At 62.9% G+C, this 87,699-nt stretch carries 86 protein-coding genes and 3 pseudogenes; 41 read left to right on the forward strand and 48 right to left on the reverse strand.

Going from position 1 to position 87,699, the window contains the following annotated elements:
• Positions 1 to 127 precede the first annotated feature (127 nt).
• Positions 128 to 337 (forward strand): hypothetical protein, encoded by a 210-nt coding sequence (locus QM716_RS19570; RefSeq protein WP_283305731.1) that lies wholly within the window; start codon positions 128 to 130, stop codon positions 335 to 337.
• A gap of 9 nt (positions 338 to 346) precedes the next feature.
• Here the strand turns inward: QM716_RS19570 and QM716_RS19575 are convergent, their stop codons facing one another.
• The 4 genes from QM716_RS19575 to QM716_RS19590 all read right to left on the reverse strand — a co-directional run bounded on the left by QM716_RS19575 (position 347) and on the right by QM716_RS19590 (position 4,677).
• Positions 347 to 1,162, reverse strand: coding sequence for a siderophore-interacting protein (locus QM716_RS19575; RefSeq protein WP_283305732.1), 816 nt, complete (start codon positions 1,160 to 1,162; stop codon positions 347 to 349).
• A gap of 144 nt (positions 1,163 to 1,306) precedes the next feature.
• Complete coding sequence (locus tag QM716_RS19580; protein WP_283305733.1) at positions 1,307 to 2,545, reverse strand: HNH endonuclease signature motif containing protein; 1,239 nt, start codon at positions 2,543 to 2,545, stop codon at positions 1,307 to 1,309.
• Between the two features lie 315 nt (positions 2,546 to 2,860).
• Positions 2,861 to 3,478 carry a response regulator gene (locus tag QM716_RS19585; RefSeq protein ID WP_003943536.1) on the reverse strand — a complete coding sequence of 206 codons (618 nt, stop codon included), beginning with the start codon at positions 3,476 to 3,478 and terminating at the stop codon, positions 2,861 to 2,863.
• A complete protein-coding gene (locus QM716_RS19590) occupies positions 3,475 to 4,677 on the reverse strand; it encodes a sensor histidine kinase (RefSeq protein WP_283305734.1) in 1,203 nt (400 codons plus the stop codon). The genes QM716_RS19585 and QM716_RS19590 overlap by 4 nt, the downstream gene beginning before the upstream one ends.
• A 114-nt stretch (positions 4,678 to 4,791) precedes the next feature.
• Between QM716_RS19590 and QM716_RS19595 the strand changes: the two genes are divergently transcribed.
• From QM716_RS19595 to QM716_RS19605, 3 genes are all read left to right on the forward strand, one after another.
• The gene (locus tag QM716_RS19595; RefSeq protein ID WP_283305735.1) at positions 4,792 to 5,838 is read left to right on the forward strand and encodes an ABC transporter permease; all 1,047 of its coding nucleotides are present in this window, start codon (positions 4,792 to 4,794) and stop codon (positions 5,836 to 5,838) included.
• Complete coding sequence (locus QM716_RS19600; RefSeq protein ID WP_283305736.1) at positions 5,835 to 6,575, forward strand: ABC transporter ATP-binding protein; 741 nt, start codon at positions 5,835 to 5,837, stop codon at positions 6,573 to 6,575. Before QM716_RS19595 ends, QM716_RS19600 begins: the two co-directional genes overlap by 4 nt.
• A 111-nt stretch (positions 6,576 to 6,686) precedes the next feature.
• Positions 6,687 to 7,127 carry a PAS domain S-box protein gene (locus QM716_RS19605; RefSeq protein WP_230816116.1) on the forward strand — a complete coding sequence of 147 codons (441 nt, stop codon included), beginning with the start codon at positions 6,687 to 6,689 and terminating at the stop codon, positions 7,125 to 7,127.
• 6 nt (positions 7,128 to 7,133) lie between these two features.
• Here the strand turns inward: QM716_RS19605 and QM716_RS19610 are convergent, their stop codons facing one another.
• Positions 7,134 to 7,760, reverse strand: a complete 627-nt coding sequence (locus QM716_RS19610; protein WP_283305739.1) for a TetR/AcrR family transcriptional regulator — start codon at positions 7,758 to 7,760, stop codon at positions 7,134 to 7,136.
• A 51-nt stretch (positions 7,761 to 7,811) separates the two neighbouring features.
• Here QM716_RS19610 and QM716_RS19615 point away from each other — a divergent pair, with 51 nt between their 5' ends.
• The gene (locus QM716_RS19615) at positions 7,812 to 8,783 is read left to right on the forward strand and encodes a saccharopine dehydrogenase family protein (protein ID WP_283305740.1); all 972 of its coding nucleotides are present in this window, start codon (positions 7,812 to 7,814) and stop codon (positions 8,781 to 8,783) included.
• On the opposite strand, the pseudogene QM716_RS19620 reads toward QM716_RS19615, so the two are convergent.
• The 6 genes and pseudogenes from QM716_RS19620 to QM716_RS19645 all read right to left on the reverse strand — a co-directional run.
• A pseudogene (locus QM716_RS19620) lies at positions 8,730 to 9,083 on the reverse strand (YcaO-like family protein); the annotation flags it as partial. The gene QM716_RS19615 and the pseudogene QM716_RS19620 sit on opposite strands and share 54 nt — an antisense overlap.
• Positions 9,028 to 9,954 (reverse strand): YcaO-like family protein, encoded by a 927-nt coding sequence (locus QM716_RS19625; protein ID WP_283305823.1) that lies wholly within the window; start codon positions 9,952 to 9,954, stop codon positions 9,028 to 9,030. The gene QM716_RS19625 and the pseudogene QM716_RS19620, both read right to left, overlap by 56 nt.
• The gene (locus tag QM716_RS19630; protein ID WP_283305741.1) at positions 9,951 to 10,235 is read right to left on the reverse strand and encodes an SHOCT domain-containing protein; all 285 of its coding nucleotides are present in this window, start codon (positions 10,233 to 10,235) and stop codon (positions 9,951 to 9,953) included. Before QM716_RS19630 ends, QM716_RS19625 begins: the two co-directional genes overlap by 4 nt.
• Positions 10,232 to 10,684: a DUF6325 family protein gene (locus tag QM716_RS19635; protein ID WP_283305743.1), complete on the reverse strand. Its 453-nt coding sequence runs from the start codon at positions 10,682 to 10,684 to the stop codon at positions 10,232 to 10,234. The genes QM716_RS19630 and QM716_RS19635 overlap by 4 nt, the downstream gene beginning before the upstream one ends.
• A 3-nt stretch (positions 10,685 to 10,687) precedes the next feature.
• Positions 10,688 to 12,334 carry an MFS transporter gene (locus QM716_RS19640; RefSeq protein ID WP_283305744.1) on the reverse strand — a complete coding sequence of 549 codons (1,647 nt, stop codon included), beginning with the start codon at positions 12,332 to 12,334 and terminating at the stop codon, positions 10,688 to 10,690.
• Positions 12,335 to 12,402: 68 nt separating this feature from the next.
• Positions 12,403 to 13,329: a hypothetical protein gene (locus QM716_RS19645; RefSeq protein WP_283305745.1), complete on the reverse strand. Its 927-nt coding sequence runs from the start codon at positions 13,327 to 13,329 to the stop codon at positions 12,403 to 12,405.
• On the opposite strand from QM716_RS19645, the gene QM716_RS19650 reads away from it, so the two are divergent.
• Positions 13,328 to 13,915 carry a DinB family protein gene (locus QM716_RS19650; protein WP_283305746.1) on the forward strand — a complete coding sequence of 196 codons (588 nt, stop codon included), beginning with the start codon at positions 13,328 to 13,330 and terminating at the stop codon, positions 13,913 to 13,915. The genes QM716_RS19645 and QM716_RS19650 overlap by 2 nt on opposite strands.
• A gap of 1 nt (position 13,916) precedes the next feature.
• Here the strand turns inward: QM716_RS19650 and QM716_RS19655 are convergent, their stop codons facing one another.
• Both QM716_RS19655 and QM716_RS19660 read right to left on the reverse strand, forming a co-directional pair.
• On the reverse strand, positions 13,917 to 15,479 hold the full coding sequence (locus QM716_RS19655; RefSeq protein ID WP_283305747.1) for a YfcC family protein: 1,563 nt from the start codon (positions 15,477 to 15,479) through the stop codon (positions 13,917 to 13,919).
• Positions 15,476 to 16,852, reverse strand: a complete 1,377-nt coding sequence (locus QM716_RS19660; protein WP_283305748.1) for a M20/M25/M40 family metallo-hydrolase — start codon at positions 16,850 to 16,852, stop codon at positions 15,476 to 15,478. Before QM716_RS19660 ends, QM716_RS19655 begins: the two co-directional genes overlap by 4 nt.
• A 149-nt stretch (positions 16,853 to 17,001) precedes the next feature.
• Here QM716_RS19660 and QM716_RS19665 point away from each other — a divergent pair, with 149 nt between their 5' ends.
• The 4 genes from QM716_RS19665 to QM716_RS19680 are packed head-to-tail and all read left to right on the forward strand — an operon-like array spanning position 17,002 to position 23,981.
• Positions 17,002 to 17,637 carry a TetR/AcrR family transcriptional regulator gene (locus QM716_RS19665; RefSeq protein ID WP_283305750.1) on the forward strand — a complete coding sequence of 212 codons (636 nt, stop codon included), beginning with the start codon at positions 17,002 to 17,004 and terminating at the stop codon, positions 17,635 to 17,637.
• Between the two features lie 25 nt (positions 17,638 to 17,662).
• Positions 17,663 to 19,360: an AMP-binding protein gene (locus tag QM716_RS19670; RefSeq protein ID WP_283305751.1), complete on the forward strand. Its 1,698-nt coding sequence runs from the start codon at positions 17,663 to 17,665 to the stop codon at positions 19,358 to 19,360.
• Positions 19,357 to 22,554 carry an acetyl-CoA carboxylase family protein gene (locus QM716_RS19675; protein ID WP_283305752.1) on the forward strand — a complete coding sequence of 1,066 codons (3,198 nt, stop codon included), beginning with the start codon at positions 19,357 to 19,359 and terminating at the stop codon, positions 22,552 to 22,554. Before QM716_RS19670 ends, QM716_RS19675 begins: the two co-directional genes overlap by 4 nt.
• Before the next feature lie 56 nt (positions 22,555 to 22,610).
• Positions 22,611 to 23,981 carry a sulfatase family protein gene (locus tag QM716_RS19680; protein WP_283305753.1) on the forward strand — a complete coding sequence of 457 codons (1,371 nt, stop codon included), beginning with the start codon at positions 22,611 to 22,613 and terminating at the stop codon, positions 23,979 to 23,981.
• On the opposite strand, the gene cysC is transcribed toward QM716_RS19680, so the two are convergent.
• The 8 genes from cysC to QM716_RS19720 form a co-directional block, all read right to left on the reverse strand.
• Entirely contained in the window at positions 23,978 to 25,858 is a 1,881-nt protein-coding gene (gene cysC / locus QM716_RS19685) for an adenylyl-sulfate kinase (protein WP_283305754.1), read from the reverse strand. The genes QM716_RS19680 and cysC overlap by 4 nt on opposite strands.
• The gene (cysD, locus tag QM716_RS19690; protein WP_283305755.1) at positions 25,858 to 26,772 is read right to left on the reverse strand and encodes a sulfate adenylyltransferase subunit CysD; all 915 of its coding nucleotides are present in this window, start codon (positions 26,770 to 26,772) and stop codon (positions 25,858 to 25,860) included. The genes cysC and cysD overlap by 1 nt, the downstream gene beginning before the upstream one ends.
• Positions 26,769 to 27,578, reverse strand: a complete 810-nt coding sequence (gene stf0, locus QM716_RS19695; protein ID WP_283305756.1) for a trehalose 2-sulfotransferase — start codon at positions 27,576 to 27,578, stop codon at positions 26,769 to 26,771. Before stf0 ends, cysD begins: the two co-directional genes overlap by 4 nt.
• Before the next feature lie 122 nt (positions 27,579 to 27,700).
• Positions 27,701 to 28,642, reverse strand: coding sequence for a CopD family protein (locus tag QM716_RS19700; RefSeq protein WP_283305758.1), 942 nt, complete (start codon positions 28,640 to 28,642; stop codon positions 27,701 to 27,703).
• Between the two features lie 4 nt (positions 28,643 to 28,646).
• The gene (locus QM716_RS19705) at positions 28,647 to 29,165 is read right to left on the reverse strand and encodes a copper resistance CopC family protein (RefSeq protein WP_283305760.1); all 519 of its coding nucleotides are present in this window, start codon (positions 29,163 to 29,165) and stop codon (positions 28,647 to 28,649) included.
• A complete protein-coding gene (locus QM716_RS19710; RefSeq protein WP_283305761.1) occupies positions 29,165 to 29,821 on the reverse strand; it encodes a YcnI family copper-binding membrane protein in 657 nt (218 codons plus the stop codon). The genes QM716_RS19705 and QM716_RS19710 overlap by 1 nt, the downstream gene beginning before the upstream one ends.
• 52 nt (positions 29,822 to 29,873) lie before the next feature.
• Positions 29,874 to 30,389: a hypothetical protein gene (locus tag QM716_RS19715; RefSeq protein ID WP_283305762.1), complete on the reverse strand. Its 516-nt coding sequence runs from the start codon at positions 30,387 to 30,389 to the stop codon at positions 29,874 to 29,876.
• A gap of 14 nt (positions 30,390 to 30,403) precedes the next feature.
• On the reverse strand, positions 30,404 to 31,057 hold the full coding sequence (locus QM716_RS19720; RefSeq protein WP_283305763.1) for a DUF6474 family protein: 654 nt from the start codon (positions 31,055 to 31,057) through the stop codon (positions 30,404 to 30,406).
• Positions 31,058 to 31,181: 124 nt separating this feature from the next.
• Here QM716_RS19720 and QM716_RS19725 point away from each other — a divergent pair, with 124 nt between their 5' ends.
• The 5 genes and pseudogenes from QM716_RS19725 (at position 31,182) to QM716_RS19745 (ending at position 35,258) form a co-directional block, all read left to right on the forward strand.
• Complete coding sequence (locus QM716_RS19725) at positions 31,182 to 32,738, forward strand: TM0106 family RecB-like putative nuclease (protein ID WP_283305824.1); 1,557 nt, start codon at positions 31,182 to 31,184, stop codon at positions 32,736 to 32,738.
• Positions 32,739 to 32,878: 140 nt separating this feature from the next.
• Positions 32,879 to 34,066, forward strand: a complete 1,188-nt coding sequence (locus QM716_RS19730) for a GGDEF domain-containing protein (protein ID WP_283305764.1) — start codon at positions 32,879 to 32,881, stop codon at positions 34,064 to 34,066.
• A pseudogene (locus tag QM716_RS19735) lies at positions 34,024 to 34,149 on the forward strand (diguanylate cyclase domain-containing protein); the annotation flags it as partial. The gene QM716_RS19730 and the pseudogene QM716_RS19735, both read left to right, overlap by 43 nt.
• Before the next feature lie 104 nt (positions 34,150 to 34,253).
• Positions 34,254 to 34,352 (forward strand): annotated as a pseudogene (locus QM716_RS19740) (hypothetical protein); the annotation flags it as partial.
• Positions 34,353 to 34,364: 12 nt separating this feature from the next.
• Positions 34,365 to 35,258: a putative bifunctional diguanylate cyclase/phosphodiesterase gene (locus QM716_RS19745; protein ID WP_283305825.1), complete on the forward strand. Its 894-nt coding sequence runs from the start codon at positions 34,365 to 34,367 to the stop codon at positions 35,256 to 35,258.
• Positions 35,259 to 35,309: 51 nt separating this feature from the next.
• Here QM716_RS19745 and QM716_RS19750 read toward each other — a convergent pair whose 3' ends face one another.
• On the reverse strand, positions 35,310 to 36,077 hold the full coding sequence (locus tag QM716_RS19750; RefSeq protein ID WP_019746337.1) for an SDR family NAD(P)-dependent oxidoreductase: 768 nt from the start codon (positions 36,075 to 36,077) through the stop codon (positions 35,310 to 35,312).
• Between the two features lie 158 nt (positions 36,078 to 36,235).
• On the opposite strand from QM716_RS19750, the gene QM716_RS19755 reads away from it, so the two are divergent.
• The 3 genes from QM716_RS19755 to QM716_RS19765 are packed head-to-tail and all read left to right on the forward strand — an operon-like array spanning position 36,236 to position 38,962.
• Positions 36,236 to 36,826 (forward strand): hypothetical protein, encoded by a 591-nt coding sequence (locus QM716_RS19755; protein WP_283305766.1) that lies wholly within the window; start codon positions 36,236 to 36,238, stop codon positions 36,824 to 36,826.
• On the forward strand, positions 36,819 to 37,469 hold the full coding sequence (locus QM716_RS19760; protein ID WP_283305767.1) for a DUF6308 family protein: 651 nt from the start codon (positions 36,819 to 36,821) through the stop codon (positions 37,467 to 37,469). The genes QM716_RS19755 and QM716_RS19760 overlap by 8 nt, the downstream gene beginning before the upstream one ends.
• 35 nt (positions 37,470 to 37,504) lie before the next feature.
• Entirely contained in the window at positions 37,505 to 38,962 is a 1,458-nt protein-coding gene (locus tag QM716_RS19765) for an HNH endonuclease signature motif containing protein (protein ID WP_283305768.1), read from the forward strand.
• Here QM716_RS19765 and QM716_RS19770 read toward each other — a convergent pair.
• Together QM716_RS19770 and QM716_RS19775 are read right to left on the reverse strand one after the other, a co-directional pair.
• Positions 38,940 to 39,491, reverse strand: coding sequence for a GNAT family N-acetyltransferase (locus QM716_RS19770; RefSeq protein ID WP_283305769.1), 552 nt, complete (start codon positions 39,489 to 39,491; stop codon positions 38,940 to 38,942). The two genes, QM716_RS19765 and QM716_RS19770, sit on opposite strands and share 23 nt — an antisense overlap.
• A complete protein-coding gene (locus tag QM716_RS19775) occupies positions 39,488 to 40,171 on the reverse strand; it encodes a TetR/AcrR family transcriptional regulator (protein ID WP_283305771.1) in 684 nt (227 codons plus the stop codon). The genes QM716_RS19770 and QM716_RS19775 overlap by 4 nt, the downstream gene beginning before the upstream one ends.
• Positions 40,172 to 40,273: 102 nt before the next feature.
• Here QM716_RS19775 and QM716_RS19780 point away from each other — a divergent pair, with 102 nt between their 5' ends.
• The 5 genes from QM716_RS19780 to QM716_RS19800 are packed head-to-tail and all read left to right on the forward strand — an operon-like array spanning position 40,274 to position 45,947.
• Positions 40,274 to 41,464, forward strand: a complete 1,191-nt coding sequence (locus tag QM716_RS19780) for a lipid-transfer protein (RefSeq protein WP_283305772.1) — start codon at positions 40,274 to 40,276, stop codon at positions 41,462 to 41,464.
• A gap of 42 nt (positions 41,465 to 41,506) precedes the next feature.
• Positions 41,507 to 41,938 carry a type II toxin-antitoxin system Rv0910 family toxin gene (locus QM716_RS19785; protein ID WP_283305773.1) on the forward strand — a complete coding sequence of 144 codons (432 nt, stop codon included), beginning with the start codon at positions 41,507 to 41,509 and terminating at the stop codon, positions 41,936 to 41,938.
• 7 nt (positions 41,939 to 41,945) lie between these two features.
• Positions 41,946 to 42,836, forward strand: coding sequence for a MaoC/PaaZ C-terminal domain-containing protein (locus tag QM716_RS19790; RefSeq protein ID WP_283305774.1), 891 nt, complete (start codon positions 41,946 to 41,948; stop codon positions 42,834 to 42,836).
• 41 nt (positions 42,837 to 42,877) lie between these two features.
• Positions 42,878 to 43,744 carry an SDR family oxidoreductase gene (locus QM716_RS19795; protein WP_283305775.1) on the forward strand — a complete coding sequence of 289 codons (867 nt, stop codon included), beginning with the start codon at positions 42,878 to 42,880 and terminating at the stop codon, positions 43,742 to 43,744.
• Between the two features lie 4 nt (positions 43,745 to 43,748).
• Positions 43,749 to 45,947 carry an acyl-CoA dehydrogenase family protein gene (locus tag QM716_RS19800; protein ID WP_283305777.1) on the forward strand — a complete coding sequence of 733 codons (2,199 nt, stop codon included), beginning with the start codon at positions 43,749 to 43,751 and terminating at the stop codon, positions 45,945 to 45,947.
• A 20-nt stretch (positions 45,948 to 45,967) separates the two neighbouring features.
• Here QM716_RS19800 and QM716_RS19805 read toward each other — a convergent pair whose 3' ends face one another.
• The 6 genes from QM716_RS19805 to QM716_RS19830 form a co-directional block, all read right to left on the reverse strand.
• Entirely contained in the window at positions 45,968 to 47,380 is a 1,413-nt protein-coding gene (locus QM716_RS19805; RefSeq protein ID WP_283305778.1) for an amidase, read from the reverse strand.
• Between the two features lie 90 nt (positions 47,381 to 47,470).
• Positions 47,471 to 47,629 (reverse strand): hypothetical protein, encoded by a 159-nt coding sequence (locus tag QM716_RS19810; RefSeq protein ID WP_214887221.1) that lies wholly within the window; start codon positions 47,627 to 47,629, stop codon positions 47,471 to 47,473.
• 144 nt (positions 47,630 to 47,773) lie between these two features.
• Positions 47,774 to 48,424, reverse strand: coding sequence for a sterol desaturase family protein (locus QM716_RS19815; protein WP_283305779.1), 651 nt, complete (start codon positions 48,422 to 48,424; stop codon positions 47,774 to 47,776).
• A complete protein-coding gene (locus tag QM716_RS19820; protein WP_283305780.1) occupies positions 48,421 to 49,143 on the reverse strand; it encodes a FadR/GntR family transcriptional regulator in 723 nt (240 codons plus the stop codon). Before QM716_RS19820 ends, QM716_RS19815 begins: the two co-directional genes overlap by 4 nt.
• Before the next feature lie 189 nt (positions 49,144 to 49,332).
• The gene (locus QM716_RS19825; protein WP_283305781.1) at positions 49,333 to 50,595 is read right to left on the reverse strand and encodes an amidohydrolase; all 1,263 of its coding nucleotides are present in this window, start codon (positions 50,593 to 50,595) and stop codon (positions 49,333 to 49,335) included.
• A gap of 26 nt (positions 50,596 to 50,621) precedes the next feature.
• Positions 50,622 to 51,830 (reverse strand): MFS transporter, encoded by a 1,209-nt coding sequence (locus QM716_RS19830; RefSeq protein WP_283305782.1) that lies wholly within the window; start codon positions 51,828 to 51,830, stop codon positions 50,622 to 50,624.
• Positions 51,831 to 51,929: 99 nt separating this feature from the next.
• Here QM716_RS19830 and QM716_RS19835 point away from each other — a divergent pair, with 99 nt between their 5' ends.
• A complete protein-coding gene (locus QM716_RS19835; RefSeq protein WP_283305784.1) occupies positions 51,930 to 52,964 on the forward strand; it encodes an Lrp/AsnC family transcriptional regulator in 1,035 nt (344 codons plus the stop codon).
• Positions 52,965 to 52,967: 3 nt separating this feature from the next.
• On the opposite strand, the gene QM716_RS19840 is transcribed toward QM716_RS19835, so the two are convergent.
• Positions 52,968 to 53,681 (reverse strand): TMEM165/GDT1 family protein, encoded by a 714-nt coding sequence (locus QM716_RS19840; RefSeq protein ID WP_283305785.1) that lies wholly within the window; start codon positions 53,679 to 53,681, stop codon positions 52,968 to 52,970.
• Between the two features lie 294 nt (positions 53,682 to 53,975).
• Positions 53,976 to 54,503 (reverse strand): peptidase, encoded by a 528-nt coding sequence (locus QM716_RS19845; RefSeq protein WP_230816072.1) that lies wholly within the window; start codon positions 54,501 to 54,503, stop codon positions 53,976 to 53,978.
• 165 nt (positions 54,504 to 54,668) lie between these two features.
• Between QM716_RS19845 and QM716_RS19850 the strand changes: the two genes are divergently transcribed.
• From QM716_RS19850 to QM716_RS19865, 4 genes are all read left to right on the forward strand, one after another.
• Positions 54,669 to 56,018, forward strand: coding sequence for a DUF1254 domain-containing protein (locus tag QM716_RS19850; RefSeq protein ID WP_283305788.1), 1,350 nt, complete (start codon positions 54,669 to 54,671; stop codon positions 56,016 to 56,018).
• 156 nt (positions 56,019 to 56,174) lie between these two features.
• Positions 56,175 to 56,747 (forward strand): HdeD family acid-resistance protein, encoded by a 573-nt coding sequence (locus QM716_RS19855; RefSeq protein WP_283305789.1) that lies wholly within the window; start codon positions 56,175 to 56,177, stop codon positions 56,745 to 56,747.
• Positions 56,737 to 57,885, forward strand: a complete 1,149-nt coding sequence (locus QM716_RS19860) for an AI-2E family transporter (protein WP_283305790.1) — start codon at positions 56,737 to 56,739, stop codon at positions 57,883 to 57,885. The genes QM716_RS19855 and QM716_RS19860 overlap by 11 nt, the downstream gene beginning before the upstream one ends.
• A 43-nt stretch (positions 57,886 to 57,928) precedes the next feature.
• A complete protein-coding gene (locus tag QM716_RS19865) occupies positions 57,929 to 59,281 on the forward strand; it encodes a YhgE/Pip domain-containing protein (protein WP_283305791.1) in 1,353 nt (450 codons plus the stop codon).
• Here QM716_RS19865 and QM716_RS19870 read toward each other — a convergent pair.
• Positions 59,278 to 59,901, reverse strand: coding sequence for a superoxide dismutase (locus QM716_RS19870; protein WP_003944189.1), 624 nt, complete (start codon positions 59,899 to 59,901; stop codon positions 59,278 to 59,280). The two genes, QM716_RS19865 and QM716_RS19870, sit on opposite strands and share 4 nt — an antisense overlap.
• 260 nt (positions 59,902 to 60,161) lie before the next feature.
• On the opposite strand from QM716_RS19870, the gene QM716_RS19875 reads away from it, so the two are divergent.
• The 3 genes from QM716_RS19875 to QM716_RS19885 all read left to right on the forward strand — a co-directional run bounded on the left by QM716_RS19875 (position 60,162) and on the right by QM716_RS19885 (position 62,702).
• A complete protein-coding gene (locus tag QM716_RS19875; protein ID WP_283305792.1) occupies positions 60,162 to 61,340 on the forward strand; it encodes an acyltransferase family protein in 1,179 nt (392 codons plus the stop codon).
• A complete protein-coding gene (gene msrA / locus QM716_RS19880) occupies positions 61,279 to 61,992 on the forward strand; it encodes a peptide-methionine (S)-S-oxide reductase MsrA (protein WP_283305793.1) in 714 nt (237 codons plus the stop codon). The genes QM716_RS19875 and msrA overlap by 62 nt, the downstream gene beginning before the upstream one ends.
• Before the next feature lie 113 nt (positions 61,993 to 62,105).
• Positions 62,106 to 62,702 (forward strand): Rv1733c family protein, encoded by a 597-nt coding sequence (locus tag QM716_RS19885; RefSeq protein ID WP_283305794.1) that lies wholly within the window; start codon positions 62,106 to 62,108, stop codon positions 62,700 to 62,702.
• Positions 62,703 to 62,732: 30 nt separating this feature from the next.
• On the opposite strand, the gene QM716_RS19890 is transcribed toward QM716_RS19885, so the two are convergent.
• Complete coding sequence (locus QM716_RS19890; RefSeq protein WP_283305795.1) at positions 62,733 to 63,662, reverse strand: LLM class F420-dependent oxidoreductase; 930 nt, start codon at positions 63,660 to 63,662, stop codon at positions 62,733 to 62,735.
• 16 nt (positions 63,663 to 63,678) lie between these two features.
• Positions 63,679 to 65,457 (reverse strand): hypothetical protein, encoded by a 1,779-nt coding sequence (locus QM716_RS19895; protein ID WP_283305796.1) that lies wholly within the window; start codon positions 65,455 to 65,457, stop codon positions 63,679 to 63,681.
• Positions 65,458 to 65,889: 432 nt separating this feature from the next.
• Between QM716_RS19895 and QM716_RS19900 the strand changes: the two genes are divergently transcribed.
• Genes QM716_RS19900 through QM716_RS19915 form a run of 4 tightly spaced genes read left to right on the forward strand, consistent with a single transcriptional unit; the run spans position 65,890 to position 69,441 of the window.
• A complete protein-coding gene (locus QM716_RS19900) occupies positions 65,890 to 66,882 on the forward strand; it encodes a DUF4328 domain-containing protein (protein ID WP_283305797.1) in 993 nt (330 codons plus the stop codon).
• Positions 66,879 to 67,643 carry a glycerophosphodiester phosphodiesterase gene (locus QM716_RS19905; RefSeq protein ID WP_283305798.1) on the forward strand — a complete coding sequence of 255 codons (765 nt, stop codon included), beginning with the start codon at positions 66,879 to 66,881 and terminating at the stop codon, positions 67,641 to 67,643. The genes QM716_RS19900 and QM716_RS19905 overlap by 4 nt, the downstream gene beginning before the upstream one ends.
• Before the next feature lie 11 nt (positions 67,644 to 67,654).
• Complete coding sequence (locus QM716_RS19910; protein WP_283305799.1) at positions 67,655 to 68,569, forward strand: DUF5926 family protein; 915 nt, start codon at positions 67,655 to 67,657, stop codon at positions 68,567 to 68,569.
• A gap of 53 nt (positions 68,570 to 68,622) precedes the next feature.
• On the forward strand, positions 68,623 to 69,441 hold the full coding sequence (locus QM716_RS19915) for an alpha/beta fold hydrolase (protein WP_283305800.1): 819 nt from the start codon (positions 68,623 to 68,625) through the stop codon (positions 69,439 to 69,441).
• Here QM716_RS19915 and QM716_RS19920 read toward each other — a convergent pair.
• The 7 genes from QM716_RS19920 to QM716_RS19950 form a co-directional block, all read right to left on the reverse strand.
• Positions 69,438 to 69,983, reverse strand: coding sequence for a ferritin (locus QM716_RS19920; RefSeq protein ID WP_024487904.1), 546 nt, complete (start codon positions 69,981 to 69,983; stop codon positions 69,438 to 69,440). The genes QM716_RS19915 and QM716_RS19920 overlap by 4 nt on opposite strands.
• A 154-nt stretch (positions 69,984 to 70,137) precedes the next feature.
• Positions 70,138 to 71,064: a cation diffusion facilitator family transporter gene (locus tag QM716_RS19925; RefSeq protein ID WP_283305801.1), complete on the reverse strand. Its 927-nt coding sequence runs from the start codon at positions 71,062 to 71,064 to the stop codon at positions 70,138 to 70,140.
• Between the two features lie 129 nt (positions 71,065 to 71,193).
• A complete protein-coding gene (locus tag QM716_RS19930) occupies positions 71,194 to 71,739 on the reverse strand; it encodes a ferritin (protein WP_283305802.1) in 546 nt (181 codons plus the stop codon).
• Positions 71,740 to 71,776: 37 nt separating this feature from the next.
• Positions 71,777 to 72,247 (reverse strand): hypothetical protein, encoded by a 471-nt coding sequence (locus QM716_RS19935; RefSeq protein ID WP_283305803.1) that lies wholly within the window; start codon positions 72,245 to 72,247, stop codon positions 71,777 to 71,779.
• Between the two features lie 99 nt (positions 72,248 to 72,346).
• Positions 72,347 to 73,582, reverse strand: coding sequence for an LCP family protein (locus tag QM716_RS19940; protein WP_283305804.1), 1,236 nt, complete (start codon positions 73,580 to 73,582; stop codon positions 72,347 to 72,349).
• Between the two features lie 160 nt (positions 73,583 to 73,742).
• Positions 73,743 to 74,564, reverse strand: coding sequence for a CPBP family intramembrane glutamic endopeptidase (locus QM716_RS19945; protein WP_283305805.1), 822 nt, complete (start codon positions 74,562 to 74,564; stop codon positions 73,743 to 73,745).
• A 10-nt stretch (positions 74,565 to 74,574) separates the two neighbouring features.
• Positions 74,575 to 75,354: a DUF2470 domain-containing protein gene (locus QM716_RS19950; protein WP_283305806.1), complete on the reverse strand. Its 780-nt coding sequence runs from the start codon at positions 75,352 to 75,354 to the stop codon at positions 74,575 to 74,577.
• Positions 75,355 to 75,493: 139 nt separating this feature from the next.
• Between QM716_RS19950 and QM716_RS19955 the strand changes: the two genes are divergently transcribed.
• Genes QM716_RS19955 through QM716_RS19965 form a run of 3 tightly spaced genes read left to right on the forward strand, consistent with a single transcriptional unit; the run spans position 75,494 to position 77,743 of the window.
• Entirely contained in the window at positions 75,494 to 76,132 is a 639-nt protein-coding gene (locus QM716_RS19955) for a hypothetical protein (RefSeq protein ID WP_283305807.1), read from the forward strand.
• Between the two features lie 31 nt (positions 76,133 to 76,163).
• Complete coding sequence (gene pheA, locus QM716_RS19960; protein WP_283305808.1) at positions 76,164 to 77,078, forward strand: prephenate dehydratase; 915 nt, start codon at positions 76,164 to 76,166, stop codon at positions 77,076 to 77,078.
• The gene (locus QM716_RS19965) at positions 77,075 to 77,743 is read left to right on the forward strand and encodes a histidine phosphatase family protein (protein WP_283305809.1); all 669 of its coding nucleotides are present in this window, start codon (positions 77,075 to 77,077) and stop codon (positions 77,741 to 77,743) included. Before pheA ends, QM716_RS19965 begins: the two co-directional genes overlap by 4 nt.
• A 9-nt stretch (positions 77,744 to 77,752) precedes the next feature.
• Here QM716_RS19965 and QM716_RS19970 read toward each other — a convergent pair whose 3' ends face one another.
• The 6 genes from QM716_RS19970 to QM716_RS19995 form a co-directional block, all read right to left on the reverse strand.
• Positions 77,753 to 79,855: an acyltransferase family protein gene (locus tag QM716_RS19970; RefSeq protein ID WP_283305810.1), complete on the reverse strand. Its 2,103-nt coding sequence runs from the start codon at positions 79,853 to 79,855 to the stop codon at positions 77,753 to 77,755.
• A gap of 40 nt (positions 79,856 to 79,895) precedes the next feature.
• A complete protein-coding gene (locus QM716_RS19975; protein WP_283305811.1) occupies positions 79,896 to 80,714 on the reverse strand; it encodes an ESX secretion-associated protein EspG in 819 nt (272 codons plus the stop codon).
• The gene (locus QM716_RS19980; RefSeq protein ID WP_283305812.1) at positions 80,714 to 81,934 is read right to left on the reverse strand and encodes a PPE domain-containing protein; all 1,221 of its coding nucleotides are present in this window, start codon (positions 81,932 to 81,934) and stop codon (positions 80,714 to 80,716) included. Before QM716_RS19980 ends, QM716_RS19975 begins: the two co-directional genes overlap by 1 nt.
• An 82-nt stretch (positions 81,935 to 82,016) precedes the next feature.
• A complete protein-coding gene (locus tag QM716_RS19985; RefSeq protein WP_283305813.1) occupies positions 82,017 to 82,316 on the reverse strand; it encodes a PE family protein in 300 nt (99 codons plus the stop codon).
• A 134-nt stretch (positions 82,317 to 82,450) separates the two neighbouring features.
• Complete coding sequence (locus QM716_RS19990; protein ID WP_007736028.1) at positions 82,451 to 82,801, reverse strand: metallopeptidase family protein; 351 nt, start codon at positions 82,799 to 82,801, stop codon at positions 82,451 to 82,453.
• Positions 82,802 to 82,804: 3 nt separating this feature from the next.
• Positions 82,805 to 83,911: a septum formation family protein gene (locus QM716_RS19995; protein WP_502942098.1), complete on the reverse strand. Its 1,107-nt coding sequence runs from the start codon at positions 83,909 to 83,911 to the stop codon at positions 82,805 to 82,807.
• 70 nt (positions 83,912 to 83,981) lie between these two features.
• On the opposite strand from QM716_RS19995, the gene QM716_RS20000 reads away from it, so the two are divergent.
• From QM716_RS20000 to QM716_RS20010, 3 genes are all read left to right on the forward strand, one after another.
• The gene (locus QM716_RS20000) at positions 83,982 to 84,377 is read left to right on the forward strand and encodes an ankyrin repeat domain-containing protein (protein WP_283305816.1); all 396 of its coding nucleotides are present in this window, start codon (positions 83,982 to 83,984) and stop codon (positions 84,375 to 84,377) included.
• A 65-nt stretch (positions 84,378 to 84,442) separates the two neighbouring features.
• Positions 84,443 to 85,696 carry a serine--tRNA ligase gene (gene serS / locus QM716_RS20005; RefSeq protein ID WP_007736032.1) on the forward strand — a complete coding sequence of 418 codons (1,254 nt, stop codon included), beginning with the start codon at positions 84,443 to 84,445 and terminating at the stop codon, positions 85,694 to 85,696.
• A gap of 364 nt (positions 85,697 to 86,060) precedes the next feature.
• Positions 86,061 to 87,699 (forward strand): Ig-like domain-containing protein (locus QM716_RS20010; protein WP_283305817.1); only part of this gene is annotated, 1,639 nt, incomplete at its 3' end.

Below are 87,699 nucleotides of genomic sequence, written 5' to 3' on the forward strand. Positions count from 1 at the left end.
GCGTGGATTCGGTCGGCCCGACCAGCGTGGATTCGGTCGGCCCGACCAGCGTGGATTCGGTCGGCCCGACCAGCGTGGACACGGCCGCCCTCACTTCGGTGGAGCAGGCGCGACTCTCCGTCCCGCGATGGGTCTACTCCGAGGTGCCGCTGTCGCGGTAGCCGCAGGTGGGACCGCTGAGCAGGTAGCCAAGGCAGAGGCAATCCTTGCTGAGGCACGCCGAGCACTGTTCGAGATGCTGGCGGAAAAGCCGGCCGATGTAGAGCCGGCCGATGTAGAGCCGACTGACGCAGAAGCTACAGCCGCAGAATCTACCGACACACTGCCGGCAGAGTGATCACGGCGCTCAGGCGCCGACGGTGACTTCCTCGCTGTTCATGCCGGAAACGTGGCCGTCGGCGCCCTCTCGCCAGTACCCGACAACATTGTGCTTGTCGCGAGCAATTCCTCGAACTTCCCTCAGATGCTTACGAATACGGCGGCTGGTTGCGCTTTCGCACGCCACCCACGCGTAGACGTCGGCGGTTTCGGATTCGGGAAACTCGACCTTCTCCACAGCTTCGAAGAGCGCGCTCGGCGCCTTTCCGAGGCCACTCCCCACGAGCCACGTGTACGTGACATCGCCGCGAGTGACAAGTTCCTGTCGATCCTCTTCGGTTTCGACCTCGATGATCGCTTGTGCGACATCGCCTTCACGAAGTTCTTCGACAATCCTGCCCAGTCCGGGGAGACCGGTGGCGTCTGCGACCAGCAGCTGCCAGCGAGGACCCGCCGGAGCTTGGTAATGGGAACGCGAACTGTCCGACCAGAATACGCCGAGTAGGTGACCTGGTTCGGCCCGCAGGGCCCAATCCGCTGCAATACCGCCAGGGTGCACGACGAAGTCGATGTCCAGACGTCGGCCGCCGTCGTGCACCTTGCGCACGGTGTAGTGCCGCCACGGTGGCTCGGTTCCGAGGTCGGCCTTGCCGTAGTCGGGATTGTTGAAGTAGTCGTATTCTGCTTCTGTTTCACCGGGTTTCGGGAACGCGAGGTCGATGCGCTCGTCGCCCTGTCCGCCGGTCGGCCAATGCCAGTCGCCCTCTGCCTCGATGCTGATTCGCCGCATGTGCGGGGTCAGGGACGTGACGGTGACGACGCGGGCGGGTTCGCAGAAAGACATGCCTCGACCCTATTGGTCCGGCGTGTCGAAGTGGAGACAGATGCTGTCGCAAGACGGACATCGAGCGCAGCTGAAAAGGCCAGCGTATGCCCCGGGGCATGATACTTCCCCGGGACACACGCTGGCCATTTCAGTTATGTCGGTTCAAGCCGCAGTCGGTGGACTGTTCCCGCCGATCGGATGCTGGAACGGGTCGATCGACATCGGCGGATAGAACACTGTTTTCCGATCCGGGCCGATCTCCACCCGCCATTCCGTGTGGTGCATCGTCCGATGATGATGGCCACACAACAAGATCAGATTGTCGAGATCCGTTGGACCACCATCACTCCAGTGCACAATATGATGAGCATCGCACCACCCCGATGGTGTCCCGCACCCCGGAAATGCACACCCACCATCGCGCACCGCCAACGCCCGCCTTTGCGGAACCGTCGCCGTTCTCACTTCCTTGCCGCACTCGAGCGGAACACCGTTCTCATCCAACAAGATTCGCGTGACCGTGCAGTCGCAGGCCAACATCCGGGCGGTATCGATGCTGATCGGGCCCACCCAATCTGCCCACGCGAACCCCAACTCTTCTGTCGACGGCAACAAGTCCTTCAAAGCCTGCATATCGGTCATGTCCTTCGCCGATGCGGTCACAGTGATGTGCGGTTTCACGCCGCCTTCGATCGGACCCAACCCCGCCCGCTCGTACCGGCGCAGCAGTTCGCAGAACCCGTCCGCCCGCCGTAGTGCCGGAGTACGAGTGTCTTTGACGCCGTCTTTCTCCGGCGTCGGCGCCGACAGGCTCGACAGCAACGTGATCAGACGGGCACCGTTTACGGCATCCAAATCGCCTTTCACGGTGACTCTGCCGTACAAGCCTTTCGAGGCGTAGAACTCGTTTCGTTCGGAATCCTCGCCCACCGGAACCCCGTCTTCACGCTTGCCGTACTGCTTCTCGATCCGCCGGATCGCCGCCCGCACCGCATCACAATCCGCAATATTCTTCGACGCCAACCCCAACAAGATTCCGCGGGCCTTGTCCACATCCGCTGGCGTCATGTTCTTCGGCGGATGCTGACAAAACGACGCCACCTGCCGGGCCTTCAACGCATCAACCTCCCCGCGGTGAAATGCATCCGCGACAACAGGTTCGAGCAACAGTAACCGCGCCAAGCTGACCAGCAGACTGCACTCACCGATCTCCAAATTCGTCGAACCATGCAACCACTGCGCGATCGCCCGAAAACCCTTCCCGACCACAGTCTCCCGGGAAAACATCTCCACGATCAGCAACACCATCCGCGACTGCAACTCGTGCCGGACGCGCACCAGATCCAGAACCTCACTCTCGAGATCCTCACCATCCAGCTGCCACGCTTCCCGACTGTCCATACCGAGAGTTTAATCGAACATACTTTCGAAATCCAGGGACATAACGGACAACTTCAATAACACTCATCTCTCGAGAATCGTTGAAATGCAAAGCTATTCGAGTGTCCCCTTCATCAGGGGCCGCGTGTTCCCCTTCTGGAAGGGCGGGAGTCGACATGGTCGACCGAATGGCGGATCCGGTAGGTGCGCGGGGTCTCACCTACTCGGTCGGAGGGTAGATCCGTTGAAGACGTTGACCTGTCTTGTGTCTGCCTGGCGCCAATCAGGTTGGCCGACGATATCGGGTATGTCCCGCCCGTTTGTCGGTTGGCCACGTCAGATCGAACCCAACTCCCGCGCACGGGCGACGGCCGACGTCCTCGACTTCACCCCCAACTTGCCGAAGATGTGGACCAGATGCGATTTGACCGTGGTCTCGCTGAGGAACAGTTCTTTACCTATCTCTCGGTTGGACCGACCCGCCGCAACCAGCTTCAGCACTTCGATTTCCCTTGGACTGAGGCTGGTTTCGGGCTTACGCACCCGAGTCATGAGCTTCGACGCGATGGCGGGGGAGAGAACGCTGTCCCCGCTCGCAGCGGCGCGAACGGCTGACAGCAACTCGACCGGTGGAGTGTCCTTGAGCAGGTATCCGCTGGCTCCGGCTTCGACAGCGCTCAAGATATCTGCATCCGTGTCGTAGTTGGTCACGACGAGTACGTGCGGCGGATTCGGCAGCGCGCACACCGCGCGGGTGGCGTCGACACCCGTCTTCCCGGGGCCGAATCGCAGGTCCATGAGCACGAGGTCGACCGGCGTGGTCGCGCAGAAGGCTATGGCTTCCTCGGCGGTGCCTGCTTCGCCGACTACCTCGATGTCGGCTTCGCTTTCGAGCAGCGCTCGTAGCCCGGCGCGCACGATCGCGTGATCGTCGGCGAGCAGCAGGCGGATCACTGTTCACCGGTTTCGAGGGGAAACGTCACTGCGACGGCCGTGTGTCCCGGCTCGGACTCGATGGAGAAAGTTCCGCCCTGCAGTTCGACGCGTCGACGGATTGCGTTGAGACCAAAAGATTCCGCCGGCCCACGTTCGAGAACTGCCACGTCGAAGCCGCGACCGTTGTCAACCACGTCGAGGCTGACGGTGTCGTCGGAATAGGTCAGTGTCACAGCCATTCTGGTTGCATCCGCATGGCGGAGAACATTGGACACCGCACCCTGAGCGATGCGTACCAAGGTTGCTTCGAGGGGCATCGGCAGCCGGACTGCCTCGCCTTCGACCACGGAGCGAGCTTCCAGTTCCGGGCTGCTCGCGCGTTCGCAGATTCGACGAAGCGCGTCGGCGAGTGACTGACCGTCCAGAGCTGCCGGCGTCAATTCGGCTATGAGTTGGCGGGTTTCGGCAAGACTGTCTGCGGCGGTTTCCCGTGCGAGGCTGATCTGTCGGATGGCCGGGCTGCCCGGATCAGCGCGCTCGGCAGCGTGAAGGAGCATCTGGATGCTCGAAAGTCCTTGGGCCACAGTGTCGTGAATCTCGGCCGCGAGCCTTTCGCGTTCTGCGAACTTTCCCGCATCGCGGGACGTCGACGCCAATTCTTCACGGGTATTCATCAATTCGTCGATGAGACGTCCGCGCTCAGCTGCCTCGCGGTACAGCGCTTGATATCCGAGGCCGATTGCCACGGCTACGGCGGCGCCGATGATCGGACCGACGGCGCCGGCAATCGTCCATCCACGATGCAGGCCGGTGCCGATCACGGCGACAGCCGTTGCCGCGGTGACCACCAGCAGGCTCCAGGGGCGGCGCAGAAGATGGAGATAGAGGAAGAAGAGCCCGAACGCGAGGTAGGCGGCGTCGGCGGAGACCGCCATCGTCGCGATCCAGACGAGTGTCAGCACGGCCAGCCACCAGCGGGCAGCGTTGCCGCGCAGCCTTTTGGCGACCCCGAACAGATAGACGGCAACAAAGATCACGGCCAACGCGGTGATTGTTGCGGTCAGGTCGGATTCGTCGATCAGCGCTCGGAGAAACACCACACCGGCCAGCGCCATGACAAGGACATGCAGGCCCAGTTGTAGGCCGGCGAAGACAGGCGTGAGCGGAGATCGGTGCATCTCGCCCAGCTTAGCGAGGTTCGGGCCTGGTTCATCCATCAAAAGTTGTAAACCGGGATGGTTCTTTCGAGCGCTGGAATGTCGATCCGAGGTGCGATGGAAAGAGTCTGCATCCGCGGGAGCGTAGAGGCAAGCACAGGAAAGGATTTCACAGTGTTTGTCGCAATGAGGGACTTACGGGCAGCGCGAGGTCGATTCGCGTTGATCTCCGTGGTGGTTCTGTTGGTTGCACTTCTGGTCAGTTTTCTCAGTGGATTGACTGCGGGACTTCGCCATCAGAACGTATCGGCCATCGAGGCCATGAACGCCGACACGGTGGTGTTTGCCGACACCGGAGCAGGGGCGTCGTTCGACGAGTCGGCGCTGACGCAGGACCAGGTCAACGCCTGGACCTCCACATCGAAGGACGTCGATCCCATCGGAATCGGCCGCGGGAAAGCAGGATTGGCCGGCGGAAATCAGAAGTCGGTCGCCCTGTTCGGTGCTGATGGCGGTTTCGGGGACGTGACGCCGTCGGCACCAGGCACGGTGGTGTTGAGCGAAGGTGCCGCCCGCGATCTGACGGCGAGCGCCGGCGATCAGGTGAGCGTCGGTACGCAGCAGTTCACCGTCAGCGCCGTTCGCGGTGACGACTGGTACAGCCATTCACCCGTCGTCTGGATGACGCTTGACGACTGGCAGGCGGCCAATCCGCGCGGCGGAGTCGCGACGGTACTGGCTGTCAGCGGAGCCTCTGACGCTTCCGCAACCGACAAGTCGGCCGCGACGACGTCGACGACGGTCAGCGGTTCGCTCGACGCGATCGGTTCGTACAAGTCGGAGAACGGGTCGTTGACGTTGATGACGCTCATGTTGTTCGCGATCTCGGCCCTGGTGATCGGTGCGTTCTTCACGGTGTGGACGATCCAGCGAACCCCGGACATCGCGACGCTGAAAGCACTCGGTGCGACTACCGGTTCTCTGGTGCGCGACGCATTGGGTCAGGCACTCATCGTGCTGATCGCCGGAGTCACCGTCGGGATCGGGCTGACGGCCGTGGCCGGTTCGCTGATCGGTGACGCCATGCCGTTTGTCCTGGACGCATCTACGACCGTCGTACCTGCCGTGGCATTGATCGGACTCGGTCTGCTCGGCGCGGCCTTTGCACTTCGATTCCTCTCGACCACCGATCCACTCACAGCATTGGGGAGCGCACGATGACCATGACTACCGGCACCACGGTTCTCGACATCCAGAACGTCGACCTGACGTTTCCCGACGGGCAGTCGCGGGTGACGGCGCTGGACGACGTTTCCCTGCGGCTGCACCGCGGCGAGATCGCCGCGATCACCGGGCCCTCGGGTTCGGGTAAGTCCAGCCTGTTGGCGGTGGCGTCGACCCTGATCCGTCCGGATTCCGGTCATGTCTACCTCCGGACGCCGGAGGGCAGCACCGACATCGCGGCGCTGAGCCGGCGGGCGGCGTCGGAACTGCGACGCTCGTCGATCGGGATCGTCTTCCAGCAGTCCAACCTGGTGTCGTCGTTGACGGCACTGGAGCAGCTCGAGGTGATGGCGCATCTGGGGCAGTCCGTGTTCACGTCGCGGGCCCGTCGCAAGGCCGCGAAATCAAAAGCGATGGATTTGCTGGACGCTGTCGGGCTGGCGGATCAGAGCGGAAAACGGCCGTCCCAGCTGTCGGGCGGGCAGCGGCAGCGGGTCAATCTCGCGCGGGCATTGATGAACGATCCGCAGCTTCTGGTGGTCGACGAACCCACCAGCGCGCTCGATCAGGAGCGCGGTTCTGCCGTCATGGATCTGATCATCGGAGTGGTGCGGGAACACGAGGCGGCAACCCTTCTCGTGACACACGACCGAAGTCACCTGTCTCGGATGGATACTGTCTATCGTGTTGTTGACGGTTCCTTGGCGGAGGATCGGGAGGCGCTCGCGGCGTGACTCAGGTGGGCACGATTCGGGCATTCGTCACTGCATCCGGGCGGGAAGTCAACCCGCGATTTGCTGGGCAGTTAGACTGTTGTCGACTCGGGCAACTTGAGAGGACGTGTTATGGAACGCCGCCGCAACGTTGCGCAGCCGCCACGATCGCCGATTGCGGATCTGGAGCAGATGCCTGCCCTGATTCTCCTCGACAGGCTTCCGGTGCCGGTCATGGCCGTTCACCGCGACGGCAGCATCGTTTTTGCCAATCCGTCCTTCGCTGACATGCTGGGATACCCCAAGAAGGCCGTCTCGGCGTTGCGTTTGCAGGACATTCTTTACGACAAGGATGCCGACGACGTCAGTGCCGAGCAGGCCCATCGTGAACTGAGTTCCGAACCGGGCTCGGTCAAGGAGTTCGTGCACTCGGACAGCACATTGGTGCGGGCGACGGTCAGTCAGTCGCTGCTTCGCCGGGACGACGACACGATCACCCTTGCCGTCCTCCACGATCTGACGGAGCGCCTGTGGAACAACCCACGGCACATCGACGACAAGCCCACCAAGTAGTTCGAGTTACTTCCTGGATTTGACGGTTCGGTCCAGGCCGAGGGTTGCAGCAAGGGTGTTGACCACCCATTCTTCGTACTGTTGGCCGGTCCAACCCGCGCCGACCACGAGGTCTGTGTAGGTCTCGGGGCTGAGCAGCGTGAGTGCCACGTTCACTGCTGTTTCGAGGTCGACCGTCGGTGCTTTTTCGACAATGCCGACCATCAGATGTTCCTGCACCGTGCGTCGCTGCGTGCGGTTGATTTGCCACAAACGGGCGGCGTCGTCGTCCGCGGAAGCGGCGGCCCGCAGTGCCAACAGGATGTCCGCGGTGCGCTCGAGGATGAGTCGTCCGTGGTGAACCTGAATCCGGAGTTGCCCGAGGGGATGTGGGGCGCCGAGTGCGGCCGCCACCCACGGCCGGTCCAGAGTTGCCGTCTTTTCCTCGTCGCCTGCCACGGCAACGTCGAGCAGTGCTGACAGCACGCTCGGCTTGTTGCCGAACACGAAATAGACACTCTGCACCGACACGCCCGCCGCCGCAGCAAGCTGTTTGATCGTGGCGGCTGCGTAGCCGGGATCGACAAAAACCTCGCGCGCTGCCTCGATGATCTTGCGCCGCGCCGACGTGTCTTCCCGAAGAACCTCAGTCATGATTAGAGTTTAACTCTAGAGTCGAACTCTAGCGACTCGGGAGGCGAAAAAATGACGAAGGTTCTTGTACTCGGTGGCTACGGCGCCGTCGGGATTTCCCTGATGAGACGACTCGCGGAGGTCCCCGAAATCTCCGCGTTCTCCGCCGGGCGCGATCCTGGCCGCGCTGACGTCGTCGTTGATCTTAAAGAACCAGGCGCGTATTCGGCTGTGGTTCGAGACTTCGATGTCGTGGTGAATGCGTCGGGTTTCGAGGACGTGCGCCTGGCCGAAGAAGCGGTAGGTAGTGGGGCGGCATTTGTCGACATCACGGCGACCTCGAGCTACTGCGAAGAATTGGAAGGGGTCGACGGACCCGTTCTGATCGGCGTCGGCTTGGCACCGGGGTTGACCAGTGTCCTGGCAGCAGCGGCGCACCGACTCGGCGACGGACCCGTGGACATCGTGATCGGCCTCGGCGGCGGAGAACTACACGGGCCGGCCGCGACAGCCTGGACCTACGGGATGTTGGGCACCAGGTTTCCAGACCCCGACGGTCGATCGATCCGGAACTACACCGGGATGAAGACGTTTCGAATGCCGGCCGACGCGACCGGGTACCGCACCGGTCCTGCTGTGCGGGCGGATTTTTCGGACCAGCATGCCTTGACGCGCGACCTCGGCGTGCCGGTCAGGACGTACCTGCGATTGGACACGTCCGCTGCGACGCTCGGGCTCACCGCAATGACGTGGGCACCCGCGCTCCAGAAGGTAGTACCGAAGAAGCTGTGGGGCTCGGATCGTTGGATCGCTATGGCCGGAACGGACACCGGTCCGGCGCTCTGGGTTTCGGGACGGAGCCAGTCGGCCGCGACGGCAACCATCGCCGCACGAGCCGTGCAGGTGCTTCGCGAGGCGTCGATCTCGAAGCCGACGTGGTTCCACTCGGTGGAGACCGCCGAGTCGTTGCAAGCGGCGGTTCCCGAACTGTCAGTGCGGCAATGGGATGGTGCGAGCCGGACGTCCGGCAAGACTGTCTACTAGTCGGGACGAGCCGGGAAACGGCAATCCGGCGGCCGCATTGGTGAGACAACCGGGAATGACGACGCGGACGACATGCAGGCCGGCGCGGAGAACATCAGGTGTGGTGAGATCGACGCATGCCGGCCTGAAACCGGCTGCAGTCAGCGCGCTTTCGGTGTCCGTGTGTGAAGTCAGAAAGTCGAGTTCCACCTCGCCGAGGACGGCATCTGCCAGCTCACTCTCGAATCGTGTTTGGATCTCCGGGTCAAGGTGGAGCTGCAAGTGACACCCGTAATCCATGACGTCGGCAAAGTCCGATCGGTAGGCCTCCGCATAGCTCCGTCTGCGCGTCTTCGTGGCAAGCGGTACCCATGGTCGAGTATCCGGTCAGTCGGTCGCAAGCCAGGGCGCCCAGGACGGGGATCCCGAAATCACTCTCGAATGAAAGCCACCTGGTCGAGAGGGCGTCGTGATTGCCCAGTCGAAGAAGCGCCTCGGGCATGCCCGTGACGATCCGAACGCCGCGTCTTCCAGTCCAGGAGAGCGTCATCGCGTCGCGCTCGACTATCTCGCGCAATGCATTCCGTATCGCGAATTCCGTCGTGGGCCCGGCGGCGAGACCCGCCTGAGCCACTGGCGAGATCACGGGCCCGGTCCGGGCGACATAGTGAGGATACGAACACCAGACGAGTTCGGCCGGTACCCAGATATCGGAACCCCCGATCAGGTCGACTCCGCGAGTCCAGTCGATCTCGAGATTCTCAGTTGGTTCGACAAACGGGAACGCTGGCCGCGCGCCTATCGCAGCTGCAGTGGGCCGAGCACGGTTGCCGAGGTCGAAACAGTATCCGGCGCTGGCCGAGTCACTGGACCGGGGTGAAAAGCGTGCCGAGTCGCAGACATACGAGTAAAAAGCTTGAACTCGGGCGGAAAGTGCTGGGGAACAACGGCGTCGACCAGCTCTCGAACGATCCCGGTCCGGCGGTCCACGAGCGAAGACGTCATGCGAGGGGGACCGGCAGGTGCAGACAGGTGCCCGTGTACGCGATGCGGCACTATCGCACGATGCACGTGGATGCCGGTGTGCTGGTTCAGAATCTCTACCGCGTGACCGAGGCGATGGGTCTTGTGGGCTGGGCCTCCCGTCATGGCTTTTGCACTCGGGCGGCGCAGCCAGGAGTCGGCAGTTCAGGCGAGGATGCGCGCCTTCTGCGTCTCGAACTCGGCCTCCGTCAACACGCCGGCGTTCTTGAGTTCGCCGAGCTTGGTGAGCTGTTCGAGCTTTGCGTCCATCGACGCTGTCGGAGCTGCCTGCGGCGGCAGGGGTGGTAGATCGGGAATCGGTGGCACCGGCTGGGCCTGTGCTGCGCGGGCCTGGTCTTCGGCGGCCCAACGCGTCCGCTGACGGCGCTGAACATTGCCGTGAATGGAGCTTGCGACGGCTACCCGGCCGGCTCGCCTCAAGAAACTCATGCGTCCTTCTCCGTAGTGTCCGGTGCGGTGTTGTCCAGAGCAGCAGCCAGTTCGTCCAAGGTCAGATGACCATCAGTGACAACCTTTGCGCCGCTGCGGGTCCAAGCGTCGATGACCGGCAGTATGGCCAGTTCCTCGTAGACGAGCACGGCGGCAACACTTCCGGCGGCCAACTCGTCACCAACGGCGGTGATGTCTGCGGCGTCGAGCAGTCCGGAGGCAGCGCCGTCGAACTGCGCCAAGTCGAAATCTGCAAGCTCGAAGGTCGACGCTGGTACTACGGCCACCGATCCGTCGGCGGCTTTGGTGACGAACTCGAGGTCGAGGATGCGGATCACGCCGGTGTCGACGAGAGTGAGCAGCTGTTCGAATCCTGCCGAAGTCGGTGCACCGCCCGGAAACTCGACGGCTACGTATTCGATCGGGCCGAATTGGTCTTGGTTGGACATCGGTTACTTCTTGCCCTTCGTGGGTTTCGGTTCTTCCAGAGCAGGTACTTCGTTGGGCATGCGGCCGGCGGGAATGATGGCGAGCAGGGAGAGTCCGGCGAGAACGAGTAGCGATGTCCGCAGCGCACGCAGGCGGGCTTCGGTGTTGATCCGGATGGCTTCGTCGATCTGTGCCTGAGTTGCCGACGTGTTTTCGAGCGTCACGACGAGTTGATCGTTGGGGACGAAGTTGACCTGGTCGAGGTTGATCCCGGACTCGACCTTGAGTGACGCCGGGATGGTGGGGTTGTCGATCAGCTGCGAGCTGACCAGGGAACCGAGGATTCCGACGGCGAACACGCTGGCCACCGCGATGCCGACACTGCCGGACATGTTGTGTACCAGTCCTCGCCAGGCGCCGACGTCACCGGCGAGTTCCTTGGGGGCTGCGGTGAGAAGGGTGTTGAACACCAATGCGACGATGGCACCCTGTCCGAGTCCGAGAGTGATCAGGCCGATGACAACAAAGATCTGATGCCAATCGCCGCGAATGGTGAAGGCCAACAGGATGAGTCCAGCGGCCACGACGACAAACCCGGCTCGTGCGATCAGACGCGGGGAGTACGTCTTGTACAGGCGCGCGACGACGGTGCTCGCGATGAAGATCGAGAGTGTGTACGGGATGATCGAGAACGACGTCTGCAAGCTGCTGCGGCCCTGGATGATCTGCATGTACAGCGGGATGAGGAAGTTGGCCGCAGTTCCCACGAACATCATCGTGGCCATGCAGATCGTGGTGGCGCGCTCGGCGCCGGTCTTGAGAACGTCGAGGTTGAAGAGCTGAGGCTTGTTTTGCGCCTTACGGTTTCGCGTCCACTGGAAGAAGCCCTGCGCGCAGATGGCGCCGAGGACGATCAGGATGGCCGCGGGTGAAACACCGATGACCGAGAACGGCGCAGCGTCGGTGGCGAGGATGACGCCCCACGAGTTCAGGCCGCTGAAACCGAAGCTGAGCAGGATGACGGCAACGGCAGCAATGGCGGCGCCGGCCCAGTCGATGGTGATGTCCTTCTGCGGGGGAACAGGTTTGACCCGAAAGCTCAGGATCAGGTTGACCACCGCGAGAGCCACGACAAGGGCGAAGGAGTAACGCCACCCGATCGTCGTCGCAAAGGAACCGGCGATCAGGAGTGCCAGCACTCCGGCCGCGGGGATTGCTGCTGCCAGGTAACCGATGGCCTTTGCCTGCTGATCGCCGCTGAAGTTGGTTGCGATGAAAACGGTCAGCGCAGGAGCGATGAGAGCGATCACAGCGCCGGATGCAGCTTGCGCGACGAACAGCATGGCCGGACTCTGGCTCAGAGCGACCGCGGCCATCGCGAGGCCGTGAATCGCGACGGCAATCTGGAAGACCAAACGCGTTCCGTAGCGGGCGCCGATCTTGGCTCCCAGCAGAATGAAGGCCGCCATGGCGAAGGTGCCTGCGGTGATCGCGGTGCCGACACTTGTTGCGGGCGTGTCGAGATCGGTGGTGATGCCGGCCATCGAGACGGTCAGAGCATTGACGGCGAACGACGCCTGAATCTGGGTGAGGACTACCACGACGAGTGGTAGCCAGGAGGCGGTGCTCACGGCGGCCGATGTGGCGGCCGCGCCAGGCTTTACGGACATGATGGGTCACGCCTTCCTCGACACTGCGTGTACTCGCGACGTGCCCGGATCAGCCACGCACGGTTACATTAGCCGGAATTGTGCTGAATGGTCGCCTGCGGGCGGTTGGTTTCTTCGCGGTAGACCACCATCTCCCGTTGCAGGGCGCGTCGGAAGCGTGGTTGGTCGGCCAGGAGTACCGCCAGGACGGTCAGCAACAGCCAGGTCGCCGCCGCGCTCGCGAGGAGCAAGAGGACCGGAATCCACGGCCCGCCCATCTGCTCGAGCAGCGTCGTCTTGGCCCAGACTCGCCAGTAGAGCATCAGATTGACGATCAGTCCGACACCGTACGAGATGACAAAAGACAGCAAGAACTGCTTCCACGTGCCGTCGTGGCGCCGCGCTGTCATCGGTTCGGCCCGCAGCGGCAGGCTCACCGACATCACGTTGGCGACCCCCAACCAGAGCAGGATCATGGTCAGCACCTGGCCGCAGGCTTTGACCAGATCGGTACTGCTTCCGGAGCGCCACGCGAGGATAACGCTGAGCAGGAACCCGGCGCTGCCGACGAGGAGCACCATCACCGCGTTCTTCGCGACGAGCACGTGCCAGAGCCTCGTTCCAGCGGACAGCGCGGCACGGACCCGACCGGCGTCGAAGCTGAGCGCGTTGGTGCACACGACACTTCCGACGACTCCCGAGAGTGCGTACAGCGCCAGGTAGGGCAGTCGATCTTCCTTTTCATCCCACTGGAAGAGGCGGATGAATGCCAGGTACGCCAAGCCCATTCCGAGGCTCAGGCCCAGGCGAAAGGCGATCGACCGGGGCTTCCCGCCAACGACGTGCTTTGCTTCCTCGCGGATGCGCGAGGAGAGATCCTGCAGATGCCGGACGAATCGGTTGCCGGAGTTCAACGAGACGTAGCCGTGAATCGCAGCGGCGACGGCCGGGAGGCAACCTCGGTCAGATCCTCCACCGCTGTCACTCTTTACTCCACTCGGTTTAGGTTGGTTCATGACCACCAACTCGGAAAAGGCATATCTCCAGCGGTACCTGCAGGCAGCGCGCGACGCGCTCGTCTGGAAGCTCGACGGGCTGTCGGAGTATGACATTCGGCGTCCGATGACCCGGACGGGGACAAACCTGCTGGGTCTGGTCAAACACATGATCGGCGTCGAGCTCGGGTATTTCGGTCCGACGTTCGGCCGCCCGGTTCCCGATCTACCTGCGTGGTTGCGTTCGGAGGAACTCAACGTCGACATGTGGGCCCGCGCCGACGAGTCCAGCGCCGACATCGTCGAAACCTATCGCCGCACCTGGGCTTTCGCCGACGCCACGATCGAAGAGCACGATCTGGATTCGCCTGGCTTCGTGAAGCCGTGGCCGGAGGATCGGCGCGACGTCACGCTGCATCAGATACTCGTTCACGTCGTCGCCGAGATCCATCGGCACGCCGGTCACGCGGACATCGTGCGGGAATTGATCGACGGCGCCGCGGGGATGAAAGCGGGCGACAACAATCTGGCTCCCGGTGATCAGGCGTGGTGGGCCGAGTACACCGACCGTCTCGAGACGGCGGCACGCGAGGCCCACGACGCCTGAACTATTCGAATACTGCTGCCGCGCCGATCACCACGACAACGATCACGAAGTTGATCAGCAGCAGTGGCCAGACGAAGCGCAGGAACTTGTCGTAGCCCACCTTCGCCATGGCCAGCCCGCCGACAACGACGACGTTGGTCGGGGCGACCATCAGCATGAGGCCGTGGCCCATCTGGAAGGCGGTGATGACCAGTGCTCGACTGACTCCGGCGAAGTCGCCCAGCGGTGCGAGCAGCGGCATCGCCAGGGTGGCGTGACCGGAGCTGGACGGGATCAGGAACGCCAACGGGATGTTGACGAGCATCACGAGAATCGCGAAGGCTCCGGCCGAAGCACCGCTGACCAACTGCTCCATCGCATTGAGGATGGTGTCGAGGGTTTCGGTGTTCGTCATGATTACGGAGACGCCGCGGGCGAGCAGAATGACGATCGCCGGGCCGACCATGTCGCCGGCTCCACGCGTGATCAGGGAGACGATTTTCTTCTCGCCCATCTTCGCGACCACGCCGACGAGAACGGCGGCGAGGATGAACAGCATCGCCAATTGCGGGAACCACCAATTCAACTCGAACCAGTAGGGCTCGGTGGTGGTGACGTGGTACGCGTCGTACTCGGCCGGTCCGGTGGTGGCGCCGAAGATGCTCGACCACGGGATGACGGAGAAGATCATCAGTCCGAAGGTGAGTCCGGTGATGAGCAGTACCAGCTTCTGAGTTCCGGTGAGCTTGCCGTCTATGTCCACCGGCGCGGCCGGTTCTTCGTCTTCGTCGTCCCCGATGTCGAAACCGACAAGCGACTTGGCCGGATCCTTCTTCACCTTCGCGGCGTAGCGGAGAACGAACACCACTGCCACCGCGGTCAATACGATCCACAAGATCACGCGCAGCACGATGCCGTCACCGATGGAGACGCCTGCTTCACCGGAGGCGACGCCGATCGAGAACGGGTTGACCGTCGACGCCATGTTTCCGACCAGAGCGCCGAGGATGATCATGGTGGCCGCGACCATGCGGTCATAACCCAGTGCCGTCATCAGCGGTATGAGCAGGGCGTAGAAGCCGAACGTCTCGACCGAGAAGCCCATCGTCGAACCGAGCAGCGAGAACAGCACCATGATGACGGTGATGAGCAGCCAGCCCTTGTTGCTGAGCTTGGTAGCAAGTTGGGAGACAGCGGTTTCCAGGCTGCGGGTGGCGAAGCTGACCGAGATGAACGCACCGAGCGCCATGATGAAGAGGACAACGCCGACCGAACCGAAGAGTCGTCCGATGTTGTCGGTGTCGACAAACCCGGTGATCGAATCCTGCACGCCGTACAGGCCGTTCACGGGGGAGAGGATCAGTTGCTGGATTCGTTCCCAGAACGAGAGCGGAGACGTGACTGTTTCGAAGCTGCCGGGAACGGGTGAGCCGTCCACGTCGACGCCGAAGCGTCCGGCCGGAATGAACAGTGCCGCAATCCAGACCAGAATGGTGACGATCGCGAGCATCGTGACCGCACCGGGGAACTCGAACTTCTTCTTGGCCGGCGTTTGCGCGGATCCCGTGTCGGTCTCGGTGCTCATTTCTTCCCCTCGAAGGTGTGTGCGTACTCCTGGAAGAACAGTGCTTTGGCGACGACGGCCTTCTCGAGCTCGTCGAGCAGGACACGTTCGTTGGGGCCGTGGATGTTCGCGTAACCGTCGGTGGCGCCGAACAACAGCTTCTCTGCGGTGGGCACGGCGGTATCCAGAGCCATCACGAGGGGGATCGAGCCGCCGCCTGCCATCAGTCCGGCCGGCTCACCCCACGACTGCGAGAGTGCCGACAGCGCTGCGTCGAAGGCCGGTCCACCTTCGGCTGCCGCGAATCCGTCGCCGGTTTCTCCTGCGGTGACGGTCAGTTGCAAACCGAAGGGGCGCAAGGCTTCCAGGTGCCGTACCAGGGCGGCTTGTGCCTCCGCTGCCGGCTGACGCGGATGCACGCGCAGATTGATCACGGCGCGGGCTGTGCTGGCGACGGCGTTGACTGCACCGTCCACCGGGGGAGCGTCGATGCCGGTCACGGTGATTGCCGGGCCCGACCAGATGCGTTCGCCGATGCCGCCGGTTCCGAGAAGGGGGAGCCCGTCGCGGATCTCGGCGAGGGTGCGGAACTCTTCCTCGGTGTACGAACTACCGGTCCACGGTTCGCGCAGGAGGCCGTCGACTGCCACGTCCCCGTTGTCGTCGTGCAGCGACGCCAGTGCACGGATGAGCGCGAGGCGGGCGTCCGGTGCGGCGCCGCCGTAGAGGCCGTTGTGCTTGTCGGCGCCGAGGGTGGTGAGTTCGACGATCACCTGGGCGGATCCGCGTAGCGCGACGGTCAGGGTCGGTGATCCGGGGCGAACGCTGCCGACGTCGGCGATGACCATTGCGTCGGCCGCAAACAATTCGGGGGCTTCCGGCGGATAGTTGTCGAAGGGGCTGCCGAATTCTTCCTGGCCCTCGATGACGAGCTTGACCGTCACCGGCGGCTTTCCGTGGAAGACACGAAGTGCGCCGATCATGCCGATGACATTCGCCTTCGAATCTGCCGTACCGCGGCCGTAAATCGCGCCGTCACGCTTGGTCGGTTCGAAGGGCGGAGAATCCCAGAGTTCGACGTCGTCGGCGGGAACCACGTCGTAATGCGAATACATCAATACCGTCGGGGATCCGGCGGGACCGGGAACTGTTGCAATGATGACGGGCGCGGTTTTACCTGTTATTTCGAGTTTCTCTATCTTCGTGACTCCGGATTTTTCCAGTAGAGAAACGATCAGATCGTGAGCCTCGAAGAGGGGCTCGCTGGGGAAACCCTCGGTCGCTATCGACGGGATGCGAACAAGTTCGACTAGTTCCGACTCCAGAGTCGGCATCAAACCGGCAACTGTTTCCTTGATCGTGGAATAGGAGGGTGACGCGGATTCTTCCGGCACGGAACTGGCTCCTTCTGGGAAAGGCGAAAAACATTAGAGGCAGAGTCTTGCACCCGATATACGGGCTGTGAAAGGGCGACCCGAAAAAAGGCCGAAGTCGGACGTCGGGTCCGCGATTCTTGACATTGACGTCAACGTCAACCCACACTGTGACGGTGACCACCAGTGAAACGCAGGAGCGAGCGCGGACAGCCCGCAAGCTCGGGGACGGTCCACGCCGTGCCGGCCTGCTCGATACCGCGGCGCTCTGTTTCGGCGAACTCGGATACGACGCCGTGACGGTCGAGACGATCACGACCAGGGCCGATGTGTCCCGGGCGACCTTCTACGCGTACTTCTCGTCCAAGGACGAGGTCTTCCGCGCCGTCGCCGAAATGATGTGCCGACGCTTTCTCGATGCCCAGCACATGGAGGGGCCAGCGGCCGAGGATCTACGCGAAGTTCTCAGAACGACCACGTCGGCGTTCATCACGGCCGTGTACACCTATGGGGACCTGCTCGCGGTCATCGAGCACCGGGCGCGGGTCGATTCCGAGGTCGAGCGCAGTTGGTCGGCAGTTCTCGAAAAGCTCGTGAGCCGCTACGTGCGGTTCGTCGAACGTATTCGACAGGTTCACGACGTAGATCCCTGCGTTTCGCCCCCGGTGCTCGTGCAGATGATCTCGGACGCGCAGATGGCCGGTGGAGCACGATTGAGTAAGGCGAGTGCTGACGAGCAGAACCAGTTCATCGCAGATATGACGACGATGTCCGAGCGGTTGATCGGGTTCGCAGAGTCGAAATAGATTTCTTTTACGAATGGAGTGATCGGTGGCAGAACAAGACGTGCTCGAAGCGGCTCTGGCGGAAATCTCCGCGCTGCAACAAGCGCATTGGCCCGCCGGCATTCCCCGCGCCGTCGAGTATCCGCTCGAAGGCGGGGGACTTGTCGACTACTTGCGGCATTGGGCGGTAGAGCGGTCGGATACTCCCGCAATCGTCTTCTACGGCCGGGTCATCACGTATTCCGAATACGACGAGCTTTCGGATCGTTTTGCCGGATGGCTGCTTTCACTCGGCGTCAAACGTGGCGATCGCGTCGGCGTTCACCTGGTCAACTGCCCGCAGTTCCATATCGCGATGCTCGGCATTCTGAAGGTCGGTGCGGTTCACGTGCCGATCAATCCGCTCTTCCGTGAGCACGAATTGATTCACGAACTCAACGATGCTGGCGTCACGGTTCTTCTGACGCAGAACACTTTCTCGAAGTTGGTGAAGAAGGTTCGCTCACAGACTCCACTCGAACACGTCGCGAAGACCGCAGTATCGGACATGCTGACCGCGATCCCGACCGTCGAACTGCCCTTCGAGGTGGACGATCCGCGCCTGAGCGACTGGCAGTCGATCATCACCAGTGAGCGAGCGACTCCCGTTGCCACCGATCTCGATTCCCTTGCTGCTCTGAACTACACGGGCGGAACGACGGGAATGCCCAAGGGGTGTGAGCACACTCAGCGCCACATGGTCTATACCGCGGCCACGGCGACGCTTGCCGGTGGTGACCAGGTGGGCGCCAATCCGCCGGTGTCCCTGGTGTTTCTGCCGATCTTCTGGATCGCGGGTGAGGACTTCGGCATCCTGGTTCCGCTCGTCAACGGCGGCACGGTAGTACTGCTCAATCGTTGGGATGCGGAGACCACGCTCGACGCGGTCGAGACCTACGGCGTTACCTCGCTGGTCGGAACCGTCGACAATTACGTCGAACTGATGGACACACCAGGATTCGCGGAGCGGAATCTCTCGACACTCCAGAACGCCATGGCAGTCTCGTTTGTCCTCAAACTCGATCCGGCCACGCGCCAGCGGTGGCGCGAGGCTACCGGCGGTGTTCTGCGCGAAGCGAGCTACGGCATGACCGAAACCCACACCGCGGACACGATCACCCTCGGCTTCCAGGACGGTGACTACGACCTCAAAAGCGAGCCGGTGTTCTGCGGAATACCGGTACCCGGCACCGACGTTCTGATCGTCGATCACGACGGAAGGCCGGTTCCCGTCGGCGAGCACGGACAGATCATCGTGCGCAGTCCGTCGATCCTGACCGCGTACTACCGCAACGACGCTGCCACGGCCGACGCCATCCGTGACGGATGGTTGCAGACCGGTGACATCGGAAAGTTCAGTGAGCGTGGTGGTTTGCACTACCTGGCGCGGAACAAGGAAATGATCAAGACCAACGGTATGAGTGTCTTCCCGTCCGAGGTGGAAGCGCTGCTGATGCTGCACCCGGCGATCGAAAAGGCTGCGGTGGTACCGAAACCTGACCAGGACAAGGGGCAGGTGGCTTTTGCGTTTGTCCAGTTGGTCGAGGGTTCGGGTGTCACGGCCGACGAGATCGTCTTGTGGGCGAAGGAGAACATGGCCACGTACAAGGTGCCCGAAGTGGAAGTGCTCGAGGCCCTTCCGATGACTGCGACAGGAAAGGTGCGCAAGGGCGATCTGTTCGAGCGCACTCAGGGGGACAAGTGAGACTGCTGATTGCGAACCGCGGCGAAATTGCGCTGCGGATCATTCGAACTGCCCGTGAGCTCGGCATCGAGACGGTGTCGGTTTACGCCGAGGACGACGCGTCCAGTCCGCACGTCGCGGCGGCCACGGAGTCGGTACCGCTCGGAGCTTCGGGCGCTTCCGCCTATCTCGATCAGGGCGGCTTGCTGAAGATCGTGGCCGAAGCGGGCGCCACACACGTGCACCCCGGGTACGGATTCCTCAGTGAAAACGCTGAATTCGCGCAGGCGTGCGCCGACGCGGGCATCGTCTTCGTGGGCCCGGACGCCCAGGTTCTCCGGACTTTCGGAGACAAAGCCAGCGCCCGTACTGCGGCTGTCGACTCCGGCGTGCCGGTGCTGCCGTCGACATCGGCGGACGCCGACCTCGACGAGGTGCGCGAATTCTTCGAGCGCAATCCCCGCGGCATCATGATCAAGGCGCTCAGCGGCGGCGGTGGCCGCGGCATGCGCGCGGTCCGTGACCCGAAAGCACTCGACGATGCGTACCGTGTGTGTGCGGCCGAAGCCCAGTCGGGATTCGGCAGTTCGGCACTGTTCGCCGAGGTACTCAGTGAGCACGCTCGGCACATCGAAGTGCAGATCGTGGCGGCACCGGGGCGCGGCGGAACCCATTCGCTCGCTCTGGGTGACCGTGATTGCAGCGTCCAACGTCGGCATCAGAAGTTGATCGAGGTTGCGCCCGCCCAGGGGCTGTCGGGGGCCCTGCGCGAGCGTCTGCACGCTGCGGCCGCGAGGTTGTGTGCCGAGGTCGGCTACCGCGGAATCGCGACGGTCGAGTTCCTCGTCGAGGAACGCGGCTTCGTCTTTCTCGAAGTCAATCCGCGAATTCAGGTGGAGCACACGGTAACCGAGGAGGTCACCGGGGTAGATCTCGTCGCCGTGCAGCTCGCGATCGCGGACGGAGTTCCGTTCGAGGACCTGGACCTACCAACCGGCATCACCGCTGTCGAGAAGGACTCGGAGACAGTCGGATCCGTGGCAATCGCATCGGGAATCGCGATCCAGGCCCGCGTCAACATGGAAACCATGACGCCGGACGGCAATGCGTTGCCGTCGTCGGGCACCCTCGGCAACTTCACTCCTCCGGGCGGGCCCGGTGTGCGAGTGGACACCTTCGGCACTGTCGGGCTCTCGCCGAGTGCACGTTACGATTCGCTGCTGGCGAAGGTCATCTCCCACACGCGGCGATCGGATTTCCCTGCCGCGGTGCGTAAGTCGATTGCTGCTTTGAATGAGTTCACCATCGGCGGTGTAGCGACCAACATCGAGTTCCTGCAGGCAATTCTGTCCGACAAGGACTTCCGTGACGGCTTGGTCGACGTCGACTGGTTGGGTTCGCGGTTGGCGGACCTCGTTCCCGAAGCCGGCCCACAAACGCCTTCCTCGAGTGTGGACGTGGCACCGGACGAGGATGTGGTTCGTGCGCAGATGGCTGGCATCGTCGTCGAACTCGCCGCAGTCGGTGACGGCGTCCATGCGGGTGGCCAGGTTGCCGTCCTCGAAGCGATGAAGATGCAGCATGTTCTCGCGGCGCCCGGTGATCTCGAAGTGGTCCGGGTCCTGTCGTCACCGGGGAGATCAGTGAGTGCGGGGGAGCCGTTGCTCGTCGTCCGTAGTGCAAGCGCGGGATCGAAGCTCGCAGAGGTCGACGAGGTGGACCTCGACGACGTGCGTCCCGACCTCGCGGAGATCATCGCTCGCCACGAGGTGACCCTGGACGCGGCCCGGCCCACTGCAGTGGCCAAGCGTCACAAGTTGGGACGCCGGACTGCTCGCGAGAACGTCTACGACCTGGTCGACGACAACAGCCTGGTCGAGTACGGCGCTCTCGCGTTGGCGGCGCAGCGCAGTCGACGCAGCGAGGAAGACCTGATCGCCAACACTCCCGCTGACGGTTTGATCGGCGGAGTGGCGACCATCAGCGGCGGCGAGAGCGTCGTGATCTCGTACGACTACTCGGTGCTCGCCGGCACCCAGGGCATGCGTAATCACGCCAAGACCGACCGCCTGCTCGAGATCGCAGACCGCAAGCGAGTTCCGGTGGTGCTGTTCGCGGAAGGCGGCGGCGGTCGCCCGGGTGACACCGACGCGGGGGCGGGCGCGGGCCTCGAACTGGGAACCTTCCGTGCCATGGCGGAGCTGAGCGGACGGGTGCCCATGGTCGCTGTCGTGTCCGGTCGTTGTTTCGCGGGCAACGCGGCTCTGGCCGGCGCTTGCGACGTGCTGATCGCAACACCGGACGCCAATATCGGTATGGGTGGTCCGGCGATGGTCGAGGGCGGCGGGCTCGGAAACTTCCGCCCCGAGGACATCGGCCCCATCGACGTGCAGCGCCGCAACGGCGTCGTACACCTGGTGGCTCACGACGACGCTCATGCGGTGGCCCTGGCCAAGCAGTACCTCGGCTATTTCCAGGGTGCGAGCCCGGAGTGGTCGGCTCCGGATCCGCGGCTCTCCCGGCATGTGGTGCCGGAGAATCGCCTGCGCTCGTACGACGTTCGTGGAGCGATCGACGCAATCGCGGACGTCGACAGCGTCCTGGAACTGCGTCGAGATTACGGACGCGGTGTAGTCACTGCACTCGTTCGTGTCGAAGGAGTTCCGTACGGTGTGCTGGCCAACAGCAGTGAGCATCTCGGCGGAGCGATCGACGCGGAGGCGTCGGACAAGGCTTCGGATTTCCTGGAGCTCCTCGAAGCGCACCGCATCCCTCTGGTGACCCTATGCGACACACCGGGTTTCATGGTGGGCCCGGATTCGGAGGAGGAGGCGACGGTCCGAAGGTTCGGCAGGTTCTTCGTGGCCGGTGCTCGCCTCACCGTGCCGTTCGGAACGGTCATCCTGCGCAAGGGTTACGGGTTGGGCGCCATGGCGATGGCCGGTGGTTCCTTCCACGCGCCCGAGTTCACGGTGGCCTGGCCGACCGGTGAGATCGGGCCGATGGGTCTGGAAGGTGCCGTGCGTCTCGGTTTCCGCAAGGAACTCGAGTCCGTCGAAGATCCGGTGGCTCGAGAAACACTGTTCGGTCAGTTCGTCGAACTGGCCTATGCGCAGGGCAAAGCCCTGATGGCGGCCACCACTTTCGAGTTGGACGATGTCATCGACCCGGCCGACACCCGCGGATGGATCAGACAGCTCGGCAGAAACAGTTGAGATCCTGCTGATTCGAGCTGTTGCCGCACGTGGGCAGGGCAACTAGCCTTGCCCACGTGTCGGCTGCGCGAGATAACGTCCTGATCATTCATTGGCACGACCTGGGGCGGCACCTCGCGAGTTACGGTGTCGCCGGGGTCAACAGCCCCCACCTCGACCGGCTGGCGGCCGAAGGCATCCGGTTCACCGACGCACACGCCACGGCGCCGCTGTGCTCGCCTTCGCGCGGTTCGCTCTTCTCAGGCAGGTATCCGCACACCAACGGTCTGATCGGGTTGGCGCACCACGGTTGGGAATACCACGCGGAGGTGCAGACGCTTCCGCAGATCCTCTCCGACAGCGGTTGGTACACCTCGCTGTTCGGTATGCAACACGAGACTGCATATCCGAAGCGATTGGGCTATCACGAGTACGACGTCACGAACTCGTTCTGCGACTACGTGGTTCCACGTGCCCAGAACTGGTTACGACGCTTCCCGCCCGAGCCGTTCCTGCTCACCACGGGGTTCTTCGAAACGCATCGGCCGTACCCGGCAGATCGCTACACCCCGGCGAACTCCGCAGCCCTCGAGGTCCCCGGATACCTTCCCGACGTGCCGCAGGTGCGCGAGGATCTGGCCGAGTTCCACGGCAGCGTAGAGGTGGCCGACGCCGCGGTGGGTGATCTGCTCGCGACTCTCGAAGAAGAGGGGCTCGACGAGAACACGTGGGTTTTCTTCCTCACCGATCACGGCGCGGCGTTCCCACGCGCCAAGTCGACGCTCTACGCACCCGGCACCGGCATTGCCTTGATCGCTCGGCCTCCCGCCCGGTATCGAAGCGGCGGAAAGGAATACGACACCTTGTTCAGCGGTGTGGATCTTGTTCCGACCATTCTCGATCTGCTCGGAATCGACGTCCCCACCGAGGTGGAAGGGCGCTCGCACGCCGATGCCCTCGTCGATCGTGGAACTGAACCATCCGAACCCGTCCGGACTTCCCTGTTCACGGAGAAGACCTTTCACGACAGTTTCGATCCCATTCGCGCGGTGCGAACCAAGGACTACAGCTACATCGAGAATTACGCCGTCCGCCCGGCTCTGGATCTACCGCTCGACATCGAGGACAGTCTTTCCGGAAAGGCGCTGGGCACCGAGCATCTGGCGGTACGCGCACCTCGGGAGCTGTACGACCTACGAACCGATCCCGACGAGAAGATCAATCTGATCGATCGACCGGAAGTCTCGGCGGTACAGGCGGAATTGTCTTCGCAGCTTCACAACTGGCGCGCCGAAACCGACGACCGTCTTCCCGACGAGGCATTGGGAAGCGCGATGGCCGTGCACCGCATGGCGGCGTACCTCGAGAAGATCGGTGTCCGGCCCAACGTGCGGTCCGCCTACAGCGCGGATCGCGGATATCTCGAGTCGGACACCGAAAACCCCTAGGTTTGAGCGGTCTCTCGCTCCTCCAACAATGCCATGACCCGCTCGACCAGTTCACTGATGTCAGCGCCGGTCGTGTCGAAAGCCAGGTCCGGAGCTTCCGGCGTTTCGTACGGTGCGTCGATTCCGGTGAGCCCCTTCAGTTCACCGGCCCGCGCACGCGCATACAAGCCCTTGGGATCTCGACGTTCGCATTCTTCGACGGGAGTGGTGACGGCAACTTCCAGGAAAGTGAGTCCGGCAGCTTCGTTGAGAGCACGCGCAATTGCTCGGTCCGAACGCAGCGGCGAGACCATCGACGCGATGGCCACTACGCCGGCGTCGGCGAACAGTCGAGTGAGATGCCCGACGCGACGGATGTTCTCAGCCCGGTCTCCCGGCGAGAACCCGAGATCGTCGGAGATGCCGTGGCGCACGTTGTCGCCGTCCAGAAGATACGCGGTGCGTCCGGCCTCGACCAGCGCACGCTCGACAGCCACGGCGACGGTGGACTTTCCGGAGGCAGGCAGGCCGGTAAGCCAGATCGTTGCACCCTTCTGGGTAGTCGACGCCCACCGTCGTTGACGCTCGAGTGAGGACGGGTGCCATTTGATGTCGCTGCGGGTCTGCTCGCCGGGAACAACGACGCGGGGTTCGAGAATGGTGCCTGCACCGACGGTGTCATTGCTCTGCTCGTCGATCAGAATGAACGCACCAGAGTCTCGATTGTGGTCGTAGGTGTCGGCGACGACCACGGAACTGGTTCGGAGCGTGACCGTTCCGATGTCGTTGAGCCCCAACTCCACCGGGCTGTCCTGCTCGTCGAGTGTCTCGGGATCGAGTCGGGTGTGCAGTTCTTGAACGGTCGCTCGCACGGTTCGGGACGTGTGTTTGAGTGCTATCCGGTCACCGGCGCGCAACGGGGTGTTGGACAACCAGCAGATCGTGACGTCCAGTTCTCGGGCCAGCACCGGCAAATGGGCCTGTGCGCCGCCACTGACCAGAACGTCGCCACGTCCGACGTCGATGTCGTCGGCCAGTTCCACCGAAACCGACAGTGGTGCAACGGCAGTGATGCGACTTTCGTCAAGAGTGTCCAGCCCGATCACGGTGCTCTTCGAGCCGGACGGCAGAACCACCACTTCGTCTCCGACACTCAGCGTGCCTGCTGAAATTCTGCCGGTGTATCGGCGACGGTTCTGCGGATCGGGGCGCGAAACCCACTGCACGGGAAGCCGGAGCTCTTCGGTGCGAGTCGCAGGCGCATGGAGTTCGACGCCTTCGAGGTACTCGAGGAGCGTCGGCCCGTCGTACCACGCGGTATTCTCCGAACGGGTCACGACATTGTCGCCGGCTTTCGCGGAGACCGGGATGGCGAGTACGTCTTCGCGTCCGACTTGTCGCGCCAGGGCCCGCAGTTCTTCCTGTACCTGAGCGAATCGCGCTTCGTCGAAGTCCACCAGATCGATCTTGTTCACCACTGCCACAAGGTTCGGAACACCGAGCAGCGCAGCGATTCTGGCGTGCCGACGCGTCTGACGCAGCACTCCGGTCCTCGCGTCGACCAACAGGACCGCTACGTGTGCGTTGGATGCGCCGGTGAACATGTTGCGCGTGTAACGCTCGTGCCCCGGAGTATCCGCGAGTACGTAACTTCTTGTGGGAGTGGAGAAGAACCGGTAGGCAACGTCGATCGTGATTCCCTGTTCACGCTCGGCGCGCAGTCCGTCGGAGAGTGCGGCCAGATCAGCGACACCATTCTCGTCGGTCACGGAATCGAGGTGATCGGTGGGCAGGCTGCCGGTGTCGTGCAACAGCCGGCCGATCAGCGTGCTCTTGCCGTCGTCGACGCTACCCGCCGTTGCCAGCCGCAGGAGTTGGCGAGTGATGGTGGTGGTCATCAGAAGTAGCCCTCACGCTTTCGGTCTTCCATCGCGGCGACCGACGTTCGATCGTCTGCGCGAGTCTCGCCTCGTTCGGATACCGTCGCGGCCGAGATCTCGGTGACGACGTCGTCGATGGTGGTGGCATGAGATCGAACAGCGCCCGTGATGGTCAGATCGCCGACGGTTCGATACCGCACCCATTCGGTTGTAGCCGAAGCATTCTCGGCATCGGTGCTGAATTCGGAAGCGGCGAGGAGCATTCCGTCGCGCTCGAATACCCTCCGTTCGTGCGCGAAATAGATGGACGGCAGTTCCAGTTCCTCCTGGGCGATGTAGCGCCAGATGTCGAGTTCGGTCCAGTTGCTCAGCGGGAAAACACGAACGGACTCGCCGCGTCTTATCCGCCCGTTGTAGAGCGACCACGGTTCGGCCCGTTGCGCCCGTGGGTCCCACTGGCCGAACTCGTCCCGGAAGCTGAGCACTCTTTCCTTGGCGCGCGCACGTTCTTCATCCCGGCGGGCGCCACCGAACGCGGCGTCGAACCTTCCGCCTTCGAGAGCGTCGAGCAGGGTTCTGGTCTGCAGTCGGTTTCGTGATCGGCTGGTCTCGGTCGACTCCTGCACTCTGCCCTGGTCGATCGAATCCTGAACGGAGGCAACCAGAAGTGTGTGTCCACCCTCCTTGATTCGGCGGTCGCGAAATTCGATGACTTCCTCGAAATTGTGACCGGTGTCGACGTGCAACACCGGGAAGGGGAGCGGCGACGGTCGAAACGCCTTCTCGGCCAGCCGAAGCAGGACTATCGAGTCCTTGCCCGCCGAGAAGAGTAGTACCGGTCTTTCGAGTTCTGCCACCACCTCTCGAATGATGTGAACCGCTTCGGATTCGAGAACTCGGAGTTCGTCGACCACATCGGTGACGGTGCTCATGTGACGGGGTATCCGTTCTGTTCGGCGTCGATGCGGTAACGCTGCACCCATTCGCGGGATCGTCCGTCGCTCTGACGACGCAGCGGCGGGGGTGGGGCCAGTTGTCCGTCGAGACCGAGGGAGATGAGGGTTTTTGCGACCACGGACTGCGGGTCTTCGGTGAGATCGCGGAACCCGATCTCGATGGGAGAGATGTCCTCCTCCTCGAACCAGCGCTTCCACTGTCGTTCCTGCTCACCGAGAATCGTCACCAGGTGTGCAATTCCGAGTGCGTTGTAATGCGCACCGTCCGAGAGATTCGGCGGGGTGGCGTCGTCGCGCCAGACCTGCGTCTGCACGGCGCGCCACATCGACACAGCCTGAGCGACGACATCTTCTCGATAGACGTGGATGAACTGCAGTTCGTGATCGAGGGTGTCATGGAGTGCGGAACGTAGATCAGTCCCACTGCGCCACGGCAATCCGGCCGCGCGATCGAGCAGGAGCGGCGTCTGATTCCACATCAGCTTGCCACCCCAGACTCCGTTGGGTGTCCGGCCGAGTTCGAGAAGTTGTGTGCGCCACTGCTCGGAGGTGCGAGTGTCCGGCGTGCCCGGGTGGAACGGGGCGAGCAGACCCAGGACGGACTCGTCCGTGACGTCCTCGAACCACTGCCTCGGTTGCGGCGATCGAGAGGTCTCGGGGAGGTATTGGAAGAACTCTTCCGGCTCACCTGCGACCCCTGTTGCGCGCAGGGATTCGACCAGCAAAGTACTGCCGCTGCGCTGCGAAGCGCAGACGAGAAACGAGCGATGGGCCTCCGTCATGCGAGCAACGCTAAGGGTGGCCGGAAACCGCCGCAAGCTGGGAAAATAAACTCACGTAGAGGTTAAATCTCGACGTGAAACGTTAAATGTGCGGGTCGCGAAATCTTGCGCTACGGCATGTCTTACGCAGTTGTCGCAAGGGCTGCGGCGAGCCCGAAAGCGATGGCCATGAAGACAACTTCACCGATGGCGCGGCGCAGGGATCCGTCCGCGCTCATGCGGTGTGCCGCACTCGCGACTACCCACGTCCGACGCCACCACCACCCCAGTGCGACGAGTAGTGAGATCGCCACGATCTTGGCGAGGATCACTCGGCCGTATGCGGTGTCGTAGAAGGCGGAGAGCGAGTCGAGTCGCACGACGGCGTTGACGATACCGGTGACGACCAACGCGAGGACGCAGCGCCAGGCGAGGGCGGAGTACTTGGGCAACCAGAGCGCCCACGCACCGCGCGACGGTGCGGCAAGCGCGAGTGCGGCGAGCACGCCGAACCACAAGGCCGAAGCGAGGACGTGAACGGCGTCGAGGATCGATCCGAAGCTCTGCTGGGCCATGTGGCCGGTGATCGGGCGGGCAGCGAGGGCCAACGCGGAGACGACCAATGCCGGTGCGACGGGAACGGTCTCGGGATTGGTGAATCCGTAGACGCCGTAGCAGACGACGGCAAACGCGCACGCGATGATCGCGACACCGACGCGGCCGACATTGACCTCCGAGACGAAAGCGCCGAAGTGCCCGATGGTCAGCGAGGCGACCGGGGCGCCGTCTGCCGCTGCGGCATTGAGTACGAGGAGCGTGATCTCGGCAACGAGCCAGACCGCCGCCGCCGCGGTGAGCTGGGTCCACATGACAGCGGGGGTTGTTGCCGGGCGGCGTTCACCGCGGCCCATCCAGCCGAGCGTCGCGATACCCAGTGTCAACGAGCCGCATCCGATTGCGAGAACGCGGACAGTGCTCGACGATTCGGGTCCTGACGGGCTCGCGAGGCCCCAGGCGATCAGGACTCCCAGCAGAGCTGTGGGTACGGCAAACAGCAACCACCACCTGTTTGCCGTACCCGTCACGCGATCAGCTCGACTTCGGCTTACGGAGCACGAAGAACAGCGCACCGCCGAATACGACGACGCCGGCGACGATGAAGATCCACACCGGCATGCTGCCGGACTCCGACTCACCCGTGCTCGACGCGGCGGCAGCGCCGGGAGTTCCCGACCCCGCTTCGGTGAGGGTGAAGGTCAGGGTTCCGTTGACGGGGTGGCCGTCGGCGGAAGTGACGCGGTACGCGATGGTGTAGACGCCGGTCGGTCCGAGATCGCCGAGGTCTGCACTGACAGTGGGACCTTCGACAGACGGATCGCTCTTGGTCCAGAGGTTGCCGTCGGGACCGGTGACGGTCAGTGCCGCGAACTGCGCCTGCAGGGCCTCGTTGAACGTGACCGAAACCTTGTCAGGCGCAACTTGAACGGACGCACCGTTTTCCGGGTTGGAGCCGACCACCGCGGAGTGTGCACTTGCAGTGCCCATTCCGAGCATCGTGGCCAGCATCGCGAGCATGCCGACGGCGATGACCTTGATCCGGGTACTCATCAGCGCTTGCTCCTGACCAGTGCGCCGAGGCCGAGTGCTGCGCCGAGAGCGCCGAGCACCAGGCCGACGCCGCCGAGCCAGCGAGCAGTGTTGTCCGACGAAGAAGATTCGGATGCAGCGGAAGTCTCGGCAGCAGGCGCTCCGTGGGCGTCACCGGTGGACGCGGCGAGACTCAGCGTCGGTGCGGGCTTGTCCGGCTCACTGCCGTCGGCAAGTTCTTCCTGATCCCAGTTGACGACGTTGCCGTCGCTGTAAGTCTGGACGGCCTTGAACTCGACCTCTTCCTGCTCCGGCAGTGGGCCGGCGGAAAGGACGAACTGCTGGAACTGGCCGGGTGCGATTCCGACGCCGGGGTCGGCCGTCCACGTCACGGACTTGGCGACCAACGAGGTGGGGTCCTTCTCCACGACGGCGGTCCAGCCGGGCAACGGTTCGGTACGTGCCGACTTGAGGTCGGGGAGCGCCACCGTCAGCTTGGTGGTCGAAGCGGTGTCGGATTCGGTGGGCACACGGAACGTGAGAACGGAGTATCCGCCCTGCGTAGCTCCTGGTGCGACGACGCTGACGTGTGCTGAAGCAATTCCGGCGGCCAGCAGCACGGCGCTGCCGGTAGCGACGGTCGTGACAACCGCACGCGAAATCAGGGTGTTCTTCATGTCGGGAAGTGTCCTCTTGGTTTGGTGAAGGGCTGGGGAGTTCTACGAATCTTCAGACCAGTGCAGGAGGACCGCGCCGCGAGATGCTGGCGCGAAGAAGAGCGTCGACGGGTCCGTGATGGATTCCGGTCGAGACGGTGTGGCCGCGGGAAGTGACGGCGGCGGGAGCCAGGGACGCCAGGACGACGTGTAAAGCGTGGGTGACAACGCGGTAGAGGCGCTCGGCGGCCAGGACCGCCACCGCACAGGCGACGGTGGCACCGGCATGAGCACCGAGCATCACCAATCCCGGAGCGGGCGAATGAGCGTGCTCGGAGAGCGTCATGGTGGTGTGCGCGGCCAGCTGACCCAGGCCCAGAGCCAGGATCAGGGCAGCGGGCCCCCGAGAGAAGGCGGGAAGGGTGGCCGTCACGGCGCCGACGGTTGCGCAGACGGCGAGCAACAGGGTCAGCGACGACGACTGTGGCAGCTCGCCTCCGCCGATCCCGTGCGCGGCGACAGCGAGAGCAGCCGAAGCGGAACCGACAGATATCCCCCGGAGGGTCGCGGTCTGCTCGGCTGCTCTCACTGTTCTTCTCAGGTCTAGCGGACGCCGAGACGTGCGAGCAGATCTGCTTCGACGCCGTCGAGTTCGGAAGAAATCGCCTGGTGAGCTGCTTTGCGGCGTGCCTGCGGCATCTGCTCCGCAGCGCGAACTGCCGTGCTGAGGTCGCCGAGGCGCTCACGGATGGAGGCGGCGAAACGCTGCGTCTCCGCGTCGTCGGGCTTGCGGCTGAGGATCTCGGTGACCGAGCTCTCGGCACCGGCGATACGAGCGCTCAACTTCGCGCCGTGACCGGTGTAGTCACCGAGCTGGTCGACGGCGATGCCCATCTTCTGTGCGCGCGTGGTGTCGAGCTGGGCGCGCACAGCCGTTGCCGCACGGTAGGCGATCGGCAGGAGAACCGGGGCAAGCAGACGTGCCACACCCAGGTACTTACGCACCTTGGCGACGGTCAGGCCCTGATTCGCAGCCGCTTTCTCCTGCGCCTTCAGGGTCGCGATCTGCGCCTTTTCGATCTTGTGCTGTGACTCGATCTCGGCTTTCTCCAGCTTCTTGAGCGACTTGGTCTCGACCTTGTCGCGCTTACGCTGGCTCTTGGCGTTGAGCTTCGCCTCGACCTCAGCCTTGTGCTTGAGAGCCTTTGCCTCCGCCTTGCGGGTGGCACGAGACTTTCGCTTCTTGAACAACCCCATCGAAAAGGACCCCGTTTCCAGGTGTTTGTGTGTTGCCAGGTACCTGCGCTTCGGCTTCAGCCTAGGGGAGCACATAATCTTCGTCATCGTGTGTTCCGTTAACAACCCCGCGCCCCAGCTCCCGATCATCGATTCGGGGGCGTTGACCCGATGCCGCCATCGGGTGCGTCTGGACGGGTTGTTTCCCGGGAAATCGGCTTCGGAACCCGTCGACACCGGAGTGAAGCAGCGCCAGGATGCCGCGATCGCGAAGCGCGCGGAGATCGCCGACCTGGTGATCGGTGCTGCTCCCGAGCGTTGGGTGAAGATCAACCCCGATCAATCGGCGTCGGCTCAGGCTCGCGACACTCTGGCTGCCTGTGAGGCCGGCGCGGACCGGATCTGGGGCGCGGTCTTGCCGGTCGAGCGCGATACCGGCCGCAAAGGCCGATGCGAAATGCTCATCCGTGACGACGAGGGCGGCGGGTACATCCCCGTCATCGTCGTCAATCACAAGGTGACCGATCCCGGCCAGGGCGCGATCACCTCGGGGCTCTTCGAATGGGAGCCAGCGGTCGATCCCAAACGCAAGGTCCGCAGTCAGGTCCGCGATCAGATGCGTGTCGCGCAGGTCTACCGGATGCTCGAGCGTCGCGGGCTGGCGAGCCCGTCGCTGACGGCAGGCGCGATCGGATACAACGGAGACTGCATCCTCGTCCACGACCTCAGCGCCATTCTCGACGATTACGACGAGCGTTTCGCCGACCGTATCGCTGTTGCCCGCGGTGAGGTGCTGACGTCTCCTTCACAGGTGAGCGAGTGCAAATCGTGCCCGTGGTGGACCGAATGCAAGCAGGAGTTGGTCCGCAACCGCGACGTCAGCCTCGTGGCTGTCGGATCGCGAGCCGAGCTTCTGCGCGACGTCGGCTGCAACACGATCGATCAGCTGGCCGCCTGGGAAGGTGAGCCGCTCGAGGATTGGCCGCACGGAAATTTCGACGACGCAGTCGTGATCGCCAAGGCGTGGTTGGTGGATGCTCCGTTGGTGCGGCGGTTCGAGAAGATCTCGGTGACTCGGGCGGACATCGAGATCGACGTCGACATGGAGAGCTATCAGGAGCACGGCGCATACCTGTGGGGAACGTTGCTCAATGTCGGTGGCTTCTCGATGTATCGAGGATTTGCGACGTGGGATCCGTTGCCGACGCGTGACGAGGCGCGGTCGTTCGCGGAGTTCTGGGGTTGGCTGACGGCGGAGCGCGCCGCGGCCGCGGCTTCGGGCAAAACCTTTGCTGCATACTGCTATTCGCGTTCGGCCGAGGACAAGTGGTTGTTGGACTCGGCACGTAGGTTTGCCGGTGAACCCGGGATTCCGAGCAAGGACGAGATCCGCGAGTTCATCGACAGTCCACAGTGGGTCGACATCTATCAAGCGGTGAGTGATCAGTTCATTTGCCCAAACGGTAAGGGACTCAAGAAGATTGCCCCCGTCGCCGGGTTCAACTGGCGTGACGCCGAAGCGGGTGGTGAAGCGTCGATGGCGTGGTACCGCGAGGCGGTCGGCTACGACGGTGAGCCGGACGAGACGCAACGGACACGCATCCTGCAGTACAACGAGGACGACGTCATCGCCACCAAGGTTCTTCGTGAGTGGATGACGGACCGCGCGGAGAAGGAAGTTCCACTCGCATCCGAACTCTGAGGACTTGATATTTTCAGCCCTGAATCGCCCAAATGTCTGAATTAAGTGAGCAATAGGGGCTTCTTCGGTTGCAATTGTCGGCCTGTCTGCGACACTGAGTCACATTGACGTCGGCTTTGCGTGCGCGGGAGGCATACCGAATGCTGAGCAGGTTAGCTGCATTGAGAACCGACGCGGATCTGTCGGAACTCGAGCGGCGAGACCTGTTTGCTCGCCAAATACTTCAAGTGTCGACCGTGTCGCCACTCGCGAATTTGACCAACGTCTTCAGCACGATTGCGTTGCTCGTCTACGTTGTCCCTCCGGGGCATGGGAAATTCCAATTGGTGTGGGGCACTGTGGCCCTGGTAGTAATTCTCAATTCAGTGCGCATGTGGATGCCCCGTGTGATGCAGCGGGACAGGTACTCTCCGAAACGCTCGACCTCGCACGACTACTGGATAATGATGGCCGAGACTGTTGTTCTCGGTGTGCTGCTCACCGTATTTGCTGCGGCCATGCTTCCCGTGATCGACAGCTCCCGGAAACTTGTGCTGATTTCCTCGATCGCCGGAGTGATGGGCGCCGGCTCTGTTGCACTGTCGACCCTTCGCTCCCTGGGATTGACCTGGATTTGGGTGCACAGCATCGGGCTTCTGATTGTCATCGTGCCCCAATGGACTGTCGGGTACCTGGTCCTGTCCTTTCAGCTCGTCACCTATTCGGTGGCCCTTTCGATCAGTGTCGTCTACCTGTCGTCGACGTTCCGAAGCCGTTGTCTGGCCGAATTTGCTGCGGCAGCCGAACGTCAAACAGTCGAACTGCTTCTCGACGATTTCGAAGGCGGGGCGCGGGACTGGCTGTGGGAAATCGACGTTGACCGCAAGCTGTCCCACGCTTCACCTCGGCTGGCGCAGGTCACCGGAATTCCCCTGGCGGACTTGCGCGAACGTCCGGTAGAGGCAATTCTGGGCCGGCTCGAGGTTCAGAAATCCGCGGTCGGCCGCGATGCGATTGCCAGGATCAGCGGACACTTGGAGGGAGTGCTTCCGTTTCGCGACATCGCGGTGCCGGTGCGGGTGGCTGGGGCCGATCTATGGTGGTCCCTGTCGGGGAATCCGAGGCTTTCGGCAGATAATCTGCTGCTGGGTTGGCGCGGGGTGGGTTCCGACATCACCGAAAGGTACAAGTACGAGCAGCGGATACTGTGGCTGGCTGCAACGGACGCTTTGACCGGGTTGCCGAACAGGCGATCATTCGGTTCGGAACTGCAATCCGCCGTCGAGTCCGTCAGGGAGGGGCTCAGGTGTATGTCGGAATTCTCGATCTGGACAACTTCAAATCGGTGAACGACACGCTCGGACATCCGGTCGGCGACAAGCTGTTGATTCAGGTCGCAGCGAGACTGAGCCGAGCCCTCGAAGGTTCGATGTGCGCGCGGATCGGTGGCGACGAATTCGGGTTGATCGTGCGTCGACGCGACGCGACGGCATGGGCCAGGGGCGGGGCGATAGGGGAGCGGTATTCGAGCGCTGCATGCAAGCCTTACGGGATCCGTTTCACATCAACGGAAATCGGATCGAAATACATGCGACCGTCGGGTATTGCACTGCGCCTTCCGACTCGACTGACGTTGATACCCTGGTGATGTTCGCCGACCTGGCTCTGTACGAAGCGAAGGCCGCGGGAAAGCGTCGTGTCGGACGATTTTCTCCTTCGTTGCGGGCTCAGGCGAACCAGCGAGCTTCTGCGTTGCAGGAGCTTGGTCAGGCAATCGACTCGCGGGAGTTCGAACTGTACTTCCAGCCCCAGGTACTGGCCGCGTCCGGTCGAATCATCGGTTTCGAGGCGTTGGTGCGGTGGAATCATCCGACACGAGGTTTGCTGTCACCGGACCAGTTCATCGGTGTAGCCGAGGAAACCGGCTTGATAGTTCCACTCGGCATTCAGGTACTGCAGATGGCATGCGACGAGGCGATGCGTTGGTCCTCGGATATCTTTGTCGCTGTCAATGTCTCGCCAACGCAATTGGTTTCGTCCGGGTTCGGTTCGGCTGTCTTGGCGGCGTTGGAAATATCTGGGCTGCCGAGCAGACGCCTCCAACTCGAAATCACCGAGACCGGTGCTGTGGACGAGTTGGAGATCGAAGAACTGGAACAGCTTCGTTCCGTGGGAATTGCCATTTCCCTGGACGACTTCGGAACGGGCTATTCGTCATTCGAGAGCTTGAAGAAACTGCCGTTGGACATCCTCAAGATCGACAAGTCGTTCATCGCCGAGTGGAACGACGACGACTCGGCAGTGGTGAAGTCGGTGGTAGAGGTTGCCAAGGCGCTGGGCATGCAGTCGCTGGCGGAGGGGGTGGAAACGGCGGAGCAGTTGCAACTGCTGCGCGACGCCGGGTGTGAAGTGATCCAGGGTTTCTACATCAGCAGGCCTCAGCCGGCCGTGCACGTTGCCCAGTACTTGTCCGCTGCCGTCCAGGCATCGGGCGAGTTCGTGCATTCGTTCGGCGGCGCCAGTACGCGGGACGGACACTGACGAGCGAAGGGCCGCTGCAAGAAATCTGCAGCGGCCCTTGCTATTCGATCTCTAGCGCGGAGCCATACGGAGAGCGCCGTCCATGCGGATGGTCTCGCCGTTGAGGTAGTCGTGCTCGACGATCATCTGAGCGAGCTGTGCGTACTCGGACGGCTGACCCAGGCGTGACGGGAACGGGACGCCGGCTTCGAGGCCCTTGCGGTACTCGTCGGTGACGCCCGCGAGCATCGGGGTGTCGATGATGCCGGGAGCGATCGTATTGACGCGGATGCCGAACTGCGCGAGGTCACGGGCAGCCGGAACAGTCATGCCGTGCACGCCGCCCTTGGATGCGGAGTAGGCGATCTGGCCGATCTGTCCTTCGAAGGCGGCAACGGAAGCGGTGTTGATGACAACGCCACGCTGGCCCGACTCGTCGACAGCCTCGGTCTTCGAGATAGCGTCGGCGGCCAGGCGCATGACGTTGAAGGTGCCGAGCAGGTTGACGGTGATGACCGTGCGGAACAGTTCGAGGTCGTGCGGTCCCTTCTTGGACAGGATGCGTCCGGCCCAGCCGACACCGGCACAGTTGACGACGATGCGCAGCGGGGAGCCCGACTCGACGATCTGGTTGATCGCTGCTTCTACCTCTTCGCCGCTGGTCACGTCGGTGGGGATGAGGGTGACGCCGGCGGGGACGTTGTCGCCTGCGCGCTCGATCGACGCGGGCAGATCCAGGCCGAAGACGGTAGCGCCGGCGTCGGCGAGGCGCTTGGCTGTTGCGGCGCCTAGGCCTGATGCCGCTCCGGTGACCAGTGCTGCGGTTCCCTTGATTTCCACTTCGTGTGCTCCTCGAGTTAGCGATCGGTAAGGCGGTGGTACGTGTCGAGAACCATAACGCGAGGGTGTATGTGAGGGCGAACGCGCGAGACCTGCGACGGGCTGGGTACCTTGGACGCGAGGTCTGAGAGCAAAGCACCGGACGAGAGGGGACCTGCGTGAGCAAGGCGCCTGTGCGTCCCGCCGCTTCTGTCGAGAATTTCGAGCGGTTGCAGCGCGACCCGCTCTTCGAGGATCTGGCCGAGCTGATCGCGGAGATCCTCTCCTACGCATTCGACGCTCCGGCTGACGTCGAGATCGAACAGTGGACGATCAGTTGCCTGCCTTCGACCAATCGATCGGCGGAGCGCCATCGATTGTTCACACTCAACATCGGTCCGATGGAGATTCTGAGCGTCGAGTGCCATCTTGTCCGCGGTGAGCCGATCGAGCACGTCATGTCCGTGTACGTATCCAGTTCGGCATTGGAATCGCGAACCGGCTGCAGCATCGAAGAACTCGATGCCAAGCACGATCTGGTCGCCATCAGGCGCACGGAATTGGCGTCAGCCGACGGCGACGGGACCGTGATCGACTGCAGTCTCGAGGACTCGGATGCGTTGGAGCAGTTTGCCCTACTGCCGGTCGACGTGACGACGGTTCGTCCACTCGCGGAGCATCTTGTTGCCAAGGGCAAAGGGCCTTTCCGGCAATATCACAACTCCGGATTTGCCAAGTATGTATTGGAAAGGTCGCTCGACCATGGTTGATCAGTTGCCCATCCGCCTCCCGCGTGTGCTGCGTGACGGGGACGATTCCGGCGCGCTCGACGTGTTGGAGGAATACTTCACGCGACCGCTCCGCAAGACGGGTTATCTGCGAACCGGCGCACTGTGGGATTCCTGGGATCCCAGTGGCAATCGCGATCGTGATGCAAACATCTTCACCGCGGAAGACCTTGTTGCGGTGACGCTTTTGGCGGTGCAGGTTCCGGCTCAGGGAGCCTTCTTCCTGCTCGGCGAGAACAACGCCGAATTGAACCGCCTTCTGGCCGACGTCGGGCCGGATCGCGATCTGTCGAACGAACCCGACCCTTTCACCCCGGAATCTCCGGTGTGGTGTTTGGAGACGGCGCTTCGAGAGATTCACGGCGTCGGACGCACCATGGCGTCCAAGCTCATCGCCCGCAAGCGTCCGAGGTTCTATCCGATCTACGACGACGTCATCGGTCGAGAATTGGGAACGAAGTCGGCCCACCTGGAGCCCGTTCGCGCAGCCGTGCGGGAAGACGAGTTGCATAGTCGACTCCTCGACCTACGTGCACGTGCAGGACTCGGCGAATCCGTTCCGGTCATCAGGGTGTTGGACGTGCTGGCGTGGATGCAGGGGAAGGGATACAAACCGGCGCTCTAGCTTTCTTGTCGGTAGGTGGGTCTAGTATCGAATGTATGTTCGATAATGGATTGACGGGCGGTGTGGGCACATCCGTCGATGACGGCCGTCCTGTCGTAGATCCACTCGTGCTGCCGGACATGCTCTTTGCCACGGCGCAGAGTGAGAACATGCTTGCCGCGCAGAAGGTGCTCGGCGCATCCATGTTGTCGGAGTCGAGATTCAATGCCGAACTCGACGTGTCCGGTGATGTCGACAAGGCGTGGCGGATCGCATGCAACGAGATCGCGGTCATGCTTACATGTTCACGTCGTACTGCCGAAGTCCACATCGAGATCGGTGACGCCCTGCGCGAGTTCCTTCCGCTCACCAAGGCCGCCTTCGCCGCCGGCGAGCTGGACTATGCGCGTGTGCGCAAGATTGTCGACGGACTCACCGGGGCCGACCCCGAGGCGATCGCAGCACTCGAGCGCCGGGTACTTGCCTCGGCGCACCGTCTTCCTCCCGGGCAGCTGGAGCGCGACATCGAACGTCAGCTCTTTGCCTACGATCCGGACGCTGCCGCCGAACGTCGACGGAAGATGCTGGAACACCGCGATGTTCGCACGCGTGCCGACCGTCACGGGCTCGCGCAGTTGCAGGCAACTCTCAGTGCTAACGAGGCCGTCGAGGCGCTTGGCCTGATCAACGACGCCGCCGGAAGTGTCTGCACTAGCGATCCGCGAAATGTCTCGACCCGTAGGGCCGATGCGCTGGTCGCTCTCCTGCACGGTGAGAACGGGCTTCGTTGCCAGTGTGGCAGCGAAACGTGCGAGGCTGCATCCACGGAAGCCCAATCAGCTACGTCCTCACGTCGGAAGCCGTTGTTGCACATCGTGTGTGATCTGGCGACGCTCCTCGGATTGACGTCAGATCCCGCGAGCATCGACGGGTACGGACCGATCGATCCTGATTTTGCTCGCGAACTTGCTGCTGATTCCACCTGGCAGGCTCTGTTTGTAGATTTCCGCGCCCAGGCCGCCGGGAATCGACCACGTCGACAACATGCTCCGATTGTCCTTCCGCCTGTCACCCGGCCTGATCGCCCGAGCCGCGAACCGAACGGCTGCGGAGATCGAATTCGGGCAATGCAACTGAAGGTGGCGAAAGCACCGGACATAGTTCGAAGATCGGATGGGCATGGCGCCCAGCCCGATCCATCTCCCGGTGCGCTGACCTATGCTCCGGGAGCGGCACTGGCCGCGTTGGTTCGGGCCGTCGACGGTCACTGCCGATTCCCTGGCTGTTCGGTGCCCGCGAACCGGTGCCAACTCGACCACATCACCGAATTTGATCCATCCGATCCGAGACGTGGTGGGTGGACCATCGCGGGCAACCTCCAGTGCCTGTGTCGTCATCACCATCAGGTGAAGACATACAGGCTGTGGACGCCGGTAATGCTGGAGGATCGTGCCATTCACTGGACCGACAGCACCAGCGGGTTGACGGCCGTCACGGTTCCGGAGGGGCGCTGACTTCGAAGATGATCTCCAGACCGTCTTCTTCGTCCCACTGCTCACCGACTTCGTTGAAACCGTACTGGCTGATCAGATTTCGCGATGCAATGTTGTCCGGACTGATGGTCGCGCGAACGATGTGTACTTCGGATTCGCGACTCGCGACGTCGAGAAGTATCTCGAGGGCGGTTCGTGCGTAGCCCTGTCGTCGAAACGCCGGGTCGATGCGATATCCCATCTCGACCATTCCACGCGCGTCTGGGCGGCCGTGAAATCCGGCCAACCCCACCGGCGTCGACGTCCGCGTGTCCACGGCGATGCGGGTGATCCAAGCGCTGTCGTGAGGGTTCTCAGATATCTGCTTGCTCCGGTAGCGCCATAAGCCCTGGCATTCCTCGCCGAGGAGATAGGGGGTCAGGATTTCGGGTGCGAGTTCCATTGCGAGAGTAGCGTCATCGTCACCCAATGCGTGGAGGACTGGTGATGGGACGCGGATCAGTTGAAGTCCGCGTCCGTCGAGTGTCCAGGGTATTTCGGTGACTGTCACAGGTCGGCGATCGGGGTCGACAGCGTTATGTCGACGCCGATGCTCCGGAGATTGCCGTCGAGAACCTGCCAGATGGAGCGTTCGAGGAATTCGGCGAATTCCGTGCTGGTCACGTCGGAACCCGGTTGGCTGAGCCAACGGTTCACGCTGACGTCGACCAAGCCGATCACGCCGAAAGCCAACGGCTCCCCCATCTTCGACGGTTTGCCGCGGCTGGCGAGAATCGCGCCCAACAGGTTTCCCAACTGGACGGCGATGGCTGTCTTCGTTCCGGTCACCACTTTCGAACCGGTAGCCCGGGTGCTCGGGGAGCCCTTGCCTAAAAAGTGGTGCAGTCGTGGGTATTTCACAATCCAGCGAAGGTACGTGTCGACGGCCCGCGAGATGGCCTCGCCGACGGTGCCCTGGGGCGTGAGGGTGGGGGTCAGGTCGGTCATCATCATCTCCAGGATGCGGACTCGCAGCTGCTCGTCGAGGTCGGCTCGATCCTTGAAGATCCGGTAGACAACGGAACGGGGGACGTCGGCGCGCTCGGCGATTTGTTGGACGCCGACGTCGGCGCCACCTTCGTCGACTGCGTCGAGGGCTGCGTCGAGGATCCGCGCTTTGCGCTGCTCCTTGTGATCGTTCCAGCGAGTGCTGCGCCCGTCGGGCTGCGCCGACTCGGCTGTTTTTGTCATAAATCGAACGATACTCACCCCGCCATTGACTGGACAAGATGTCTCACATACTTTGGTGGGACAGCGTGTCACACACAGATACCGTTCTCTTCAGGAGTGGCAATGAGTAACAGGGTTTTTGTCGTCGGCGTCGGCATGACGAAGTTCGAGAAGCCGGGATCCCGCGAGTGGGACTACCCCGACATGGCACGCGAGTCGGGTACCAAGGCGCTCGAAGACGCAGGTATCGACTACTCCGAGGTCGAGCAGGCATACGTCGGCTACGTCTACGGCGAGTCCACCGCAGGTCAGCGGGCTGTCTACGAGCTGGGTCTGACAGGTATCCCCATCGTCAACGTCAACAACAACTGTTCGACGGGATCGACCGCGCTCTACCTCGCCGCGCAGGCAGTCAAGAGCGGTCAGGCCGACTGCGCATTGGCGCTGGGCTTCGAGAAGATGCAGTCCGGGTCGCTCGGATCCACCTACGACGACCGCGAACAGCCACTCATGCGGCACCTCCTCGCTCTCGCCGAGCTGCAGGAATTCGCGATGCCGCCCGCCCCGTACATGTTCGGAGCGGCCGGCCTCGAGCACATGGAACGCTTCGGAACCACCGCGGAGCAGTTCGCCAAGATCGCCGTCAAGAACCACAAGCACTCTCTGAACAACCCGTACGCCCAGTTCCAGGACGAGTACACCCTCGAACAGATCCTCGAGGCGCGTCAGATCCACGGACCGCTGACCAAGCTTCAATGCTCGCCTACCTCGGACGGATCCGGCGCGGCCATCATCGCCAGCGAAGCATTTGTCGAGAAGCACGGACTTGCCGCTCAGGCGGTCGAGATCGTCGGACAGGCCATGGTCACCGACATGAACAGCACTTTCGAGGACAAGAGCGCCATCAGCCTCGTCGGCGCAGACATGACTCGTAAGGCCGCTGAGAAGGTATACGCGCAGGCCGGCATCACCGCCGACGACGTCGACGTCATCGAACTCCACGACTGCTTCTCCACCAACGAGTTGCTGACCTACGAGGCGCTCGGGCTGTGCGCCGAAGGTGACGGCGGCAAGCTTGTCGACGCCGACGACACCACCTACGGCGGACGCTGGGTGGTCAACCCGTCCGGTGGCCTCATCTCGAAGGGTCACCCCCTCGGAGCGACGGGTCTCGCGCAGTGCGCCGAACTCACCTGGCAGCTTCGCGGAACCGCCGACAAGCGTCAGGTCGACGGCGCGAAGGTTGCTCTCCAGCACAACATCGGCCTCGGCGGCGCAGTTGTCGTGACCGCATACAAGCCCTACGCACGCTGAATCACACCCTCAACCCGCTAGCTACCCACTAGGAGTTCCATCATGGCTTCCGTTTCCGTCTCCGCTGTACTGCCCGCGCCCCCCGAAAAGACCTGGGATGCGCTCTCCGATCTGTCTCGCTGGGAAGAGTGGCTCACCATCCACCAGGGCTGGAAGAGTGAACTCCCCACCGAGGTTGCGTTGGGCGCCAAGTTCACCGAGGTCGTCTCCGTGATGGGTATGGCAAACAAGATCGAGTGGACCGTCGAAGAGGTCGAGGTTCCGAAGATGGTCAAGATCGTCGGAACTGGAATGGCCGGCGTCACCGTCGAATTCATTCTCTCGGTCGAGGCCGATGGTGCGGGCTCGAAGGCGACCGTCGACGCCAGTTTCAAGGGCACCATGATCGTCGGGCCGATCGGCAAGGCAGTCGCCAAGAACGCCAAGGCTGATCTCGAGGCTTCGCTGGCGAAGTTCGCCGAGCTGGTCGGGTAACGGTTCAGTGACAACACCGAAGTCGACGACACCGAAGACCAACGCGGTCGAATTCGATACCTCCGGACTGGGCGTGTGGACCGATCCGGAACACTTCGAGGTGACAGCCGAGCGCATCGCCGAATATGCCGCTGCCACCAACGATCCCATCGAGCGACATCTGAAGGGCGAGATCGCTCCGCCGGTCTTCGCGGTGGTACCCGTCTTCATGTCGATGGCACCGGCTGCCCTGTCGGTGGCACCGGTGGAACTGCTGATGAAGCTCGTTCACGGTGAGCAGGATTTTCTGTTCCATCGTCCGATCTACCCCGGTGACCATCTGGTCGCTCGCGCCAAGCCCATCGGTTTCGAGGGTCGCGACAACGGTTCCACCGTCGTCATCTACGTCGAAACCAAAACCGACAAGGGCGAATTGGTCAACGAGCAGTGGATGACGGCGTTCTTCCGCAAGGTCGACGCGGGCCCCGGCCTGGGTGAGAAGGCTCCCGAACACCGATTCGACGACGCTCTTCGCGCGGGCAGTCCGGCAGCGGTGGTGAATCAGCACATCGACGAGGACCAGACGTTCCGGTACTCACCGGCGTCCGGCGATCCGATGCCGATCCACCTCGACGAAGAGATCGCTCGCATGTCCGGGCTCCCTGGAATCATCAACCACGGGCTGTGCACCATGGCGTTCACGTCGTGGGGAGCCCTGACCGAACTGGCCGGCGGAGAGACCGAGCGGTTACGCCGTCTCGCAGTGAGATTCGCGAAGCCCGTACTCCCGACCCAGGACATCGAGACGGTGTTCTACAAGGCGGGTTCGGCAGACGGAGCCACGTCCTACTCGTACGAAACCAGCGCGGTCGGTGACCTGGTCATCAAGGACGGCCTCGCTGTCATCTCCGACAAATGAGTCTTCATATCCGACAACTGAACTGATGGGAATCTGAACTGATGGGAAGTCTCGACGGTCGCGTAGCGATCATCACCGGAGCAGGACGCGGCATCGGCCGTGAGCATGCGTTGCTCTTCGCTCGTGAGGGTGCGAGCGTCGTGGTCAACGATCTCGGCGGAGCAAACGACGGTTCCGGTGCAGATGCCGGCCCCGCGCAGCAGGTAGTCGACGAGATCGTCGCTGCAGGCGGCAAGGCCGTTGCCAACACCGACAACATCGCCACCTGGGACGGCGCCGAGGGGCTCGTCAAGCAGGCCGTCGGCGAGTTCGGCCGACTCGACGTTTTGGTCAACAACGCCGGCATTCTTCGTGACGCCTTCATTGCCGGCATGGACGAGAGCCAGTGGGATGCAGTCATCGCCGTGCACCTGAAGGGGCACGCAGCGACGCTGCACCACGCTGCTGCGTACTGGAAGGACCAGAGCAAGGCAGGGGAGACCGTCAATGCTTCGGTCATCAACACCGCCTCGGCTTCGGGTACCTTCATGCCCAACGCGGGCCAGGGCAACTACGGCGCCGCCAAGGCGGGCATCGCGGCCCTGACCTTGGTGGCCGCAGACGAGCTCGATCGATACGGCGTGCGTGTCAACGCAATTGCGCCGATCGCGCGTACTCGACTGACGCTGGCGACACCCGGTATGGGTGCGCTCTTCGCGGCCGAGGTCCCCGAGGGGGAGTTCGACGCGTTTGCGCCGTCCAACATCTCACCGTTGGTGGCATATCTTGCGGCAGCGGACTGCAAGCTCACCGGCAAGGTGTACGCCGTTCAGGGCGGAGCCATCACGGAACTCGCCGGCTGGCACGGCGTCAACACCATCGAGAGCGAGGGCCCCTGGACCGCCGCCGACCTCGCAGAACGTCTGTAATCACATGGCACGCAACGCATACGAACTGGGCCTCGGGCTGAGCGAGGAGCACACGGCGCTTGCAGATTCGGTGCGCTCCTTCGTCGAGCGCACCATCACCACCGAGCAGGTGCGCTCGGCCGTGGAGTCGAGGACCGAGGACAAGTTCCCGCAGTTCTGGACGGCGCTGGTCGGGCAAGACCTTCTCGGGCTCGCGGTTCCGGAAGAGCAGGGTGGTCACGGCGCCGGTCTGCTGACCTTGGCCGTGGCACTGGAAGCATTGGGCCGCACTGTCTCTCCCGGCCCGTTTGTTCCGACGGTATTGGCAAGCGCCGTTCTCGGTGCCGCCGATTCCAAGGCGGGTCTGGAGTTCCTGCCCGGTCTGATCGACGGAAGCCGTACGGCAGCAGTCGCCTTGGGTGCACCGTTGGCGGCCGAGGCGTCGGACGGCGGGTACAAGGTCATGGGCGCACTCGACGGTGTACTCGGCGGAGAACATGCCGACGTGCTGCTGGTTCCGATCCAGTTGCCCGAGGGCGTTCGCTACGCGGTGCTCGAGAGCAGCGCAGTCTCGATCACCGTGCAGGACAGCATCGACGTGTTGCGCGGTAGTGCGCGTGTCGAAGCCGACGGTGTCCTCGTCGGCGCCGAACGGGTACTCGACGGTCTCACCGAGGCGCGGGTACGGTCCATTGCCGCAGTCGTTCTCGGTGCTGAAGACGTCGGCGTCATGTCCTGGTGCGTCTCCACAGCCTCGGAGTACGCCAAGACGCGTGTGCAGTTCGGGCGACCCATCGGCCAGTTCCAGGGCGTCAAGCACAAGTGCGCGCAGATGGGCATCGCGCTCGAGCAGGCACGCGCCGTTGTGTGGGATGCGGCAAGCGCATTGGACAAGGGCGACGACACGGCAGATTTTGCCGCCGACATCGCCGCAGTCATCGTTCCCGACGCTGCAGTGCAGGTTGCGCAGGACTGCGTGCAGGTCCATGGCGGCATCGGCTTCACGTGGGAGCACGACGCACACCTGTACTACCGCCGCGCGCTCTCGATCCGTGGCATTCTCGGCACCCGCGAGGATCGTGCCAATCGTGTTGCGCAGCAGGCGCTTGGCGGTGTCAGCCGGGCTTCGGTTCTCGAACTACCGCCCGAGGCGGAGGAGATCCGCGGCGACATCGCGGCCGACCTTGCCAAGCTGGTCGATCTCGACGAGGACGATCAGTTGATCGCACTCGGTGACGGCGGCTGGGTTCAGCCGCACCTGCCGAAGCCGTACGGGCGCAGCGCTGCTCCGCTCGAGCAGATCGTCATCTCCCAGGAGATCAAGGCTGCCGGGATCGCGATGCCGCAGCTCCTCATGGGCGGATGGGCTGTGCAGGCGGTAGTTGCTCACGGCACGGACAAGCAGAAGCAGGAACTGGCAGTGCCGACGCTGCAGGGCGAGCTGGTGTGGTGCCAGCTCTTCAGTGAGCCCGGTGCGGGTTCCGACCTCGCATCACTGTCGACGAAGGCCGAAAAGGTCGACGGCGGTTGGAAGATCACCGGTCAGAAGATCTGGACCACGGTTGCTCAGTTCTCCGACTGGGCAATGCTGATCGCCCGCACGGATGCCGCCAAGCCGAAGCATCAGGGCATCACCTACTTCGTGCTCGATATGTCGACACCGGGCATTACCGTCCGCCCGCTGCGTGAGATGACTGGCTCGGCGCTGTTCAACGAAGTCTTCCTCGACGACGTTTTCATCCCCGACGAGAACGTGGTCGGCGAGGTCAACGACGGTTGGAACGTCGCACGTACGACGCTGGCCGGCGAGCGCGTCGCGCTCAGCCAGAAGATGGAGGCGTACGCCTCGGACTCCGATCTGCTGAAGTTCGCGAAGTCAGCAGATCTGAGCCCGATCGGTCGCTACCGCGTCGGCGAGCTGGTTGCCGAGAGTCAGGCGATCGATCTCATCGGCTCCCGCGTTGTGCTCAAGCAACTTTCGGGAATCGACGTGAGTACGACGTCGAGCGTCGGCAAGCTGTTGGCGATGAAGATCAGCCAGTCGATCGCCGAGTTCGTCGTCGCCGAACTGGGTGCTGCCGGAGCGGTCAGCATCCCAGGTCAGCCCAGCGACAAGGCGATGGAGCAGCTCATTTCGGGCCGGGCCACCACCATCTACGGTGGCACAACGGAGGTGCAGCTCAACGTGATCGGTGAGCGCATGCTCGGGTTGCCGCGAGACTGACAGTTTCTACCGGGTGGGGCTCAGTCCTGGATTCGTCTCCAGGGCTGAGCCTCTTCCAGTTCGAAGGCCAATTCGAGGAGCGTGCGCTCGTCGCCGAGATCGGCGGAGAAATGCGAAGCCAACGGCAAACCATTGCTGGTCTGGTGCATCGGTAGCGAAATCGCGGGACCCCCGGAGATGTTGTTCAGCGGCGTGAACGACGTGTACGCGATCAACTTGTCGAAGAGTTCCTCGAAAGGCTGAGCGGGAGAGAGGTATCCGAGTTCGGGGGTGGTGTGCCCCAGGGCCGGCGAGAGCACGACGTCGTACTTCAAGAACATGGCGCTGTACTGCTGCTGGAGGCGTCGCAGGCGGTAGAGCACGCGCGGCGTCTTCACGAGGTTCTTCCGGTACAGCGTGTAGAGGCCCTTGGTGAGATTGTCGGTGCCGGACTTGTCGAAGTCGGGCCCGAGCATTTGTTTGCCACCGGTGGAGATGGCAAACGACAAAAAGCCCCAGTAGATGCTGAAGTCGTCGATGAATTCCGGGCCGACGGGCAATGCCGCGTCCTCGACATGATGGCCAAGGCTTGCAAGGAGTTCGGCCGTAGCTTCGACGGACTTGCGGGTCTCGTCGTCCGTCTTGGTGACGGTCACGGAATCGGCGATCACGCCGACGCGCAATCGGGTTGAGCTGGGCCCTTCGATCAGGCGAACCGGTGCGAGTCGCGGATTGCGGTAGTAGTTCTCAGCCGCAGACATCCATCGTGCAGTGTCGCGCACAGTGCGAGTAACGGCGCCCTGAGCGATCAACCGGATCGGCATCGACTTGTCGGCCGGATCGGCGACAGTACGACCGCGGGTGGGCTTGAGCCCGACCAGTCCGCAGGCAGCAGCGGGGATGCGAATCGATCCACCGCCGTCGTTGGCGTGCGCAATCGGGAGTACGCCGGCAGCAACAAGCGCGGCCGCGCCACCCGAGGAGGCACCCGGCGAGTACGCCGGATTCCACGGGTTGTGGACGGGTTCTTCCGTCATGTATTCGGTGGAAGCGCTGAATCCGAACTCGGGTAGTCGAGTCTTGCCGATCGAAATGGCCCCAGTGGAGAGGAACTGTTTCGCGAAATCGCTGTCAGCTTTGGCGGGGACCGCGGTGAAGGCGGTGCTGCCCTGCTGGGTGGGAAGGCCGGCGCTGTCGGTGTTGTCCTTGATTGCGGTGGGGACACCCGCAAACACGCCCTTGGCGGGCCGGTTGCTTCTGACGAGGGCACGATCGAAATCAGTGCAGGCCAGACCGTTCAATTGCCCCTGCACTGCCTCGGCGCGGGCGATCGACGCCTCCATGACTTCCCGTGCGGTCACCTCGCCCGATTCGATCCGGGCGGCGACGCCGGTGGCGTCGAGGTCGTCCAGGGCGTCGTCGGTGAAGGCGTGGACGGGGGTGTTCGCAGTCATGGGGATCCTTGTCAGGCGGAGGCACTCAGGTCGTCCGTCCAGCATATTGGACGGACGACCCCTGAGTGGCGCTATCTGTGGATTGCGGTATCAGCTACCGAAGATCGTCACTGCTTGCTCGGCCGCCTGCGGCGCCTGCTGGAACACGCCCTGTGGGATGAACTGCTGCGGAATGAACTGCTGGGGGCTCAACTGCTGGAAGTTCGTGACCATCGGGTGGATGACGTTGTTGAATACATCGTTGAACATGCGTTGTGTCCTTCGGTTACAGCGTTTTTCGAACTTCTGACTCCATCGACACTAAGCAAGGTTCTGGCGAGTTTCAACGAAAATTGCTGATACACAGTCAAGTTCAAGTTCATTGCCAGCTGGGGGCCAGGAACCGACGTTTCTTCACAGCTTCGACGCTGCGCCGTGCAGGTTCTTCGCTGTCGGGGATGTCTCGACGGACTTGGGATCGGGGTACGTGCCCAGTACGCGATCGGCAGTTCCCGCGGTGGTGACGGTGAACCAGTAGTGCTCGTTCTTGAAGTGGTGGTTGCGGTGATTGCGCCAAACCGACCGGTAGAGAGCAGTTTTCGGCTTGTAGTCACTGTGGATGAGGAAATGTGTCCACTCGTAACCGAGGCCGAGTACGGAAATGCAGGTCAGGAACGTCAGACCGAGTTCGACGCGGGGAAACGCCAGGAGGGCGACGGCCGTCAGAACCGGAATCACGATCAGGAGCGTCTGCCACGGAATGAAGATGAGTGAGACGGTTCGCGGCGCAAAGTGGTGCTCCCGATGGCTGCGCGCCAGCCGTGAATCGAGTGTCACGCCGGCAATGGTCCGCGGCTTCCAATGTAGAACGAAGACGTGAATGATCCACTCCACGAACGGGAATGCGGCGATCATCACGAGCGGAACAAGTGCGTCGGTGATCTGCCAGTCGCCCAATGCGATGCGCGCCGTTGCTGCGGCCAGCAGCATGGTGCCGATCATCCACGGCGTCGGTGACTTACGAAACGTCCGTGCGGCATCGGCCAGAGTGAGAGGCTTGCTCATGGTTTCAGTCCTTCCAGGAAGGTGAGAGCGTCGCCGATTGCCGTCGTGCCGGTGTGGAGCAGCTTCGCTGCCAGGGCCTCGGCGGCGGGCTCGTCGTGTGAAGTGATGGCGGAGGACAGTTTTCGATACAGATCAGTTTGGCCGACTTCGGCCACCATGACGGAGGCAAGTGCCGTCATTGCCGGCTCGTATGCAGCTCGAAGGCTGTTGAAGATCAAGCGGAAGGCTATGGAATCTGCGCTGTCGACGACGACGTCCCAGAAGGCCAGGGCGCGGTCTTGCAGCTCTACTGGATCTTCGGTAGCGCCTAGTTGATCCACGGCCGTGTCGAGTTCTCGGGCGGATTCCGCGGAGATGCGACGAGCCGCCAGCACCGCGATCTGCGGTCCCATCAACTCGCGAGTTTCCAGGACGCTGCGCACCACCGTCAGGTCGGGGACACCGTCGCGAACCAGCAGCTGGGGGAGAAGTTCTGGTCCGGCCTGGCGTCGAAAATCGCGCACCGACGTGGACTCGCCCTGGCGGACCTCGACGAGTCCGGCTTGGGCGAGCTTCTGAATTGCCTCTCGGACCGCCGGCCTCGAGACACCGAATGCCTCGGCGAGTTTGCGCTCGCTGGGTAGTGCCTCACCGGCAGCCAGCTCTCCGGCCAGCACCTTCACGGAAATCTGGTCGAAGACTGCGCCGGAGGCCGAGGTACGTGCAACGGGTTGGAACATGTACCGACCATAAACGCTTACTGGTTGGAGGTCAAGTGGTATTACCAGTTTGGGTAGCGGCGCAGGTGCTCTCGGGCAGGTGGAAGTGCCCGCCAACCCGCAACGAGTGGTCAGTGCCGATTACTACACGGGCCCCGCGATGTTCGACGCCGGATTAACCTTATCTCCCTGGGGAAGCATGTGCAGGAATCACGCGCTCCGTGCAAGGGCGCCCAATGCGGCCGCGGTCATTGCCGTGACACCTTCGGGTAGAGCCGCGGCGGGATCGGGGGCGAAGCGCGGCGAATGATTCGACGGCGTGCCGGGTGGTATCCGTCCCTCGGCGAGCGCCGCAAGAGCGTTTCCGTCGAAATTTTGAAGTGCAGTTCCGCCGAAATGCCAGAACACGGAGGGGCATTGGGCCGCAGTGCCGAAGATGCCGAAGTCCTCGCTACTCGAAAGTGGTTGTGACAGAGTGTGCATTCCCAAGCCGGCCTGTCGCAGGTCAGACATCACTGTGGACGTTGCATCCGGAGTGTTGACCGTAGCCGGAAATCCGTTGTACGCATGAACGTCCGGTGGCTGGACGGCGCCGGCCCCGTCCGCTTCTGCACGGGCGATCCGGCGTACCGATTCGAGCATGTTTTCTCGTGACGAAGCGCTGAAAGTCCTCAGGCTGAGCAGTAGTTCGGCCTCATCGGCGACGATGTTTGCAGCCGTGCCGGCGTGCAAGGCTCCGACGGTGAGCACAGGTGCCGTCGGGGTTGCCGCTTCGTGAGCAACAAGACTTTGAACGCGAAGCGCGAACGACGCTGCCATCAACAAGGGGTCGATGCATGCGTACGGAGAGGACGCATGTCCACCACGGCCGTGAAAAACCACTCGAATCGTGTCGGATGCTGCCATCAAGATGTCGGGTCTGCTGACCAACATCCCAGCAGGAGTCGGGCCTACGTGTTGCCCCAGGCAGAGGTCCGGTCGCGGGAAGCGGTCGAAGATTCCGTCGTCGACCATCGCACGAGCGCCGGAGCCGGTCTCCTCGGCAGGCTGGAAGACCGCGACGATAGTCCCGGTGATCGATGTCGGATCCGCGGAAAGCGCTGCGCACGTGGCAAGTAGCGCGGTCACGTGGACGTCGTGGCCACACGCGTGCATCACCCCATCCGTCTTGGAGGCGTAGGACAGACCGGTGTCTTCTGCGACCGGCAGCGCGTCCATGTCGGCGCGTAGCAGGACCACCGGACCACTACTCCCTTCGAGAACACCGACGACACCCGTACCGCCGACTCCGACCGTGACGTCCCAGCCGCCGATCCGCCGAAGTTCTTCGGCAACAATTGCGGCAGTGCGAGTTTCGTCGCCGGACAACTCGGGGTGTGCATGCAGGTCCCGGTACAGATCGAACCAGTGCGGCTCGACGGTTCGCAACCGTGACGGGTCTCCGAACTCGAGATTCGAAAGCAGTTGGTTCATGGTCGATCTTCTTTCGGTTGGTGAGATCAGTTGGCGGTTTTCAGTTGCACCAGATTCAGCATCTTTTCTCGGGTTTGCGGCGCTGCCATTACCGCGATAATCGCCACGACGGGCCCGAGCGCGAGCGAGACGAACGCTGCTGACCAGGAGAGATGGTCCACGATGAATCCGAACACGAGCGGTGCGACTATTCCGGCGACCATGCCGCCGAAAATGATCATCGACGAGGCGGCCCCGACCACCGACGAAGGCAGAGCTCGCAGTGGCAGTGCAAAACACGGCATGAAAGCGAAAGAGGCAGCGGCAGATCCGAGGGTGACGAGAACGACGAACAAGGCCGTGTTGGAGACGAAAGGAATCGAAACGAGCATCACGATGCACGCGAGCATGGGCGGCACCACGACGATACGGCTGTTGCCTGCAAGTCGATCCGAGATTCGCCCGCCGATGACGGTGGTCACGGCCGCTACCACGGTTGCCGGGATGAGAAGGAGGCTTGCACTCGAAAGGGCGATTCCACGTTCGTCATGCAGGTAGGACGGAACCCAGGACGACATCCCCCAGATCACGAAGTCGTATCCGAAGAACATCAAGGCGAAGAGCCACATAGCGCGGGAGTGAAGTACGGTGTGCATGTTGTCCCAGGAAGAATCCGGACCGTGGTCGATCTCCGCTGGAAGTGCGGGAGGGAGCCACAACTTGATGCTGACGAGCGAGAGTACGCCGAGCGCAGCGACGGCCAGGAACATCCCACGCCAGCCGATCAACGGGAGGAGCGCTGCCGCAACAACAATGGCGAGCAGCGTGCCGACGGCATTGGAGCTGTTCATCCAGCCTGTGGCTGTGGCACGTTGCTCCGGGATGCTGCGCTCGGCGACGAGCTTTACAGCAGCGGCCGGAAACACGCCCTGCGCGAAACCGAAGACAAAGCGAACAACGAGAAGTGAACCGAACGACCACGCAAGCGCTGTGAGGCCGGTGAAGACACTCCACGCCACCAACCCGATGAGGGCCATCCGGACTGCGCCGTATCGATCGGCGAGCAGTCCACCAGGCAGTTGGGCCAGCGTGTAGGCGATGAAGAACGTGGAAATGATCAACCCGCGCTGGGAGTAGTCGAGATCGAACTCCTCACCGAGCAAGGGGAGGGCGAGGTTGATCGCCAGCCGATCTATGTAGTCGATCGCATAGGCGACGAACAGCAGCGCGACCGTGACTTTGGTGGAGCGAAGCACTGGGCCTCCAAGTGGTGAACCTGTGAAGTGATTCACACATCTTTGGCAAACATGCAGTGGTCACCAGCCGGAATGCAGCAATCCGGCAATAATTAGCCCATGAAGCCGGAATCCGACGCATTTGTCATCGCGGAATCTGATCTGGAGATCATCAACGCACTCCAACTCAACCCCCGCGCCTCGTGGACACAGTTGTCGTCGGTACTCGACATGGATTCGACGACGATCGCCCGCCGGTGGCGTCGACTCGTCTCGAACGGTCATTCGTGGGTCAACGCGGTCGCAATCGGCCGAACCCACATCTTCGGTTATCTCATGATCAGGACGACTCAGGATTCGGTTGCCGACGTGGGGGAACTGTTACGTCAACTGTCCTGCGCCTATCTGTTGGCCAGGACGGAAGGTGAGTTCGAGTACTTCGTCGGTGTAGTGTCCGCTGACCAGAAGAGCTTGGACACCTTGGTGTGTGAGCACCTTGCCGCCGACCCTGGAATTCTGTCGATCAGAAGTCGGGTAGGGGTGAAGGTGTACCGCGACGGCTTCAGTTGGGAACCGGGCGCTCTGGGGCAAGCAGGTCGCGCGCGGCTGGCAACGGCATCGACGCAGGTGGCTGCGGCGCCGGCAGACCCGACAGAGTTCCGCGAGTCCGACGGTGCACTGTTGGAAGCTCTCGGCCGCGACGGACGTGCCAGCTATGCGCGCCTCGCCGCGATTTGTGGAACGAACGAGACTGCGATTCGCCGGCGCTTGGCGCAGCTGACTGCGTCGCAACAGTTGATTTTTCGCTGCGATGTCTCGCAACAGGCTGTCGGTTCACCGTTCGAAGTGATCTTCGACGTCGCTGTGGACGGTTCCACCGACGAGCTCGGCCAACTTGTGTCGAGTTGGCCGGAGATCAGATTGTTGGTGGCGACCACCGGAACGGCGAACATGTTGATCAGCGTGTGGTTGAGCAGTCTCACCCAGAGTCTTGTCGTTGAGGATCGACTACGTCGAATCGGTAGTGTGCGCATCCTCGATCGGCGCGTCTCGCTCTACCCGATGAAGCGATTCGGGCAGCTACTCGGCCCCAGCGGAGTGGCAGAAGGTCATGTGCCGGTCGCGATTTGGGGTGCCGGCGGCATTCTTCGTTGAGCGTCAGTCGATCGGGGTCCGATTCTCGTCGACGAGTTGTGGATCAGAGTCGGTCGCGCGGGAGCGCTTCCACGCCATCCGGGCCAGCGCACCCGCCACGGACACTGCGAGGACAACGCCACCGCCGATGATGCCGGCCGCCGAGTCCGGGAAGATGCCCTCGAGAAGCAGCCAGACGCCGAAGACGAAGAACAGCACCGCGGCACCGATCTTGATGAATCCCTCCGGAAGGTGCTTGCCCAGCACCGAGCCGACGATGATGGCCAGAGCGTCGGCTGCCACCATGCCGACGGTCGATCCGATCCAGATACCGATCCAGTCGTTGTCGGTGGCAAGAGTGATGGTGGCGAGCATGGTCTTGTCACCGAGTTCGGCCAGGAAGAACGCCGACGCGACGGCGATGAAGGCGGACCGCGTGACGCGACCGGCCTTGTTCTGTTCGTCGTCGGTGAGATCGTCACCGCGCAGGGTCCAGAGGCCGAAGATCAGGAATGCGATACCGCCGACGATCGATATTGCCGCAGTCGGAAGTGCGACGCCGACGTAGTGGCCGACGGCGACCGAGACCAGGTGAACAAGGGTGGTGGCCACGGTGATTCCGCCGAGAACGACCCACCAGCGATAGCGCAAGGCAAACGTCATTGCCATCAGTTGCGACTTGTCGCCGAGTTCCGCGACGAAGATGACGCCGAAACTCAAAAGTATTGCGGCAAGCAAGATTTACTCCTCCGGTCGGTGTAGGTCGGAGGAAAAATGCGAGCCTCCGGCCTGGGCAGGCGCAGCGGGTGCGCTTGTCCGGCCGAAGGTCTCGCCCACCGGGGCCGCAGGACCTTCGGTTCGCCAGGCCGGGTGCTTCGCGATCCGCACATGACGGAGCGCGTCGAACCAGTATGTCGACACAGGCGATTGGGGGCTACTCCCCTTCGTTGCTACCCACGTTAGCGCTCCTGAAGCGAATTGGCAAAGCGCACAGCAAGTTTGGGAGTCCGAACTTATCGCTTACCGAGGCCGTCACGAAGCGAGGAGCATGGCCAAAACAGCGGTGTCGGGATCGCTGATCGGGTCGATGCCGACGCGGCTGATCATGGAGACGACTGTGCCGTCCGGCTCTGCCTCGACCCAGGCTGCACGATGCTCCAAGCCCAGGTAGGGAAGGCCTGGCAGTAGTACGCACCCCGACGCGCTTCCCTCGCATTCCGGCAGGCTGGAGGTGGTTTCCGACGGCGGGTGCAGCATGATCAGGGCCGGTGGCTGGTGGTCGGAGAAACGGCCGGGTGTCAGGGCAAAATCGCCAAGCACCGGACCTTCGGCAACCACCAGACCGACAGTGCCCGGCTGCGGGTCCTCGGGAACGTCCTCACGAACCCCGAAAACCGTCGTCGTCGGCAACAAACCCGGCATCGAGGCCACTCGGACAGCCAAGGCGAGAAGCTGCGCCCACTCCTGGGTGGTGTCCGGCCACCGACCCGAAATGACGAACCCCTGTAAAGACCCAGCGGCTTGGAACGGAGAAATGCCTATTGCTTCGTTTCTGTTCATTTCTGTTCCTCCCTCGGTGCTGGGGCAAATCTCGGGCAGACGCGCATGCGTCGGTCCGGCACACCTCGTTGGGTAATCGAAATATGCACCCATTCGGTACTGGCACACAAGACGGGGAGAGTGCCAGCCAGGTTTGCGCTGGTGAGGGCGGTGGTATGCGCAGGCATGACTCTGTCGAAGAACCGTTCTCGGCTGGAAGACCTGGCAACGCAGGCGTGGATCTTCGGATATCCCCTGTTGATTGCGGCGGTATCGCGTGACGTCATGACGGCGACGCCGACCCCGGTGGCGATGAAAGCCCCGCTCAACCAGTTCGCTTACGCGCGTACAACGCCCGACGCGACCTTCACCGATGTCGTCTCACCCAATGCGGACACTCTCTACTCGTCGGGGTGGCTGGACGTGTCGACGGAACCGCAGGTGCTCTCATTGCCGGACTTCGGAACGCGGTACTGGCTGGTGCCCATCCTCGACGCGTGGAGCGACGTGTTCACGGTGCCAGGATCTCGGACGGTGGGACGCACCGGGGGGCCGTACCTGGTGGCCGGGCCGAATTGGAAAGGCAACGTGCCCAAGGGGTTGACGCTGCTGCGTTCTCCGACGGCAATGAACTGGATAGTCGCCCGCTATGCGACGTCGGGAGGAACGGACGTGGCTGAAGTGCACAGCCTGCAGGACCGGACGCGACTCACACCGCTGTCGGGGTGGACGGGTGACCCGCAGGACTACACGCCCGGTGACGTGCCGGTGAACGCTGCCGTCGACACCCGGACGCCGCCGGTGGACCAGGTGGCCGCCATGGACGGCGAGGCCTTCTTCACCACCCTCGACGCACTTCTCGACGACAATCCTCCCCGCCCGGAGGATACCGAGATGATGAAACAGCTGTCCGACATAGGAATCGGCTCCTCGCTGCCCTGGAAGTCTCGTCCGCAAGAAGTGCGCGATGCCCTCGACCGAGCTGCGCGAACCGGAATGGACGTGCTGAGCGAGATCGCCAAAGAGGCCGAGGGAAGTCCGAAGAACGGCTGGACAATGCACCGCGGCCTCGGTCACTACGGAACCCATTACGCTCAGCGGGCTTTGATCGTCTGGCTCGGTTTCGGGGCAAACCTCGACGCTGATGCCGTGTATCCGCACGCCACCACGGACGTCGACGGGAAGCCGCTGACCGGCGCGAAAAAGTACGTACTGCACTTCGAGAAGGACGAGCTGCCGCCGGTCGAGGGCTTCTGGTCGCTCACGATGATGAACGAGCGGCAGTTCTTCGTGGACAACCCGATCGACCGATACGCCATCGGCGATCGAAGCGATCTGGTGTTTGCCGACGACGGTTCCCTCGACATCTACCTCCAGCACGAATCCCCTGGTGGCGAGAAGGAGCGCAACTGGTTGCCGGCTCCGTCCGGTGACTTCAACGTCTTTCTGCGCCTGTACTGGCCGAAGGCCGCAGTGCTGTCGGGATCGTGGACCGCGCCCGGTATTCGGGAAGCAGGTATTCGGGAAGCAGGCTGAAGGTCCTCCCGCTTCGTACCCGAAGAGCACAACTCGGTATCAGCCGCGCGTTTCGATGGGCGGAAAGGTCACGACAGCCATACGATCTGTCGGTATTGCCCTGTTTGAAGAGCTGTTGAATCGGTCAGAGACACCCGCTTGCTTCGGAGGCTACTGATGGTCACGCAGAACCCGTTCATGCAGTACGGCAAGGAGATCTGGTGGATGATCCTGATCCGCGGAATCTTCGGCGTGATCTTCGGAATCATCGCACTGGTGTGGCCGGGAATTACCGTGGTGGCCTTGGTCTTCCTGTTCGGTATCTACTCCATTGCCGACGGCTTGATCACGATCGTTCGAGCCATCCGGGACCGCGAACACCTGAGTTCCTGGGGATGGTGGGTCTTCACGGGCGTCGTTTCGGTGGGAGCCGGTGTGGTCGCGCTGGTCTGGCCGGGCATCACGGCGCTGGTGCTGCTGTACATAATTGCCTTCTACGCCATCATGTTCGGAATCTTCGGAATTGTCGGCGCCTTCAAGATGAAGGCGCTGCCCGGATCCAGTTGGGGATGGTTGCTCGCAGCCTCGGTGCTCGCTGTCATCTTCGGCATCATTCTTCTCATCGCGCCCGGCGAAGGCATCACCAGCCTCATCTGGTTGTTGGGTTGGTACGCAATCTTTTTCGGCCTCTTCATGATCGTGGGAGCATTCCAGATCAGGAGCCGGGCAAAGGAAGCCGGTGTTCTCTAAGAAGGGAAAGCCGGCCGTCGCGGCTCCCGCTCCGATCCCCACGCTGTCCGGTAATGAGAACTGGTCGATCCCTCGCGGTTTGATCGTCCTTCTCGGTATTGCGGCCACCGTGGTTGCCGTCGGCGGAATGAAGGCGTTCGGGGGGATCCTCGGGCCGGTGTTCCTCGCACTGGTACTGACGATTGCCGTTCAGCCCATTCAGGATTGGGCGCAGCGACGAGGGTGGCCCAAGTGGGTCGGGATGTTGGGCTCGCTTGTCACCGTCTACCTGATTCTGCTCGGACTGGCCGCGTCGTTGATCGTGTCGACGGCGCAGTTGGCGACGATCCTGCCCCAGTACTCCGAGGAGATGACCAACCTCCTCAACGAGGGTCGCGACAAGTTGGCCGACTTCGGAGTCAGCACCGACCAGATCCAAAGCACGCTCAGCAGTATCGATCTCACGAAGGTAGTGGGTGTACTCGAAAGCGGGCTGGAGGGACTGCTCGGCATTCTGTCGGATCTGGTGTTCATCCTCGCGCTGTTGCTGTTCATGGCCTTCGACGGCATGAGTATCCGCTCGCGGTTGCACGTGCTGGCCGATCAGCGTCCCGAAATCTCCTACGCGCTCTCCACCTTTGCCGCAGGGACTCGCAAGTACCTGGTTGTCTCGACGGTATTCGGCCTCATCGTGGCGGTACTCGACGGTGGCGCGCTGTGGCTGATGGGCATTCAGCTACCCGTTCTGTGGGCGCTACTGTCCTTCATCACCAACTACATCCCCAACATCGGGTTCGTCATCGGCGTCATCCCGCCGGCGCTTCTTGGGCTCTTGCAGGGCGGACCCTGGCTGATGCTGTGGGTGATCGTCGTCTACTCCGTCATCAACTTCGTGATCCAGTCCATCATCCAACCCAAGTTCGTCGGCGACGCCGTCGGACTGTCGGTGACGATGACGTTCCTCTCACTTGTCTTCTGGTCGTGGGTTCTCGGGGCGCTCGGAGCGCTGCTGGCGATCCCGCTTTCGTTGTTGGTGAAAGCAGTCCTGCTCGACATCGACCCAGCCACACGCTGGGCCGACGTCCTGATCAGCGGGCCCCGGGACATGCCGAAGGAGAAACCCGAGGAGCCTGAAAAGCCTGCAACGCCCACACGCTAGGGCTCTCAGTGTTTCTACAAGTTGTTGCTTTATCGTCTCGCCCATGAGCGCCGAGAACACCACCGAGAACACCCACCGCCAGCCGTCACGCCTCGGTCGACGGTTGGCGGTGAGTGGTGTGGCGGCGATAGTCGCAGCTGCGGTCGCGGGGATCGGCTTCGTGATCTTCGCGGGCGGTGGTGCTGACAATTCGCGCACCGTCGCGATCGTGAACGCCGATGCCGGAACCACGCTCGACGGCAAGGAACTTCGGGCGGGTGACACGCTGGTCGACACCCTGGGCAAGAATGAAGATTTCGACTTCCAAGTGGTCGACAGCCCGGACGGCAACTACTTCGCGACGTTGACGGTGCCGGAAGACTTCAGTGAATCCGTTGCGTCGATGTTCGGCACGGATCCCCGCCAGGCGAGTGTCGAGCTGGCGGTGAAGGGCTCGGATCCGGAGAGGTCGACCGAACTGACTCGGGCGGTCTCGGCGCAGGTCGGCGCCGACGGAATCAAGGGTTTGTTGGCTCAGACATCGGCCGCCAGACGCTCGATCGATCAAAACCTCACCACCGCACAGATTCTGGTCGCCGGAACCAACGAGGCCGTAAAGTCCATCGATCAGGTGAAGGCAGGCGCCGGCACACTGCTGCCGTATCTCGAGACCGCACGGTCCGGGGCGTTGGAGCTGATGAGCGTGGCGGAACAGGTATCCGGTGTTGTCGATCAGGCGTCGGGATCGGCGGAAGAGTTGGCCACGCGCGCTGATTCGCTGGGCTTGACGCTGGGGGAGGCGTCCTCCTCGACCGCGGAATTGAAGGCACGAATCGACACGTTGCAGACTGCGTTGAACGGCCTCCCGATCCCGCCTGACGTGACAGCGCAACTGGCCGGTGTGAGTTCGGATCTCGGTGCGCTGAATGCGCAATTGGGCACCGTTCCGGCGCTGTTGGGTGGTTCGGTCGGACCCGATACGGAACTCGGTGATCTAGTCCGCACCGCCGTCGGGCAGCTGCAAGGGGCGAGTGATCAACTGAGCAGTGCTGCCGGACAATTGAACGACGGACTCATCCCCATCGCCGATCAGGCGCCGCAGATGCTCGGTGACGTGACCGACCAGATCACCCAGGGATTCACGACGCTGCAAGGGATCGCCAAGTCATTGGTCACGGGCCTCGACGGCGCAAAATCCGGCATTCCCGCGATGACCACTCCGCAGCAGGTTCAGCTGACCTCGGTGCTGTCGGATCCGGTGGCCGTGAATCAGACCACCGCGAGCAGCGGTGACTCCGGAACTCGCACACTGGCATTGGTCTTCGGAGCTACGACGGTCCTGCTCGGTGGTGCTCTGCTGACACGAACGGCGGCGCCCCTGGTGAGGCGCCGCCGTTCGCAAGAAAAGCGTGACTAGACGATCAGTCCTGCGGTCTGGGTACGTGCACGGTCGAAGCGAGCCGAGACGTCGTTCCAGTTGACGATGTTCCAGAATGCCTTGACGTAGTCGCCCTTGACGTTCTGGTAGTCGAGGTAGAAGGCGTGCTCCCACATGTCGAGGAGCAGCAGCGGCGTGAGGCCGATGGAGATGTTGCCCTGCTGATCGTAGAGCTGGACGATGATCAGACGCTGTCCGATCGAGTCCCACGCGAGGATGGACCAGCCGGAGCCCTGGATGGCGTTGGCATTCGCGGAGAAGTGAGCGCGGAAGAGATCGAACGAACCGAAGTTGTCGTCGATCGCTGCGGCGAGTTCGCCTTCGGGCTTGTCGCCACCGTCAGCGCTGAGGTTGTTCCAGAAAACGGTGTGGTTGGTGTGGCCACCGAGGTGGAACGCCAGGTTCTTCTCGAGCAGGTTGGCCTGCGCTGCGATGGTGTCGTTCTCACGAGCCTCGGCCAGCTTCTCGAGTGCAGCGTTGGCACCTGCGACGTAGGCCGCATGATGCTTGTCGTGGTGCAGCTCCATGATCTTGCCCGAGATGTGCGGCTCGAGGGCTGCATAGTCGTAGGGGAGTTCCGGCAACGTGTAAACAGACACGAGGGTCCCTTCTTTGCGGGCTGGTGAGCCCTGGTGCTTTAGAGTGCGTCGATCACCGGTCACGGCGTGACGTCACTCGCGTATGTGCAAATCATTGTTCGGGTTTCCACCCAATAACATTCGTACACCGTCCGCAACAGTCCGGCTCAGGTAGTAATCACCAAAGAATAAAGTTCGGGACACCGAACTTGGTCGTATCTAAGGGCAAGCTAATATGCGCAAATTCGTCGTAAAGGTGAACGGAACCTTAAACTTGCGCGATGCCCGCACCAGTTTTCCTCCCGGAATCACCAGAGGCGGCCGCGCCTCGGGTGAATCTTCCGGGCGCTGACCTGCTGCGAGCCCTGGCGGTTGCCGCCGTGATCTACTCCCACATCTCTTTTTACGTCATCGACGATCTCGGCTCGGGTTGGTGGGTGATCGACGTCGTGTACGGCGTTTTGATCGAGCCGGCCGAACTCAACCAGCACCTCTCTTTTGTCGGCGTCGCAGTATTCATGATGCTTACCGGCGCTTTGGTGACGCGGTCCGCGATTCGCGACCGCCCCGGAAAGTTCTTGACCAACCGATTCAGTCGACTGCTGCCCGCATTCTGGGTGGCAACCGCGATTGCCATTCTTCTGGTCCGCCTCGGAATCAACGGAATGTTCAGCGGTCAGGAAGGTATTTCCGATACCGAAGCGTTGATGAGCTTTTTTCTCGGCGGATTCTTTCTCAAGCCCGAGGTAGCAGTTCTCGGAGTGACCTGGACGCTCACAGTCCAATTCCTCTTCTATCTCGCGTGCGTCGGGGCTCGTCCGATACTGCGGCTGCGCCCGATCGTCATGCCGCTCGCCGGTGGTGCGCTGTGCTCACTGGTTCTGCTCTACAACGTCTACGCGCCGCTGCCGTACACCGTGCCGATGCTGTCCAAGATCGCAGCGACGTTGCCGGCCGTCTTCCTCGGCCAGATCATGTACCTCGCGTGGGCGAAGCTCGCTCCCGGCCGCTGGCTGATCGCGGCCGTCCTCGTCCAGATGCACGTCATCATCGTGGCGACCCAGTTCCGCGTGTACTGGGCCGGCGAGCACTACCTGTGGACCATTTCGGTAGTCGCCGCAGTGGTTGTCCTCATCGGCCGTTACGACGGCGTCCCGACGCGCTGGTCGGTCGTGAAGTGGCTCTCGACGCGTAGTTACGTCATCTATCTCGTGCACACCCTGATCTTGTACCGCGTCGTCGAGAACACCGTTTTGTACGTGGGGCCGACGCTGGCTTTCGCTCTGTTCCTTCTCCTCACGGCTGCGATAGCAGAAGTCGGCTACCGCTGGGTGGAGCTGCCCGGTGCCCGCGCGGCCACGGCGTGGCGAAACAGCCGCTCGCGCGTAGCATCGAAGCATGAGCTGGTACGACGACATTCTGGGACGAGCGTCCGCAAAATCCACGCTGATCGCGCCTGAGGACGCCCTCCCCGGGCGAGAGCAGAAAATGCCGGTACCTACCGCGCACTACGTCAACGGGCATCCGTTGACGCCGCCGTTTCCGGCCGAAATGCAGACCGTCGTCGTCGGTATGGGTTGTTTCTGGGGTGCCGAGAAGGAGTTCTGGCAGCTTCCCGGTGTGTACACGACCGCTGCGGGATACGCGGGCGGCTTCACTCCCAATCCGACGTACGAAGAGACGTGCTCCGGACGTACCGGTCACACCGAAGTGGTGCTGGTGGTCTTCGATCCCGCAGTGATCTCCTACGAGCAGATCCTGGCTCACTTCTGGGAGAACCACGATCCGACGCAGGGGATGCGTCAGGGCAACGACCAGGGCTCGCAGTACCGTTCGGCTCTCTTCACGACGTCCGCGCAGCAGGAAGAAATCGCTCACGCGTCGGCCGTCGCTTTCGGTGAAAGGCTTGCCGAAGCGGGATACGGCGCGATCACCACCGAAATCGGTCCGCTGCGTGACTTCTTCTATGCGGAGGATTACCACCAGCAGTATTTGGCGAAGAATCCCGGCGGTTACTGCCCGGTGCATGCCACGGGCGTCAGTTGCCCGGTGGGATTGCTCCGTCAGGATCAGGTTCCGGCGCAGACGGATATCCTTCCGCCGAGCGAATAACTGGGAACAGGTGTTGGAGGACACATGTGATTCAGCTCGTTAACACTTGCAACTAGATCGAAACAAAGGGAATCTCGAAGTAAGAGTGTGTCGTCGAGAGAACTGAGTTCACAATGTCAGGTAGTACGCGAGGAACTGCGTCGCTGCTTCGACGCACCATTCACGTAGGCCACGATCCGATGGTTCGCCGCAGTGATCGGATCGAAGGGTTCATGTCCTTCGGTCTGATCATCTTCGCGATTCTGCTGCTGCCTCTCGCAGTGTGGGCCGGCGCCGCGACGGCTTCGAGTCAGAACGCACTGATCGCCGAACAATCCTCGGAACTGCACAGCATTTCGGCGACGACAACGGCAGATTCGACGCAGACCACCGTCTCCAACGCCGATTACATTGCGCCGACGACGGAAATGGCGAGCGCGCAATGGAACTGGAACGGTCAGGTTCACACGGGCGACATCACCGTCGATTCCGCGACGCCTGCCGGCACCGAGGTCGACATCTACGTCAACGATCAAGGTGACAAGACCGTAGCCCCGATCACTCAGAGCGCTGCCGACGTCGCAGCCGTGGTGACCGGGGTTTTCACCTGGTTCAGCGTGATGTCCTTGCTGGTCATCGCATTCATGCTGGTGCGGGTCTTTCTCGACCGTTCCCGCTCGGCCCAGTGGGACCGGGACCTACGCGCGTTCCTCGACGCGAACGCGCTGTAGACCCCAGCCCTTTCTCACTGCCGCCATTCTTCACCGCAGCTCGGGCATGACCTCGCTTGCGACGAGTTCGAGATGATCCAGATCGGCGAGATCGAGAGTCTGCAGATACACGCGCTGTGAACCGGCTTCGGCGAACATTCCGATCTTGTCGACCAGTTCCGAAGGCGTTCCGGCCAGACCGTTCTCACGTAGCTCGTCGACGTCTCGTCCGATGGCCTCGGCGCGCTTCTTGATCTCCGCCTCGTCGCGGCCGCAGCAGAGAACAAGAGCGTTGGAGTACACCAATTCGTTCGGATCCCGCTCGATGTCGACGCAAGCCTGACGAACCCGCGCAAAGATGTCCTTCGTCTCCTCGAGGGACTTGAACGGGATGTTGAACTCGTTCGCGAACCGAGCGGCGAGTGCCGGAGTCTTCTTCTTGCCCGTGCCACCGATCAGGATCGGCGGACCGTCGACCTGGTGCGGCTTGGGAAGCGCGGGAGAGTTCTTGATCTGCACGTGCTTACCGTCGTAGTCGAACGTGTCGCCCACCGGCGTACGCCACAGACCGGTCACGACATCGAGAGTTTCCTCGAGCAGTTCGAAGCGATCCTTGAGCGCCGGGAACGGAATGCCGTACGCCTGGTGCTCTTCCTCGTACCAACCGGCACCGATGCCGAGGTCTACGCGGCCACCACTCATCTGATCGACCTGCGCGACCGAGATGGCCAGCGGGCCGGCATGACGGAACGTAGCCGACGTCACGAGGGTGCCGAGGCGGATGGTGGATGTTTCACGGGCGATCCCGGCGAGCGTGATCCACGCATCGGTAGGTCCGGGAAGGCCGTCGGAATTCATGGCGAGATAGTGGTCCGAGCGGAAAAATGCGCCGTAGCCGAGTTTTTCGGCGGTCTGGGCAACAGTCAGTAGTTGTTCGTAGGTAGCGCCCTGCTGGGGTTCGGTGAATATACGCAGCTCCATGGCTTCTACTCTGCCACTATTTTGCGGAGGTCGGGACGACGGCACCGACTTGTCCACCGCCGAAACACAGGGTCAGGTCCGGCGTTGTCGGCGTGATTTTCACACTGTTTCCGTGGCCGACCAGGCGTACGAACGCTGAGTGCAAACCCTGCGTCACGGGTACTGATACGGCGTCGCCGGACTCCAACGCAACGTCGATCGTTCCGTCGGTGCTCGCGAGGTAATTGAGCTGAACCGTCCATTCCCAGCCGGTTAGGGGGCCGTCGAGTGGTAGCTCGGTCGGACCTTCGGCGCGAGTGTCGCAGTTCGATGTCCCCTCGGGAATCCTTCTCGTCCAGGTCACTTCGGCATCGACAATCTGTCCGCTGTCATCGATCGTGAGCAGAATCGGAGTGCTGGTAGAGAATTCGGGTCGATCAGGCAGCGGCGCGAGAACATTGCTTGCCAAATTGTTCGGAAAGGCGACGGGAAGAAGTACCTGGATCGCGACGGGTTGCTCGAGCAGTGAAGCGTCCTGATTCTGGGACAACGACATTCGTGCGTTGGCGAGGTAGTCGCGAGTCGGGTTTTCGCGCCAGATGTCGACGAACGTGACAGTCGAGACGAGCGAACTGACAACGAAGAGCACTGACAGTCCGGCGGCGACTGCGACGGGCATGCGGGCCGGACGTCGCCGAGGTGCGGCGAGAATCAGGGTGGCGGCGAGGGCGAACACCGTTGCCGAATCCGTGAAGTAACGCAAGGTCTGCGCCAACTCGTAGGTGGTGTCGGCGTCGGATCGGGTAGCGGTCATCGCCACGACGGAGGCCAGGAAGTACAGCGCCGCGCCGGCCCAGATCCAGGCAGCGCCACGTCTGGCACGCACTGTCATCACGACCGTCGTCAGTAATGCGGCCCAGGCCGCGACCACCAATACCGTCGGTGGGTCGGCCCATGCGGGGCTGGGGATCCACCGCTCCCAGCGCCAGGGGCCGCCGAGAAGAGTGGGAAGCATCCCCAAGGACGTGCCGTGATGCAGCAGTTCGGTGGACATGGAACGGCCGTAGCCGGTGACCGGAGACTCGACGGTGGTCAGGTACACCGGGATCCAGATGGCGAGGACAGCGGCGCCGGCCGTCCACAGGAGCCGGCACTTCGTGATCGCACTCCGGACCGGCGTTTCCTCGCCTTGCGTCCGCAAGTACAGCACCAGAAAAGCGAGGGCCACGAACGGAACGAGCACCGCCTTCTCGAAGAACAGCAGAGAGACGACAAAAACCGCGGTGCCCGAGAACACGTAGCGCACATGCCCGGTGCGGTACAGCTTGATTGCGTCCCCGCACACCCAGGCAAGTGCGATCTGTAGTGGCAAAGCATTGAGCGCGGCCGCCCACCACGAGAACGCCGGAAGTGTCAGCGGGACGAACAGATACAGGATCAGCGGAATCAACAGCGCCGGTCGCCACCCGAGGACCAACCGAAGAGTGCGGAGAAGCGCCAACGACGCCACGGCCTGACCGATGACGAGCAGTGTCGCCGACAGCGCCCAGTTGTACGGCGCGATGCGGGTGATCAACCCGGTGAAGAAGAAGGCCGCGGGCATGAAGTGACCGTCATGGTCGTAGAGCAGGAGTTCGCGCGAGAGGAGGGGGAAGCGTGCGCCCCGGCCCATCAGGATGAGGTCGTCCCAGTAGAAGTAGTTGCTCGCGGCAATCCAGGCGCGAATGACGAGCTGACATCCGATCAACACGAACGCGAGCTGCGTGACCCGTTTAGGGGTGAACGTCAGGGTTGGCTCGGGCTGTGGAGAAGTCATCGACGGAGAAGTCATCGACGGTCATGCTTCCAGGTGTGTCAAAAACCGGCCTTCGACGGAAAAAGGGGATAACGGTCTTTTCTGTCCTTTCGGGAGCAATTTCTGAATGGATTGTGAACTTTGCCGGGATAAATGACGCCGACGCCCAAAAGTTCACTGACCTGCGGTGTCAAATTCATCCTCGAGCCTGTGCATTGTTCGCTAACACCTGTCAGCAAATTCTCAGGGTCTTGGCCGTGACCTGTGGATAAAGCCCGATTCATTCATCCAGAACTGTGGATAAACCTGTGGAAACTGTGGATAACTCGAGCTTTTAAGTGGTGGAGGTCACATTATTCGAACAATGCAGGTGAAGGCGGTGGAGGTTCGATCACAAATCGGGAGTGAATCCATTTGCTGCCGTTACCGATACGGCGTGACAGAATCGAAGTTGTGAGTGTCGTTCAGGTCTGCGCCCGATGCGCCGCACGCTGGCCCGTCGTCGGTGGCCCGACGCAGAGCAATGGAGTCGGCGGCCCGACGCAGTGGTGCCCCCGCTGCAGCGGGGTCCTACTCATCCCCACCCGCACCGAGATCTACCAACCGCCGAACCGTCGAGGCTTCCGCTGGATCGCGCGCTCACCGTCCGACCCACGCGGCGTGGGGGACGCACCAGTCCGTCGTAGCCCCTCCACCCCGCGATACGACGCGGTCCCGCAGTGGGGACTCCAGGACGTCGTCGACACCTCACCGATACCGCCCTCGCGTGCGGACCGAATGGCGGACCGAGTCGGGCCGTTGCTGACGCTCGCGACGATCCTCTACGGACTGGCGGTGTTCGCCGAACTGGGCAGATACGCGATCCTGGTCCGCAACCGCACCAAGCTGATCCCGCAACCGCTGCTCACGGTCTCCGACGCCGCCGTGTACTTCACTCAGTTGGGTGGACTGCTGATCTCGGTCCTCGCCGCCGTCGCCGCTGTGTGCTGGCTGCTTCGTCGGCGTCGTGAACACTTCGCACGCGCCCGCGAATCCGATCCGCGTACCGCCTCGGAAGTGGTCGTCGGCTGCGCTGTGCCGATCCTCAACCTCGTGATGCCGGCCGTTTATCTCTTCGAGCTGGTTCGCCGCGATCCGCGCGGAACCCTGCTGGTCAAGATCTGGTGGGGCTTCTGGGGATTCAGCGCTCTGCTGCTGGTGGTCAACGCGTACTGGCGATCACGCCCGGGTATTCAGGCAATGGCCGACGGGGTCCTGATCAACGCGTTCATCGCATTGGTCGCTGCCGTCACCGCGGCGTTGACGCTCATCGTGATCCGACGGATCGAGCGCAAGAGTTGGCGCGGCGAACCCGAATTGGAAACCCGGTGGGTGCCGGTGCCGCGCTCGGTGTTGGAAGAGAAGACGGTGCTGGAAGAGGAAGAGAAGGAAACCGCAGCCCTGTGAGCCCAGATCGCCGAGGTCCACTCGTCGTTGCGCACCGAGGTGCGTCGGCTGCACGGCCGGAGCACACCCTCGCCGCATACGAACTAGCTCTGGAGGAGGGTGCCGACGGGCTCGAATGCGACGTCCGGCTCACCCGCGACGGACACCTGGTCTGCGTGCACGACCGCAAGGTCGACCGCACCTCCAGCGGGACGGGGATCGTCAGCGAGATGACTCTCGATTCGCTGACCGCTCTGGACTACGGGTCGACGAGCGAACCGGCCGAACTGCTGACTCTCTCCGATCTCATCACCCTCGCCCTGGATTTTGCGCGCCCCGTGAAGCTGTTCGTCGAGACCAAGCACCCCGTGCGGTTCGGCGGCCTGGTCGAAGCCAAACTTCTGGCGGAACTGCACCGCTTCGGGATCGCGTCGCCGCCGTCTGCCGACCACTCACGCGCAGTGGTCATGTCTTTCTCGGCGAGTGCGGTGTGGAGAGTGCGTCGTTCGGCGCCGCTGCTGCCGACGGTCCTGCTCGGTGACGCGTCGCGCTACCTCGGCGGCGGTGCGTCGACGGCGGTGGGCGCCACGGCGATCGGGCCGTCGATCAAGGCGCTGCGCGAACATCCCGATCTGGTCGATCGGGCTGCCGCAGCGGGTCGCGCGACGTACTGCTGGACCGTCGACGACAAGGCGGATGTGGACCTGTGTCGTGAGCTCGGGGTCAGCTGGGTGGCCACTAACCATCCCGGGCGCACGAAGCAATGGCTGGGCAGCGTGTAGATTTTGCCCTCGTGGCCAAGAAGAGCAAAAGAAACAGTGGACCGAAGCAGGGCAGCGCACGCGCAGAGAAGCTGGCGGCACGCCAAGCAGAGCGTGAAGCCGGTGCCGGCGTAGTGAACCGCCCGTTCGAGGGCCTTGCCGCCGAGTGCGATCTGGTCGCGCTGCGTGAATTCGTTCCGTCCGCCACGGCTCCGTTGCCGGTCATCGGCTCCGACCGTCCGGTCACGTTGGCGACGGTCCTCCCCGGTGCTGTTGCCGCACTCGTCCGCGACGAGGGCGAGGCGGCCACCGGATTTGTCGGTGTGCAGGTTCAGGCGCACTCGGCCGACCTCGGCGCCGACCTCGCAGCCTCGGTGAACTGGATCAAGGACGCGGCGCCCGGCGACGCGCTTTCAGCCGCGAACCCCGATTCCGAGACTCCTGCAGTCACCGCTGTCGTCGATCCGTCGGCGCTGCTCGACATCACCGTGCACCAGGACTTCAACTGGTGGATTCCGGAAGGCGTCGAAACCGATCCCGAGGTTGCCGCCACCGTGCAGCACGCCAACTCGGCGATCATGCCGTCTGCACGCCTCGAAGGTGACGGCCTCGTCGCCGCGTGGTGGGTCGACGCCGGCGAGAAGGCGCACCTGCGTTGGGTTCGTCCCGAGAGCGAGGACGACCTGATGCTCGCGCTGGCCCGCGTGCACGCGACCGGTGGACTGCACTTGGGTGAGGGCTCGCGTTACGCAGGCTCGTTCCGCACCCACGGCCTGTTGGTTCCCGTCTTCGACCTCGACCGCGAAAAGCATGCAAACGAGTGGGTGGCGGCAACCGTCGAGCTCGGCGAGCGTCTTGCCGAGGCTCTGACCGTCGATGCTCCGCTGACCTCGGCCGAGCTGCGCTCGCGCGACGGACTTCGTGGTCGTCAGGTCACGCTGCGCTGATTTTTTCGCCTGAACTATAGGCGTTACGCAAAGTTACGGTTAATGTTGACGGCATGACTTTGTCGCATGACATCTCCGGTAGCGGTCCCACGCTTGTTCTTGTCCATGGCATCGTCCATCGACGGCAGGCGTGGGATTCGCTTTTGGACCAGCTGACGCCGTACCGCCGCGTCGTCACCGTCGATCTGCCGGGTCACGGAGAGTCACTGCTGCCCGAAATCGGTCCGGACGTCATGGGACAGCTGATCGACGACGTCAGCGAGTTCGTCAAGGAAGTGACTCCGGCAGGGGAGCGCGCCCACGTCGCGGGCAACTCCCTCGGCGGCTGGATTGCACTCTCGCTGGCAGCGCGCGGAGATGTCGCGTCGGCGACAGCTCTTTCGCCGGCCGGGTTCTTTGTCAATCACCTCGATCAGGTGCGAGCGATCAACACGTTCCGTGCACTGCGCGGCACGGCCAAGCTCATGGGCGACGGATTGCCACGCGCATTGCGGTTCAAGCTGATTCGCTATCCGGCGCTCGCCGCGTTCTTCGCTCATCCGAGTCATGTCGGTTATGCGGCGGCGTTGGCCGACTGCCGTTCGCTCGTGTCCAACGAACTCGTCGACCTCGGTCTGGAGATGGATTTCGTGCTGCCGCCCATCGTGGATCCCACTGTGCCGGTGACGGTTGCGTGGGGTCGACGCGATCTCATCCTGCCCGTGTATCAGGCACGGCGCGTGAAAAAGCCGTTCCCGCAGGCAAAGTTGATGGTTCTGCCCGGTCTGGGGCACGTACCGATGACAGATGCCCCCGAGCTGATCAGTTCGATCCTGCTGGCAGGAAGCGAACCATTCGGCTCGAGGGCAAAATCTGTGAGTGCTGCAGGCTAGATGGTTCCGCCCGCTGCGTTCGGAGCACCGGTGGTGTCACCGACGGTGCTCATCTCGCGGGACACGAAGTCTTCGAGGTCGAACAGGTTGGCGCCTGCGCGATCCGCGATGGTGAGAAGTGTTGTCATGCTTGCCACTTCCTCGACCTGCTCCTTGAGGAACCACTGCATGAACTGCTCGCCGAGGTAGTCGCCTTCTTCGCGGGCAGTGCTCGCGAGCTGGACGATCTGCTCGGTGACCGTCTTCTCCTGCGTCAGCGCGAGAGCGATGGGCTCACGGGCATCCTTGAAGTCGGCCTTCGCCGCGTCGACGCCGGTGAGTTCGACGTTGATGTCGCGATCGAGGAAATACTGAACGATCATCATGGCGTGGTTACGCTCTTCCACAGCCTGCTTGTAGAAGTGCTTTGCCAGCTGTGGCAGATCCGCATTGTCGAAGTAAACCGCTGTCGCGATGTACTGATGCGAAGCGTTGAACTCGTTGCGAATCTGGTCCCGGAGTAGTGCGTGGAATTTGGTCATGTGAGTCTCCCCAGAAGTCATGAATTCCAAGATAGTGCAGGTCAGAGGCCCTGTCATCCCAGTCTGACCTTATTGTGGTAAGCGTTCCCAAACTAAAGAAGACCTAATTTTTTTTCGAATTCGGTGAGGTTATCGAGCCCGGTGAGATCGAATGTTTCATTTAGGAATGTCCTTTTCACCAGGCGAGTTCCGCGCATTTACCGTCACTTCCCTGTAGTTCCACCTGTACGGTGGCGTGCTCGAGTTCGAAGGCGTCGGCAAGCAAGGTTTGGGTGGCCGCGAGCACCGTTGTGGGATCGGCGTCACTGGCCGCAGTGACGTGAACGGAAGCAACTTCCATCCCCGAGGTGAGCGTCCAGACGTGCAGATCGTGCGCGTCGACGACGCCCGGGAGGGTGTTGATCTTCCCGATGATCGAGGTGACGTCGATGCGATCGGGGGCCTGCTGGAGCAGGATGCGGACGGCATGGCGGCCCAGGTTGAAGGCGCGAGGCAGGACGAAAAGGCCGATGGCTACGCCGATGACGGGGTCGGCGTAGCGCCAACCGAACGCGAGCGTGACCAAGCCGCTGACGAGGACGCCGATGGACCCGACCATGTCCGCCATGACTTCGAGGTAGGCGCCGCGGATGTTGATGCTTTCCTTCGCGCCGCTGCGCAGCATCAGGAAGGCGATGACGTTCATCGCCAAACCGACGACGGCGACTATCGCGACGGGGAGGCCGGGAACCTCGGGCGGATCCGAGAATCGGCCGGCGGCCTCGTAGAGCACCCATCCGGCCACCGCGAAGAGCAGGATCGCATTGGCCAGTGCCGCAAACACTTCCGTGCGATACATGCCGAAAGTACGGTTAGGGCGCCGAGCGGCACGCTGTGCGACGAGGATCGCGGCGAGCGCCATGAAGATGCCGAAGATGTCGGTGAACACGTGCGCCGAGTCCGAGAGCAGTGCCAGCGAGGAGGTGAAGAGTCCGACCGTCACCTGCAGCACGAACGTCACCAACCCGAGGCCGGCGGCGATCCACAGTTTGTTGACATGCTTGCCGCTGTTGCTGGTCGCAGCCTCGGCGGGGGAGATTCCGTGCCCGTGTCCGTGTGACATCGAAGATCCTTTCGTTGACGCCAGCCTAGACACATATGCATATATGCGCAATAGTGCATGTATTGGACGACGTGACGCCCGCCAATAGTTTGGCGGGCGCCCGTGTGAGTTTCGTTGAGCCGGTGGCTCTCAGGCGCCGCCGCCGGCGGGCGTCGGCGCCATTGCGTCGACAGCAGCCGGGGTGTTCATCTCGCGTGCGACAAACGTTTCGAGGTGGAACAGGTTGTCGCCGGCGCGGTCGACGATGGTGAGAAGTGTTGTCATGCTTGCCACTTCCTCGACCTGCTCCTTGAGGAACCACTGGATGAACCGCTCGCCCGGGTAGTCGCCGGTATCGCGTGCGGTGCGCGCCAACTGTGTGATCTGCTCGGTAACCGTCTTCTCCTGCTCGAGTGCCAATTCGACCGGAGCCCGGACGCCGTCGAACTTCGTCACGACGTCGTCGATACCGGGAACTTCCACGTCGAGGTCGTTGTCGAGCAGGTACTGGATCATCATCATCGCGTGACCGCGTTCCTCGGTGGCCTGGCTGTAGAAGCGCGCGGCCATCTGCGGAAGATCGTGTGCATCGAAGTGCACCGCTACCGCGATGTACTGCTGCGATGCAGTGAACTCGTTACGGATCTGCTGACGCAGCAGAGTGGTGAATTCGCTCGAGTTCTTCGCCTGTGTCATCCCAACAGGTTACTGGGTCGTCGCCGCTGAGAGGGAGCTACTTCTTGTCGAGCTGATCGATGATGAAGCCGACAGTTTCCGGTCGATACCCGTAGACGAACGAGTCCTTTTCGCCGACGTACCAGTCGCCGCACTGGAACGAGCTGCTCTTTTCGATCCCCGCCGGCCACCACTGAGCAGACAGAGACGCCGGGCGCGTTTCGGCGGTGGGAAGTGCAGTGCAGATGTTGTGATCCATCTCCGCGACGTTCGCTTTCATTCGCAGGATGCGTTCGTTGCCGGTGGTGCGGATGATCTCGTCGATATCCGTCGCGCCGGCCGGAACCCAACTCGGCAGCGTGTCGATCCCGTTGGATGTTCGTGCAAAAGAGAAGGTTTCGGTCTTCTTGTACGCCTTGGAGTCGTCGAACTTGTCGAAGGTTCCGGAGCAGGACGTCACGAGTGCAGCAGCTCCGACGGCGGCGGCAACTACGGTGAATGTGCGGTACCTGTGGTGTGTTCTATTCATACCTTCACGGTATTTTTCGGCGGCCGATTCCGCGTCCTGCCGAAAAGCGATTTGTTCGCCCGGACTGTCCTCCCTCGGTACGACCGGAACTCAGGGCGATCACCCGGTGGTGATCAGATCCTGCGGAATCTGCTGATCGTTGGCGAGGGCATCGAAGAACTGTGAAGCGCGTGTCTTGTCCCACAACAGGACGTTGCCCGAACCGTCCACGTCCTCGAAACCAGCGACGGGAACCGTCGTGGTGGTCATCCCTCCCCGAAGCGCCCAGGCGAGTGACGCCAGATTCCAGATGTGATCGCTCTTGTCGACCTGTAGGGACTTGGCGGTATCGGAGACGAGTGGCCACAACCGGAACGGATTGAGGAACGTGGTCGGACTCGTCGCCTTCGACAGCAACGCCGACATGAACTGGCGCTGGTTGTTCATGCGGTCGAGGTCGGCGAGTGCCGTCGCGCGAGTTCGCACGAACCCGAGTGCGTCCGAACCCTTCAAGTCCTGACATCCGGCGGGGAGGTTGATCCCGGCCAGCGGATCGTCGATCGGCTGCGCCAGGCACACGTTGACGCCGCCGACAGCGTCGACGATGCCGGCGAACCCGCTGAATCCGATCTCGGCGTAGTGGTCGATGCGAAGCCCCGTTGCCTCCTCGACGGTCTGCACCAACAAGGGAGCGCCGCCGAAGGCGAAGGCGGCATTGATCTTGTCCGAGCCGTAGCCGGGAATCGGAACGTACGAGTCGCGCGGGATGCTGACCATTGTCGTCTTCCCACTCTTGGGGACATGGACCAAGATGACGGTGTCAGTGCGCTTGGGGCCGGTGTCGCCGCCCGTCGCAAGGGCTTGCTCCTGCTCGGGGGTGAGCCCTTCACGACTGTCGGAGCCGACGATCAGCCAGTTCGTTCCCGGAGTATCGGCGACGCGTCCTGCATAGTCGGGCAGCGCGTCGATTCGATTGAGCGAACTGTCGACGTAATAGACCGCGCCGGCCAGAGCGAGCAGCAACACCAACAACGTGATGCCGATACGTTTACCCCAGCTACGACGCTTACGTGGGCGTCGCTGCTTCGGTGGTTCAGGAGGGCGCGGCGGGGCGTTCGGTGGGGTTCGGCGCGGCGGAGCGGGTGCGTACTTCGCTTGACGCTGCGGATCCTGACGCTGCCCACCCTGACGGCGGGGGTCGTCCTGGAACGGCTGCGGACGCTGGGTCGGTGCCCAGTCCTCGCGCCTGGGTTGCTGCGGCGCTTGTTGTGGGGCCTGTGACCAGGCCTGATCAGCCGGATTCTGCTGCGGCGGGCGTCCGTCGCGGCGAATGACTGTCGGACCTTCCGGCGGCATCGGTGGACGCCGCTGCGGGGGTGGGCCCTGACGGGGTGGATTCTGGCGTGGAGGGTTCTGCCTCGGAGGCATCGGTCCACGCGGAGGTGGCCCTGGCGGCTGGCGCCGCGGAGGGCGCTGAGGATATTCGGAGTCGCCGGTCACCAGTTCACGGTACCGGTCACGGCAGCCAGGAGACGTGATCGCGCAGGAGGGCGTAACCGATGAACGCCACCATGTCGATGAGAGCGTGGGCGATGACCAGTGGCCAGAGTTTCCCGGTGCGCTGCCAGTATCGGCCGAACACGAGCCCCATGATCACGTTTCCGACGCCGCCGCCGAACCCCTGATAGAGGTGGTAACTGCCGCGCAGGAGTGACGATGCGAGCAGTGATTTGTTCTCGCTCCAACCCAGCGTTCGGAGGCGAGTGATCAGGTAGGCGACGACCAGTATCTCTTCGGCGCCGGAGTTCGCGATCGCGGACAGTACGAGGATCGGCACCCGCCACCAGTGGTCGTCGAGCGCGCTGGCCTGGACGGTGAGGTTGACGCTGAGCGCCTGAGCCACGAGGTAGAACAGCAGGCCGGGGAGACCGATCACAGTGGCCAAGCCGAATCCCGGGGCTATGTCGCGCCGGAAACGAGGTTTGGGAGTCAGTCCCGCAGCACGCGGACCGATCCCCGAACGCCACAGTAGATAGAGTCCCAGCGATGCCCACGCGAGAAGCTTCGCGACACCCAGTAATTGGCGCGCCAGGTCGATCCAGTCGATGGCGGCCCGCGAGGGATTGAGTGCAACCGTCTGATCCGAGAGCGCAACCGGCGTCGCCAAGGATTCGGCGAGCGAGAGGATCCCGGACAATCCGCTGAGCCCGAAGGTGACCAGCAGGACGATCGTGATCTCGATCCAGACTCCGCGTCTGGCAGCGGGATCGAGCGCCGGGCCGGCCGGAACGGGAGACGGCGGCCGTAACCACGTGCGGACGGTTTCGCGGGCATTCACCCGCGCAACGCTAGCCGTTTGCGACGCCGCCCGATCGGAGGCCGTTGAGGAAAGGGCACCCGACCAGCATGCGGATGGCGCGGCTCAGTGCGGGAGCGTCGTCGACGGGGTTGGCGAACGGCATCCACACGTCGCGGTCACCGGTGTGATCCTCGACCCGCAAGCGCAGGCCGTAGCGATCGATGCCGAGCGGCCGAACGCGTCCGGAGCGCATGTACGGGGGAAGCTTGCGCACGAGCAGGTCCACTAGGTCGCGGTGGTCTTCGTCGAGATGCTGCAGCCACGCCGTTTCCATTTCCCAGAAGGGATCGGGGCTGGCGTTCAGCAGTTCGTCCACGGCGACGGGTTCTGCCCCCGTCGAATCAGCGACTACAGCCGAGGCCAGGCTCAAGCGAAGAAGGACAGAGGTGTGGCCGAGGTCGAGGAGTCCCGGATGGGGATGTTCGGATGCGACGTCGTCGGCGAGAACACGTGCCTCGTAGTCGGGCACCGCGTGCAACGTGCCGCGAAGCCACACGAGGGAGCGCACCGGCTCGCGCAGCCGCAGTGGTGCGTGATCGGTGATCTCGAGGACGGCGGGCAAGCCGCCGCCGCCGGAGTTCCAGGCCAGAGCCGCAGCCGCGGAGGCATGTGGGACTGCAACGACGACGTCACCGTTCGAACGCAGGTGATGCACCGAAGTGACGGTGGGATCGCTGCCTTCGATGGCGAGAACTGCGTCCTGTGCGCGCACGCAGGCGCTACGGACGCGTTCGGCGGTGGACGGGCCGGTGCTGGTCTTGGTTGCCATGCTGCCCCCTTGGCGGGTGTTCTCTCGAACTCCATCGGATGATGAGGTAACCCTAACCTAAGGTGCTCCGGTGTGAATCGCAAGACTTTTACGCAACTCGCGTGGAATCCGTCGCCTTCGCCGGGGTTACGGTTTGTCTGTGGCCATTCCTCTCTCACTCGGGCTGCCCGCCCCGAGAAACTCGCGCGGACTCCTCGAAGCACTCTTTCCCCCGGTCGTTCCGGCGTCCGCCCTGATCGGTGCCGAAGCCGCAGGCCGGGTTGTCGTCCGTCTCGACATCGATCCCGAGAAACTACGTGCGGACACCGGTGCGTCATACGAGGCCGTGCGTTTCGACCTCGACGTCACTACCGACCAGATCGACGACGCGATCGCGCTGCGTCTGCCCGCTCCGCTCGCGGTGTACGTCGACGGCGGCGAGGAGGAACTGACGCCCGCCGAAGCGGCATTGCGTCTGTGTGAAGGTGGACGGATCCCCGGACTCGCCGCCGGTCGTACGCCCACCGAAGTGGCTGATTTCCTGGCGGTACTCGCGCACGAGTCCGTCGGTTTCGTCGCTCGCGCAGCCGACGCCGGCGAGGTGATCGCCCTGCTGTGTGGCACCGTCGCTGCACTGCGCGGCGACGACGTGCGCGCCGCGATAGTCGATCCGAAGCCGGAAAAGCTTGCTGCTCTGATCCCGGAAGCCACGTCCGCGATGCGAGAGGTGCTGCTCACGATCGAGGTCGCGGATCCACCGGCGGTGGAAACGGCTCTGCGTGCCGCGGGTTTGCAGTGACCGGTGCGGGTCGGTGCGTAATCTCGTAGGCGTGCCAAGAATCGCGTATTTCGGTCCGTCGGGAACCTTCACGGAGATAGCTCTCGCCCAGTTGGAGGCTGAGGGCGCGTTCGGCGAAACCGTCGAGCGAGTGCCGGCAGGCAGCCCGCCGGCGACGCTCGACATGGTTCGCGACGGTTCAGTCGACGGCGCCGTGGTTCCCTTCGAGAACTCGGTGGAGGGCGGCGTTGCGCCGACGCTCGATTCACTGGCTCTCGGTTCGCCGCTGCAGATCGTGGCCGAAACCGATCTGGACGTGAGCTTCTCCATCCTGGTTCGGGCCGGGACTACCGCCGATCAGGTCCGCACGATCGGGGCCTACCCACATGCGGGCGCACAGGTCCGCGGATGGATCGCCGAGAACCTTCCACAGGCCGAGGTAGTGCTGGCCTCGTCCAATGCCGGTGCGGCCCTGGATGTGCAGGCCGGAACCGTCGACGCCGGTGTGTCCACGGCGCTGGCCGGTCAGATGCTCGAACTCGACAGCCTGGCGGACAACGTCGCCGATGTGGGCGGTGCCCGCACACGCTTCGTGCTGGTCACCAAGCCGGCCCCGGTTCCCGCACGGACGGGTGCCGATCGCACCGCGTTGGTGCTTCACCTCGACAACGCTCCGGGCTCCCTGGTGCGTGCACTCTCCGAATTCGCAGCTCGCGGTATCGATCTGACTCGGATCGAATCGCGGCCGATGCGAACGGAATTGGGCACTTATCGTTTCTTCGTGGACTGCGTCGGGCACATCGAGGACTCGTTGGTGGCCGAGGCGATGCGTGCACTGCATCGCAAATCCGGAGTCCGCTTCCTCGGATCGTGGGCAACAGCGAACTCGACTGGGCCACAACCACCTTCGGACGAAGAAGCAATCAGTTGGATCGACGAACTCAAGCGGGGAGAGGGAGAACGATGACCGGAAGGCTCATCCTCGTTCGGCACGGTCAGACGGAGGCGAATGTCGCCAAGCGTCTCGACACCGCCTTGCCTGGAGCAAAACTCACGCCGGCAGGGTTGGCGCAGGCCGAAATGTTGGGCATCGGCCTCGCTTCGGCCCCGCCCCTCGCGCTGGTTTCGTCGTTGGCTTTGCGTGCACGGCAGACAGCAGGTTTCGTGGAGCAGGCAGCCGGCGTCTCCCTGGACGTGCGGGACGGACTGCACGAAGTGCAGGCCGGGGATCTCGAGGATCGCACCGACGAAGCCGCGCACCGACTGTTCATGGAGACGTTCCATCACTGGCACACCGGGAACCTCGGCGCCCGCATTCCCGGCGGCGAAACGGGATACGACGTCCTGGAACGGTACGTCCCCGTTGTCAACGTGTTGCGGGAAGAATTTCTCGAAGGCTCACGCGACGGTGGAGACATCGTCGTGGTCAGTCATGGTGCTGCGATTCGTCTTGTTGCCGCCCAACTTGCCGGTGTCCCCGGTTTGTTCGCCGCCAACAACCACTTGGCCAACACCGAGACCGTCGAACTGTTGCCCTCAGCTGACGGCGGCTGGGAGTGCCTGCGCTGGGGAACTGTGAACCCACCGTTCGAGCATCGGCTCATCCCCGGCGCCGACGACGTGATGGGCTGAGTGCCTGCTTCACCACCAGCCGGTCTGGACGCTCAGTTGGCGCCCGAGTTCGGTGGACAGGGTGCTCACATAGCTGGCGGTCAGGTGGTGGGAATCGTGATACACCAACACATTTCCCTCCACGACGCGGCACACCTCCGGTCCGCACACGCCGTCGCTGAGGTCGAGTAGCCGGACGTTGGTCAGATCGGCAATTGCCGACGGCGCCGGATTGACGTCGCTGAGCATTTCCGACCGTGGCATCGCGCAGTGATCGGGTGACGTGGTGGTCGCCAGACAGTCGATCGCGCGGTAAGCGACGCCGTCGTGGTGCAACCACGGGGTATCGCGAATGGCGAGCACGTCGATACCGTCGCGCCCCAGTTCCTCCCACACGTGCACGTACGACTCCGGCGTCACGTCGCCGGGACCGTCGGAACTCGGCCTGGTTGCCGTCGTGAACACGAAATCGGGTGAGGCGTCGGCCAACTCGGTCAGCACTCCACGTGACCAGTCGACGCAATCCGGATAGTCGTTGTCCGACAACGTCTGCATGGAGTCGATCGTGAGCGGGCAGCCCATCTTCAGATACGTGTCGACGCGGAAACCGTGGCTCTTGCCGAGTTCGTCGAGCGCAGTGAGCCAGTGTTCGGAGTGCGAACCGCCCGCGAGAGCGATGGTTCTGTCGGCATCGGTGTCGCCGTAGGTGCAGTGGACGACGTCCCGCTCGAGAAAATCGGCGATACAGCCGTCGAGCGTGCTGGCCGGAAGGTCCAGCGGCGCATCGAAGATCGAGGGAACCATCGACGCTTTGGGTACATCGGCGCCGTCGGTGAGGGCGAGCGCGCCGGGATGGGTAGAAAGGTCGAGGGTGTCGACCGCCCGTTGGCCCGTCGTCTGGCTGCTCGCGTACGACTGCCAAGCGACCGAAGCGGCGAGGACCACGGCAGAGGTGACGACGCAAGCCATAACGGTGTATCGGCGCGAGCGGCCTCCGCGCTCCACCGGAACCTCGACCAGGCGCCGGAGTGCGAGCGCCCCGGCCACGGAGAGGGCGATGATCAGAGCCCCGCCGAGTGGGCCGGCTTCGGGGCGTCCGGTGATCACGAGTGCAAACACCAGGATGGGCCAGTGAATCAGGTACAGCGCGAACGCGAACGAGCCGAGCCACGTCAGGGCCGGATGGGCGAGCGTCTTCGACGTCCAGGGTGTGTCGTCGCCGACCCCGGCCAGGATCAGCGCAAGAGTTGCCAATACGGGTACCAGCGCCCAGGGACCGGGGAACTGCGCTGCGCCGTCGAGAACGACGCCGCACAACAGGATCGACGAAAGCCCTGCCCAGCCGATTGTTGCCCGGATCGAGAACGGCAGCGACGCGATCTGCCTACTGCGCGTGCTGGTCATCAGAACTGCGAGCAGTCCACCGAGAGCCAATTCCCACAACCTGGCACCGGAGTCGTAGTACGCCCAAGCTTGATGGCGTGACGATTTGGCGAACGCGTAGAGGAAAGATCCGGCGGCCAGAACGAAGAGGGTGACCGCGAGCGACGGGCGGAAGTAGTTGGGATTCACGCGCGAAGCCAGGTAAGCGATCACCGAGACGAGTGCGATGGCCAGGAGATAGAACTGACCTTGCACGGCCATCGACCAGAGATGCTGCAGGGGAGTGACCGAACCATCGGCGGCCAGGTAATCGCTTGCGGTGCTGGCGAGCTGCCAGTTCTGGAAGAAGCCGAGCACTGCGATCAGTTGATCACCCAGATCTGCCCAGCGCGTCCGCGGCAACAGCAGAGCGGTCCCGATTGCAGTCACGATGCTGACCACTGAGATCAGGGGGAACAGCCGCAGAAACACTCGCCGCAGTGCTGGGAGCGGGTTCAACGAGCCCCCGGCTTCGGCGCGTCGAACCAGTGAGCCGACGAAGAAGTACCCGGACAGAACCAGGAAGACATCCACCCCGCCCGATACCCGTCCGAACCACACGTGGAACACGACCACCAAACCGATGGCAAGGCCACGCAGTCCGTTCAGATCTTGTCGGTGAGGTGTTGTTGCCCGTTCTTCGGTCGGCCGATCGATCGTGCCCAGCGAGCCTTGTTCGCCCGGTGACGACGGTTGACGCGAGAACTGCATGCTGAAGTGAGGCTCCGGGCGTTGAAGGGACGTCCCGAGGTTACCCGGAAGTGTCCGGCGTCGATTCCTCGAGTTCGGTTACCAGCCCGTTCACGGCTTGCCGAAGGCGATGGGGTGATCCGGAACTGATGGATGTCCATTCGGTGCCGTCGGCAGCCCGAGTGGTCGAACCCACGAGCCGGCCGGCCAAGGTGTCGTACACCGTCACCGCGCCGGTCATGAGCGTCGTTGCTCCCAAACTGTGTGGTATTCCGACCAATTCGGCGAAGGCGGTACAGGTGACGATTGCGCTACCCAGTTGGTGCGCTTCATCTTCGGGTATCCCGGCGTTGATCAAGGCCGAGGTCACGCTGTCTGCATCCGAGCCGGTGCCGAATGCCAGGCTCAGCATCTCGGTCGGTGCGTTGATCACGGCGATCGGCATTGCTTCGGCGCTGCCGAGCGCGGTGACAACGGGTACGGCCGGTTCGGACGTGACACTGCGTAGTGCGAACGAAGATTCGGTTGAAGTTGCTTCGACACAAAGGAATTCGCCCTGCGCGACGCAGAGGCGTGAAATGTTTCCGCCGACATGCCGACGCAGCGCCAACTCCCACTTGGGGTGAGTCAGGACGCGCAGGCGGGCACTGAGTTCGTGATGGATCTCCCCGCCGGGGAGGAGATCGCGCTCGGAGAGTGAATCTGCCGCAGACTGCATCGCCGTATGGTGAGCGCTCGCACTGCCGTGGACCGACGCGCCACCGAGAACCACGGGAAGCGCGTCGAGCCCGAGTCGCTCACGTACATAGTCGATTTCGTCCTGTGACACCGTGACGACAGGCAAATTCCAGCCGTCAGGTGAGGTGCCGAGATCCACCATCAACGCTCTGCAGTTTCGAGTACGCCACCGATCACCGAAGGGATGACTGTCCGGCCGTCGGCGAAGTGCTCGAAGTGCTTCAGATAATCGGGTGTGCCGCGCTCGGTCTCGTCTTCCGATTGGGCCGCATGACGGCCGCCGGCGATCGGCGCAGATCCGCCTGCGGTTCGGGCCGGATCCGCTCTGACGGTATCCGCGGTGCCCTGAACCGGCGCGGTCACGGGGTTCTGGCGTGCGGCGCTCTGGCCGGTCGAGGGATCGGGAAGAGCGTGCCGGCCGCTGATGCTGCTCGACGACGAGCCTGCAGTTGTTCCGGCTCCGGTAGTCGCGGATGCTGCGCTGACCTGTGCCGGTGTCCGGCCTGCCGACGGGTAGCCGAACAGCGATGGTGTGGAAGCGCCCAGCCCTGCGCCGCCCAGCCCTGCGCCGCCCAGCCCTGCGCCGCCCAGTCTGGTGATTCCTGCTCCTGCCGTCGCGAGAGCTGATGCGGCACTGGTGGCGCTCGTGACTGCGGTGGTCGTGGCCCCGGCGGCAAATACCGGGCTGGAAACTACGGATGCGACAGCAGCGGCTGCGGCGCGCACGGGATCCGCGATTACGTCAGCGAGCGTTGATGCCGCTTGCACGACGGACTGTCGAGCGGCACTGCCTGGGCTTTCGGCCGAAGCGGATGCCCCAGCCGTGGGTTCCGCGATGGGCGGTGGTGAGTCGAAGTTCTGCTGCACGGCCAGATGGGCCGTTGCGGCGTCGTACGTTTCCATCGTCACTGCCGCTCGAATTTTGAGAGCTTCTTCGGCAGCCTCGGCTACAGCGGCCCCGCCGGCCAGCGCCCCGCCGATGGAGTACGCGGCGACCTTGGCCGCTTGAACTGCTGCAATCTCGGCCAGGGACGGCATGGCGAGAGTGGCGACGGTGTACGAGCCGGACTGCACCTGGGCCTTACCTGCAGTTTCTCCCGCGAGTAGCGCAGCAGCAGCAGCCCACTCCTGGAACGGTGCGAACTTGCTCAACGCGGCATCGGCTGCTTCTCCTGACCACCCGGTGCGAAGGTCCGCCATCACGCGAGAGATGGACGCAGCGGTGTCGGTCAGTCCGGACGAAACGGTGGACCACGCCCCGGCCGCCACACCGAGAGGGGCCGGCCCGGCCCCGGCGACCAGTGCTGCAGAGTTGGGTGCTGCGCCCCGTGGATACCAGATGACGCCCGTGATGCCGACCATTGTTCTTCCCCCCAGGAAGTGTGACTGTGTTGTCGAGTTCGAAGTTGTCGAGTTCGAAGTTGCCGAGTTCGATTTCTGTCGATCAGATCGGTGTGGCGGCCAGGCTGGTCTTGGTGAGCTGGTCTTCGAGCTCGTAGGCAGCTGCATTCTTGCGCAGAGCTGCCGCGGCCGCGGTGAGCTCCTCGATTGCCCGATCGGTGGACGAGGCAAGGCTGCCCGAAACGGTGTTGAAGTAATTTGCCGCGCTACCGGACACTTCTTCGGATCCTGCTGGGAGGACGCGCAGCGTCGGCTGCGCAGTGGAGACGATTCCGCGCAATCGCGTCGCCGCAGACTCGAGTTCCATTGCGGCGGCAACTAGGGCTTGAGGATCGACGTACATAGCGCCGAACTCCTTCCTGACCAGGGCGGATAAGTGGTCGGGAGGTCGTGCACACAGCCGTCGAAATCCCCCCGCACCTAGTTTGATGCATGCCGGTCGCTTTCGGTTCCCCCCGAAATCGGACGACTTTGCCCTCAGCCCCAGCCGAGTTCGTGCAACCTGTCTTCTTCGATACCGAAGTAATGCGCGATCTCGTGGATGACGGTCACTGCAACCTCGTGAACAACCTCGTCCTCGGATGCACAGATGTCGAGTATCGAATCGCGGAAAATGGTGACCGTGTCCGGCAGGTACCCGCCGTAATGAGAATCCCGCTCGGTCAGAGCGACGCCCTGATACAAACCGAGCAGCCCCGGTTCTTCCTCGTCACGTGCTTCGACCAGCACCACGACATTGTCGATGGCCTTCGCAAGTTCTGGCGGAATCAGATCTAGTGCCTCGCCGACCAGTTCCTCGAACCGGTCGGGCGTCATCGTCACCGTCATGGCTTACGACGGCGGAGCTGCGCCGGGCAACGGCGTCGGCAACGACCGACCTTCCGGTGCAGCGGGTGGCGGAACCGGAGCCGCGCCGTTGATCAGGATCTCGCCCTTGGCGCTTCCGGTGATCGCGGCAAACCCGCCGGTTTCGACCTCTTTGCCGATCGAACAATTGACTCGGCGGCTACCGGCCAACCAGCTTTCCAGAGAAATGTTGTCCCAGAACAGCGTCAGCGTCTTGTCGCGAAGTGCGTCTGCGGAACCCAGGTATTCGTTGGACGCCTGAGTGCAGACGCCTTCGAGATAGCGGTCCTGATCTTCCACCGACGGCATTGCGCCGGGGAACTGAGTTCCGAGGTCGATCACCGAAATAACCTCGTATGCATGCGGTTTCGCACAGTCGACCGGATCGGTCGGGAGGTTCTGGTTGATGCCGATGCACGTGCCGACGTCCCACACGTTCGACTGGTCCTGGTCCGCCACGCGGCCCGCGAACGGTTGTAGTTCGCCGGTCGTTGTCGAGAACTGCAAGCCGCAACGCAGTGCGCGCTCGCCCGAGGCCCAACCAGATTCGCTCGGGAACATCAGGCCGACGCTGAACTTGCCCTTGGGATCGAATTTCGAACCGAGGTAGGACATGACGATGGGTGTGCAGTGTTCGTCGCGGAGTTCGGCGAATCGAAGGGCTCCCGGGTACCGGGAACCGGGGCCGAACTCGGCGCCGGGGAACACCGACAGGTCGAGTGGACCGGCGACCTCGAAGCGGTGCTCACTTCCGCACTGAACCTTCGACATGTCCGTGCGGTCCCCGCCCGACTCGGTCGCAGGCGTCCAGTTGAGGCAGTCGCCGGCCGCAGCCGCGGTGAAAGCGTCGTCGCGAGCAGAGCCCGTCGCTGCTGGACCGCCGCCACTGACATTGACCGAGGACGAGTCGTCCTTGTTCAATCCACCGGAAATCGCGATCGTTGCGATCGCGGCGACCACCGCACCCACCGCGACAGCAGCCAAGACCCGACGGGTGCGACTCGCGGAGACAGTTTTCTTCGCCGGCGCCCCCTGGGGATCTGCCGGATCTGGCGACTTCTCGATCTTGTCTTCGGACATCGATTCCATCATGCCTGTTGCCGTGGCGATATCGAACCTTCACTACAAAACTCACAATCGCGTCTGTGAGTATTTTGTAGTCATGAGCGAAAACACCCCACTCGATCCCGAGGCTGTCGAGCTGGCGGGCCGGCTCTTCGACATGGCACGAACCGGCGACGCGGACGGGCTGGCGTCGTACGTCGATGCCGGAGTTCCCGTCAATCTGACCAACGAGAGTGGCGACACGCTCGTCATGTTGGCGGCGTACCACGGTCACGCTGACGCCGTCGTTGCCTTGATCGAGCGTGGCGCCGACGTCAACCGACCCAACGACAAGAATCAGACACCCCTCGCCGGAGCCGTGTTCAAGGGCGAGGATGCGGTGGTGAAAGCGCTGGTGAGCGGGGGAGCCGACCCGAAAGGTGGACACCCGACTGCCGTCGACGCGGCTCGGATGTTCGGACGCGAGGACTACCTGAGCCTGCTCGAATCGTGATCTCCCCCTCGCCGACGTGGACGTGACCGTCGGCGACCGGTGGTGAGTGGGTAAAGTTCGAAGTCGTGATTGACCTCAAGTTTCTCCGTGAGAACCCCGAAATCGTCCGCGAGTCGCAGCGCACCCGTGGAGAAGATCCAGGACTGGTCGATGCTCTGCTCGAAGCCGACGCGTCCCGACGCGCTGCCGTCCTGACCGGAGACAACCTTCGCGCAGAGCAGAAGGCCTTCGGCAAGAAGGTCGGACAGGCATCTCCGGAGGAGCGTCCCGCGCTGCTCGAGGGTTCCAAGGAACTGGCAGCAAAGGTCAAGGAAGCCGAGGCCGCGCAACACGAGGCGCAGGCCGCGCTCGACGCCGCACACCGCGCGATTTCCAACGTCGTGCAAGAAGGTGCGCCGGCCGGTGGCGAGGACGATTACATCGTGCTCGAGCACGTCGGTGAGATTCCGAAGTTCGACTTCGAGCCGAAGGATCACCTCGAGTTGGGTGAGTCGCTCGGCCTGATCGACATGGAACGCGGCGCCAAGGTTTCTGGTTCACGCTTCTACTTCATGACCGGCTATGGGGCCATGCTCCAGCTTGGACTGCTGCAGTTGGCAGCGCAGAAGGCGATTGCCAACGGATTCACGATGATGATTCCGCCCGTCCTCGTACGCCCGGAAATCATGGCGGGTACCGGCTTCCTCGGCGCTCACTCCGACGAGATCTACCACCTGCAGGATGACGACCTGTACCTCGTCGGAACTTCCGAGGTGCCGATGGCCGGCTACCACTCGGGCGAGATCCTCGAACTGAACGAAGGCCCGAAGCGCTACGCCGGTTGGTCCTCGTGCTTCCGCCGCGAGGCCGGCAGCTACGGCAAGGACACCCGCGGCATCATCCGTGTCCATCAGTTCGACAAGGTCGAGATGTTCACGTACTGCCGTCCCGAGGATGCCGACGCCGAACACCAGCGTCTCCTCGGTTGGGAGCGAGACATGTTGGCCGCCATCGACGTTCCGTACCGCGTGATCGACGTCGCCGGCGGAGATCTCGGTTCTTCGGCCGCACGTAAGTTCGACTGCGAGGCGTGGGTTCCGACGCAGGGCACATACCGCGAGCTGACATCGACGTCCAACTGCACCACCTTCCAGGCCCGTCGCCTCGGAGTTCGGTACCGCGACGAGAACGGCAAGCCGCAGACGGCTGCCACTCTCAACGGAACCTTGGCTACGACGCGCTGGATCGTGTCGATTCTCGAGAACCATCAGCAGGCCGACGGCTCGGTGCGAGTGCCCGAGGCATTGGTGCCGTTTGTCGGCACGGATGTGCTTCGCTGACACGCTGAACCAACACAATCAGGGCCGCGACGGACTCCGTCGCGGCCCTGATTCGTACTTTCGTACTGGTAGGTTTGGAACTTTTTCTGAACTGACGGAGAATCAACTTTTTCCCGACGATTGACGAATTGACCACCAAAAGCGTTGTCGATGGGCTGCTTTGGCGATAGTTTTGCGTTCAATCGGGTTTCTATACCCAGCTTTTACATCCCCCGTCAGGTGATGTGAGGGTGAGTCCGGGGTGAATTGGACAAGCGTCTTGCCAAAAGTAGTACACGTACTAGTTTTTTCGTTATGTTGTGACGGCGCGCACACGTTTTGTCCGAATCCACTGCTCATGTTTGCCCTTCCGAAGGAAGTGCCCATGCCCCAAATCTCTCAGTTGCGGCGATTCGCCGTGCCCATAACCGGAACCGCCATGGTCGCCGGAATGCTGCTGGTCGGCACGCCCGCGTCAGCGGCTGTCTCGACCACCGGTTTCAAAACAGCGTGCGTTGCCGGATCGATCATCGGAGACGTCCACAAGGTCACCGACAACCTCATCACGGTCGACGCCCCGGCGTCTGTCCAGCCCGGCGAGACTTTCACCTACCGAATTCAGACGAGCGGAACGTCGTATCCGGACAAGGACTCCGGAGCGACTACCACCAACCTGTCACGTCTGAAAATCGACTACGCCATACCGAGCAATGCGACGTACGTTTCCGCTACCGTCGTCGCAGGTACCTCCGTCGGACTCGACAGCGTTGCACCGAACGTTCTCAGGGTCAACGATTCCGGCAATGTCGACGGCAGTGGCGGGATCCTGCGGTTGTCAGGAAACAACCAGGTGATCGGCAACAGTCCGACGACGAGCACGAACTCGGAGGGCGGAATTCGAGTACCGAAGTCCAAGAAGAACCTCGATGGATCGACAAATAGCAACGGAGACACCTGGTTCCGGCTTCCCGCAGTCGACGTGACCATGGTCGCGGGTGCGACGGGAGTGATCCAACCGAAGGTGAGGACCGCGGGTACGGCCGGCAACCTCGGTGCCAGCGAGAACTTCAGCACTCAGCTCGCAAAGGCGAGTTTCCTGGGTACGCAGTGGGCGCCGACCCGTTGCTCACCCCGCGAGAACAAGGACACCACACCGCTCAATGCCGGCGCGGGTCCGCTCGCGACAATCAGCATCGCTTCGGCCCCGGTCGATGTGGAGACGACGACGTCGTTGTCGGTTCCGGCTACGGCGATCACGGGTGCTGCGGTTGATTTGACGGCGACGGTGGCTCCGAACTCTGCGGTGGGCACTGTGCAGTTCAAGTCGAATGGTGTGGCGATCGGTGGCCCGGTGACTGTTTCCGGTGGGTCTGCCGTTCTGTCGCATTCATTTGATGTTGCTGGTGCGCAGAGTGTTACGGCTGATTTCACTGCTGGCGCTGGGTTTGTGAGTTCGTCGGCGTCGGCGCAGACGGTGACGGTGTCGGATCCGGCTCCGGTGGATGTGGAGACGACGACGTCGTTGTCGGTTCCGGCTACGGCGGTTACGGGTGCGGCGGTTGATTTGACGGCGACGGTGGCTCCGAGCTCTGCTGTGGGTTCGGTGCAGTTCAAGTCGAACGGTGCGGCGATCGGTTCCCCGGTGACCGTGTCTTCGGGTGTTGCGACATTGAGCCATGCGTTCGATGTTGCTGGTGTGCAGAGCATTACGGCTGATTTCACCGCTGGCGCTGGGTTTGTGAGTTCCTCGGCATCGGTTCAGACGGTGACGGTCTCTGATCCGGCTCCGGTCGATGTCGAGACCACGACGACGTTGTCGGTTCCGGCTACGGCGGTTACGGGTGCTGCGGTTGATTTGACGGCGACGGTTGCTCCCTCGAACGCGGTGGGTTCGGTGCAGTTCAAGTCGAACGGTGCGGCGATCGGTTCCCCGGTGACGGTGTCTTCGGGTGTTGCGACTCTGTCGCATGCGTTCGATGTTGCTGGTGCGCAGAGCGTTACGGCTGATTTCACTGCTGGCGCTG

It is taken from the genome of Rhodococcus sp. IEGM 1409 (assembly GCF_030056735.1).
GTDB lineage: Bacteria > Actinomycetota > Actinomycetes > Mycobacteriales > Mycobacteriaceae > Rhodococcus_F.

Bases quoted from the DNA above. Each gene is read 5' to 3' on its own strand.
- QM716_RS19570 (WP_283305731.1), top strand. From the start codon at position 128: ATGGGTCTACTCCGAGGTGCCGCTGTCGCGGTAGCCGCAGGTGGGACC.
- QM716_RS19575 (WP_283305732.1), bottom strand. From the start codon at position 1,162: ATGTCTTTCTGCGAACCCGCCCGCGTCGTCACCGTCACGTCCCTGACC.
- QM716_RS19580 (WP_283305733.1), bottom strand. From the start codon at position 2,545: ATGGACAGTCGGGAAGCGTGGCAGCTGGATGGTGAGGATCTCGAGAGT.
- QM716_RS19590 (WP_283305734.1), bottom strand. From the start codon at position 4,677: ATGGATGAACCAGGCCCGAACCTCGCTAAGCTGGGCGAGATGCACCGA.
- QM716_RS19600 (WP_283305736.1), top strand. From the start codon at position 5,835: ATGACCATGACTACCGGCACCACGGTTCTCGACATCCAGAACGTCGAC.
- QM716_RS19605 (WP_230816116.1), top strand. From the start codon at position 6,687: ATGGAACGCCGCCGCAACGTTGCGCAGCCGCCACGATCGCCGATTGCG.
- QM716_RS19610 (WP_283305739.1), bottom strand. From the start codon at position 7,760: ATGACTGAGGTTCTTCGGGAAGACACGTCGGCGCGGCGCAAGATCATC.
- QM716_RS19615 (WP_283305740.1), top strand. From the start codon at position 7,812: ATGACGAAGGTTCTTGTACTCGGTGGCTACGGCGCCGTCGGGATTTCC.
- QM716_RS19630 (WP_283305741.1), bottom strand. From the start codon at position 10,235: ATGAGTTTCTTGAGGCGAGCCGGCCGGGTAGCCGTCGCAAGCTCCATT.
- QM716_RS19635 (WP_283305743.1), bottom strand. From the start codon at position 10,684: ATGTCCAACCAAGACCAATTCGGCCCGATCGAATACGTAGCCGTCGAG.
- QM716_RS19640 (WP_283305744.1), bottom strand. From the start codon at position 12,334: ATGTCCGTAAAGCCTGGCGCGGCCGCCACATCGGCCGCCGTGAGCACC.
- QM716_RS19650 (WP_283305746.1), top strand. From the start codon at position 13,328: ATGACCACCAACTCGGAAAAGGCATATCTCCAGCGGTACCTGCAGGCA.
- QM716_RS19645 (WP_283305745.1), bottom strand. From the start codon at position 13,329: ATGAACCAACCTAAACCGAGTGGAGTAAAGAGTGACAGCGGTGGAGGA.
- QM716_RS19655 (WP_283305747.1), bottom strand. From the start codon at position 15,479: ATGAGCACCGAGACCGACACGGGATCCGCGCAAACGCCGGCCAAGAAG.
- cysC (WP_283305754.1), bottom strand. From the start codon at position 25,858: ATGACCACCACCATCACTCGCCAACTCCTGCGGCTGGCAACGGCGGGT.
- cysD (WP_283305755.1), bottom strand. From the start codon at position 26,772: ATGAGCACCGTCACCGATGTGGTCGACGAACTCCGAGTTCTCGAATCC.
- stf0 (WP_283305756.1), bottom strand. From the start codon at position 27,578: ATGACGGAGGCCCATCGCTCGTTTCTCGTCTGCGCTTCGCAGCGCAGC.
- QM716_RS19705 (WP_283305760.1), bottom strand. From the start codon at position 29,165: ATGAGTACCCGGATCAAGGTCATCGCCGTCGGCATGCTCGCGATGCTG.
- QM716_RS19710 (WP_283305761.1), bottom strand. From the start codon at position 29,821: ATGAAGAACACCCTGATTTCGCGTGCGGTTGTCACGACCGTCGCTACC.
- QM716_RS19720 (WP_283305763.1), bottom strand. From the start codon at position 31,057: ATGGGGTTGTTCAAGAAGCGAAAGTCTCGTGCCACCCGCAAGGCGGAG.
- QM716_RS19730 (WP_283305764.1), top strand. From the start codon at position 32,879: ATGCTGAGCAGGTTAGCTGCATTGAGAACCGACGCGGATCTGTCGGAA.
- QM716_RS19745 (WP_283305825.1), top strand. From the start codon at position 34,365: ATGTTCGCCGACCTGGCTCTGTACGAAGCGAAGGCCGCGGGAAAGCGT.
- QM716_RS19760 (WP_283305767.1), top strand. From the start codon at position 36,819: ATGGTTGATCAGTTGCCCATCCGCCTCCCGCGTGTGCTGCGTGACGGG.
- QM716_RS19765 (WP_283305768.1), top strand. From the start codon at position 37,505: ATGTTCGATAATGGATTGACGGGCGGTGTGGGCACATCCGTCGATGAC.
- QM716_RS19775 (WP_283305771.1), bottom strand. From the start codon at position 40,171: ATGACAAAAACAGCCGAGTCGGCGCAGCCCGACGGGCGCAGCACTCGC.
- QM716_RS19780 (WP_283305772.1), top strand. From the start codon at position 40,274: ATGAGTAACAGGGTTTTTGTCGTCGGCGTCGGCATGACGAAGTTCGAG.
- QM716_RS19785 (WP_283305773.1), top strand. From the start codon at position 41,507: ATGGCTTCCGTTTCCGTCTCCGCTGTACTGCCCGCGCCCCCCGAAAAG.
- QM716_RS19795 (WP_283305775.1), top strand. From the start codon at position 42,878: ATGGGAAGTCTCGACGGTCGCGTAGCGATCATCACCGGAGCAGGACGC.
- QM716_RS19800 (WP_283305777.1), top strand. From the start codon at position 43,749: ATGGCACGCAACGCATACGAACTGGGCCTCGGGCTGAGCGAGGAGCAC.
- QM716_RS19805 (WP_283305778.1), bottom strand. From the start codon at position 47,380: ATGACTGCGAACACCCCCGTCCACGCCTTCACCGACGACGCCCTGGAC.
- QM716_RS19810 (WP_214887221.1), bottom strand. From the start codon at position 47,629: ATGTTCAACGATGTATTCAACAACGTCATCCACCCGATGGTCACGAAC.
- QM716_RS19815 (WP_283305779.1), bottom strand. From the start codon at position 48,424: ATGAGCAAGCCTCTCACTCTGGCCGATGCCGCACGGACGTTTCGTAAG.
- QM716_RS19820 (WP_283305780.1), bottom strand. From the start codon at position 49,143: ATGTTCCAACCCGTTGCACGTACCTCGGCCTCCGGCGCAGTCTTCGAC.
- QM716_RS19825 (WP_283305781.1), bottom strand. From the start codon at position 50,595: ATGAACCAACTGCTTTCGAATCTCGAGTTCGGAGACCCGTCACGGTTG.
- QM716_RS19835 (WP_283305784.1), top strand. From the start codon at position 51,930: ATGAAGCCGGAATCCGACGCATTTGTCATCGCGGAATCTGATCTGGAG.
- QM716_RS19845 (WP_230816072.1), bottom strand. From the start codon at position 54,503: ATGAACAGAAACGAAGCAATAGGCATTTCTCCGTTCCAAGCCGCTGGG.
- QM716_RS19850 (WP_283305788.1), top strand. From the start codon at position 54,669: ATGACTCTGTCGAAGAACCGTTCTCGGCTGGAAGACCTGGCAACGCAG.
- QM716_RS19855 (WP_283305789.1), top strand. From the start codon at position 56,175: ATGGTCACGCAGAACCCGTTCATGCAGTACGGCAAGGAGATCTGGTGG.
- QM716_RS19865 (WP_283305791.1), top strand. From the start codon at position 57,929: ATGAGCGCCGAGAACACCACCGAGAACACCCACCGCCAGCCGTCACGC.
- QM716_RS19875 (WP_283305792.1), top strand. From the start codon at position 60,162: ATGCCCGCACCAGTTTTCCTCCCGGAATCACCAGAGGCGGCCGCGCCT.
- msrA (WP_283305793.1), top strand. From the start codon at position 61,279: ATGAGCTGGTACGACGACATTCTGGGACGAGCGTCCGCAAAATCCACG.
- QM716_RS19885 (WP_283305794.1), top strand. From the start codon at position 62,106: ATGTCAGGTAGTACGCGAGGAACTGCGTCGCTGCTTCGACGCACCATT.
- QM716_RS19890 (WP_283305795.1), bottom strand. From the start codon at position 63,662: ATGGAGCTGCGTATATTCACCGAACCCCAGCAGGGCGCTACCTACGAA.
- QM716_RS19895 (WP_283305796.1), bottom strand. From the start codon at position 65,457: ATGACTTCTCCACAGCCCGAGCCAACCCTGACGTTCACCCCTAAACGG.
- QM716_RS19915 (WP_283305800.1), top strand. From the start codon at position 68,623: ATGACTTTGTCGCATGACATCTCCGGTAGCGGTCCCACGCTTGTTCTT.
- QM716_RS19920 (WP_024487904.1), bottom strand. From the start codon at position 69,983: ATGACTTCTGGGGAGACTCACATGACCAAATTCCACGCACTACTCCGG.
- QM716_RS19925 (WP_283305801.1), bottom strand. From the start codon at position 71,064: ATGTCACACGGACACGGGCACGGAATCTCCCCCGCCGAGGCTGCGACC.
- QM716_RS19930 (WP_283305802.1), bottom strand. From the start codon at position 71,739: ATGACACAGGCGAAGAACTCGAGCGAATTCACCACTCTGCTGCGTCAG.
- QM716_RS19935 (WP_283305803.1), bottom strand. From the start codon at position 72,247: ATGAATAGAACACACCACAGGTACCGCACATTCACCGTAGTTGCCGCC.
- QM716_RS19940 (WP_283305804.1), bottom strand. From the start codon at position 73,582: ATGCCGCCGGAAGGTCCGACAGTCATTCGCCGCGACGGACGCCCGCCG.
- QM716_RS19950 (WP_283305806.1), bottom strand. From the start codon at position 75,354: ATGGCAACCAAGACCAGCACCGGCCCGTCCACCGCCGAACGCGTCCGT.
- QM716_RS19965 (WP_283305809.1), top strand. From the start codon at position 77,075: ATGACCGGAAGGCTCATCCTCGTTCGGCACGGTCAGACGGAGGCGAAT.
- QM716_RS19970 (WP_283305810.1), bottom strand. From the start codon at position 79,855: ATGCAGTTCTCGCGTCAACCGTCGTCACCGGGCGAACAAGGCTCGCTG.
- QM716_RS19975 (WP_283305811.1), bottom strand. From the start codon at position 80,714: ATGGTGGATCTCGGCACCTCACCTGACGGCTGGAATTTGCCTGTCGTC.
- QM716_RS19980 (WP_283305812.1), bottom strand. From the start codon at position 81,934: ATGGTCGGCATCACGGGCGTCATCTGGTATCCACGGGGCGCAGCACCC.
- QM716_RS19985 (WP_283305813.1), bottom strand. From the start codon at position 82,316: ATGTACGTCGATCCTCAAGCCCTAGTTGCCGCCGCAATGGAACTCGAG.
- QM716_RS19990 (WP_007736028.1), bottom strand. From the start codon at position 82,801: ATGACGGTGACGATGACGCCCGACCGGTTCGAGGAACTGGTCGGCGAG.
- QM716_RS19995 (WP_502942098.1), bottom strand. From the start codon at position 83,911: ATGATGGAATCGATGTCCGAAGACAAGATCGAGAAGTCGCCAGATCCG.
- QM716_RS20000 (WP_283305816.1), top strand. From the start codon at position 83,982: ATGAGCGAAAACACCCCACTCGATCCCGAGGCTGTCGAGCTGGCGGGC.